The sequence below is a fragment of the Sphingobium trunci genome, from assembly GCF_022664535.1.
Taxonomy (GTDB): domain Bacteria; phylum Pseudomonadota; class Alphaproteobacteria; order Sphingomonadales; family Sphingomonadaceae; genus Sphingobium.
Genome location: NZ_JAKUJY010000015.1, coordinates 1 through 113,306 on the forward strand (window position 1 = coordinate 1; position 113,306 = coordinate 113,306).

General features: G+C 61.2%; 96 protein-coding genes and 5 pseudogenes. 47 read left to right on the top strand and 54 right to left on the bottom strand.

What is annotated here, in order from left to right:
• Positions 1 to 495 precede the first annotated feature (495 nt).
• From MJ601_RS13620 to MJ601_RS13630, 3 genes are all read right to left on the bottom strand, one after another.
• Positions 496 to 1,833 (bottom strand): MFS transporter, encoded by a 1,338-nt coding sequence (locus MJ601_RS13620; RefSeq protein WP_242127313.1) that lies wholly within the window; start codon positions 1,831 to 1,833, stop codon positions 496 to 498.
• A gap of 340 nt (positions 1,834 to 2,173) precedes the next feature.
• Positions 2,174 to 4,624 (bottom strand): TonB-dependent receptor, encoded by a 2,451-nt coding sequence (locus MJ601_RS13625; protein ID WP_242127315.1) that lies wholly within the window; start codon positions 4,622 to 4,624, stop codon positions 2,174 to 2,176.
• Positions 4,625 to 4,811: 187 nt separating this feature from the next.
• Positions 4,812 to 5,936, bottom strand: coding sequence for a peroxiredoxin family protein (locus tag MJ601_RS13630; RefSeq protein WP_242127317.1), 1,125 nt, complete (start codon positions 5,934 to 5,936; stop codon positions 4,812 to 4,814).
• 258 nt (positions 5,937 to 6,194) lie between these two features.
• On the opposite strand from MJ601_RS13630, the gene MJ601_RS13635 reads away from it, so the two are divergent.
• Positions 6,195 to 7,436, top strand: a complete 1,242-nt coding sequence (locus MJ601_RS13635) for an MFS transporter (RefSeq protein WP_242127319.1) — start codon at positions 6,195 to 6,197, stop codon at positions 7,434 to 7,436.
• Positions 7,437 to 7,650: 214 nt separating this feature from the next.
• Here the strand turns inward: MJ601_RS13635 and MJ601_RS13640 are convergent, their stop codons facing one another.
• Positions 7,651 to 8,382 carry a hypothetical protein gene (locus MJ601_RS13640; protein ID WP_242127321.1) on the bottom strand — a complete coding sequence of 244 codons (732 nt, stop codon included), beginning with the start codon at positions 8,380 to 8,382 and terminating at the stop codon, positions 7,651 to 7,653.
• Positions 8,383 to 8,862: 480 nt separating this feature from the next.
• Between MJ601_RS13640 and MJ601_RS13645 the strand changes: the two genes are divergently transcribed.
• Positions 8,863 to 11,286, top strand: coding sequence for a TonB-dependent receptor (locus MJ601_RS13645; RefSeq protein WP_242127323.1), 2,424 nt, complete (start codon positions 8,863 to 8,865; stop codon positions 11,284 to 11,286).
• Positions 11,287 to 12,123: 837 nt separating this feature from the next.
• On the opposite strand, the gene MJ601_RS13650 is transcribed toward MJ601_RS13645, so the two are convergent.
• Positions 12,124 to 12,312, bottom strand: coding sequence for a transposase (locus tag MJ601_RS13650; RefSeq protein WP_242127326.1), 189 nt, complete (start codon positions 12,310 to 12,312; stop codon positions 12,124 to 12,126).
• A 223-nt stretch (positions 12,313 to 12,535) separates the two neighbouring features.
• Between MJ601_RS13650 and MJ601_RS13655 the strand changes: the two genes are divergently transcribed.
• The gene (locus MJ601_RS13655) at positions 12,536 to 12,895 is read left to right on the top strand and encodes a transposase (RefSeq protein WP_242127329.1); all 360 of its coding nucleotides are present in this window, start codon (positions 12,536 to 12,538) and stop codon (positions 12,893 to 12,895) included.
• Complete coding sequence (tnpB, locus tag MJ601_RS13660) at positions 12,892 to 13,239, top strand: IS66 family insertion sequence element accessory protein TnpB (protein WP_009824048.1); 348 nt, start codon at positions 12,892 to 12,894, stop codon at positions 13,237 to 13,239. Before MJ601_RS13655 ends, tnpB begins: the two co-directional genes overlap by 4 nt.
• Positions 13,240 to 13,421: 182 nt before the next feature.
• On the opposite strand, the gene istB is transcribed toward tnpB, so the two are convergent.
• A complete protein-coding gene (istB, locus tag MJ601_RS13665) occupies positions 13,422 to 14,279 on the bottom strand; it encodes an IS21-like element helper ATPase IstB (RefSeq protein WP_242127331.1) in 858 nt (285 codons plus the stop codon).
• On the bottom strand, positions 14,276 to 15,535 hold the full coding sequence (istA, locus tag MJ601_RS13670; RefSeq protein ID WP_242127478.1) for an IS21 family transposase: 1,260 nt from the start codon (positions 15,533 to 15,535) through the stop codon (positions 14,276 to 14,278). The genes istB and istA overlap by 4 nt, the downstream gene beginning before the upstream one ends.
• A gap of 155 nt (positions 15,536 to 15,690) precedes the next feature.
• On the opposite strand from istA, the gene tnpC reads away from it, so the two are divergent.
• Positions 15,691 to 17,181, top strand: a complete 1,491-nt coding sequence (tnpC, locus tag MJ601_RS13675; protein WP_242127480.1) for an IS66 family transposase — start codon at positions 15,691 to 15,693, stop codon at positions 17,179 to 17,181.
• A 125-nt stretch (positions 17,182 to 17,306) separates the two neighbouring features.
• On the opposite strand, the gene MJ601_RS13680 is transcribed toward tnpC, so the two are convergent.
• Together MJ601_RS13680 and MJ601_RS13685 are read right to left on the bottom strand one after the other, a co-directional pair.
• Positions 17,307 to 18,440 carry a phosphotransferase family protein gene (locus tag MJ601_RS13680; protein ID WP_242127333.1) on the bottom strand — a complete coding sequence of 378 codons (1,134 nt, stop codon included), beginning with the start codon at positions 18,438 to 18,440 and terminating at the stop codon, positions 17,307 to 17,309.
• Positions 18,430 to 18,969 carry a hypothetical protein gene (locus MJ601_RS13685; RefSeq protein WP_242127335.1) on the bottom strand — a complete coding sequence of 180 codons (540 nt, stop codon included), beginning with the start codon at positions 18,967 to 18,969 and terminating at the stop codon, positions 18,430 to 18,432. Before MJ601_RS13685 ends, MJ601_RS13680 begins: the two co-directional genes overlap by 11 nt.
• A 289-nt stretch (positions 18,970 to 19,258) precedes the next feature.
• Between MJ601_RS13685 and MJ601_RS13690 the strand changes: the two genes are divergently transcribed.
• From MJ601_RS13690 to MJ601_RS13750, 12 genes are all read left to right on the top strand, one after another.
• Positions 19,259 to 20,335, top strand: coding sequence for an aldo/keto reductase (locus MJ601_RS13690; protein ID WP_242127338.1), 1,077 nt, complete (start codon positions 19,259 to 19,261; stop codon positions 20,333 to 20,335).
• A gap of 49 nt (positions 20,336 to 20,384) precedes the next feature.
• Entirely contained in the window at positions 20,385 to 21,167 is a 783-nt protein-coding gene (locus MJ601_RS13695; protein WP_242127340.1) for an SDR family NAD(P)-dependent oxidoreductase, read from the top strand.
• A 328-nt stretch (positions 21,168 to 21,495) separates the two neighbouring features.
• On the top strand, positions 21,496 to 23,844 hold the full coding sequence (locus MJ601_RS13700; RefSeq protein ID WP_348635584.1) for a membrane-bound PQQ-dependent dehydrogenase, glucose/quinate/shikimate family: 2,349 nt from the start codon (positions 21,496 to 21,498) through the stop codon (positions 23,842 to 23,844).
• Between the two features lie 381 nt (positions 23,845 to 24,225).
• Positions 24,226 to 25,122, top strand: coding sequence for a quinone oxidoreductase family protein (locus MJ601_RS13705; RefSeq protein WP_242127341.1), 897 nt, complete (start codon positions 24,226 to 24,228; stop codon positions 25,120 to 25,122).
• A gap of 114 nt (positions 25,123 to 25,236) precedes the next feature.
• Positions 25,237 to 26,130, top strand: coding sequence for a fumarylacetoacetate hydrolase family protein (locus MJ601_RS13710; RefSeq protein WP_242127343.1), 894 nt, complete (start codon positions 25,237 to 25,239; stop codon positions 26,128 to 26,130).
• 87 nt (positions 26,131 to 26,217) lie between these two features.
• The gene (locus tag MJ601_RS13715) at positions 26,218 to 27,147 is read left to right on the top strand and encodes a LysR family transcriptional regulator (protein WP_242127345.1); all 930 of its coding nucleotides are present in this window, start codon (positions 26,218 to 26,220) and stop codon (positions 27,145 to 27,147) included.
• A gap of 68 nt (positions 27,148 to 27,215) precedes the next feature.
• Positions 27,216 to 28,439: a cytochrome P450 gene (locus MJ601_RS22040; RefSeq protein WP_242127347.1), complete on the top strand. Its 1,224-nt coding sequence runs from the start codon at positions 27,216 to 27,218 to the stop codon at positions 28,437 to 28,439.
• A 516-nt stretch (positions 28,440 to 28,955) separates the two neighbouring features.
• Complete coding sequence (locus MJ601_RS13730) at positions 28,956 to 30,935, top strand: NADH-ubiquinone oxidoreductase-F iron-sulfur binding region domain-containing protein (protein WP_491572921.1); 1,980 nt, start codon at positions 28,956 to 28,958, stop codon at positions 30,933 to 30,935.
• 5 nt (positions 30,936 to 30,940) lie between these two features.
• Entirely contained in the window at positions 30,941 to 33,784 is a 2,844-nt protein-coding gene (fdhF, locus tag MJ601_RS13735) for a formate dehydrogenase subunit alpha (protein ID WP_242127349.1), read from the top strand.
• Between the two features lie 26 nt (positions 33,785 to 33,810).
• Positions 33,811 to 34,050 carry a formate dehydrogenase subunit delta gene (locus MJ601_RS13740; protein WP_242127351.1) on the top strand — a complete coding sequence of 80 codons (240 nt, stop codon included), beginning with the start codon at positions 33,811 to 33,813 and terminating at the stop codon, positions 34,048 to 34,050.
• Positions 34,040 to 34,837 (top strand): formate dehydrogenase accessory sulfurtransferase FdhD, encoded by a 798-nt coding sequence (gene fdhD / locus MJ601_RS13745; RefSeq protein ID WP_242127353.1) that lies wholly within the window; start codon positions 34,040 to 34,042, stop codon positions 34,835 to 34,837. The genes MJ601_RS13740 and fdhD overlap by 11 nt, the downstream gene beginning before the upstream one ends.
• Before the next feature lie 162 nt (positions 34,838 to 34,999).
• A complete protein-coding gene (locus MJ601_RS13750; protein WP_242127355.1) occupies positions 35,000 to 36,262 on the top strand; it encodes an NAD(P)/FAD-dependent oxidoreductase in 1,263 nt (420 codons plus the stop codon).
• Between the two features lie 464 nt (positions 36,263 to 36,726).
• Here the strand turns inward: MJ601_RS13750 and MJ601_RS13755 are convergent, their stop codons facing one another.
• From MJ601_RS13755 to MJ601_RS13780, 6 genes are all read right to left on the bottom strand, one after another.
• Positions 36,727 to 37,908, bottom strand: a complete 1,182-nt coding sequence (locus MJ601_RS13755) for an acyl-CoA dehydrogenase family protein (protein WP_242127356.1) — start codon at positions 37,906 to 37,908, stop codon at positions 36,727 to 36,729.
• 633 nt (positions 37,909 to 38,541) lie between these two features.
• Complete coding sequence (locus tag MJ601_RS13760) at positions 38,542 to 39,696, bottom strand: acyl-CoA dehydrogenase family protein (RefSeq protein WP_242127357.1); 1,155 nt, start codon at positions 39,694 to 39,696, stop codon at positions 38,542 to 38,544.
• Positions 39,697 to 39,728: 32 nt separating this feature from the next.
• Positions 39,729 to 41,117 carry a dihydrolipoyl dehydrogenase gene (gene lpdA, locus MJ601_RS13765; RefSeq protein WP_242127358.1) on the bottom strand — a complete coding sequence of 463 codons (1,389 nt, stop codon included), beginning with the start codon at positions 41,115 to 41,117 and terminating at the stop codon, positions 39,729 to 39,731.
• On the bottom strand, positions 41,114 to 42,391 hold the full coding sequence (locus MJ601_RS13770; protein ID WP_242127360.1) for a dihydrolipoamide acetyltransferase family protein: 1,278 nt from the start codon (positions 42,389 to 42,391) through the stop codon (positions 41,114 to 41,116). Before MJ601_RS13770 ends, lpdA begins: the two co-directional genes overlap by 4 nt.
• Complete coding sequence (locus MJ601_RS13775) at positions 42,391 to 43,398, bottom strand: alpha-ketoacid dehydrogenase subunit beta (RefSeq protein WP_242127486.1); 1,008 nt, start codon at positions 43,396 to 43,398, stop codon at positions 42,391 to 42,393. Before MJ601_RS13775 ends, MJ601_RS13770 begins: the two co-directional genes overlap by 1 nt.
• A 13-nt stretch (positions 43,399 to 43,411) precedes the next feature.
• On the bottom strand, positions 43,412 to 44,632 hold the full coding sequence (locus MJ601_RS13780) for a thiamine pyrophosphate-dependent enzyme (protein ID WP_242127361.1): 1,221 nt from the start codon (positions 44,630 to 44,632) through the stop codon (positions 43,412 to 43,414).
• Positions 44,633 to 44,764: 132 nt separating this feature from the next.
• On the opposite strand from MJ601_RS13780, the gene MJ601_RS13785 reads away from it, so the two are divergent.
• A complete protein-coding gene (locus MJ601_RS13785) occupies positions 44,765 to 45,217 on the top strand; it encodes an Lrp/AsnC family transcriptional regulator (RefSeq protein ID WP_242127363.1) in 453 nt (150 codons plus the stop codon).
• Positions 45,218 to 45,539: 322 nt separating this feature from the next.
• Here MJ601_RS13785 and MJ601_RS13790 read toward each other — a convergent pair whose 3' ends face one another.
• Together MJ601_RS13790 and MJ601_RS13795 are read right to left on the bottom strand one after the other, a co-directional pair.
• Entirely contained in the window at positions 45,540 to 46,610 is a 1,071-nt protein-coding gene (locus tag MJ601_RS13790) for an amidohydrolase family protein (RefSeq protein WP_242127365.1), read from the bottom strand.
• 50 nt (positions 46,611 to 46,660) lie between these two features.
• Positions 46,661 to 47,575, bottom strand: a complete 915-nt coding sequence (locus MJ601_RS13795; RefSeq protein ID WP_242127368.1) for a VOC family protein — start codon at positions 47,573 to 47,575, stop codon at positions 46,661 to 46,663.
• Positions 47,576 to 47,837: 262 nt separating this feature from the next.
• On the opposite strand from MJ601_RS13795, the gene MJ601_RS13800 reads away from it, so the two are divergent.
• The 5 genes and pseudogenes from MJ601_RS13800 to MJ601_RS13820 all read left to right on the top strand — a co-directional run.
• Entirely contained in the window at positions 47,838 to 48,749 is a 912-nt protein-coding gene (locus tag MJ601_RS13800) for an SMP-30/gluconolactonase/LRE family protein (RefSeq protein ID WP_242127370.1), read from the top strand.
• A gap of 21 nt (positions 48,750 to 48,770) precedes the next feature.
• Positions 48,771 to 49,568, top strand: a complete 798-nt coding sequence (locus MJ601_RS13805; RefSeq protein ID WP_242127371.1) for an SDR family NAD(P)-dependent oxidoreductase — start codon at positions 48,771 to 48,773, stop codon at positions 49,566 to 49,568.
• 136 nt (positions 49,569 to 49,704) lie between these two features.
• Positions 49,705 to 50,910, top strand: a complete 1,206-nt coding sequence (locus MJ601_RS13810) for a CaiB/BaiF CoA transferase family protein (RefSeq protein ID WP_242127373.1) — start codon at positions 49,705 to 49,707, stop codon at positions 50,908 to 50,910.
• On the top strand, positions 50,907 to 51,377 hold the full coding sequence (locus MJ601_RS13815; RefSeq protein ID WP_242127375.1) for a MaoC family dehydratase: 471 nt from the start codon (positions 50,907 to 50,909) through the stop codon (positions 51,375 to 51,377). Before MJ601_RS13810 ends, MJ601_RS13815 begins: the two co-directional genes overlap by 4 nt.
• A 22-nt stretch (positions 51,378 to 51,399) precedes the next feature.
• A pseudogene (locus MJ601_RS13820) lies at positions 51,400 to 52,091 on the top strand (transposase); the annotation flags it as partial.
• A 365-nt stretch (positions 52,092 to 52,456) separates the two neighbouring features.
• On the opposite strand, the gene MJ601_RS13825 reads toward MJ601_RS13820, so the two are convergent.
• From MJ601_RS13825 to MJ601_RS13860, 8 genes are all read right to left on the bottom strand, one after another.
• Positions 52,457 to 53,371 carry an SDR family NAD(P)-dependent oxidoreductase gene (locus tag MJ601_RS13825; protein WP_242127377.1) on the bottom strand — a complete coding sequence of 305 codons (915 nt, stop codon included), beginning with the start codon at positions 53,369 to 53,371 and terminating at the stop codon, positions 52,457 to 52,459.
• 123 nt (positions 53,372 to 53,494) lie between these two features.
• Positions 53,495 to 55,162 carry a thiamine pyrophosphate-binding protein gene (locus MJ601_RS13830; RefSeq protein ID WP_242127379.1) on the bottom strand — a complete coding sequence of 556 codons (1,668 nt, stop codon included), beginning with the start codon at positions 55,160 to 55,162 and terminating at the stop codon, positions 53,495 to 53,497.
• On the bottom strand, positions 55,162 to 57,309 hold the full coding sequence (locus MJ601_RS13835) for an acetate--CoA ligase family protein (protein ID WP_242127380.1): 2,148 nt from the start codon (positions 57,307 to 57,309) through the stop codon (positions 55,162 to 55,164). Before MJ601_RS13835 ends, MJ601_RS13830 begins: the two co-directional genes overlap by 1 nt.
• Complete coding sequence (locus MJ601_RS13840) at positions 57,309 to 58,208, bottom strand: HpcH/HpaI aldolase/citrate lyase family protein (protein ID WP_348635583.1); 900 nt, start codon at positions 58,206 to 58,208, stop codon at positions 57,309 to 57,311. The genes MJ601_RS13835 and MJ601_RS13840 overlap by 1 nt, the downstream gene beginning before the upstream one ends.
• A gap of 14 nt (positions 58,209 to 58,222) precedes the next feature.
• Complete coding sequence (locus MJ601_RS13845; RefSeq protein ID WP_242127382.1) at positions 58,223 to 59,644, bottom strand: aldehyde dehydrogenase family protein; 1,422 nt, start codon at positions 59,642 to 59,644, stop codon at positions 58,223 to 58,225.
• A 56-nt stretch (positions 59,645 to 59,700) separates the two neighbouring features.
• Positions 59,701 to 60,252: a flavin reductase family protein gene (locus tag MJ601_RS13850; RefSeq protein ID WP_242127384.1), complete on the bottom strand. Its 552-nt coding sequence runs from the start codon at positions 60,250 to 60,252 to the stop codon at positions 59,701 to 59,703.
• A gap of 23 nt (positions 60,253 to 60,275) precedes the next feature.
• Entirely contained in the window at positions 60,276 to 61,538 is a 1,263-nt protein-coding gene (locus MJ601_RS13855; protein ID WP_242127386.1) for an acyl-CoA dehydrogenase family protein, read from the bottom strand.
• 4 nt (positions 61,539 to 61,542) lie between these two features.
• Positions 61,543 to 61,974, bottom strand: a complete 432-nt coding sequence (locus tag MJ601_RS13860; protein WP_242127388.1) for a VOC family protein — start codon at positions 61,972 to 61,974, stop codon at positions 61,543 to 61,545.
• Between the two features lie 385 nt (positions 61,975 to 62,359).
• Here MJ601_RS13860 and MJ601_RS13865 point away from each other — a divergent pair, with 385 nt between their 5' ends.
• Positions 62,360 to 63,016: a TetR/AcrR family transcriptional regulator gene (locus tag MJ601_RS13865; RefSeq protein WP_242127389.1), complete on the top strand. Its 657-nt coding sequence runs from the start codon at positions 62,360 to 62,362 to the stop codon at positions 63,014 to 63,016.
• Here MJ601_RS13865 and MJ601_RS13870 read toward each other — a convergent pair.
• From MJ601_RS13870 to MJ601_RS13885, 4 genes are all read right to left on the bottom strand, one after another.
• Positions 62,989 to 63,957, bottom strand: a complete 969-nt coding sequence (locus tag MJ601_RS13870; RefSeq protein WP_242127487.1) for an NAD(P)H-dependent flavin oxidoreductase — start codon at positions 63,955 to 63,957, stop codon at positions 62,989 to 62,991. The two genes, MJ601_RS13865 and MJ601_RS13870, sit on opposite strands and share 28 nt — an antisense overlap.
• Positions 63,954 to 64,973, bottom strand: coding sequence for an acyl-CoA dehydrogenase family protein (locus MJ601_RS13875; RefSeq protein ID WP_242127392.1), 1,020 nt, complete (start codon positions 64,971 to 64,973; stop codon positions 63,954 to 63,956). Before MJ601_RS13875 ends, MJ601_RS13870 begins: the two co-directional genes overlap by 4 nt.
• Positions 64,974 to 66,125 carry an acyl-CoA dehydrogenase family protein gene (locus MJ601_RS13880; RefSeq protein WP_242127394.1) on the bottom strand — a complete coding sequence of 384 codons (1,152 nt, stop codon included), beginning with the start codon at positions 66,123 to 66,125 and terminating at the stop codon, positions 64,974 to 64,976.
• Positions 66,126 to 66,196: 71 nt separating this feature from the next.
• Complete coding sequence (locus tag MJ601_RS13885) at positions 66,197 to 67,474, bottom strand: cytochrome P450 (RefSeq protein WP_242127396.1); 1,278 nt, start codon at positions 67,472 to 67,474, stop codon at positions 66,197 to 66,199.
• Between the two features lie 271 nt (positions 67,475 to 67,745).
• Between MJ601_RS13885 and MJ601_RS13890 the strand changes: the two genes are divergently transcribed.
• Positions 67,746 to 69,095 (top strand): MFS transporter, encoded by a 1,350-nt coding sequence (locus MJ601_RS13890; RefSeq protein WP_242127398.1) that lies wholly within the window; start codon positions 67,746 to 67,748, stop codon positions 69,093 to 69,095.
• A gap of 107 nt (positions 69,096 to 69,202) precedes the next feature.
• Here MJ601_RS13890 and MJ601_RS13895 read toward each other — a convergent pair whose 3' ends face one another.
• The 3 genes and pseudogenes from MJ601_RS13895 to MJ601_RS13905 form a co-directional block, all read right to left on the bottom strand.
• Positions 69,203 to 69,973 carry an SDR family NAD(P)-dependent oxidoreductase gene (locus tag MJ601_RS13895; RefSeq protein WP_242127401.1) on the bottom strand — a complete coding sequence of 257 codons (771 nt, stop codon included), beginning with the start codon at positions 69,971 to 69,973 and terminating at the stop codon, positions 69,203 to 69,205.
• 156 nt (positions 69,974 to 70,129) lie between these two features.
• Positions 70,130 to 70,246: pseudogene (locus tag MJ601_RS13900) on the bottom strand (IS5/IS1182 family transposase); the annotation flags it as partial.
• 30 nt (positions 70,247 to 70,276) lie between these two features.
• Complete coding sequence (locus MJ601_RS13905) at positions 70,277 to 71,194, bottom strand: replication initiation protein (RefSeq protein ID WP_242127403.1); 918 nt, start codon at positions 71,192 to 71,194, stop codon at positions 70,277 to 70,279.
• 132 nt (positions 71,195 to 71,326) lie between these two features.
• Between MJ601_RS13905 and MJ601_RS13910 the strand changes: the two genes are divergently transcribed.
• The 6 genes from MJ601_RS13910 (at position 71,327) to MJ601_RS13930 (ending at position 80,058) form a co-directional block, all read left to right on the top strand.
• Positions 71,327 to 72,634, top strand: coding sequence for a cytochrome P450 (locus tag MJ601_RS13910; RefSeq protein ID WP_242127405.1), 1,308 nt, complete (start codon positions 71,327 to 71,329; stop codon positions 72,632 to 72,634).
• Between the two features lie 411 nt (positions 72,635 to 73,045).
• The gene (locus MJ601_RS13915; RefSeq protein WP_242127489.1) at positions 73,046 to 73,723 is read left to right on the top strand and encodes an EthD domain-containing protein; all 678 of its coding nucleotides are present in this window, start codon (positions 73,046 to 73,048) and stop codon (positions 73,721 to 73,723) included.
• A gap of 81 nt (positions 73,724 to 73,804) precedes the next feature.
• The gene (locus MJ601_RS13920; RefSeq protein WP_242127407.1) at positions 73,805 to 74,800 is read left to right on the top strand and encodes a hypothetical protein; all 996 of its coding nucleotides are present in this window, start codon (positions 73,805 to 73,807) and stop codon (positions 74,798 to 74,800) included.
• 377 nt (positions 74,801 to 75,177) lie between these two features.
• The gene (locus tag MJ601_RS22100; protein ID WP_491572922.1) at positions 75,178 to 75,567 is read left to right on the top strand and encodes an IS4/Tn5 family transposase DNA-binding protein; all 390 of its coding nucleotides are present in this window, start codon (positions 75,178 to 75,180) and stop codon (positions 75,565 to 75,567) included.
• Positions 75,568 to 75,768: 201 nt separating this feature from the next.
• Complete coding sequence (locus MJ601_RS13925) at positions 75,769 to 78,189, top strand: TonB-dependent receptor (RefSeq protein ID WP_242127409.1); 2,421 nt, start codon at positions 75,769 to 75,771, stop codon at positions 78,187 to 78,189.
• A gap of 609 nt (positions 78,190 to 78,798) precedes the next feature.
• Positions 78,799 to 80,058, top strand: coding sequence for a cytochrome P450 (locus tag MJ601_RS13930; protein ID WP_242127411.1), 1,260 nt, complete (start codon positions 78,799 to 78,801; stop codon positions 80,056 to 80,058).
• 467 nt (positions 80,059 to 80,525) lie between these two features.
• Here the strand turns inward: MJ601_RS13930 and MJ601_RS13940 are convergent, their stop codons facing one another.
• From MJ601_RS13940 to MJ601_RS13955, 4 genes are all read right to left on the bottom strand, one after another.
• Positions 80,526 to 81,305: an SDR family NAD(P)-dependent oxidoreductase gene (locus MJ601_RS13940; RefSeq protein WP_242127413.1), complete on the bottom strand. Its 780-nt coding sequence runs from the start codon at positions 81,303 to 81,305 to the stop codon at positions 80,526 to 80,528.
• A gap of 134 nt (positions 81,306 to 81,439) precedes the next feature.
• Complete coding sequence (locus MJ601_RS13945) at positions 81,440 to 81,850, bottom strand: hypothetical protein (RefSeq protein WP_242127415.1); 411 nt, start codon at positions 81,848 to 81,850, stop codon at positions 81,440 to 81,442.
• A gap of 395 nt (positions 81,851 to 82,245) precedes the next feature.
• Positions 82,246 to 82,566 (bottom strand): CoA-binding protein, encoded by a 321-nt coding sequence (locus MJ601_RS13950; RefSeq protein WP_242127417.1) that lies wholly within the window; start codon positions 82,564 to 82,566, stop codon positions 82,246 to 82,248.
• A 98-nt stretch (positions 82,567 to 82,664) separates the two neighbouring features.
• Positions 82,665 to 83,555, bottom strand: a complete 891-nt coding sequence (locus tag MJ601_RS13955; RefSeq protein WP_242127419.1) for a crotonase/enoyl-CoA hydratase family protein — start codon at positions 83,553 to 83,555, stop codon at positions 82,665 to 82,667.
• 405 nt (positions 83,556 to 83,960) lie between these two features.
• Between MJ601_RS13955 and MJ601_RS13960 the strand changes: the two genes are divergently transcribed.
• On the top strand, positions 83,961 to 85,013 hold the full coding sequence (locus tag MJ601_RS13960) for an aldo/keto reductase (protein WP_242127421.1): 1,053 nt from the start codon (positions 83,961 to 83,963) through the stop codon (positions 85,011 to 85,013).
• A 2-nt stretch (positions 85,014 to 85,015) separates the two neighbouring features.
• On the top strand, positions 85,016 to 85,156 hold the full coding sequence (locus MJ601_RS13965; protein ID WP_242127422.1) for a hypothetical protein: 141 nt from the start codon (positions 85,016 to 85,018) through the stop codon (positions 85,154 to 85,156).
• Between the two features lie 68 nt (positions 85,157 to 85,224).
• Here MJ601_RS13965 and MJ601_RS13970 read toward each other — a convergent pair whose 3' ends face one another.
• The gene (locus tag MJ601_RS13970) at positions 85,225 to 86,064 is read right to left on the bottom strand and encodes a LysR family transcriptional regulator (protein WP_242127424.1); all 840 of its coding nucleotides are present in this window, start codon (positions 86,062 to 86,064) and stop codon (positions 85,225 to 85,227) included.
• Positions 86,065 to 86,155: 91 nt separating this feature from the next.
• On the opposite strand from MJ601_RS13970, the gene MJ601_RS13975 reads away from it, so the two are divergent.
• The 6 genes from MJ601_RS13975 to MJ601_RS14000 all read left to right on the top strand — a co-directional run bounded on the left by MJ601_RS13975 (position 86,156) and on the right by MJ601_RS14000 (position 92,557).
• The gene (locus MJ601_RS13975) at positions 86,156 to 86,404 is read left to right on the top strand and encodes a hypothetical protein (RefSeq protein ID WP_242127426.1); all 249 of its coding nucleotides are present in this window, start codon (positions 86,156 to 86,158) and stop codon (positions 86,402 to 86,404) included.
• Complete coding sequence (locus MJ601_RS13980; protein WP_242127428.1) at positions 86,401 to 88,002, top strand: carboxyl transferase domain-containing protein; 1,602 nt, start codon at positions 86,401 to 86,403, stop codon at positions 88,000 to 88,002. The genes MJ601_RS13975 and MJ601_RS13980 overlap by 4 nt, the downstream gene beginning before the upstream one ends.
• Before the next feature lie 66 nt (positions 88,003 to 88,068).
• Entirely contained in the window at positions 88,069 to 89,247 is a 1,179-nt protein-coding gene (bktB, locus tag MJ601_RS13985) for a beta-ketothiolase BktB (protein ID WP_242127430.1), read from the top strand.
• A 22-nt stretch (positions 89,248 to 89,269) separates the two neighbouring features.
• A complete protein-coding gene (locus MJ601_RS13990) occupies positions 89,270 to 91,111 on the top strand; it encodes an acetyl/propionyl/methylcrotonyl-CoA carboxylase subunit alpha (RefSeq protein WP_242127432.1) in 1,842 nt (613 codons plus the stop codon).
• Between the two features lie 133 nt (positions 91,112 to 91,244).
• A complete protein-coding gene (locus MJ601_RS13995) occupies positions 91,245 to 91,721 on the top strand; it encodes a MaoC family dehydratase (protein ID WP_348635585.1) in 477 nt (158 codons plus the stop codon).
• Complete coding sequence (locus tag MJ601_RS14000) at positions 91,718 to 92,557, top strand: HpcH/HpaI aldolase/citrate lyase family protein (RefSeq protein ID WP_242127437.1); 840 nt, start codon at positions 91,718 to 91,720, stop codon at positions 92,555 to 92,557. Before MJ601_RS13995 ends, MJ601_RS14000 begins: the two co-directional genes overlap by 4 nt.
• Positions 92,558 to 92,790: 233 nt before the next feature.
• On the opposite strand, the pseudogene MJ601_RS14005 reads toward MJ601_RS14000, so the two are convergent.
• Positions 92,791 to 92,928 (bottom strand): annotated as a pseudogene (locus tag MJ601_RS14005) (IS1380 family transposase); the annotation flags it as partial.
• 624 nt (positions 92,929 to 93,552) lie between these two features.
• Between MJ601_RS14005 and MJ601_RS14010 the strand changes: the two are divergent.
• The 3 genes from MJ601_RS14010 (at position 93,553) to MJ601_RS14020 (ending at position 95,794) form a co-directional block, all read left to right on the top strand.
• Entirely contained in the window at positions 93,553 to 94,230 is a 678-nt protein-coding gene (locus MJ601_RS14010) for an EthD domain-containing protein (protein ID WP_242127489.1), read from the top strand.
• An 81-nt stretch (positions 94,231 to 94,311) separates the two neighbouring features.
• Positions 94,312 to 95,307: a hypothetical protein gene (locus MJ601_RS14015; RefSeq protein WP_242127407.1), complete on the top strand. Its 996-nt coding sequence runs from the start codon at positions 94,312 to 94,314 to the stop codon at positions 95,305 to 95,307.
• A 166-nt stretch (positions 95,308 to 95,473) separates the two neighbouring features.
• Positions 95,474 to 95,794, top strand: coding sequence for a 2Fe-2S iron-sulfur cluster-binding protein (locus MJ601_RS14020; protein ID WP_242127438.1), 321 nt, complete (start codon positions 95,474 to 95,476; stop codon positions 95,792 to 95,794).
• A gap of 1,235 nt (positions 95,795 to 97,029) precedes the next feature.
• Here the strand turns inward: MJ601_RS14020 and MJ601_RS14025 are convergent.
• Together MJ601_RS14025 and MJ601_RS14030 are read right to left on the bottom strand one after the other, a co-directional pair.
• A pseudogene (locus MJ601_RS14025) lies at positions 97,030 to 99,498 on the bottom strand (AAA family ATPase); the annotation flags it as partial.
• On the bottom strand, positions 99,405 to 99,899 hold the full coding sequence (locus tag MJ601_RS14030) for a hypothetical protein (protein WP_242127440.1): 495 nt from the start codon (positions 99,897 to 99,899) through the stop codon (positions 99,405 to 99,407). The gene MJ601_RS14030 and the pseudogene MJ601_RS14025, both read right to left, overlap by 94 nt.
• Before the next feature lie 166 nt (positions 99,900 to 100,065).
• Here MJ601_RS14030 and MJ601_RS14035 point away from each other — a divergent pair, with 166 nt between their 5' ends.
• A complete protein-coding gene (locus tag MJ601_RS14035) occupies positions 100,066 to 100,413 on the top strand; it encodes a hypothetical protein (protein ID WP_242127442.1) in 348 nt (115 codons plus the stop codon).
• 1 nt (position 100,414) lies between these two features.
• The gene (locus MJ601_RS14040; RefSeq protein WP_242127444.1) at positions 100,415 to 100,981 is read left to right on the top strand and encodes a type II toxin-antitoxin system VapC family toxin; all 567 of its coding nucleotides are present in this window, start codon (positions 100,415 to 100,417) and stop codon (positions 100,979 to 100,981) included.
• 96 nt (positions 100,982 to 101,077) lie between these two features.
• Here the strand turns inward: MJ601_RS14040 and MJ601_RS14045 are convergent, their stop codons facing one another.
• The 14 genes and pseudogenes from MJ601_RS14045 to MJ601_RS14110 form a co-directional block, all read right to left on the bottom strand.
• On the bottom strand, positions 101,078 to 101,542 hold the full coding sequence (locus tag MJ601_RS14045; RefSeq protein ID WP_242127446.1) for a DUF736 domain-containing protein: 465 nt from the start codon (positions 101,540 to 101,542) through the stop codon (positions 101,078 to 101,080).
• A gap of 153 nt (positions 101,543 to 101,695) precedes the next feature.
• A complete protein-coding gene (locus MJ601_RS14050) occupies positions 101,696 to 102,022 on the bottom strand; it encodes a hypothetical protein (RefSeq protein ID WP_242127448.1) in 327 nt (108 codons plus the stop codon).
• 214 nt (positions 102,023 to 102,236) lie between these two features.
• Positions 102,237 to 103,898, bottom strand: a complete 1,662-nt coding sequence (locus MJ601_RS14055) for an ATP-binding protein (RefSeq protein WP_242127450.1) — start codon at positions 103,896 to 103,898, stop codon at positions 102,237 to 102,239.
• A gap of 94 nt (positions 103,899 to 103,992) precedes the next feature.
• Positions 103,993 to 104,472: a hypothetical protein gene (locus MJ601_RS14060; protein ID WP_242127452.1), complete on the bottom strand. Its 480-nt coding sequence runs from the start codon at positions 104,470 to 104,472 to the stop codon at positions 103,993 to 103,995.
• A gap of 79 nt (positions 104,473 to 104,551) precedes the next feature.
• Positions 104,552 to 105,310: a PRTRC system ThiF family protein gene (locus tag MJ601_RS14065; protein ID WP_242127453.1), complete on the bottom strand. Its 759-nt coding sequence runs from the start codon at positions 105,308 to 105,310 to the stop codon at positions 104,552 to 104,554.
• Complete coding sequence (locus tag MJ601_RS14070; protein ID WP_242127455.1) at positions 105,205 to 105,960, bottom strand: PRTRC system protein A; 756 nt, start codon at positions 105,958 to 105,960, stop codon at positions 105,205 to 105,207. Before MJ601_RS14070 ends, MJ601_RS14065 begins: the two co-directional genes overlap by 106 nt.
• Complete coding sequence (locus MJ601_RS14075; protein ID WP_242127457.1) at positions 105,957 to 106,781, bottom strand: PRTRC system protein B; 825 nt, start codon at positions 106,779 to 106,781, stop codon at positions 105,957 to 105,959. The genes MJ601_RS14070 and MJ601_RS14075 overlap by 4 nt, the downstream gene beginning before the upstream one ends.
• A 7-nt stretch (positions 106,782 to 106,788) precedes the next feature.
• Positions 106,789 to 107,724, bottom strand: coding sequence for a zeta toxin family protein (locus MJ601_RS14080; RefSeq protein ID WP_242127459.1), 936 nt, complete (start codon positions 107,722 to 107,724; stop codon positions 106,789 to 106,791).
• A 4-nt stretch (positions 107,725 to 107,728) separates the two neighbouring features.
• A complete protein-coding gene (locus MJ601_RS14085; protein WP_242127461.1) occupies positions 107,729 to 107,953 on the bottom strand; it encodes a hypothetical protein in 225 nt (74 codons plus the stop codon).
• Between the two features lie 2 nt (positions 107,954 to 107,955).
• Complete coding sequence (locus MJ601_RS14090) at positions 107,956 to 108,162, bottom strand: PRTRC system protein C (protein WP_242127463.1); 207 nt, start codon at positions 108,160 to 108,162, stop codon at positions 107,956 to 107,958.
• 42 nt (positions 108,163 to 108,204) lie between these two features.
• Complete coding sequence (locus MJ601_RS14095) at positions 108,205 to 108,633, bottom strand: PRTRC system protein E (protein WP_242127465.1); 429 nt, start codon at positions 108,631 to 108,633, stop codon at positions 108,205 to 108,207.
• A gap of 36 nt (positions 108,634 to 108,669) precedes the next feature.
• On the bottom strand, positions 108,670 to 110,322 hold the full coding sequence (locus tag MJ601_RS14100; RefSeq protein WP_242127467.1) for a PRTRC system ParB family protein: 1,653 nt from the start codon (positions 110,320 to 110,322) through the stop codon (positions 108,670 to 108,672).
• A gap of 168 nt (positions 110,323 to 110,490) precedes the next feature.
• Positions 110,491 to 110,844: a DUF3768 domain-containing protein gene (locus MJ601_RS14105; RefSeq protein ID WP_242127469.1), complete on the bottom strand. Its 354-nt coding sequence runs from the start codon at positions 110,842 to 110,844 to the stop codon at positions 110,491 to 110,493.
• A pseudogene (locus tag MJ601_RS14110) lies at positions 110,841 to 111,443 on the bottom strand (hypothetical protein); the annotation flags it as partial. The gene MJ601_RS14105 and the pseudogene MJ601_RS14110, both read right to left, overlap by 4 nt.
• Before the next feature lie 346 nt (positions 111,444 to 111,789).
• On the opposite strand from MJ601_RS14110, the gene MJ601_RS14115 reads away from it, so the two are divergent.
• The 3 genes from MJ601_RS14115 to MJ601_RS14125 all read left to right on the top strand — a co-directional run.
• Entirely contained in the window at positions 111,790 to 112,122 is a 333-nt protein-coding gene (locus MJ601_RS14115) for an ArsR/SmtB family transcription factor (RefSeq protein ID WP_242127471.1), read from the top strand.
• An 8-nt stretch (positions 112,123 to 112,130) separates the two neighbouring features.
• Complete coding sequence (arsC, locus tag MJ601_RS14120) at positions 112,131 to 112,562, top strand: arsenate reductase (glutaredoxin) (RefSeq protein ID WP_242127473.1); 432 nt, start codon at positions 112,131 to 112,133, stop codon at positions 112,560 to 112,562.
• The coding region (locus tag MJ601_RS14125; RefSeq protein WP_242127475.1) for an arsenic resistance protein at positions 112,559 to 113,306 on the top strand (748 nt) is incomplete at its 3' end. The genes arsC and MJ601_RS14125, both read left to right, overlap by 4 nt.

The following is a 113,306-nucleotide window of genomic DNA, read 5'->3' on the forward strand; positions in this document are numbered from 1 at the left end:
CGCCCCCCCCCCCCCCCCCCCCCCCCCCCCCCCCCCCCCCCCCCCCCCCCCCCCCCCCCCCCCCCCCCCCCCCCCCCCCCCCCCCCCCCCCCCCCCCCCCACCCCCCCCCCCCCCCCCCCCCCCCCGCCGATCAACCGTCGCTTGAACGCGATCACGTTGGTGATCCTTTCCGGGGCCTTCGGGTTATCCGTTCCCCTTCGGAATGCCTAGGGCGAGATGGGAGACCATGCTGGGTACGTCGACGCTGCTGATGGCGGCCGCTTTCGCTGCCGCAGGCATCGTCTTGATGATGCGATCGGCGCTCGCGCGATCGTGGAGGACGCGATCCGCATCAACGAAGCTCCTATTGGGCGCATGGCGCGAAATGTTCAAACGGCTGCTCTGCAGGCTGCATTGACCAGGGACGGACCTGCGCAGACATACGCTAAGCTCCGTTGGGAAACGAAGCACCGATTTCCAAAGTCAACGGCTGACCGCCGATAGCGCTTCGCCGGTCAAGCTGCCTCGGCAATCAATTCCGACATCGCGCGTCGCCCCAGGACAACGCCTGAGACCATTAGCGGTACAAAAGCCACGGCGCACAACGCAATCGAATATCCCAGGCTCTTGTCAGATCCGAAAAGATTTGTGGAGAGCAGCGCTATTAATGAGGGCCCCACGACGAGTCCGGGAATGCTCACGACGAGCAGGAACAAGCCACCCATTCGCCCACGGAATTGGTTGGGCGTGGTCATCTGGATTGCCGCTGCGACATATCCCGCATTACCGAACATAACGAGGAAGGGAATGGCGATCAGCGCCAGCATCAGTGCCGGGCTGGGCACGAGGAAGGCGACCACTATTGATGGAATCGAGATGGTAAGAGACCAGCCAAAATATCGGAAGGCGGCGTCAGGAAGCCCCTTTGCAAGCAATTTGTCAACATACCATCCGCTGAAAAGCTGGCCCGCACCCCCTGCCGTCGCGACCGTCAGGCCGATGGCCGTTCCGATTTGCACCGGCGTCCAACCAAAACCGCGTGCCATGTAGCTCGGGCCCCACAAGACCACGGCGTTGGCAAGCGTGGAGCAGGGCGCAAATGCTAATAAAATCGCGGTCCACAGTTTCCAACGCAAGCGGACAAAAGTAATCGCATCGCGCCAGCTGGTTGCCTTTGCGTCTTGACCGATCAGTAGGCCCGTCCGCTTCGGTTCGGCGATTGCAAAGATGAGCAGTGCCAGAGGAATCCCGGATAGACCGATTACCAAGAATACCACTTGCCATGCGCGGGTTGCACCGAAGATCGGTAGATCGATCGGCGGCATGGACGACACCAAAGCGATCACGCCCCCGCCAACCACCATGGAGAGCCCCGCGCCCAATACGGTTCCGAGCGTGAAGATGGCGAGCGCAAGGGAGAGGCGGCGACGCGGAAAGACATCGCTGAGCATCGAATATGTTGCGGGCACGAGAGTCGCCTCGCCTATCCCGACCGCCATGCGCGCGACGAAGAGGTGGCCGAAGCCGGCGGCCAGCCCGCACGCCGCCGTCGAGATCGACCAGAGCGTCACGCCGGCATAGACGATGAGCCGCCGCGGATATCGATCGACCACACTGCCCATGAGGAGCGCGAAGACCGTGTAGAGTGCCGCGAAGGACAGTCCCATGAGAAGACTGATGCGGAAATCATCGATCTGCAAGTCGCGGCGGATCGGATCGACCATCATCGCCAGGATCTGACGGTCCAGAAACGACAATATGTAGAAGAGCAAAAGCACACCGAGGGTTGCCCATGCGGCGAAAGTCGCCTTCGTCGGCGCAGCCTGAACGCGCTCTGCTGTCTCGATAGCCATGGGCATCCTCCATTGCGGCTTCTTACGCGCTCTCATTGGCCCGTCGCGCAGATTGGTAGCGGTGCCCCCGCCGATGGGCCAATACAAGGCGAGGATCGGGCAATTCCCTAGCCGTATCGCTGCAGCCAATCTTACGACAAATACTCAGCAGCTATTGTATCGGTCGCGACCAATATCGGACCCGTGATCAGCCCCGGAGTTAGCGCAGCGCCAAATCCTATCCGCTCTGGGATCCCGCTACTGCTCCTCCCGGGCTGCGAGCGATTGCTGCTGTGACTGTCGTCATTCCCTGAAGAATCTGGCGACTGGAGCGCCGCCGCGCGACCGGTCCCGATATCGATCAACGCGAGCCGAAGGGGACGCGCACCGAGCCGCCGAACATTCGCGGCGGGGCAACCGTGCTGCTGTAAATGCCCAGCGCGGCCGTCGCGGCGGCACCGCCCGTATAATAGAATTTGTTGGTGACGTTCGTCACGAACAGGGCCAGATCTAATCCGCGCCCGGCAACATTGCGCCAGTCTGCCCGTAGATTGAACGTGCCATATGCAGGATTGACTCCGAGATGGTTCAGGCAGTTGTTATAGAAGCCGGCGATGCCGCAATGAGCCGTGTTAATTTCTGCAGGGTTCGTCTTCGACTGATAATAATAACTGCCCAAGACAGAGAGGGTTCCTCGGCTGCTATCGTCTATGATGTCTAAGCCGACCGAAGCGTTGAGTGTGTGTCTTGCGATGTTCGCGAACACGCTGTCTGAAACGTCAACGGTTTCCCGACCGCCTGGAACAGTGAAAGAGTCTGTGAAATTCTTGTATGTCGGATCGACATAGGCATAGCTGACATTGAACGTCAGCGCCCGCATCGGCCGTACCATCAAATCGACTTCGATGCCTTTCACATCGGCGCTAGCGGCATTGACGATTTGGCTGGTGAAGCCACCCGCCGCGGTCAGCGCAGCAATCGATCGCTGGGCGTTATGCAGCTTGTCGTAGAATGCGGCGAGATTCAGTCGTCCGGTCATTCCGCTGGCCGCAAAATCCGACTTCAGGCCGATTTCGAAGCTGTTGACACCTTCCGGTTTGTAAGGGATCGGAACCAGCGCCTGACCAACTGGCGGCGTCGGAGGGTTCGGTGCGAAGCCTCCGGATTTGTAACCGTGACGATAGGAGAAATAGACTAGCAGATCGCGATTGGCCTGGAAGTTGATGCCACCGTTATACGTCGCGCGGGTGAAGCTGGCCTCGTACATCCCGGTAGCGGGGGTACGGCAGGCCTGCTTGTTTTCGATGGTCGTGACAACGCGATTTTGGTTACAAATGTAGGAAGGAACGGTTACGCCGCGTGACGTCCGGTTGTAATAGACCACCCCGCGCTCATCCCGCGTCAAGCGGAAGCCTGCAGAAAGCGAAAGCCCGTCCGCCAGCGAATCGAGCTTGAGATCGGCATTGACGAAGCCTGCATAGCTCTTGTTCTTGGCGCTATATTCTTGGGTCGAATAGAGGGGAAACAGCGCCGGTGAAATATCGGCGACAACCGCGAACTGCGTCGCCGCCGCGTAATCATTGGATGTGGAAGAGCTGTAATAACCACCGAGAATATAATTCAGGTTTGATGTCTCCCCCTGGACCTGAAATTCCTCCGAGAACAGCTTTGCCGAAATCTCGCCGGGAAACCCGGAGAAGGACAGGCGGTTCCCGTCGGTATCGTTGGTATAACGCGAGTGGATATCCCGATAGCCGACGATATTCTTCAACGTGACGTCGCCAAAGAAGGAACTTGCCCCGAGCTTGATGCTCGTCAGGTTCTGAATACCGTAGACGTCGTCCTTGGAGTATAGAGGCAGCGAACTCTCATATTCATATTTTCCAAATGCCTGAACACGGAGGATCTCCGCATTGAGGCGAGCTATCGCGACCGGCGCGGCAGCGGCGCCGAGCGTCGCGGATGGGACGCCGCGAGTATCTATGAACAATGCCTTGGTCGAATTGCCCACCGAGCTGTTGTGGAAATACGTGCCAATAGTCGTCGATGAGACCGAATTCGAAGGCTCCCAGAGTAGTGACACGCGATACGATTGAGCATCGATATCATTCGCCCGCTGATCGAAGTTTAGCCCGTGCATATAGCCTTTACGCTTCGTCGCCTTGCCTCCAACGCGCAGCGCCAGGGTGTCGCCGATCGGCAGGTTGATCACCGCTTCGATATCGCGAAGGCCATAGTCACCGAGTCCCAGCTGGGCATATCCCTCTAGCGTATGACTGGGCGCACGGGGCGTGATCAGGATCGCGCCGCCCGTGGTATTGCGGCCGAACAAGGTTCCCTGGGGACCTTTAAGAACCTGCACGGATTGAAGGTCGAAGAAAGACTGATTGGTACCGGTCGGAAGCGACTGGCCGACTTCGCCGAAATAAACCGTGACGGCGGGCTCGGTCAGAATGTTGACGTTGTACGCCCGCTGGCCGCGCAGGGCGTATACAGGCGTGCTGCCGCCGCGCGTGGTCGTCGTGATCGAGAGCGACGGGGCGACACGAGTCAGATCCTGCATCATCACGATATTGTTAGCGCGCAAACTTTGCTCGCTCACCAGCGTGATGGCGACGGGCACCTGCTGGACATTTTCCTCGCGGCGGCGCGCGGTGACGACGATCTCGTCCCGTCCATCCGCTTTCTCGGCGGATGCGACAGGCGATGTGGGTTGGACAGCGGTCTGGCTGAATGCCTGCGTCGCCCCAAAAAGCGCAGGCAACGCGGCACTCAGCCTGAGCGCCCGCTTAATATTTGAATTATTTGCCATTTCATCTCCCCCCTGCCGGTGACCCGACCTATGATTTGATCGGTAACGAGTCGTTCCGATTTCTGTAATTGTCGTTCGTCGACTGAGCCGCTTTCGCGAAACCGCAGGCGATCAAGTGCCATGGTGGGCTACCGCTAGGATCCTGCACACGGCCAATTCAAATTGAAGAAGGCAGCATTCAAGTCCGCTATTGGGTGCCTTGATCAGCTTCGCCGTGGATCTCGGTTCGAAAGACGGATTCGACCTTGTCGGTATCCGCCAGTATTTCGATCGGTATCGCGAAATCAAGACGCTGGGGCGGGAGGCACGAGCTGCCCGAGCAAGCCTGGTAGCGTATCGTACCGCACAGCTCATACTGTCCTGGCTGCGTCTGCAGCGACCCGAGCACTTCGCTCAACCCGGCTATGCGACGGCTACCATGGACCGGTGGGCTCCACTTCAGCCGAAGGCGGCCGGCGGCCGCAAACACGCCCCGGTACACCGGCAGAACATCGCCGAGCGCTTCCAGCTTCTTCTCCTCTGGCACCGGAAAGCTCACATGTTGCGCGCCAATCAACTCGCCAGAAAACTCGAGGGAGAGCGGCGCGTAGGGCTCGGGGACGCTGCTGGCATAAAGGTTCCATTCTGGCCGTAGCGAAAACTCGGCGCGGACGGCAATCTCTTGCCCCGTGTGAAGCCGTGTCGACGAAAGCCAAATTCGAACCTCGAGTTCGGCTGTCTCAATGACCACACCCGCAATATCGGAAGCGCCGAGATGCTCGAACGCAAGGGTGGTTGCGCTCGGTCTGTGCCGCAGGTCGTCGGTAAAGAATTTCGCGACGATCGTGCCTTCCGCATCGAGCAGGACGTGCCCCGGGAATGGAATCCTCCCATGATTCTGCAACGCTACCTGCTCCGGGATATTCGTGTTGAGAATACCAAGGATTTCACAGAATCCGGCGTCGATATCGGCGAGGATCGGGTATCCCAACTGCGCAAATTCCGCGAACTTACGCACCAGCGCTGGCCCGTCCGGCGCGATTGCGATTACGTTGATACCACGTTGCGCGAGTCCATTAACGGCATCGGCAATCTCGGCAAGTTGATTCCGGCAATAGCCGCACCAGTTCACCGAGCGCACGAACACAATTAACAGGCCGTTTGGGCCGGTGAGGTCAGTGAAACATCGCCTCCGCCCATTTTGATCCTTAAGATCGAATACGGGCAAGCGGCTTCCCACCGGTGGTCCGGATTGCACGTTGCCGTTCTGAAAATCGAAGTGCGACAGGAAATCCGCCATTTCGACGGGCTCACCAGCGATGATCGCCTGCATGGACCTCTGATAATCTTCGGCATTATAATTCATATAAAATATGCCTTACGACTGTGAACTGTTAATATTTCAACAAGACCGCATTTGACCGTTATTCGATTAGGAATTAAAAGTAAAGATCATAATTTACGTGCGGCAATATTGAATCTATATTGCTTAACAGATTTGTCGCATTGTCTAGTTCCACCAAAAATCATCCAGTAGACTTGATGATTATGCCGGCTTATGTGACGTACCGTTCAAAGCCAGGAGAATGAGATGCAATTGCCAGCAGCGTTCGAAGAGTTGAAGCGGAGCTGGCGTACATTGGCAGGGGCAACAATAGGCGTGTCGGGGGGTATCGCTGCGCTGGTTTTTTATAGTTTCTCGGTTTTGACCGCCGAACTCGGTACCCGCTATGGCTGGTCCCGCAGCCAGCTTGGTCTGGCGCATATGGGCTATGCTTTCACGCTCGCTCTGGCGCTGCCCGTGGTCGGCACCATCGTTGATCGGCGTGGCGCGCTGAGGATCATCGCGCTCTCCATCGCGGGAGAAACTATGGTCTTGCTGGCGCTGGCGCTGGCCCCCGCGCAGGTCTGGCTCTTCATTGCGCTTCAAATAGCGCTGGCCGCGGCTGGCGCTGCGACCACTCCGCTGGGTTATAATCGAGTCATTTCGGAGCGGTTCGATCGGCTGCGCGGTTTCGCGCTGGCGTGTATCGTCTCGGGAAACGGGCTTTGTGCGCTCTTAATTCCGATAGTCACGTCGCGCCTTATACAAGCATATGACTGGCGGGCGGCCTATGTCGCGCTGGCAGGAATTGCTGCGTTGTTGGGCACTTCGGGCTTGCTGATCGTTCGATCGGAGCAGCCGTTGTCCGCGTCCGCTGATGAGGCGGTTGAGGCCGCCACGAAGACGGTTGCCGTGTCACTTTGGCCCTTGCTGCGTCGCCCCTTGTTCTGGCACCTGCTTGCCGGCTTCTTCATCGGCACACTGGGGACATCGGGATATGTCCCGAACATGGTACGGATGCTGGGAGAACTGGGCCTGCCGACGAGCCGCGCGGCCGAAGTACTGGGCCTGACCGGCCTGGCGGTGCTGTGCGGACGCCTGGGAACGGGGTTACTGATCGACAAGCTGTTCGCGCCGTGGGTGTTGGTTGCCAGTATGGTTGCGACGGCGGCGGGCCTTGCCGGTCTGGCAATCGATGGCACCGCCTTTGCCGTGCCTGCCGCCCTTCTGCTCGGTTTCACCGTGGGTGCTGAGCTCGATATCCTCCCCTATCTTGCGACCCGGTATTTCGGGGTGGAGAATGTCGGCAAGGTCTATGGCGCGCTATACGCGAGCATCATTGCCGCTTCGGGTCTATCGCCGGCGTTCATTGGGATTATCGCCGATCAGTTCGGATCTTATCGTCCGGCGCTTTGGGTGTCGGTCGGCATGTTGATCCCTGCCATTGTCATCGTCGCTACCCTGCCGCGTTACGCCCGGCCGTACGCGACCTCCACACTCGCGGCATGAGCTGACGAGATCCAACAGCTATCGATTATACCGGAAACTGTATTTGACGATGAATGGCCATGTACTGATTGGGCTAGCTCGGAAAGGCGATGGTCATTCACACCGCGGCCATCGTTAGCCCGCGCGGACGGCCGCAGCAGTACATCTGGGCAGCGGGACGTCCGCGAGAAAATCTACCCGGAAAATGCCCCCCCCGAAACCCGCAGCGGCAGCTTTACCGCTGGCGCGTATATTGCCGGCGCGTGGCGGTCGAGGATCGATGCCCATAGCAGCGAGAATCCGTCGGACGTTCGTGACATATTCGGCGAATTTGGTTGGGCCGAAGCCAGCGATGCTGCAGCGGCGCTCGTCGCTGCGCGCGAAGCGCTTCCCAAATGGCGGCGCCGCAATCCGCAGTTTCGTGCCAACCTGCTGCGTTGATCGGTGATCGTTTGCTTGCGGAACGGGATGCTTGGTGTGTTGATCGCACGCGAGGAAGGGCAAACGTTCGTCGAAGCGCGGAAGTACAGGGGCGAAGGGCGCCGGAAAGTTTCAGCCAACTGGTCTCTATTTTGCCAACGCTCCAGACGTCGTGGCCAATTTGGAAAACCGCGTTGACGCCACCTGAGATATGGTCGTCACCGAACTGTCGATAATCGCTTGGCAGGCAAGCCTTTAGCGGGCGATGATCGAGAAGCTCCGGCGACGTGTCGAAGCCATCGGTCAGACCAAACAGTCTCGACAGCTGCAGGAGCGTCGCCACAAGTCCGGTTTGTTGAACGGCAGTCTCCATTTTTGGCTCGGTGCGGCTATTCCGAGCGACCAGGTAACCAAGAATTTTCGACGGTTCGATGTCGCCTCCGGCGACGCGACCTTTGCATTCGACTGCGGAGGAGAACGGGTACCCTAGCAAGCGCTCTCCTTGTTCATCCAGACCGAGGCGAGCCGCAGCGGTGGCCGCACCCATGACAAAGGGTGCCTGACGATCGCATACGGCGACGAGCGACCGGTACCCTCCCTTAGGCGTTCGAATGGACCTGCGACATTTTCTCCGCCAGATCGACAAAGACGGTCACGATATCTTGTTGCATGGATCGGCTCCTAAATGGCTCAACGACCACATTATTGCACAGCGACGCCGGCGCAGGGGTCGTTCACCACATCACGGCAGAGCCACCGAGCTCGGCTTTCACACGATTTGCATGATCTTGATTTCATTCGAGGCCGCCTGATCGGAAGTGGTCCCATAAACTCACGATAGATTTTGCTATTTCACGTCTGAAGTTCAATTCGAGGTCGGAACCTAAGCGTCGAACTATCGCGCCATATCGATAATGAATTGGATGATTCGGCAGCGGAAACGATATCGCGGCAATGGCAGATCAAACGGCCAAAAGTTAAATGCCGAGACATAAGTATATCTCCGGCAAGTGGGGGAGGTATAGGGATGAACAAGGGAATAAGCCGGCTCATTCTTCTGTCCGGTGGCGTTTTTGCCTGTGCTGGGTCAGGTGGCATCGCCCATGCCCAGGCGTCCGAATCTGGGAACGAGGTCAGTAATGCTCAGTCGACTTCGTCCGTCTCAATCCCCTCTCAAACACTGAGTACAATCGTTCCATCAGCCAAGCCAGCGGAAGTCCAGGACATAATCGTCACCGCGCAACGCCGCGAACAGCGCCTGCAGAATGTGCCAATTGCCGTGACAGCCCTTCCGACCGCTGTGCTGGAGCGAAAGCAGGTCGTCGACGTGATCAGCCTGTCGAAGGCGGTACCGGGCATGCACAGCCAGCAAACTTTGTCACCGGCCGAGATCTCGATATCAATTCGCGGCGTCAGTCAGCTGGTGCCCAATGTGACGATCGATCCGCCGATCGGCGTCTATGTTGATGGGGCGTATACAGCCATCAACGCGGGCTCTAACGCCGCGTTGATCGACATGGAGCGTGTTGAGGTACTCAAGGGCCCCCAAGGGACGCTTTTCGGGCGCAACACGATTGGCGGCACTGTGAGCATCACGACCGCAAAGCCGACCAACAAGCTCGAGGGCTACGTTCAGGCCACCGGCGGAAATTATGGAGCGTGGGGGCTGACGGGCGTCGTTAACTTGCCAATCGTGCATGACACACTCGTTGCGCGAATTGTCTATCAGCACAGCCGACATGGAGGATATGGCGAAAATCGCGTCACGGGAGCGGAGACCGCGACTAATGAACAGGATTATCTGCGCGGAACCATCCGCTATCGGCCTACAGAGGAAATTGAGGCGCTGTTCACCGGATCCTATATAGATTCACGCGGAAACGCGGCGCCAGCTCGTCTGCGCTATTTTGATCCAGCGGCGACACTTGGGCCCGGCTTACCGCCCACTAATGCCCTCTATCCTGCGCTGTCTGGCAATCCGGGCGACCTTATGACGAACTACATCGGAAAAGGGGGCTTCTATGACAGCTTTTCCGACCTTAATGACAGATATAGGTTAAGACAGTATAATGCGACTGCGACAATCATCGCTCATGTCGGTGATAGCGTCTCGCTGAAATCGATCACGGCTTATACGCACACGGTGTACGATACCCAGGCCGATATCGATGGTACGCCATACAAGTTTTTGGAATTTGTCAACAATCCCGTTAGAGCCAAGCAATTCTCCGAGGAGATTCAGGCTTATGGTGATTTGGGTAAGCTTAGTTACATCGCCGGACTATATTATTTCGACGAGCGGGCCAGTCAAATTGGTTATGGCCAGGTCCTCACCGCGCTTGCACCAACCGAGAACGTGAGCGGTCCGTTTGTACGCAATCGCTCTTATTCTGGCTTCGGACAACTCACCTATGAAATCGTGCCGGGCCTCAGGCTGACCGGCGGCGTACGGTATGTCGTCGATACTCGCCAGGTCAATTATATCGATCACGCACAGTTTCTTGATACGGGCGGGTTCGCTTATTGCCAGCTTGCCAATCAACCCTTCAGCCCCAGTGAAGCCGCTTGCTCCTACAAACGACGCATTCGCTACCATTACGTGCCTTTCACTGCCGGGATCGACTACCGCGCTAGCCCGGACATTCTTGTCTATGCCAAGGTATCGAAAGGGTTCCGCTCTGGCGCTTTCAGTCAATCCGGTCCAGCCGCGATCGCGCCGTCCGCAACGGTTACCATAGGGCAAGCGGCGGCGGCCAATCAGCGTGCCCTCGATGAATTCGGACCGGCGGCCCCCGAGAGTGCGCTCAGCCCGGAAATTGGCGCAAAGTTCGATCTCCTTGACCGCAGGCTCCGTGTCAATGTCGCTGCCTACTATACGGACTACAAAAATTTGCAACTGTCCGTGAATCTCCCGACTGACCCCGGATGCCCGAACTGTACTGTCGTATCTAAACTCACGAACAGCGGGGAGGCCCACATTTGGGGTGGAGAGGCTGAGGTTACGGCGCTTATTGGCGCCTTCCAGCTCGATCTTTCGGCCGGCTATACCCATCCCCAATATGTTCAGGGTCCCAACGTGGGCTCCCCGATCGTGAACGCCCCGAAATTCAATGGATCAGCCACCGGCACCTATCCTATCACGTTCCGAGCCGGAACCTTGTCGCTTTCGGCAACCTACTCATATCGTTCGCGGACCGTCTTCTTCTCGCTTTCGCCAGGGCTCCCCTCCTCCGTTTATGCAGATGTGTCGCAAAAGGGCTACGGCCTGCTCGACGCAAGGGTGAGTTTCGGGTTCAAGCGATTGCCAGCAACGATAGCGATTTTCGCGAGCAATCTGACGAACAAACACTATTACGTCGCAGCGTCCAATTTTGGTGCGCCATTGCTCTTTGCGGATGCATTCCCGGGCGTTCCGCGCCTTATAGGAGGCAGCCTGAGAATTGACTTTTGACGATGTAGCAGCGGCTGCAGAGCCCAGGCAGGGTTAACAGACCTCGGGAGAGAGATAAAGCAGCAGCTCTGCATCCGTGAATTCGGTTCTCGTCTAAGGGTACACGGTGAGTCTGGCCGGGAGGCCGCCTTGCACGCCGATGCCTGGAGCTGAGCTCCCTCGTAAATTGGCTTTACGTCCAGAGTCTAAAGGGTGCCTCCTGGTCGCTCGTCAGCCGACCGGAGGCCATCTCTTCAGAAACACGCCGGCGTTTTCTAGGCGGTCCGAAAGCTCCGTGACCACAATCTCCAGAGCGTCGATCTCACAATCATTCTGCCTTGCCGGGAGGGCATTGCCATGCGTAATCGAGCAGGCAGGCAAGCTGCGAGGCGGTCAGCGGCACAATCCCGTCCCTTGCCGACGGCCACACGAACCGGCCCTGCTCCGGGCGCTTGACCATTAATCACGGCCCGGTACCATCCCACCAGACGAGCTTGATCCGGTCGGCGCACTTGGCTCGGAACAGGTAATTCACGCCTGACTATGGATTGCTACGATACTCATTGCCGGCGAGTGCCGCCAGCGCATCGGGACCTCTCCAAAAATCCACCGGGCGCATCGCGACCATCACCCGCGCGCCAGCATCAGGTCTGATCATCGCCTGAGCGGCTGCACCACCGCCGTGACTAGCTGACCACCGCTATGCCTTCAGCGCCGCCGTGATCGCGGCTGGCGATGCCGACGGGAAAATGCTCTCCCGCCGGCCACCCGCCAGATCGACGACGATCACTGGCGACAGATCAGCACCGGCCGGACGCCTGTCTGTGACCATGACGGACTCGACGAAAACCGGGTCCGCTAAAGCCGCCGTGGCCTGCTCTGCGGTCGCTTCGACGTGTAGATCTGCGCGGCCGAGACATCGTGCCGCCGCGCAACCTGCGTTACCACCGCACCTGGCGAAAACGCCTCGCCGAGAATCTGCAGGCGCTCGTCGTCACTCGACCGCCGTCGCCGTTCAACCTGCGAATAGACCGTAACCTGGCCCATCGACCGCTCCTGAGTGCGCGCAAAAGAGCGCTCTTGAGCGCGCTGATAAGAGCAGCTTCCGCCCGCACGACAAGGCAGGTCTCGTCGTAACCGTGGTGCCGAGGCCGCCTTGCGCGGTTGGGGGATGAAGGGCTGATTGCCGCTCGGATAGGGAGCGGCGATGGATAACGAGATAGAAGGTGGACCAGCGAGCAGTCATATGAGTGCTCATCCGAGCGGTCGTATGAGCACTCGGATCGAGGTCGTTGCGGGTCGGCGCCGCTGGACAGTGGAGCAGAAGCTGGCGATCCTGCGCGATGCCTTTGGCCCCGAGGGTTCGGTTGGGGACGCCTGCAAGCGACACGCGATCGGCAGCGGGTCGATCTACACCTGGCGGCGGCAGGCGATGTCGGGTGAGCTTGGCGGTGGCAGACCAGCAGCATTGCCCACGTTCGCGGAGGTCGAGTTTTCTACCCCGGTTCCGGCACTGTGGGCGCCCGGCGGTCATATCGGGATCGAACTGCCCTCGGGCGTGAAGCTGACCGTGGACGCCGGTGTCGATGCCGAGGCCTTGGCACGGGTCATTGCCGTTCTCACGCGATGATCCCACTGCCACCTTCCACCCGGATCTATCTGGCCTGTGGCGCCACCGACATGCGCAAGGGCTTTGACGGTCTGGCAGTGCTGGCCCAGCAGGTGCTGGAACAGAGCCCGCATTCTGGTGCGCTATTTGCCTTCCGGGGCAAGCGTGGCGATCTGGTGAAGTTGCTCTGGTATGATGGCCAGGGCCTATGCCTGTTTTCCAAGCGGATGGACCGTGGCCGGTTCGTCTGGCCAGTGACGAAGACGGGCAAGGTCGGCCTGACCTCGGCGCAGCTTTCGATGCTGCTTGAAGGCATAGACTGGAGACGCCCGGAACGGACAGCCGCGCCGCTGCTGGCGGGCTAAAAAGTGCGGATTCCTGTGGGTTTATCTGGCATCGACAGTGCCGCTTTGATACTATTCCAGGGTGTCGGATCGAGGCTCTTCCCCCGTCGATAAGGACGCCCGTGTCAACGGGCACCGAAGTTTCCCCGGAAGTGGGCGCTTAAAATTCCCTGGGTGGTGAGCGGTTGCGAAGGGTCCGGTGATCAGCCGTATTGTTGATCGGGCTGGACCTTCGGTGGGCGACCGCGACGCCGTGGCGCCGGCGGGAGGTTGATGTGTGCGGTAGCACGATTGTTTTCCGGCAGCAGGTCGGCGTGCTGGCGCATGCGATAGCTTGAGCCTTCGATCTGGACGACGACGGCGTGGTGCAGAAGGCGGTCGAGCAGCGCGGTTGCGACGACGGGATCACCGAACACCTCGCCCCATTCGGCGAAGCCGCGGTTGGAGGTGAGGATCATGGCCCCCTTTTCGTAGCGGGCGTTGACGAGCTGGAAGAACAGGTTGCCGCCGCCGGGCGTGACCGGGAGATAGCCGATCTCATCGACCACCAGCAGCGAGGCTCGGCACAGGAACCGGATCTTCTCGCGCAACGTACCTTCGCGCTCGGCCTTGGCGAGGATGGCGACGAGGTCCGCGAGCGGGATGAAGTAGACGCTGCGGCCAGCGCGCACCGCCTCGACCGCGAGCGCGGTGGCGAGGTGGCTCTTGCCCGTGCCGGGCGGGCCGAGCAGGTGGACCACCTCTGCACGGTTGATGAAGTCGAGGCCGGCGAGCGCCATGATACGGTTGCGGTCGAGTGAAGGTTGGAACGAGAAGTCGAAGCCGGCGATCGTCTTGAGGATCGGCAGTCGGGCCATACGTAGCGCCGCCTTGATGCGGCGGTTCTCGCGTAGCGTCAGCTCCTCGGTCAGCAGATCGTCGAGCGCCTCGATGCCGTCGATCTGACCCTGCTCGATGCGGCGGAGTGTGGCATCGAGCATCTCGAGCGCAAGTGGCATCTTGAGCCCGACCAGGCTGCGCCGGATATTGTCGACCCGCGAGGATGCGGCGGTGAGCGTCATGGCCGGCCTCCCGTGGCGAGTTGCGCTCCGATCGCCTGATAGATGGCAAGCGAGCGCGGCGGCACGTAATCGCCGATCCTCCCGACCGTAACCCCGGACGAGCCGGCGGCTCTGCGTTTGGCGGCTCCGCCGGTCCGGTGACTGCGATCGATCCGATATTGCTTGCGACCTTCAAGCACCGGGTGTTCGGCGACGACGTTGCCAAGGTCGAGGATGCGGATCAGGTCGGGAAGCTGCTGGACCTCGACCACCCGTCGGGTCCGATCTGGCACGCTGTAATAGTTGCCGCCGATCGCGACGAAGCCGTCATGGCTGACGCGCCGCTCGAGCTTCAGCACGGCGTCGAACCGATGATCCGGCAACGCCTGCAGCTCGGGCTGTTCCGCGGCGAACGCCTCAGCGACCACGCGCTGGGTGGTGCCATGCACCCGGATATTGGCGACGGTGTCGAGCCAGTCGGCCAGCTGCACGTTGAGATCCTCAAGGTTGCGGAAGGCGCGGCCGAGGAAGAAGTCCTCGCGTATATAGCGGAACGGCCGCTCGACCTTTCCCTTGGTTTTCGCCCGATAGGGCCGGCATGCGCGGGGCTGGAAGCGATAATGCCGGGCCAGCGCCAGGAGCGACCGATTGTAGATGATGTGGCCGTCGCCATCCTCGCCGGTGACCGCAGTCTTCATGCGGTCATAGAGGATTTCGATCGGCACGCCACCGAGCGCCTCGAACGCCTGCATATGACAGCGAAGCAGCGTCTGCAGATCCTGGTGCAGGACATAGCGGGCGAACAGGAAGCGCGAGTGACCCAGCACCAGGCTGAACAGCCAGACGATGCGGGTCGTGCTGGGATCATCGGCAAAGTCGACCGCGAACCGCGCAAAATCGACCTGCGCCTGAACACCTGCCGGCGTCTCGAAGCGCACCTCGTAGGGCTTGGGTCCATCCTCGGGCCGGATCGCGGCGAGGTAGCGCTTCACCGCGGTATACGCGCCGACATAGCCAAGCTCGCGGATCTCGCGCGTCATCCTTGCCGCGCTGAGTTCGGGGAAGGCCGTGATCCGCTCTCGCAGGAAGGTGAGGTACGGTGCGAGCTTGCTCGGACGCCCCACCGTTCGTGGGCCATAGGCCGGTGCCTCGATTCCGCGCTCGATATATTTGCGCACGGTCTTCGGATCGCGCCCCGTCCGGCGGGCGATCGCGGTGATCGATACTCCCTGTCGATGTAGCTCCAGGATCATCATCAGTTCTCCAAGTCGGACCATCGACGCCGCCTCCCCGCACAGCGGAGATGGGGCCGATGTCGGCGAAGCCCATTTTGCCGGGGTTAACCCCGGCAAAATGGGCTGACGAACCCGCCAACCAGGGAATTTTCAAAGCCCACTTTCAGGGAATTTTGCACGCCCGATGACACGCCCGCATCGCCGAGTTGGAGGCAGCTCTGGCGGCCCGCGACACGCTGATCGATACCTTGCGTTTCCAGCTGGCCCAGCTCCGGCGGCTCACCTTTGGCCAGTCTTCGGAGAAGCTGTCCCTCCAGATCGAACAGCTCGAACTCACCCTTGAGGAGTTGGAAGGCGAAGCGGAGCTTGCCGATATCCGCAAGGTCCAGGCGGATCAGAGGGAGCGACCGGCGCCGGTCCGGGCCTTGCCGGCGCATCTGCCGCGGGCCGAACGCCGGATCGAGCCGGAAGCAGGCACCTGCACCTGTCCTTCCTGCGGAGGCGCCCTGCGTCCGCTCGGGCAGGACAGCGACGAGATGCTCGATGTCGCGCCGGTGCAATGGCGCGTCATCCGCACCGTCCGTCCTAAATATAGCTGCCGATCCTGCGAGCAGATCGTGCAAGCCCCGGCACCCGTAAAGGCGATTGCCCGGGGCAAGGCCAGCTTCGCCACACTCGCCCATGTCGTCGTCGCCAAGTTCGATCATCATCTCCCCCTCTATCGCCAGGCCGAGATGATGGCGGCACAGGGCCTCGATATCGACCGATCGACGCTGGCAGGCTGGGCAGCACAGGCCGCACATCTGCTTGACCCGATCGTCAGTCGCATCCGGGAAGAAGGGATCAAGGCCGGCAAGATCCATGTCGATGACACGCCCGTGCCGATGCTGATGCCCGGCAAGGGCAAGACGGTGCAGGCGAGGCTCTGGGCCTATGTCGTCGATGATCGTGCCGCTGGCGCATCCACGCCCGCGCTGGCCTGGTATCGCTTCACCCCTGATCGCAGCGGCGTGCACCCGCAAAGCGAGCTCAAGGACTTTACCGGGTTGCTACAGGCCGATGCCTATGCGGGCTTCGACAAGCTCTACAGGAGCAACCGCATCCAGGAAGTCGCCTGCTGGGCGCATTTCCGGCGCAAGATATTCGAGAACCACGCCACCAGCCCGACGCCGTTGTCGAGTAACCTGCTGGATCGGATCGCCGTTCTCTACCGGATCGAGGAAGAGATACGCGGTCAGCCGCCTGACCAGCGTTGCCGGCATCGGCAGGACAGAAGCAGGCCTCAGGTGAACGAGTTACGCTCGATCATCGACGATGCGCTGCGCCGCCTGTCGCCAAAGTCCAACATGGCCAAGGCGCTCAGCTATGGCCGCAAGCGCTGGGATGCGCTCACCCGCTACATCGACCAGGGCGTTGCCGAGATCGACAACAACATCGCCGAGCGCGCGATCCGCCCCGTGGCGATCGGCCGCAAGAACTGGATCTTTGCCGGATCGAAGGCTGGTGGCGAACGGGCTGCCGCCATCTATTCCGTCATCGAGACCGCCAAACTCAACGGCATCGAACCGCAGGCCTACATCGCCGATGTCATCGAAAAGATCGCTGGCGACTGGCCCGCTACTCGCTGGGATGAGCTCATGCCGTGGAACTGGCATCCGAGCGAGCAAGACGTCGCCCAAGCCGCATAGCTGCGGTACTCAGGCCACGCTTACGTCTCGTCCGAGGGATACGAAGGAGCTTCGCCTTCGTCTTTAGAAGAGGCTGAGGTCCCCTCCGGCGCACATCTCCGCCCATGACATAATGGTTGGGCTCGTCAGCGGTCAGTAAGAGAGGGATTCGAGCGATCCGGATTCGCGTTTCCGGCTACGGACTTGGCGATGGCGCGCAAATAGTCCTGGTTCACCTCTACTGGCGGCAGGCCGAGGTCGTTCGCGATCATTCGGGTGACGACGTTATTCTGTGCCATGTCGCTCGTAGGTGGAAGCTCGCCCCACGCGATCCGCCGTTCGCATGCGGCGATGATGATGATTGCGAGCGTGACTGCTGCGAGCAGTTCGTAGAGTTCAAGGTTCTGCACTGATCTGCCCAGCCTTGCTTCGTAGATCGCGATGATCTGTTCACGATCAGGAAGCCCCGGCAACAGCGGAATATCCATCTCCAAAGTCCACCGCCGTTCAAACATTAACCACCAGCCAAGGTCGATCTCGGCGGGGCCGATCGATACAGCTTCCCAGTCGAGCAACGCAGCGACCGACAGGTCGTCCGCGAAGATAATGTTGCCTGGTTTGGAATCGCCCCACAAGATGCTCGGCGGAACCACGTCAAAGTGCGCCGATCGCAAGTGCTCTATCGCCTGTTCTACAACAACGACCCGCCGTTGCTTGGCGGTTTCGTTATACCAAGCGCCGACCCATTCAAGGTAACCACCGATCGAGCCATCTCTGCCGTTAACGCAAAGGAAGTCCACCTCCGGGCGTAGCGGCACTCTATGCAGATCCGCGAGCGTCTCGATGCCAGACCGCGCCATGCGCGCACGGTCATCGGCCGACAATTCCGTCACCCATCCCGAAACGTGATAATCGGGAGAATCAGGAGGTACCCGGCCTGGTACGCGTCGCATCACGTAGAAGGGCGTGCCGGTGATTGCGGGGCTTTCTTCCTCCCAAAGGACTTCGGGAACGGGAAGGACGCCACTCGTCATTTCCCGCAAAGCCCGCAGCGCGCGCGTCTGCTTGAAAAAGCCCTCGTCAGGATAGAGCGACCTGTTGGGACGATTGCGGACTACCAGGGGCAATATGCTCCCGTCGGGCAGCGCGATATCGAGCAAGAAGGTCTGGCTCGAAAAACCATTTGTCGGGAAGGTCCAGTTGCGAATCGCCGGGTTGGCAACATGCAACTTCTCGCCCAGCCATCCGCGCAGATTTTGCTTAATATCATCAGGAGCCATATTTCATCCAATTTCGAAGCCTAACTTCGTGTGAATTCGTGCCGGATGACCGAGAGGTCGATCGTCCGGCCTCTGCGGCCATCAGTCGACCGCGGTCCGCTTCCCTCATGACCAGTCCGATCCCTTCCCCGGCACAAGCCTGCACGGGAGTTCGCCGATCTCTGACCAGGATCACGGCGTTCAGACCTTCGCTGCCGCTGCGAATTTCGGGAAAGGCGGAGCCGGGGATGTAAGCGCCGCAAGCCGTCGCGCGGAAATGGTCGCTGCCATGATAAGGGAGCGGATCAGCGCGTGGCAAGTCGCGAAAGTCGCCTGTCGATGTGATATATCCGACATGCACTGTTGGCCTGGAACGCGCATCGGCAATATCAAGCGCCGTGGATCGCACGAAACCGCCGTGCGTCATGATCGAGCAATCTTTTTCCGGATTGCTGAAGGAAAAGCCCAGACAATCTCCGCTCGGCGAGCAGGAACCGTGACCATCGAACATTTTATGCACCTGTTCAACATCGCCGCCGCGATGTGTCATGGCTTCAGCCGCCAAATGACGGCTATGCCTGCCACGGTACGTGAAAGCGATCAAGCGGCAATAAAATCGATCCCGGACCGCGCTCGCGTCTGGCTTGATCTCAAACGCGGCGTAGATTGCGAATTAAGATAGAGCGGTCGATCGTCGGACCATTTTTTGAATGGCACGCATCAAAATATATCTTTTCAAACCGGCACGGCACCTGCGATCCCAAGCCTGAAAAGGTGGGTGTGTGCTGGCTGCGTCCATCGCCATCCTGCACCAGCGACAACAAATTTGGAGCGGATCGATGGAATATGCTTATTTAGGATACAGCGGCCTGGCCGTGTCGAAACTGGGCTTCGGCGCCATGACCTTCGCCACCGAAGGCGGCATGCCCTTCGCGGGGTTGTCGCGGAGCGACGCCGCCATCGTTATCGACAAACTGCTTGATGCCGGCGTCACGCTGTTCGACACGGCGAACGTTTATTGCTCGGGGGAATCAGAAGGCATCCTTGGCGACCTGCTGGGCGATCGTCGTGCGGATACGGTAATCGTCACCAAGGGCGGGTCCCGGGCCGACCGATCGCCCAACGATGTCGGGCTCTCCGCCCGTCATTTGCACATGAGCATAGAAGGCAGTCTCAAGCGTCTGGGCACGGATTGGATCGACGTCTACTTGTGCCATCTGCCCGATACACGCACACCGATCGAAGAAACGCTTCTCGCGCTCGACCAGATTGTCCGATCAGGCAAAGCGCGTTATATCGGCTTCTCCAACTGGCCCGCTTGGCTGGCGTCAAAAGCTGTCGCGATTCAGAAGGAAAATGGATGGGCGCGCTTCGTCACCGGTCAATATCAGTATAATCTGCTCGACCGAGAGATCGAACATGAAATAGTACCTGCCGCCATTGACGCTGGCGTCGGTATAATGGCCTACAGCCCCTTGGCATCGGGGGTATTGTCGGGAAAATATTCCGACAACGATCCTACAGGCAGCGGCGGCCGGTTGAGTAAAATCCAGCTCCTCAACGATGTCGATCACGCGCTTGCCCGCACGGTCGTGTCGGAACTGCTCGCGATCGCGCAAGAGCGTAATGTGCCGGCGGCCGCGGTGGCCTTGGCTTGGGCTGCGCAGCAGCCTAGTGTTTCGACAGTACTGCTTGGCATTAATCGCATTGACCAAGCGGACGCCAATCTAGCGGCCGCCGACCTCCTCCTGAGCGCTGAGGAAGTGAAACGCCTCAGCGTCTTGTCGCAGCCAACGCCCCGCTATCCTGCAGCAATGCTGAAGGCCTTGGGCGATGGCTGGGGTGATCCGCGCGACCGTGACGTTGCGCCACGCTATGCAGACCGCGGGCTTTGGGCAGCGGACGCTGCAAATTAGGATCGCTCCAGCACGCAGACAAATATCAAGATAATCATAGGAGCTAAGGATGGGTGGGCGATTTCAGGATAAGGTGGTCCTAGTTACGGCCGGCGGGGCTGGGATCGGTGCTGCGACAGCTGAGGCCTTCGCACGTGAAGGCGCCAAAGTTATGTGCAGCGACATCAACGAGGAGCGCGGCGCGGCGGTCCTGAAGAAATTGCGTGACCTGGGTGCCGACGTGCGTTTTCGTCATGCTGACGTGACCCGAGAACAAGACATGGCCGATTTGGTCAAGGCAACGGTCGATGAATTGGGCGGCCTCGACATTGCGGCTAATGTCGTCGGTGACGCCCACCCCGATGCTGCTGGTCCGGAATTCCATAAGCAGAGCCTCGAAGGCTGGGAATGGACGATAGCACTGACGCTTCGTAGCGTCTTCCTGTCCATGAAACACGAGATCGCCTACATGATCGAACACGGCGGCGGCAGCATCTGTAATGTGACCTCGCTAGCTGGCTTTCTCTATGTTCCCCAGGGCGGCATGGCCTACGGCGCGGGAAAGGCAGGCGTTATCCGAGCAACCAAATTCGCCGCCATGACATATGCAGATCGTGGCGTGAGAGTGAACTGCATCGCGCCGGGAATCACGATAACGGCATCTTACGACAGGATGACGCCGGAAGATGGACAAAGGCTTGTTGACGAGATGATGGTGTTTCCGGCCATCAAACGCGTTTTAACGCCCGCAGAACAAGCTGCTGGTATTGTTTGGCTTTGTTCCGAGGAAGCATCGATGATTACCGGTCATGTTCTACCAATTGACGGCGGTTGGACCGCGCGAGGTCAATAAGCGTTATCGAACGGCGTCGCCACATTGGGGTGGGAAACATGGCTGCCTTTACACCTGGCGAGAGCGCCATAAGAACACAAACCGCACTTGCGCTACTTCCATCGTCGAGAAATTGCCCGCTAGCTTTCGAGGAGAGCAATCTAGCCTCTCAAACACTCGCGAAAAGCGCTTGTTCTCCGTGTAGAGACATCCAAAATTTGAGGCTCGTTCGATTTTGCTGAACTCCCCCACCCCGGCCACTCCCACTCCTGTCTCGCAGCGGCAAGATACCGCGTCCGGGCGGACCATATCGCCCCTCTGGACGCGAGCAACGCTGATTATTTTCTCGATTGTCCTCGGAACAGTCGGGTTGGCGATGCTTGTTGGCGGCGTGGAACTCGCTCGCCTCGGAGGATCAGTATATTATGCGTGCGCAGGGGGGCTGATCATTGCTTCGGCCTTGTTGCTCCTGCTCCGTCGCCGGTCGGGCGCGTGGCTTTATGCGGCCACGGTCATGCTCAGCATCATATGGGCGATATGGGAGGTTGGTTTTTCAGCGTGGCTATTGTTGCCGCGGCTTCTGGTGTTGGTCCTGTTTGGTCTTTGGCTGCTGCTACCTTGGTCACAGCGTCCCTTATTAGGAAGCCGCTTTGCGAAACCTCGACCGGGGCTGCTGCTGGCGTTAGGGATTGTGACCGCTGTCCTGATCGGCGGGCTTGCACATGCGATTGCTGGTCCCACCAGAAATATCGACCCCCGCTTTCAGGCAGGATCGACCCCCTTCCCCACGCAAACCATCAATCTTTCGTCAGCATCATCGCAATCCTCGACATTATCCGACGGTGTGGACTGGCCAAATTTTGGTGGCGATTCCAGCGGTTCTCGCTACTCTCCGCTCGATCAGATCACGCCCGACAATGTAGGCCAGCTTAAGGTGGCATGGGTTGCTCACCTGGGCACAGTCCCGGGTACCGAGGCGACGCCGATCAAAATCGGTGATTCGCTCTACACCTGCAATAACAACAACGAGGTTTTCGCCCTGGATGCGACGACCGGCCGGCAGCGTTGGACGTACGACGCCTCCGGCGGTCACGGCAATGTATGCCGCGGCGTCGCTTATTTCCGAAATCCTGCCGTCGCGGGGCAGTGTGCCGAACGCATTTTGACGGCTACGGCAACGGCTAAGCTCATCGCTCTGGATGCCCGCACTGGCCGCCCCTGTCCGGATTTCGGTACGGCTGGCGTCGTCGACCTCCGTCGTGGTCTGAGTGCAGCGCCCAAGGGCTATTATAGGGTCACATCGGCTCCCACGATGGTGCGCGGCAAGGTCGTCATCGGAGGCTGGATCACCGACGGGCAATATTGGGGTGAGCCCTCCGGCGTCGTACGCGCCTTTGACGCTACGACGGGCGATCTGGTTTGGGCGTGGGATATGGGACGCCCGGATCGCGTGGGGCTGCCGCCCGCGGGGGAGCATTACACGCCCGCCACGCCAAATTCCTGGGCCCCGATGAGCGCGGACGAATCCCTCGGGATGGTGTATGTGCCGACCGGCAATGCGACGCCCGATTACTTCGGCGCGCAGCGGCGCCCGTTCGATGATCAATTCTCCAGTTCGGTCGTGGCGCTCGACGCGAGGACCGGCAGGGTCCGCTGGTCTTTTCAGACGGTGCATCATGACTTGTGGGATCGCGACGTTCCCGCGCAGCCTACCCTTGTCGATCTTCCGATAGGCGGGCAGATCCGCAGGGCGCTGGTACAAGCGACGAAGCAGGGCGACCTATACGTTCTCGATCGTGTCACCGGGCGTCCGATCCATCCCGTCACCGAGGTGCCGATGCCGAGCCGCGGGGGCGTGCCGGAAGAACGGCCAGCGCGTACGCAGCCGCTGTCGAACGGAATGCCGTCCTTTCGCGGTCCGCGGCTGCGTGAAGTGGATATGTGGGGTGTAACTCCCCTCGATCAGCTCTACTGCCGCATAGAGTATCGCAAGGCCCGCTACGACAGCGATTACACGCACCCGGGTTTGACGCCGTCTATCCTGTATCCAAGCTCCTTCGGCGCCATAAACTGGGGTAGCGTATCGGTGGACAAGGCGCATGCCGTTATTTTCGTCAACTCCAACCGATTTGCGAGCTATCTCAAACTTGTCACGCGGGCCGAATCGGACCGCTTGGGCTTCAAGCCGCAAGGAGATTGGGGCAATGTGGTTGAAGTCGGAGCGGGCGTGCCGCAGAAGTATACGCCCTATGGCGTGGACATAAAGTTCTGGCTTTCACCGATCGGGGTACCCTGTAACGCACCGCCTTATGGGCATTTGAGCGCTGTCGATCTTGTGACGGGCAAGCTGATTTGGACGCAAGAATTCGGCACAGCGCGCGGCAGCGCGCCACTGGGTCTACCGCAGCCTTTAGCGCTTCCCCTGGGCGCGCTCAACCACGGCGGATCGGTCGTCACACGAACTGGCCTGCTATTTATCGGCGCGTCCAAAGACGGATACATGAGGGCATTTGACAGCCGATCCGGCCGGGAATTGTGGCGTGCGGATCTTCCAGGTGGTGGGCAGGCGACGCCATTGATCTATTCTGTGGCCGGTCGTGAGTACGTGGTAATCTCCGCCGGAGGTACGCTCGCGCTTCAAACCAAGCTTGGCACAGCAGTAGTGGCGTTCTCGCTACCGGAACAGAGTGAGCGCTGATCTAGGCGTTCAGTCGCGGCATGTGGGGGATCGGGTTGAGGACGAATCAATCTGGCTCTGAAGTCGGCGATATGCGTACAAAACGGCTCGTGGCTCTCGTAGAGGTAACATTTGTCGATCGCGTCCTTGATGGTGATCTGCCCCCAGCGAGTGGGCCGATTGGAGCGTTAGGCCACGATGGGGGGCTGATGCCGCCCGCTTATGTGAAACCGTATGTGAAGCGCGAAAAGACAGATGCGGACGATACGGAGGCGCAGCCCCCAATAGTCGGTATCGAACGATCCAACAAAAAATCTCTACGGCCAACCGGCGCAACGCTAATGTAAATTGTTGAATTGCGTCGGAGGCATAATGCGCGCTGTCATAACGCCCGGAGCAGGCTTGCCCGCCGAACTGGTTCAGTTCCAGGAGCCTCGCTGCGCTCCAGGCCAGAAGCGGGTCAATGTCTTGGCTGGCGGGCTCAATTCGAGCGATCAACAGCGCGCCGACGGGGTTCTCGGCGCACGAACCGAAGGACCCTATGTCATAGGCGGCGAAGGTGTCGGGCACCTGGAGAATGGCGAGCGGGTCTATTTCGGTCATTCCGTTCGACCATGGGGGTCCTGGTGTGAAACGACGCTGGTTGACGAACGCGAAATCTGGCCGATCCCCGACGATCTGCCCGCCGACCAAGCTATTGCGCTAGGGATATCGGGCACAGGAGCGCTAATTCCCCTGGAGGAAGCGCGTATCCAGCAGGGTGAACGCGTTCTGATTTTGGGCGCTACGGGTCCCCTTGGACAGATCGCTCTGCAACTCGCGCGCCTGATGGGCGCGGGAACGGTCGTCGCCGCGGCGCGCAACATGGCTGCGCTGGAGCGGGTCAGAGAACGCGGATGGGCGCAAGAGATTGCGCAGATCGGCACAACAGACGACATTGCCTCACTCGGCGCGGTCGCAGGTGAGGGCTTCGACGTCGTATTGGATATCGTCTATGGCACGCCCGCCGAAGCGGCTCTACTCAACACGCGCAAATTTGCCCGCATCATGAGTATCGGCGTCCAGGCCGGCCCCACCATGACGATAGCGCTAAAGGACCTGGCCTATCGAACACATTATGGCGTCGGTACGGGGCGCCGTCCTGTCGAGGAACGAAAAGCCGCATTTTACCGGCTCGTCGCGCGTGCAATTGCGGGCGAACTGACGGTCGATACGGTTGCCTACGCGCTTGAAGACGGCCCTGCAGCATGGGCAGATCAGGCGGCAAGCCCACACGCCAAGATTTACGTGCGGCCATGAGCGGCATGCCCGTCGGAATAACCATCCCGCAGCTCGGATCGCTTCGGTCGCGTTGAGTAGAGAACATTGGCGAGCGGTGCTCTGGAGCCCGGACGCTAGAAAGGTGAGGAATATATGAAGTTGGTCACGATACTGCTGAACGGCGAGCGTTTTGCCGGCATTCTGGAAGGCGACGACGTGTTTGTAAGCGATGTACCGGACATGGCGACCATGATACGCGAAGCCATCGACCTCAAGGAACGCCCCGGCAGGTGGGCCAAGCGACGCGACCTAACGCTGGATGTTCCGATCCGGCCTGGTGCCGTGCTGGGCACCGGCAGCAATTATCGTGATCACCTAGAAGAGCGCATACCGGCAAGCGACGGTATGAACGCGCCCAAGCGTGAGCTGGAATTCTTCGTGAAAACGGGTCTGACAGTTGCGGCGCCGGACGTGCCTTTTAAGTTGGAACCTGCCCTTGGTAGCAAGATCGACCAGGAAACGGAACTTGCCATCGTCATGGGCAACGGGTGCCCGCGAGGTGTGTCAGAAGACCAGGCTTTAAACCATGTCTACGGCTATATGGTCGCTAATGACCTGACGGCGCGAGACAAACAAGTCAGACTATTGCCTGATGGATCCAATTTCATGGTCCTGGGCGCCAGCAAGAATTTCGAAGGCGCGACCCGATTTTCGGATCATCTTGTCACGGCAGATGAAATTCCGGATGTTTATGACTTGGGCCTCAGGACATATCTAAACGGCGAGCTCAAGCAGAACAATTCGACCAGCAATCTCATCAATTCCTTCGCACGTATCGTCTCCTTCTTTTCGGAGGTGCTGACTTTGCAACCAGGGACGGTAATCATTACAGGCACGCCGGGCGGAACGGGATGGGGGCAGGATGCCGAACTGGGCGGGAAAGCCTACGTTCCGCCCGAATGCACGCCCAATCGCTATCTGCGGCCAGGCGATGAGGTTCGGAGCGTCATAGATGGATTGGGCGAGCTGCGTTTCGCCGTCGAATGAGCAGGCTGGTCATGAGCATAGCAGCATTCCGCGGCTCGCCTTATGGTGTTCTCATAGAGCAAGAATCTGCCCAAGGAGAATGACCAAATGGAACGTCCGCACATGGAACTACGGCATGTCCGATATTTCCTCGTTCTGGCCGAAGAGCTTCATTTCGGACGCGCGGCTCAACGTCTGGCAATCACCCAACCCCCCCTCAGTTTCAATATTAAGCAACTCGAGGAGAGTTTTGGTGCCCGGCTGTTTGATCGCGATAACAAGAAGGTGGAACTAACTGCGGCTGGCCGCGCTTTCTTGCCAGAAGCCAAAGCGGTCCTCGCTCAGGCGCAGCGCGCCGAGAATATCGTCAAGGCAGTGGCCCAAGGCCGGGTGGGCAATCTCGATATTGGATTTTCCGGCTCAATGATCTACATGGGCCTGCGTGATATCGTTTCTGCTTTCGAAGATCGCATGCCCGAAATAAATATAAGCTTGCGAGAATTCGGTCTTCCCGAGCAGGTAGACCACCTTATCCATGGTCGACTGGATGCAGGTTTCGTCGACGCGCTGCATATTCCAGAGGGTTTAAAGGGTGATCTCATACGGGAAGAACCCTACATGTTTTGCGTTGCGGCCAATCACCGGCTTGCCGATCGTGCTGAGATCGACCTGACAGAAGTCGCCAACGAAGGCTTTGTCATATTCCGTCGCGAGGGCGCTCCCCGGCTATACGATCGTATCGTTTCGTTATGCTTGGAAGCGGGGTTCGAACCCATCATCAGGCATGCCGTACGCCAGTGGCTAACGATCGTCGCGCTTGTGTCGGAAGGGATCGGTGTTTCGTTGGTGCCTGCGCGTATGCGGCAATGCGGTTTCCAGACGGTGCGCTTCATCCCCATTAAGCCCCGCCGAATAACCTCGGCTGGCCATCTCATCTGGAACCCGGCTATGCCACCCCCATCGCTTTCAATCTTGCGATCCATCGTGGCCGAAGTGTCAGCCGATCTGCCGTCATACCAGCCGCCACTCCACGACTAGCCGCTCTAATAGGGGCGAAGCCATGGCGTGTTACCAGTAATTTTAATGAGGTCCTGGAGGGAATATCTGTGATCAGCTCTAGCTCAACGAACGCACTTCCCGCACATGTGTCGCCAGAACAGGTGCGCCCCTTCCCCTACATTCTTGGACATAAGACGACTGCAGATCCGTATTCTTTCGTTCCCGAAATTAGAAATTATCCTCCGATTTTTTGGGCAGAGAAGGTGATCAACGGTGTGGACGGGGCATGGGTGCCGCGGCGCGCTGAGGATGTCCGCAAGGTGTTTTCAGACTCCGAGCACTTCACGGTGCGTGACATGGCCCCCTTCGCCAGGCTTTGCGGTGAAAGTTGGTTCCTGGTGCCGGCCGAGGTCGACCCGCCCCTCCACACTGTGCTGCGGTCGACGGTAAATCCACTTTTCACACCGAAGAAGATGGCCCTGTTAGAAGGCAAGATTCGGCAGTATGCCCGCGAGTACGTGCGGGAAATGGCGCCGCGCGGTCAGTGCAACTTCATGAACGATTTCGCATTCGAGTTCCCGATTCGCGTCTTCCTCGAACTAATGGGGTTGCCGCAGGAGCGAGTAGCGGAATTTCTCAGCTGGGAGCATAGTCTGCTTCACGAACCAGATATCGCGAAGATTATCGACGCGACGCGTGCCGTAAATGCCTATCTTGCGGAAGAATGTGAAAGCCGGCGTCGCGCTCCCCGAGATGATCTTATCACGTTTGCGGTGCAGGCAGACGTTAAGGGTCGGCCCATGACAGATGACGAGATTACGGGATTCTGTTTCAACCTGTTCATCGGTGGCCTTGATACTGTGTCGACCAATATGGGCCTCCAGTTTCGTCATTTGGCCGAACGGCCCGACCACCAGGCAACGCTGCGCGAAAATCCCGAAAAGATTCCTGCCGCGCTGGACGAACTCATGCGGGCTTACTCTCCTATTCTCAACAGACGCGAATGCATCAAAGAGGTTGAGATTGCCGGGCAAAAGATTCTGCCTGGCGATAAGATCATGGTCCCGGCATTTCTCGCGGGTCGCGATCCTGAAGAGTTTCCCAACCCTGACGAAGTGATTCTCGACCGTAAACCGCGCCACGTAACCTTCGGATATGGAGTTCATACCTGCATCGGCATGCATCTTGCACGCCGCGAAATGCGAATCGGGATGGAGGAATTCCTTTCGGGTATTCCCGAATTTCGCATCGCTCCGGGCGCGGTGGTGGAATCATACCTCGCAGGCACCATTCAACCGGTCGAGATCCCTCTCGTATGGGAGGCTGCATGACCAGAGATGGTTGCGAATTGCCGAGCAGCGTAAGGGTGAGCAAATTCTGACACGCGTACCACCACTTTTGCGCGCCACCGTTGGGCATCATGCGAAAATGTCGAGGGCGATATGCAATGAGCTCTGGCGGAAGCGTTGGATGCTGGTTCACGGTAGTCAAGGAGGCATCGAGGATGAGCAAACGGATGATGTCGGGCATCATGCATAATGCTGAAGACGGATGCGCGATGACGGGATTGCCCCGGGGGGAGTACTGAGCGGCTCGATCGGACTCATTGGCAAGGTGATGGCTTCGATCGGCGGCATCCGATCATAACTGGAATTTTCCAGCTCCAAACGGCCCAGGATTCGGGATGCTGGCCAGCTTTGAGTGTTGCAAAGGGACTGCGACATTTTGGTTGATAGGCTTTCGCTATTATAGCATTAATTTTGTCGATTTGACGCGTCGCGCTTCACCACCGAAAATTAGGCCAAAGGTGGATAGTAGTGCAGGCTGAGTTGACCCCGCAAGAGATTATGCAGATCGAGGCCATAGCGGCCGCCCATGCTGGCCAGCGTGGCGCGCTGTTGCCACTTCTCCACGCAGTTCAGCAAGCGCTCGGTCATGTTCCTGCCGGGGCCGTGCCTATCATAGCAGGCGCTCTGAATCTGAGCCGTGCCGAAGTGCATGGGGTCGTCAGCTTCTATCATGATTTCCGGAGCACCCGGGTCGGCGGTACCGTCGCGAAGCTGTGCCGCGCGGAAGCCTGCCAGGCGCGGGGCGCTGAAACCGTCGCGGCCCAGATGGAGGATGTGGCGGGCTTCTCTGTCGAGCCGGTCTACTGTCTCGGCATGTGTGCGATAGGACCAGCGGCGCTAGTCGATGGCGAACCATGCGCACCGGTCGTATCGGTCGCCGATTTGTTACCGCGAGGCCGCGTTCGCCAGGCCGAAGGTCTGGGTATAGGTGTTCGAGCCTACGTGTCGCGCGACATGGCCTCAGTCGCGCTCGGCGCGGACGAGGTTTCTGCTGCGCTGGCAGCAGCAGGCGTGGACGTAGTGCGCACCGGCAGCCGAGGGCTATTCGCAATCGAACCCCTGGTCGAAGTAGATACGCCGGAAGGCCGTATTGGGTTCGGTCCTGTATCACCGGACAAGATCGCAACTGTACTCGACGGTTCACATCCAAACCGTGTCGGCGACGTGGCCAGTCTGCCATTCTTCGCGCGCCAGCAGCGCTTCACTTTCTTGCGCTGCGGCGTCACTGACCCCCTGAGCCTTGAAGATTATGCGGCGCACGGCGGCTGGGTCGGGCTGGAAGCGGCGCGCAAGGGATCGCCGCAACAGACCATCGACGCGGTGAAGGCCTCGGGTCTGCGCGGCCGCGGCGGGGCAGGCTTCCCGACGGGCGTCAAGTGGCAGACCGTGTTGGATACGCCGGCACCCGAAAAGTTCATCGTATGCAACGCCGATGAGGGTGATAGCGGTACCTTTGCTGACCGCATGCTGATGGAGGGCGACCCCTATTGCCTGATCGAAGGCATGGCCATCGCTGCACACGCGGTCGGCGGGACCCACGGCTATTTATACATTCGCTCTGAATATCCTTTCGCCATTCGCACGATGCGCGAAGCGATCAAGCGGGCAGCGCATCTCGTTGCGCCGTTCGCGATCGAAGTACGCGAAGGCGCGGGCGCTTATGTCTGCGGCGAGGAGACTGCGCTGCTGGATTCGATCGAGGGCAAGCGCGGGCAGGTGCGGGCCAAGCCGCCATTGCCGGCGATCCAGGGTTTGTTCGGCATGCCTACGGTCATCAATAACGTACTGAGCTTTGCTGCCGCGCCGTTCATCCTCGCCGAAGGCGCGGAGCGTTACGCCGAAATCGGCTTCGGGCGCTCGCGCGGCACCATTCCGGTTCAGCTAGCCGGGAATATTCGTAATGGCGGCCTGTTCGAGATCGGCTTCGGCATGACTCTGGGCGAGCTGGTTTACGAGATCGGTGGGGGCACTGCCTCGGGCCGGCCGGTGCGCGCGGTGCAGGTCGGCGGACCGCTGGGCGCCTACTTTCCGCCGTCGATGTTCGATATCCCGTTCGACTACGAAAGCTTCGCACAGCAGGGTGGGCTGATCGGTCACGCCGGGATTACCGTGTTCGACGATACCGTCGACATGGCGCGCATGGCGCGATTCGCCATGCAGTTCTGCGCGACCGAGAGCTGCGGGAAATGCACGCCCTGCCGCATCGGCTCGACCCGCGGCGTGGAATTGATGGACCGTATCATTGCCGGTACGATCCGCGACGCCGACGCCGTCGCGCAGCTTCCGCAGATGCGCAACGCGTCTCGGGCCGCCCGTCATCCGGAGAAAGATATCCTGCTGCTTCGCGATCTCTGCGACACTATGAAACACGGCTCTCTATGTGCGCTCGGCGGATTCATACCCTATCCGGTGTTGAGCGCGCTTGATCATTTTCCCGAGGATTTCGAACCGGCGACAGCGCGCGAGGCCATGGAGTAGGCATCATGACATGGACCCGCGAGCCTGACCTCGGCACGAAGCCCGCATCGACCGCTGGCCGGCAAGTGTCTCTCTTGATCGACGGCGCTAGCGTGACGGTGCCCGAGGGCACCTCGGTGATGCGCGCGGCGGCGCTCGCGGGAACTTCGATCCCCAAGCTATGTGCCACCGATAGCCTCGAGTCGTTCGGTTCCTGCCGCGTCTGCCTTGTGGAGATCGAGGGACGGCAGGGTTTTCCAGCCTCGTGCACCACGCAGGTGGCCGCAGGCATGTCCGTGCGGACCCAGTCAGATCGGCTGAGTCAGCTCAGGCGCGGGGTGATGGAACTCTATATTTCTGACCACCCGCTCGATTGCCTAACATGCTCCGCCAATGGGGATTGCGAGCTGCAGGATGTCGCCGGCGCGGTGGGCCTGCGCGATGTGCGCTACGGGTATGAGGGTGCGAACCATCTCGCGGCCGAAAAGGACGACTCCAATCCCTATTTCACCTTCGATCCGACGAAATGTATCGTCTGCTCGCGCTGCGTTCGGGCCTGCGACGAAGTGCAAGGGACGCTGGCGCTGACCGTGGACGGGCGCGGCTTCGCCAGCCATATCGCGGTCAGTCAGGACCAGGATTTTCTGTCGTCCGAGTGTGTTTCATGCGGATCCTGCGTTCAAGCCTGTCCGACCTCTGCGCTGATCGAGAAGGAAGTCGAAAAAGTCGGAACGCCCGATCGTGCCGTGGTCACGACTTGCGCCTATTGCGGTGTGGGCTGCACCTTCCGCGCCGAGATGCGTGGCGAACAGTTAGTTCGCATGGTGCCCTGGAAGGACGGCAAGGCGAATCGCGGCCATAGCTGCGTCAAGGGACGCTTCGCCTGGGGTTATGCCAACCACCGCGAGCGCATTCTTTCGCCAATGATCCGCGGGAGCGTCGACCAGCCGTGGCGCGAGGTGGGCTGGGATGAGGCGATCGATTATGTTGCCTCGGAATTCGCTCGCATTCAGGCGGCCTATGGCATTCGCTCGGTAGGCGGGATCACCTCCAGCCGTTGCACCAACGAAGAGACGTACCTCGTCCAGAAGCTGATCCGGCAGGGATTTGGGAACAACAACGTCGATACCTGCGCCCGCGTCTGCCACAGTCCGACCGGTTATGGCCTCAAGACGACTTTCGGGACATCGGCCGGCACACAGGATTTCGACAGCGTAAGCCAGGCAGATGTGATCCTCGTGATCGGCGCCAATCCCACGGACGGACATCCCGTGTTCGCCAGCCGAATGAAGCAGCGTCTGCGCCAAGGGGCGAAGCTGATCGTTGTCGATCCACGGCGCATCGATCTTGTCCGTTCGCCGCACGTTGAAGCCGCATACCACCTGCCGCTGAGGCCGGGCACTAATGTTGCCCTGCTGACAGCGATGGCGCATGTCGTCGTCACCGAAGGTCTCGCTAACGAGGACTATGTCCGCGAGCGATGCGACTGGGATGAGTTCAGCGACTGGGCGGAATTCGTTGCTCAATCAGAACGATCGCCCGAAGCTATTGAGGTACTGACCGGAGTTCCGGCAGCCGATTTGCGTGCGGCAGCGAGGCTCTATGCGACCGGCGGCAGGGCGGCGATCTACTACGGCCTAGGCGTCACCGAGCATAGTCAAGGCTCGTCCACCGTTATCGCGATCGCCAACCTTGCCATGGCGACCGGCAATGTCGGTCTGGAAGGCGCAGGTGTAAACCCGCTGCGCGGGCAGAATAACGTTCAGGGCGCCTGCGACATGGGCTCATTCCCGCATGAATACACCGGTTATCGGCACGTATCGGACCAAAACACCCGGAGTCTGTTCGAGGATGCCTGGGGCGTGGCACTCGATCCAGAGCCCGGGCTTCGCATCCCCAACATGCTCGACGCCGCGACCGACGGGACTTTCAAGGGACTGTTTATTCAGGGGGAGGATATCCTCCAGTCGGATCCCAACACGCAGCATGTCGCCGCCGGACTGGCGGCGATGGAATGCGTCGTAGTGCAGGACCTGTTCCTCAACGAGACCGCGAACTACGCACATGTCTTCCTGCCCGGCTCAACTTTCCTGGAGAAGGACGGCACTTTCACAAACGCGGAACGGCGGATTCAGCGCGTCCGCAAGGTAATGCGACCGCTCAACGGCTATGCCGACTGGGAGATCGTCCAGCGGATTGCCTGCGCCATGGGGCTCAAATGGAAGTACAGCCATCCATCGGAAATCATGGATGAGATCGCAAGGCTTACGCCCACTTTTGCCGGAGTGAAATATGCGGCGCTAGATGAGCACGGCTCGCTACAATGGCCCGCGACTGACGATTCACCGATGGGCACCCCGACGATGCACATGGGCGGTTTCGTTCGCGGGAAGGGGCATTTTGTCGTGACCGACTATGTCCCCACGGACGAGAAGACGGGGCCTCGCTTTCCGCTGCTTCTGACGACCGGTCGCATTCTCAGCCATTACAATGTCGGCGCTCAGACTCGGCGCACGGAAAACGTGGTTTGGCATCCTGAGGATCGTCTCGAAATCCACCGGGTCGACGCTGAAAATCGCGGATTGCGCGATGGTGATTGGGTAACCCTGAAGAGTCGTGCCGGGGAAACAACTCTGCGCGCGCTCGTCACGGAACGTGTCGCACCGGGCGTGGTTTATACGACCTTTCATCATCCGACGACGCAAGCGAACGTCATCACGACCGATTATTCGGACTGGGCGACCAATTGCCCAGAGTACAAGGTTACTGCGGTGCAAGTTTCGGCCTCGAACGGCCCGTCGGATTGGCAGTCATCGTATCGTGTTCAAGCCAGCCGTTCCCGGCGGATCGAGACGGTCTCGAGCAAATGACGGGCTCATCGGATCGCCTGGTTTACATGGCCAATCAAATTGCGCGTAATATGGCGGTGAAGGGCTTCGACGCAGCCGCACGCAGTGTCGCCGATCACATGACGGCATTCTGGGATCCGCGGATGAAAGCTCAACTGCTGGCTATGAACGATCCGCTTTTGAACCCGATCGCGACCGCTGCCTTGGGAATCTTGCGACGTGAACTGCCGGGCGCGCCGGATCATTCAACCGCGCCGATCGAGCAGGGTGCTAGCGATGCTGGTTGAGCCGGAAGTGACGGGCGCCCAGCGCCGCAGTTTTGTGAAAGTTGCGCCTAATGGCGTCTATTCGCCGATTGAGCGCGACGTCGCCGAAGAAGTGCCGATCGCTATCGAGCTCAACGGAATCGGCTATGCTGTACTTATGGCGACGCCGGATCACATCGAAGATCTTGTCGCCGGGTTCGTTCTCTCCGAACGGCTGATCGAGCGTGGTGTCGCAATTCCTGATCCAGCGATCCACCAGCCCGAGTTGGGTGGCCTCCTCGTTCGTCTTCAAGTTCCGCAGAACACGGCCGAGAGTATCATGCAAAGGGTGCGGCACAGAGTGTCGAATTCGTCTTGTGGGCTCTGCGGGATCGAGAATTTGGAGCAGGCGATGCGGCCGCTGCCGGTGGTCAGCGCGCGCTCCAGCGCGAGTGAGGAAGCGGTTTTTGCCGCGCTGGCTGAGATTGATCGCTGTCAGTCGCTTAACGGTAGAACCGGCGCGGTCCATGCAGCTGCGCTGTGCCACCCCAATGGACGGGTTCGGCTAGTGCGCGAGGATATTGGCCGCCATAATGCGCTCGACAAATTGATCGGCGCCATGGCGCGGAGCGGTGCCGAATGGGATGAGGGATTTTGCCTGGTGACCTCGCGCTGTTCCTACGAGCTCGTCGAAAAAGCGGTGCTGGCGGAATGCCCGATGCTCGTCACCATCTCTGCTCCAACCTCACTCGCTATACAACGTGCGGGTGAGGCAGGCTTGTCTCTGAGGGTATTGGCGCGTCGCGACTCCTTCTTGGCTATGTCATGATGGCCGGAAACCTGCCCCCCTGTCCAGAGCGGGTCCCTTTATCGCTGGCGATTTGGTCAAGGTCAGCCTGGGCTTGTCGAATTGATGTTCGAATCCTCGATATTTAACCGTGATTATCAATGAGATCACTCTTTTTGCAATTGTGCAGCTAGGAAAAATGGGATGAGTTACGAAGACATGTTCGACGTCGTGATCGTGGGAGCAGGGCATGGCGGAGCCCAGTGCGCCGTCGCCTTGCGCCAGGGCGGTTTCACCGGCTCTATCGCGCTGATCGGCCGCGAGCCTGAGCCGCCGTACGAACGGCCGCCGCTGTCTAAGGAGTATTTCGCCCGCGAGAAGACCTTCGACCGGCTCTACATCCGTCCGCCAGCCTTCTGGGGGGAAAAGGACGTCCATTTGTTCCTCAATACCGAGGTTACCGGAGTCGATCCGTCGAAGAAGGAACTGGCGCTCTCGACCGGCAAGACCATGGGCTATGGAAAGCTCGTCTGGGCGACCGGCGGCGATCCGCGGCGCCTCTCCTGCCCGGGCTCCGACCTTACCGGCCTGCACCCGGTGCGCACCCGCGCCGACTGCGACCAGCTGATGGGCGAGATCGACGGCGGCGTGGAGAACATCGTCGTCATCGGCGGTGGTTATATCGGGCTCGAGGCAGCCGCGGTGCTGACCAAACTCGGCTGCAAGGTGACGCTGCTAGAAGCCCTGCCGCGCGTGCTGGCTCGCGTCGCCGGCGACGAGCTTTCGGCCTTCTACGAGAAGGAGCACCGCGACCACGGCGTCGACCTGCGCACCGGCGTGGCGGTCGAGGAACTGGTCGGCGCCCCTGGGGTTGAGGGCGGTCGGGTCCGCGGCGTCAAGCTGGCCGATGGCACGGTCATTCCCGCCGACGCGGTGATCGTCGGCATCGGCATCGTTCCCGCTGTGGGCGCGCTGATCGCCGCGGGCGCAGCGGGCAGCAATGGCGTCGACATCGACGAATATTGCCGCACTTCACTGCCCGACGTCTATGCCATTGGTGACTGCGCCGCCTTCGCCGCCGACTATGCCGGGGGCACGGTGATGCGTGTCGAATCGGTGCAGAACGCCAACGACCAAGCGGCCTGCGTCGCCAAGGCGATCCTCGGCGAAGGACACCCCTACAAGGCCTTCCCCTGGTTCTGGTCGAACCAGTATGACCTCCGCCTGCAGACTGCGGGTCTCTCGGTCGGCTACGACCAGACGGTACTGCGAGGCAGTCCCGACGAGCGCTCCTTCTCGGTGGTTTACTTGAAGGCCGGCAAAGTCATCGCGCTCGACTGCGTCAACATGGTCAAGGATTACGTCCAGGGCCGCAAGCTAGTCGAATCCGGGGCAAGTCCGGACATCGCCCGGCTCGCTGATGCGAGCGTGCCGTTAAAGGAGCTTATTCATATCCCTGAAACTTGAGCCGCTCTCACAGCGGCAACTTGCCGCCGCCTCTCTTGCGAGATCAGTGATCAAGATCATTGATCTCGCAGGAATTTTTGCCAATTGAGAATGTCACGTCAGCCCGACCATCGCGCCCAACCATGGGCATAGGTCCAGCCGCGCGCCGATCCCGGCCGAATATCGACCGCGCCGTAGGCAATTGCCCTCCGGGCAGATGCCGCGCGCACTCGGAATCCTCGAGGGCGGCGACCGTTGACAAGTGATCTCCACCTCCCATTGCCGCTGCGGCGTGCTGGTACGCGCGAACGGATGAGCTGTCGACTATCTGGATGTCGGCGGCGTGTGCGGCTCAAAGCGCTTCGGCAGATTTCGCCATGGCGCATAGAAACGTAGCACCGGGAACAGGTGCGCACGTCGAATGACACAGTCATAGTCGGCCAGGCAAAAGTTGCATTGATCCCTGGCTCAGGCAGCTCGGCCAATCAAGTGAGGAGAGAAATCCCTTCCTCGATTCCCCAGCGAAGCTTGGCATAGGTCTGTGCAGGCTCGTCCCACGTCAGTGCCGCCTGCAAGCCGGCCATCTGGACGTTGCGGCCCATCCGGCCGAGATCCTGTCCGTCGAACATGCCGCTGGCGTCACCCTGAGACGTGAGCCGCGCCGTGGCGCTCAAGCACATACGTGCGGCGTAAGTGACGTTGCGCCTGAGCAGGGCGCGTTCCTGCTTCGAAGGCACATATCCTTGATTCCCCCAGTCGATCAATGTGCGGCAGTTGAAGTCGATGAACATTTCCGCTGCATCGACCTCGGCCGATGATTCCGCAAATCGCAGCTGCGCCCCCGAACCGTAGGATGCGGCTTTACCCGTATGCAGGTCGAAGCGCTTAGTTACGCGTTCCTCGAATATGTCCAAAACGCCCCGCGCCATGCCGGTCATTGCGGCAATCAGGCCCAGATTGACAACCGCCACATAGGGCACGTGCAGGAAAGGATTATCGTACATTTTCGATCCGGGCGTCGTCCCGCTGCGCAACTCGTCGCCGGGAATGAACCGGTGCGGCGGGACCCAGGCATCTTTGACGACGATCGATTTTGAGCCGGTGCCGCGGAGGCCCAACACCTGCCAATCATCCAAGACCTCGAAATCCGCCTTGGGAAGGAGGCAGCTGCCGGTTGGCAGGGTAAACAAGATCCACTCGGCCGCGTCGCACCCGCTGGAAAAACGCATCTGACTGTCCGTGATCCGCCAGCCTCCGCGTTCCGGCTCCACATTGCGCCGCGCCACTGCCGAAGCGGTTGACGAAAGCGTGTCAGGCCCAGTGGCCCAATATTCTTCTTGTGCCTCAATCGGGTACATGCTCACCATGAACTGGTGGCACGGCCATTGCCCGGCCATCCATGCGGACGATCCACATCCGCGCCCGATCTGCATCGCAACCTTGGTGATTACATCGCAACCAAGGTCATAACCCTGGAACCGCTTGGGCTGCGAAATCCGCATGAAGCCCGCATCTTTGAAGTCCTGTATCGTCTCCGCCGGAATGCGGCGCATCTGCTCGCAGGCGTCGGCCCGTTCCCGCATCACGGGGATCATTGCATTTGCGCGCGCGATTAGTTCGTCGGCGGTGGGATCACGATCAGCGACGGACAGCAGAGCGGCTTCCATGGGCAATCTCCTAAACCTTATTTGCGTCATGTATACCGCCGAATGTCTCAAATAACAAGCGCATTCGGGTAGGGGACCAACTGTCGGGCGACCCGTCTTTGAGCTGCGATCGACCAGCGCTATGGCATTGTAAGCGCTGGAGTAAAGCGGATCGGACCCGGTCCAATCCTAGGCTGCAGCGCAAAGAATTGGGCGCAGGGCCGTGCCGGGTGCATGGTCGTCTTCGGACGAGCACTTTGAACAGATCAACCAGTAACCCTTCGCGCGGCGGACAATTTCGTCGGACCGGAGCGTCGCACGCCTCGATACGGCCAACTTGCGCGCAGCGGCGTCGGTACTCACATGAAGCCAAGCCGCTCTTCTAAGGCGACGCCCAACGAGCGGAGCATGCTTTTTCGGTGCTGCGCGGGAGGATCAAAGCTGCGCCTTGTAGGGCAAACTATAAAAGTATCTTTGATCGTCATACTTCAGCAGCACCGTTACGTTGGCATTCTGCGTCAGTGGCCTCAGCGTGGAGGCGCTGCGAATATCCCTTCGGACGCGCGGGCGTGAATCGCGAATGGGCACACCGCTATGCGAATGGATGAAGGGATGGGCCTTGCTGGTCTAGCGGAGCGTCAAGCGCGCGCGTCGTCACTGTACGTCCGCTATCAGTTCGCGGCCGATCAGCATCCGGCGCACCTCGTTGGTGCCCGCGCCGATATCGAGCAACTTCGCATCACGCCAGAAGCGTTCGACCGGCCAGTCCTTCGTGTAACCTGCGCCGCCTAGCGCCTGGATGGCTTCGCCCGCGACCATCACTGCGTTCTCGGATGCGAGCAGGATCGCGCCAGCGGCATCGAACCGCGTCGTTTTGCCGGCATCACAGGCCCGTGCGACTGCATAGGCATAGGCCCGCGACGAGTTCAGCGCGACATACATATCGGCGATCTTTGCCTGCATCAGCTGGAAACTCCCGATCGGCTGCCCGAACTGCTTGCGTTCGCGAACATAGGGCAGCACGACGTCGAGGCAGGCCTGCATGATGCCTAGTTGGATGCCCGACAGCACGATGCGCTCATAATCGAGTCCCGACATCAACACCTTTACGCCACCGTGGAGCGGCCCCATCACCTGTTCGTCGGCGACAAAGCAGTCGTCGAACACCAATTCGGCGGTCGGCGAGCCGCGCATGCCCATCTTGTCGATCTTCTGTCCGATCGAGAAGCCGGCGAATTCCTTCTCGATGAGGAAGGCCGTGATCCCCTTCGATCCGCCATCGGGCACGGTCTTGGCATAGACCACGAGCGTATCTGCATAGGCCGCATTGGTGATCCAGAATTTGGTGCCATTCAGCCGGTAGCCACCGTCAACCTTGTCCGCGCGCAGCTTCATCGAGACGACGTCTGACCCAGCTCCCGCTTCCGACATGGCAAGGCTCCCGACATGCTGGCCCGAAACCAGTTCCGGCAGATATTTTGCCTTCTGCTCGGGATTGCCCCAGCGCCGGATCTGGTTGACGCACAGGTTCGAGTGCGCGCCGTATGAAAGGCCGATCGATGCCGAGGCCCGCGCCACCTCTTCCTGCGCGACGATATGCTCGAGATAGCCGAGGCCGAGGCCGCCGAATTCTTCCTCCACGGTGATTCCGTGGAGGCCGAGCGCGCCAAACTCGGGCCAGAGATCGCGCGGAAACCAGTCGTCCGCATCCACCGTCGCCGCAATCGGCATGATCCTGTCGCTGGCGAAGCGGCGCGTCGTCTCGCGGATCGTGTCCGCCATTTCACCTAGCCCGAAATCAAGATCCATTGCATCCCTTTCAAATCAGTATGCGCGTCAGACTAGATGTGAAGCGCGCGTCCCAGAGCCTTGAGCGCGCTTTCGTGCGTCGCTTCGCCCAGCGTAGGGTGGGCGTGGATGATGCCCGCCACATCTTGCAAGGTAGCGCCCATCTCGATCAGCGTTGCAAACTCGCCTGCCATTTCCGAGATATGGCGGCCGACCGCCTGTATCCCTACAATCCGGCCGCCGCCCGCTTCTGCGATGGTGCGAACGAAGCCGCCGTCATTGCCCCCATCCATCGATAGTGCGCGGCCGTTCGCCTGCAACGGGAACTGACCGACGACATGGTTGTCATCCGCCGCGTCGAGGCCGACCGAGACGATCTCCGGCTCCGTGAAACAGACTGCCGGAATCGCGACCGGATCGAACCTGCGCCTGTGTCCGGCGATAATTTCCGCCACCATCTCGCCCTGGGCCGAGGCTTTGTGCGCGAGCATCGGTTCGCCGACGAGATCGCCGATCGCCCAGACGTTGTTGGTCGAAGTCGCGCAGCGGTCGTCGACGGCGACGAAGCCGCCGTCCATGGCGAGCGCCATCGCCTCCAGCCCCCAGCCCCCGATGCGCGGCGTGCGGCCGACGGTGACAAGGATCTTATCCGCCGGCAGCGCCATGCGTTCACCCGCCCGCGTCTCGATCTCCAGCGCGTCGCCGGATAGGCCGAGCGCTCTCGCGCCGAGATGCAGTGTGACGCCGTGCCGGTTGAGCCAGTTTCGAACGGGATCGGTCAGCTTGGCATCGTAGAGCGGAAGAATGCGGTCCTGCGCCTCGACAATCGAAACCTCCGACCCAAGTTTAGCGAAGGCGATCCCGAGTTCCAGGCCGATGTACCCCGCGCCGATCACGACCAGCCGCTTCGGCACCTCGCCGAGCGCGAGCGCCTCGGTCGAGGTGATCACCTTGTCGCCGAACGGCAGGAAGGGCAATTCGACCGCCGTCGAACCTGTTGCGAGAATGACGTGTTCCGCCCGGATCGCGGCTGTGCTGTGCGCACTCTCAACGATACAGGTCTTGGCATCGGAGAAGGTCGCCCAGCCTGTGACGACCTTCACCTTGGCCTTGCGCAGCAGCGCGCTCACGCCGCCGCTAAGCCGATCGACCACACTCTCTTTCCACGCCACCGTCTCGGCAAAATCGAGTGCGGGTCTGGCGCCGAGATGGATACCGAAACGCCCCTTTTCCTCGGCGGCAGCGGCCATTTCCTCATAGAGGCCGGCCACATGGATCAGCGCCTTGGACGGGATGCAGCCACGGATCAGGCAGGTGCCGCCAAGCCGGTCGCCATCGACCAGCACGGTATCGAGCCCGAGCTGCCCTGCGCGGATTGCCGCGACATAGCCCCCCGGTCCGCCGCCGACGACGAGCACCTTTGGCGTCAGCATCGCGCTCATGCCGCATCCTCCATGAAGATCAGCGCGGGATGTTCGAGCAGCCGCTTCAGCCGTTGGATGAACAACGCGGCATCATAGCCATCGACAATACGGTGATCGAACGAGGAGGACAGGTTCATCATCTTGCGCACCGTGACGAAACTCCCCTGCACCACCGGGCGCTCGACTAGCTTGTTCGGGCCGATGATCGCGACTTCGGGGTGATTGATGACGGGGGTCGAGACGATGCCGCCCAGCGTGCCGAGCGAGGTGAGCGTAATCGTCGAGCCGGACAGCTCCTCGCGCGTCGCCGACCCTGCTTTCGCTGCACCCGCCACGCGCAACAATTCGCGTGCGCAATCCCAGATATCGCGCGCCTCGGCATGACGGACCACAGGCACCATCAGGCCGCCGGGGGTCTGCGTCGCGATGCCGATATGGATGCCCTCATATTTGTGCAACACGTTCTCGTCATCGTCATAGCGCGCGTTCATCTGCGGGAATTCGGGCAGCACGCGGACCAGCGCGCGCATCAGGAACGGCAGCAGCGTGAGCTTGGGCTGACCATCCTTGCGGCCGGCGTTCAACTCAGCGCGCAGGCTCTCCAATTCGGTGAGGTCGCATTCCTCTACATAAGCTATGTGCGGAATGCGGCGCTTGGCATCCTGCATCTTCTCGGCGATCTTGCGGCGCAGGCCTATGATGCGGCTGTCGTCAATGCCGGTCTTCTCGACCAGCCCGTCCGGTGCCGCCGGCCGCCCCCCCGTGGCCAGATACGCATCGAGATCCTCCGGCAGAACCCGTCCGCCCGGTCCGCTGCCGGGGACAAACTGGAGCGGAACGCCAAGCTCGAACGCGCGCCGGCGCGTCGCGGGCGCCGCGAACGGCACCTGGCCGGGCTGGCGCCGAGGCGGAGCGACGACGGACGCCGCAACTGGCTTCGGAGCAGGCTTTGACGGCTCGGGCGGCTTAGGCGACGGCGGCTGCGTGACCGGCGCACTTGCCGGCGGCGCGGCAGCGCTGACAGGTAGTTCGCCCGCCGCATTGCCCGGACCATCGACCTCAAGCTCGACAAGCACTGAGCCGACCGGCAGCATCGTTCCGATCTCGCCGTGGATGGCGGTGACGACGCCCTCGACCGGTGACGTCATATCGACTGTCGCCTTGTCGGTCATCACATCGACCAGGCTCGCGTCCTCCTTGATCGCATCGCCGGGTTTGACGTGCCAGACAACGATCTCGGCCTCGGCTACGCCCTCGCCGACGTCGGGCAGCCGGAACAGGTAACGGCCCATCAGCGATTCTCCATTGTGCGCGCCAGAGCCTTGGCGAGACGGGCCGGCCCCGGGAAATAGTCCCATTCGAAAGCGTGCGGGTACGGGGTGTCCCATCCGCCAACACGCTCGATCGGGCTTTTGAGGGCCCAGAAACATCGCTCCTGCACCAGCGCCGACAGTTCGCCGCCGAAGCCGCCGAAGCGGGAGGCTTCATGCAGGATGACGCAGCGCCCGGTCTTCGCGACCGACGCCACGATCGTATCGATATCGAGCGGGACAATCGAACGCAGGTCGATCAGTTCGGCGTCCACTCCGGCATCCTCAATGCCCGCCTTCGCGACATGGACCATCGTGCCATAGGCCAGCACCGTCACATCGGTGCCAGAGCGTACGATCGCGGCCTTGCCCAGCGGCACGGTGTAATGCCCCTCGGGCACATCGGCCGCAGGTTCGCCCATCCAAGTCTTCAGCGCCTGATCGTGACGGCCGTCGAACGGGCCGTTGTAGAGCCGCTTGGGTTCGAGGAAGATCACCGGATCGTCATCCTCGATCGCGGCGATCAGCAAGCCCTTGGCATCATAGGGCGTCGATGGGATCACGGTCTTCAGGCCGGTGATATGCGCGAAGATCGCCTCCGGGCTCTGGCTGTGCGTCTGGCCACCGAAAATGCCGCCGCCATAGGGACTGCGCACGGTGATCGGCGCCCAGAATTCACCATTCGAGCGGTAGCGCAGCCGAGCCGCCTCGCTGACGAGTTGGTCGAAGGCAGGGAGAATGTAATCGGCGAACTGTATTTCGGGAACCGGACGCAGGCCATAGGCGCCCATACCGATCGCGGTGGCGATGATCCCACCCTCGCTGATCGGCGCATCGAAGCAGCGGGTCAAGCCGTGCTTCGCCTGAAGCCCGTCGGTAACGCGGAAGACGCCACCGAAATAGCCGACATCCTCGCCGAAGACCAGGACATCCGGATCCTGCGCGAGCTTGACGTCGAGTGCCGAATTGATCGCCTGGATCATGTTCATCACGGGCATAATTTCAAATTCCCAGCTCGCGGCGCTGTTCGATGACGCGCCAGTCGGGATCCTTGAAGACACCCTCGAACATTTCCGCGACCGAGGGCTTCGATTTGCCGAGCGTACCCACCGCCTCCGCGGCGCGCTGCGCCTCGCGCAGCGCCTCGGTGAGTTCCGCTTCCATCTGTGCGTGCCGTTCGCCGGACCATTCACCGAGTGCCACGAGATGCTCCTTGAGCCGCTCGATGGGATCGCCGAGCGGCCAGTGCGAGCCTTCGTCGGCGGGTCGGTATTTGGTAGGATCGTCGCTCGTCGAGTGGCCGGCGACGCGGTAGGTTACGAATTCAATCAAGGTCGGGCCGAGATTGGCACGCGCCCGCGCCGCCGCCCACAAGGTCGCGGCCCAGACGGCGAGGAAATCATTGCCGTCGACCCGCAGCCCAGGGATACCATATGCCAGCGCCTTGGCAGCAAAGGTGGTCCGCTCGGCGCCCGCAATCCCCGAAAAGCTCGATATCGCCCACTGATTGTTGGTAACAGCGAGGATTACCGGCGCGCGGTAGACCGACGCGAAGGTCAAAGCCTCGTGAAAATCCCCCTCTGCCGTCGTCCCCTCGCCGATATAGCCGAGCGCGATGCCGCGATCGCCCCGATAGGCCGAGGCCATAGCCCAGCCCACCGCATGGCCGAACCGGCTGCCGACATTGCCCGACAGCGAATAAAAGCCATATTCGCGCGCCGAATAGAGAATCGGCAGTTGCCGCCCCTTCAACGGATCGCGCTCGTTCGAGTAGATCTGATTGATCATCGTCTCGATCGAATATCCGCGCGCGATCAGCCAACCCTGCACGCGATACGTGGGAAAACACATGTCGCCAGCACCGAGCGCCATCGACTGGGCGACGCCAATCGCTTCCTCGCCGGTCGATTTCATAAAGAAGCTGGTCTTGCCCTGCCGGTGCGCGCGGAACAGTCGATCCTCGAACAGACGTGTCTGGACCATTGCGCGCAGGCCCTGGCGCAGAATCTCGGGATCGAGAACGGGATCCCAAGCACTCGCGGTCTCGCCGAGCACCCGCACCAGCCCATAAGGCATGTCGCGTAATTCGTGTTCGGGCGCATCGACCGCCGGCCGCACCTCGGCAGCGCCCGCCGCGAAGCTCAGATGATCGAAACGCGGTGCTTCGCCCGGCCGCGCGAGCGGCTCCGGCACATATAGCGAAAGAGCGGGAGAATCTGTCATTTTCGAGCATCCTCAACAACGAGCGCGATTGTGCCCGGAGCCCTCTGGAAAATCTATTCCGCTTTTTCTCTAAAAATGCCATGTAACGCAAACATGACCGCATTTTTAGTAGAAAATTAGAATGGATCTTGCGTGGATATTATCGACCGTCGAATGCTTGCGATTCTCCAGGACAACCCGGACTTGCCGACGAGCGAGCTCGCCGGGCGGGTCGGCCTGTCGAACACCCCGTGCTGGCGCCGGCTGAAAAAGCTGCAGGCGGATGGTGTTATCATGGGGCGGGCCTTGCTCCTCGATCCCACGGCATTGGGCCTTACGGTCAACGTGTTCGCGGATATTCGTCTGAAACAGCACGATGAGGAAACACTTCTGGCGCTTGAAAAGGCTGTCGGCAGCCAAGCGGAAATCGTCGAATGTTTTTCGGTAAGTGGCGAAAGCGATTACACAATGCGCATCGTCACGCGCAGCATCGAAGATTACGAAAGCTTCCTAAAAAAGGTTCTCCTCCATCTCCCCGGCGTCGCCGCAGTCAATTCTCGCTTCGCGCTAGGACGCGTGAAGATGACGACTTCACTGCCGATATAGCACCGTGATGTTGACTATATGCGCCCCACAGTACTCGAGCGGCGAAATCCCGGCCAAGTGTTGCGCCGGACACAGGGGCGCAACATCCATATTGTTCATCAATCGAGGTACGGAGAACCTTCCAGCCGACAATGCGCATGCATCGCGCCTGGGGCCTTCCTGCCAAAGCGCCATCATGCGACAGCCCTGGATCCCTTCCAGCAAAGGCCAAGAACCAGTCCGACCTGCTATCTCGGCGAAGCGCTCAACGGGCGCTAGTCACTGAATCTCCTGGTCAAAAGGAGGGGGAGGATTGCGAACCACGCTATCCTGCCCCCCCATATCAGGCGGCCACGAGAGAGGGCGTGTCTGCACTGATATCAAGTTTGAGAAGCCTTGCGGCATTCTTCCAGCGAAGCTTTTCCCGGTTTTCGTCGCTCATCTTGAGCGGCGCCGAAAGATCCTCACGTATGGCATCGCTTCCGCCAAAATTGCTGCCGTAGAGAAGATTGTCGGCATCGATCACATCGATCACAGCCTGACGCATCGGCAGTTCATGAATCAGCGGATCGAAATAGAAATTTTTCATATAATGCCGCAGCGGCTCCTTGTTCTTCGCTGTGCGCAGATTCTGGTTCGTCATGTCTAAACGACCCAGTTGGTAAGGAACATAACCGCCACCGTGCGTGATGTAGATTTTGAGATCGGGAAAGCGATCGAGCACGCCGCCGTTGATCATGTACCAGAAAAGGCGAGTCTCGTCATAAGGCATTCCGACGATGGCCGTAACGTCAAAAGGCTCCTTGTCGGCATCTTCACCCCAAGTCACGGATTGATTAAACCCATGAACGAAGACAGGAATGTCCAGTTTGGAAACCATTTCCCATACCGGGTAGAATTCCTCATCATGGACTTCCAGTCCGCCAAAATTGGCGCCGCCCATGCCCAAGCCGACCGCGCCGCGTTTCGTTACCGCATGCTCCAGTTCGGCTGCCGCGACCTTGGGATCCTGCAATGCGGTATGCGCGAAGAATTTAAGTCGGTCGGGATCGGCTGAGCAATACTCCTCCATGACCCGATTTGTGTTTTCGGCATAGGCTTTTCCGAATTCCTTATCGGCCCAGTACATCGCGTAATGTGACGGGAGCGAAAGCACCTGGATATCCTGCTTGGCCGCATCCATTTGCGCCAGTCGGAAATGCGGATCAGCTCTCTGGCGCATCGTCTCTTCGCGCGAAATTATGTTGCCGGCCGCCACGGCCTGGCGCCTTTCGGGTATGCCCAAATGCAGCACCCATTTGCCGATACGCAGATTTACGTCGCCATCGGCACTCGGAACATAAGTCGGCCCCCAATGCGGGTGCTGATCAAGAAATCCCGGATGAGGCAAATGAGCGTGCAGGTCGATAAGCATCCGATGTCTCCAGAGGAAAGTACGATTCAGCCCGCTTGCGCGGGCGCGTTTTAGGAGGGATCAATTGGACGGACGGTTGATCCCCAACCGTCGAGCATTTGGCGCAAGCCCCATGCTGCAACGCCGGAGGGCTTGCGGGCGATGTAACTGTCGTCCAGCATTTCACCGTTCCAGCCATATTCGAATTCGAAGCCAGTAGGAGTCCGCACGTAGAAGGAGATCATCTCATCCATCTGATGCCGGCCGAGGGAATATTTAATCGGAATGCCGCGATCCTGCACCATATCCCAGGCGCGGCCAACATCATCCAGGCTGCTCACTTCCACGCACATATGAGTAACGCCGCGCATTCCCTTGGCGGGGATATAGGCCATGCAGTGTGAGCGGGGATTGCAGCGATAAAATTCAAGGCCGAGTATCTCACCATTCGGCCCTTCGGCGCGATAGCCGGCGAACACCTTGAACCCCATTACCTCGGTCGCGAATGCCCGCAGCTCATCGTTGACTTCCGGCACTGCCAAAACTGCATGGCCCAGGCCAAGATTTTCCGCCACAAAACCGTGGATCGGGCGGCCCGGGACAAACGAACAGGGCGAAAACTCAGGCGAATGGTAGAGCTCATGGCGAAACCCCGCAGGATCCTGGAAATGAACCATGGCTGACACATGGCGATCCGCCAAATCTTCTGCGCTTGCCGCCGTGTAGGCTACGCCATGTTTCTCAAGGTGCCGCAAACCCTCTTCGAATTCGATGCGACCAGCGACCTCCCAGCCCAGGTAGCTCAATTCGTCGATGTCTCCGGGATGCAGCGAGACGCGATGGTGACGGTCATCCATCCGCAGGCGGACACTGCCATCCGCTCCCCTTGGAGCCAGGCCGAACCCAAATATGTCAGGCCCGAAGCTTAACCACTCCTCATATTTGGGGCTCTGAAATCCGATATACCCGAGCGACAATATCTTCACCACATCCTCACACGCTTATAGAATTACCATAGATAAAACTGGCAAGTTCTACTTTATAACTTATTATGCGCCGATCGGCGGATCGGCTCAGCGGATATATAGCGGATAAGTTGTAAATGGAGAAGGATCGGTCGTCCAATCCCCAATCCAACTGGCTCGATAGCGAATTTCTATCGGCTGAGATTGGCCATCCTGCTTGAACGGGACGCCTCCTGCTTTAGGAGGATAGCACAAGAAAGAAGATGCACTGGAGACTGGCCTAATGTCGGAGCACAAAGTCATCGCAACCGGCCTTCGGTTTCCTGAGGGTCCGATTTGGCGCCCGGACGGATCGATCCTGCTGGTCGAAATGGAGCGCCAGACGTTGTCACGCGTCGCGTCGGACGGGGGCGTCGAGGTGGTCGCGCATTTGGGCGGCGGTCCTAACGGCGCCGCGATCGGACCGGATGGTCACGCATACGTCTGCAACAATGGCGGTTTTCTCTGGCATGAAGAGGGGCCGATGCTCATGCCCCATGGCCGGGCACCGGACTGTCCCACCGGTTCAATCCAACGTGTCGATCTGAGCAGCGGCACGGTCGATATTTTGTATACCCACTGCGATGGCCAGCCGTTGCTGGCCCCGAACGACATCGCCTTCGACTGCTATGGCGGATTCTGGTTTACAGATTCCGGACTGATGACGGAAACCGGCATGACCTATGGCGGCCTCTACTATGCCAAACAGGATGGATCGGGTATATCGAAAGTGAGGGGCGGAAACGTCGGGTTAAATGGTGTGGCCTTCGGGCCCGACGGCACGACGCTTTATGTGTCAGAGACTCTCGCGGGACGCCTGTGGGCCTTCGACATTGTCGCGCCTGGAGAAGCGGCGCCCCCACCAATGCCGTTCATGGCCGCTCGGATCGTCCAAACTTTGCCCGCCTTCCAAATGGTGGATAGCCTTGCGGTGGAGGCCTCAGGTAAAGTCGCGGTCGCGACCATGCTGAACGGGGGCATTACCATCTTCGACCCCGACGGCACGACCGAACATTTCCCGCTTCCTGACCCATTCATGACCAACATCTGTTTTGGCGGCGCGGACATGCAGGACGCTTGGATGACCGGCGGTGCGACCGGAACTTTGTTCGCCGCACGCTGGCCCCGGCCCGGTCTGGCACTGCCCTATAACTGAGCTCGATCCAGGGATAATGATATGAAGAAATTCAAGGGCAAATCCGCGCTTATAATCGGTGCCGGCACGGGCATAGGGGCCCAGACCGCGCGTTTGCTGGCAAGTCAGGGTGCCTCCGTCGCGGTGGGCGACCTTGCGGCGGACGCCGCGCAAGCGGTGGTCGATGAGATTTTGTCCGTTGGCGGCAAGGCCATCGCACTGTCGCTGGACGTCTCCCAGGAAAGTGACGTGTCCGCTGCCGTAACCGAAACAGTCGAAACCTTCGGCCGTCTGGATATCCTGCACAACAACGCTGCCATCACCTCGCGCGATGTGCTTGACCAGGATACCGATGTCCTCAACATGGACGTCGATCTGTGGGATCGCACGATGGCGGTCAATCTGCGCGGGCCGATGCTGGCAGCCAAACATGCGCTGCCGCAAATGATCGCCCAAGGCAGCGGGAGCATCATCAACACAGCATCCGGCAAGGGAATCCAAGGTGATCTCGACCGTACGGCCTATGGCACGTCGAAGGGCGGGCTCATCACGCTGACACGCTATCTGGCAACCCAATATGGCAAATCCGGCATCCGCGCGAACGCGCTGATCGTCGGCTTGGTGGTCAGCGAAGCGTTGCGAGCGGCCTTCCCGGCGGATCGCCTGGCTTTCTTTGAAAGCCATCACCTGACACCACAGCTCGGAACGCCCATGGATGTCGCCCAGGCCGTGGCATTCCTGGCCTCGGACGAAGCGAGCTTCATCACCGGTCATGCCCTCGCCGTTGATGGCGGCTTCACGGCGCACAGCCCCGTTTTCGCCGGGATATCGGCCGCCTAAGCCCTGTCAGGGGGCAGACGGCACGGGGACATGAAGGTCTGCCAATACACAGCCGATATGGAACTTGCTCAAAAGGCAATTGTGCCGTTGCCCCACTCTTCGCTACGCGCAACTATTTCCAGTCGCGGAGAAAGTCATGCTGCCCCTTGCCGGCGTAAAAGTCATAGATCTCACGTCCGTTGCGATGGGCCCATTTGCTAGCCAGTGGTTGGGCGATTTCGGTGCCGACATCGTAAAGGTGGAGGCGCCGCAAGGAGACACCACGCGGAACACGGGCCCTGGAAACGAACCAGGGATGGCCGCGATATATCTGGGTACCAACCGAAACAAGCGCAGCATCATCCTCGATCTGAAACGTACCGAGGCTAGGGAAGCATTGTTGAAGCTCGTCGACACTGCGGACATTTTCATGCACAGTGTGCGCCCGCAGAAGCTCAGGAAACTGGGTTTGGATCCTGACGCGCTACTCGCCCGCAATCCTCGTCTCGTCTATGCCGGCTTTCATGGTTTTGCCGAGGCCGGACCTTATGGTGGCCGCCCCGCCTATGACGATATTATCCAAGGCCTTTGCGGCAGCGCCGCGCTGATGCGCCAGCAAAGCGGTGAGGCGCGCTATTTCCCGACGATCATGGCCGACAAGACGACCGGAGTTATCGGCGCTATTGCGATCCTGGCTGCGCTGCGCGGGCGAGATGCGTCAGGCAAGGGCAGCTATGTCGAAATACCGATGTTCGAATCCATGGTCGCCTTTAACCTGCAGGAGCATTTTTACGGCGCGCACTTCGTGCCGCCATTAGCGCCTCCAGTCTATCCGCGCGTTATGTCGCCGTCGCGCAAGCCGCACAAGACGATCGATTCCTACATCTGCGTCATGCCTTATACCGACGCGCATTGGCGGGACTTCTTTGCCGAGGTGGGAACCCCTGAGATTGCATTCGAAGAGCGTTTTACCGGCATTTCGCGCCGAACACAGAATATCGATGCACTCTATGCCCTTGCCGCCCAGCATATTGCGACCAAGACGACCGCCGAGTGGATTGACATATTCAACCGCCTTCAGATCCCGGCCGCACCGATGCTGGAACTCGTTGATCTGCTGGAAGATGAACATCTGGCCCAGACCGGCTTTTTCGAAGTATTGGACGATGAGAAGATCGGCAAGGTGCGCTTTACGGGTGTGCCTGTCCTGATCGACGGTGAGCGTCTCCCCATCAACTTTCCCCCACGGCTCGGCGAACATGGCCGTATCATCCTGGCTGAAGCGGGATTAACCGAGGAGGAGATCAATACCGTCCTGTCCGAACCTCGGCATCCCACTCAACACGAAAGCACACCGGCATGAACGATACCACCACCATCACCCAACTTGGCCGTGGTCCCTATTGGCAGGAAGTCTCGGTGGGTGACAAGTTCCGTACATACGAGCGCACCATCACCGAAACCGACCTGGTAAGTTTCATCAACGTTACCGGCATGTTGGAAACCCAGTTTACTGCGTCCGCGCTGCACGCCGGTCCCATCCAGGGCCGCCTGATTCCCGCTGCGTTGACCTACGGCATTATCGAAGGTTTTCAGTTCCAGTCGCTCATCCAGGGTGTCGGCCTCGCTTTGCTGGACGTCGCCATAAAGGCGCACGCACCGGTCAGGGTGGGCGACACCATCCATGCGATCATCGAAGTCACTCTGATAAAGCCGACCAGCAAGGGCAATCGCGCCATCGTCGCATCCGAAGTCAAGGTCTTCAATCAGGACGACCTGCTGGTTCTATCCTATGTCGTTACGCGGATGGTCGCAGGCAAGCCCGAATAAGCGGTCCGGGCCGTCCCAGGCGCTGGCTGCATTGATCCGCAAGCATGCAACCGACGCCGAAAAGGTTGTCTTTGAGACAGGTCCGTTGTCCGTATGGTTTTATCACGCGCTCACGTCGCAAGGACTGCCCGCGATCTGCAGTGATGCCCGCCATGCAAAAGCTGCGCTCGATATGGCGTCTAACAATACCGACGCTGACGACGCCGATGGGCTGACCCATCTGGCCGAAGTGGGATTTTACCGTGAAGTCTGCGTCAAGGACTTTGACAGCATGCTCTCGCGTATCTTGATCAACGCCCGTTCGAAGCTTTTCTGGATCGGCATCGAAATCTCGAACCAGATAAGCGGAATGCTGAAGGTCTTCGGGTTGGCGTCCGGAGTAACTGCTACTGCCGTCATCGCGGCGGCCGAAAATCCCGCAAAATTCAAGCGATCGCGATCGGTCGGAGCATGGCTGGGACTGACGACCCGTCGTTATAAATCGGGCGAAGTCGATTATGATGGCCATATCTCGAGGCGTGGCGACGCACATCTGCGCGGACCGCTTTACGACGCCGCTATTGGCATCCTGATACGTGCCCGAGCTGATAGCGATTTACGGACTTGCGGTACGAGGCTCCGTGAACGGATCGCCTTCAAACTCGCTACCGTCGCGCTGCCAGAAAGCTTGCCGTCATCGTGCATACCATTTTTGCAATCGGACGAGTTGTTCGACAAAGTCCCGGTCGCGACCTGACAGCCGTTCCTAACCCGCGCGTTGAGCGTAAACAGCTGTCCCTGCGGGGACGTGGGCTGCTCTATTCCGCAGAGTCCGTTGCATTAGGCCTTCTGGCTGCCAATGCGCTCCAAACATAAGAAAGATCGTCCGCGATGCCCCTTCATGCGTCGGCTTATATCGGTCGCGAAGACGACCATGCTTCCGGCATACACACCCATACCATAAAAAGGCTTGATCAGGTGATATGCGATTAGAGGACGGGCACCTAAGATGCCAGGTCAGCGCATCCATGAATACGATAAACAGTTCGACGCTGCCAGCGAACAACTTTAGAACATGGGATTGAAAACGCCGTTGCACATCAGAAGGAAGGCGACCACGACGCGTCTCTAACGATAATATCATTCATATCCAAAATTTCGGTCAAATGGGCTGAGACATCCTCAGGAGTCAGATTTGAGTCTGAGTAACCCCGAGATTCAACCATCACCAGGCGTGAGACGTGCCCTCCCCCCGTGCAAAGGACTTCGCCGTTCAGTTGACAAGATGCGTGTGCGAGGAACGCCACTACCGGTGCAACCATCCGCGCCGGCATTGCCGATCTAAATTGCTCGATTGCCTCCTTGGGGAGGCCGAATGCGCTGGGCCCCAGCGAATCTTCAGATAGGCGCGTAAACGCGCGCGGCGCAATTGAATTCACCCTGACCCCCAGCGGAGCTGCCTCGAGGGCAAGGTTAAGGCTAAATCCGAACACCGCGCCCTTCGCCGAGCCATAGGTAATCACCGCCGGTGATCCGAGCATACCTTCGGATATTGTGTTGACGATGCGGCCATTTCGCTTGCACAATTCTTTCCACGCGGCCGAAGTGACCTGCACGGTACCCAAAAAATGTATATCAAGGGCGTGCTGATAATCCTGGATTGCTACTTGCGCGAAACTCGCGTGGACATTGAAGCCGGCGTTGTTGATGAGGATATCGACCCCTCCGAACGCGGCCACTGCCGCCTCTACGATCGAGGCAGCGCCCTCGGGCGTGGCAACCGACGCGCTGTGCGCAACGGCGCGCCCTCCCCTCTCAACAATTTCTCGCACCACATCATCCGCGGGGCCAACCTTCTCTCCACCTTCCGAGCTCTCGTCGAGATCGTTTACGACCACCAAAGCGCCACGGTCGGCCAACAGAAGCGCGTATTCGCGGCCGAGGCCGCGACCCGCGCCAGTTATGATGGCAACCTGATCGTCGAAGCGTAGCGAACTTTGGAAAGAGCTCGTCATGACTGTTCAGAGATCCTCATCATCTGGAGCCGAGTTCGATCTCATTTGAGGGCGAGCAGAAAGAACGTTCAATCTGGCAGTGCCCAATTTAGCCGCGTTGGGAAAGCTCCTCTTCACGGCCCGTCAGAGCCGCGTGTCGATGGCGATATCGATCAGCGTCGGCAACTCACTGGCGAGCGCCGCCGGTAGCGCCGCCCTTACATCGTGGAGGGTTTCCACGCGGACGGCCGGCATGCCCCACCCCTTTGCAAGGGATGTAAAATCCAGCATCGGATCTATCAGATCCATCGCCTCGAAATGACCGGTCCTAGCGGCGTGATCGCCGATAGCATTGGTCCGCTGCTTCAGAATGCGATAGGATCGATTGTTGAAGATGAGGAACGGGATGGCTAGGCGCCGGTTCATCGCCGTCCAAAGAGACTGAATGCTGTAGAGAGCGCTGCCGTCGCCCGACAGGGCAACGACGGGTCGGTCGGGCATCGCCAGCTTGGCGCCGATCGCTTGCGGCAACGCCATGCCAATGCCGCCCCCGCGAAGCCCGTAGTAGCTTTGCGGATCGTCACTGATGATTAGGTCGCGCAATCCTGGGTTGGAAGATAATATCTCCTCCACAACGACCGCATTTGAGGGCAGGATTTCCCCGATAAGGTGAAGCAGCGCCATGGGCTGGATTGGGCTGGCCCCGTATAGGCTTTGCGCCTTGCTCACTGCCGCACGACGCCGCTGGGAACTCGCCTGACCGATCGTTGACCGGCGTTCACTTGCCGCCTTGCGGTCGCCATCGGCCTGGCGATCGGCGATGGCCGCAGTCAATTCCGGCAGGGTCGCCTTAGGGTCGCCCAACAGCGCGGCCTCCGTGGGGAAATTCTTGCCCAATTCCCACGGGTCCACATCCAGGTGAACGATCCGCGTGCCCGGCGCGAACGCTTCCGCGCCCGTCGGTAATGACATAGTGAACAGGTCGCCACCAATCGATATGACCAGGTCATGCTGTTGCGACAGCGCCTGAACCGCAGTACCGAGCCGGGTAACCAGCCCCGCAAACAGCGGGTGGGACGCGGGGAAGGACGCGCTGTCCGCCATCGCTTCGCAATAGACAGGCGCGCCGATCAGCTCAGCGAGCGCGACGAGCTCGGGGTGAGCGAAGCTCTTCGACACCGCATCGCCGGCGAAGATGAGCGGTGCCTTTGCCGCAGCGATCAGCTCTGCCGCATGGGCGATGACCGATGCATCGGCGCGCAGACCACTGCCCACACGCGTCGGCGCCATCATGTCGATGTCGGCACTGTCGCTGAGGACATTGTCGGGCAACGACAGAAACACGGGGCCCATAGGCGGCGTCAGCGCGACCTTGCAGGCGCGATGCAGGGCTCTCGGCAAATCCTCCAGCGAGCGCACTTCGGTCGACCATTTTACATAGGGTCGAGCCATGACGGCGAGATCATCCCACAGAAGAGGTTCGGCCAGAGCGATGTCGTTATGATGCTGGCCCGCTGTTACCAATATAGGGGCACCTGCTTTCTTGGCGTTGTAAAGCATGCCAAGCGCATTGCCGAGGCCCGGAGCTGCGTGTAGGTTAACGGCGGCGAGCTTACCAGTCGCCACCGCATATCCATGCGCCATTCCCATGGCGGACCCTTCGTGAAGGGCCAGCACATATTGCGGTTTCTTCTCCACCGCGTAGGCGTCCATCAGAGTCAACTCAGTCGTGCCCGGGTTGCCGAACAGATACTCGACACCCTCCTGTCGCAACAGTTCCAGGAATGCGTGCTTTCCGGCGATCATTGCCATCAGTTGCTGGCCTCGACAGCTGGCGACACGATCAGACCATCGAGCGCGATCACACCCTCGCCTTCAAGCAGCACACGCAACGGATTGACGTCGAGTTCCGCGATATGGTCGCCATGGTCGTTCATCAACCGGGATACCGCCAGCAACGCATCGACCAAGGCGCCCCGATCGCTTGGCCTGCCGCGGCGAGCGCTGGCCAGCAAAGGTGAAAGCCCCGCCTCGTCGATCATGCTTTCGGCATCGAAGCGGGAAAGCGGTATGGGGCGGATGGATACGCTAGCCAACGCCTCCGCCAGCACCCCGCCCATGCCCACCATCACGACCGGCCCGAAGGCCGAATCATGCTTGGCCCCGACGATGACCTCGACACCCTCCGGCGCAGTTTCCTGGACCAGAACGCCCTCTATATGCGCTGCGGAATTATAGGCCGCGGCGTTGGCGACGATGCTGTCCCATGTCGCCGACACATCGCTTTCGGACACGCCCAGCACCACGCCGCCGGCCTCTGTTTTGTGTGCGATGTCGGGCGACAGTATCTTCATGACGACCGGAAAGCCGATGGCAGTTGCGGCCTTGAGTGCATCGCCCCCCCCCCGGGCAACGGCTTCCCGCGGTGATCGCAGGCCATAGGCGGCCAGCAAGGCGCGCGTTTCGGTTTCCAGAAGGGGCACGGAGCTGGGGAAGACCGACAGCTCTCCCGATGAACCAACCGCAGGAGAACTCAAGATGGCTTTTCGGTCCGCCTCCCAAACCGTCCGCGCCTTGATAGCCGCCGCGCATTCGTCGAGCGATTCGAACACTGGGATATCGAGCGCGCGCAGCGCGTCGGTCTGCTCGCGACCATAATCGGCGGGCATCCAGCGAACCAGACAGATCATCTTGCCCGATCGCTTGGCGGCTTCGGCAACGACCGGCGGAACGACGCGCAGGATGTGGACGCCGAAGGGCAGGACTACGACCAGGACGTCGACGTCAGGGTCTTCAAGGAAGGCCTGTACGGAGTCGATCATGATCTGCGGGTTGGACGTGACCGCGCCGGCCGGATCGAAGGGATTGCCAGGCGTCGAGAATTCCGATGTGGCACCGAGCTTCCCCAGCGTTTCGGGCGCTAGGACGGCCAGCGGTATGCCTAATTCCTCGAACAAGTCCGCGCTATAGACGGCCAGGCCCCCCGACACGCTGACCACGCCAACCTTGCCGCCGCCCCAGTCGCGCCGCGACTGAAATATGGCGGCAACGGGCAACAGTGAATCGATGTTGTCCACCCGAATGATGCCGTTCTGACGAAAGAAGCCGTCATAAACGCCGTCCGACCCGATGAGGGCGCCCGTGTGTGCCTGAGCCTTCTCGGCACCGAGCGACGAACGGCCGACCTTCAGCGCGATGATCGGCTTGCCAGCCTCCAAAGCCACCCGTGACGCGGCGCCGAAGGACCGAACGTCGCGGATGCTTTCAAGGTACAGGATAAGGGCCCGGCTATGTTCGTCCTCCACGGCGGCCAGCATGAGATCCGACACCTGCAGATCCATTTCGTTGCCGGTTGAAAACCATAGACTGGGTCCCATGCCACGCTCGTCCGCGCGGGTCAGCATCGCGGTTCCGATCGCACCCGATTGAGTGATGAAAGCGATGTTGCCGGCTCGATAACGCCCGGTCAGAAAGGCGGCCGAAGTGCCCAGCGGCAATTTGCCCGCCGCGCTGAAATAGCCCGTGCAATTGGGGCCGACGACCCGCACTCCGGCTGCCTTGGCGACCGCCTTGAGTTCTGCCTGGCGTTGCGCGCCGAGCTCGCCAGTTTCGGCAAAGCCGCTGGAAATGACGATCGCCGCCTTTACTCCCTTACGGCCGCAGGCGGCGATTGCCGTCGCCACCGCATCGCGCGGCACGACGATCAGAGCGACGTCGGGATTGCCCTCGATGTCATCGACACTGGCGTAGGCGCGATGGCCACCAATCGTGTCCCGCTTCGGGTTGACCGGATAGACCGGTCCTTCGAATTGGCTAGCGGCCAACACCCGGATCGGGTTGCCGGACATTTTGCCCGGGTCATCAGATACGCCGACGAGCGCGACGCCCGTTGGTCGAATGAGTGCGCGCACTCCCTCACCGATCTTCCCGGCATCGGGCGCAATGGGCTTATCCACCATTAGGACGCCCTCGCCAATATTCGCTCGGCCTGCACAAATTGCGGTAATTCGATGATCTGGCCATCGACCGAGAATATCGCCTTGTTCTGCCGCGTCGCCTCTTCCGCCGTTTCGATAACCTTTTTCGCCCAGGCTATCTGCTTCTCGGTGGGGGAATAGGCCCTGTGTATGCCCGCCACCTGTTTGGGCGAGATAGCCGATTTGCCGTCGAAACCGAGCCGGACGCTATAGCCCGCATCCTCCTCTGACTGATCGAGGTCGCGGTAGGACATGAACGGCGCATCGATCGCCGAAATGCCGGCGGCATGGGCGGCATGCACGATCAGGCTGCGCGCATAGACGGTATGCGGGGTCTCCCCGGGGCTGCTCGTCAGGCGGTAGCCAAATTCATTGGCCAGATCGACGATGCCCAGGACGAGCGCGCCCATACGTGGCACAGCGTTCGCAATGGCGTTCACATTCGACAAGGCCTTTATCCGCTCGATCACTGCGCCAATTTCTACGGAACCGCGCGCGATTCCCGATTGTATCTCGGCTAGGGCGACCATGCCGTCCAGCCGGATCATATCGACCTCATCGAGAGCCTTTGCCATGAAGATGAGGTTCGGCCGTCCCCCTACAATAGCGGTCAGGTCCAGTTCGGCATTTCCCTCATCGAAATGGGCGATGCGGATCCAGACCTCCTGTCCCGCTTTCCAAGGCCATTGGTCCAGCGCGCGACGGATGGTGTCGCGCGCGAGCTGCTTGTTGGCTGCGGTAACGCCGTCCTCAAGGTCCAGATGAACGATATCGGCGCCCGACGACGCCGACTTCACGATAAATTCCCAGTTGTCGCCGGGCACAAGCAGCTTGGATCTGCGTGCTCCGCGGGCGCGCGCTTCACACATGGTCATGGTCATCCTCTAATTGTCTCTCACCGGCATCCATGATTGATGTAGCTGGTCTTGATCTCCGTGAAGAATTCGGCGGAGGCTGTTCCCTGTTCGCGCCCCCCATAGCCGGACGGTGCTCGGCCACCGAACGGCACATGATATTCGACCCCGGCCGTCGGCGCGTTGACCATCACCATGCCCGCCTTTGACGCGCGACGAAAAGCTTCCGCGACGGAAAGACTGGTCGTGCAGATGGCCGACGACAGCGCAAATTGCGTGTCATTGGCTGTCGCGATCCCCTCATCCAGATCGCCGACCTTGACGACCGCGGCGATCGGACCGAACACTTCTTCCTGGTTGATCGTCATGGCGTTTGTGGTGTTGGCGAATAGAATAGGGCGCATGAAATGTCCGCCCCGCGGTAATGCCCCGCCATCGGTCCCAGCTACCCGCAGCGCGCCGGCCTGTTCGGCTTCGGCAACATAGGTATGGTTCTTCTGCAGCTGCGCGGCGTTGGCGACGGGTCCCATCTGGGTTGTCGGATCCAGCGGATCGCCGACACGCAACGCATCGACCTGCGCCGAAAGCCGCGCGACGAATTCCTCGTGAATGCTCTCCTGCACGATCAGGCGGCTTGACGCCGTGCAGCGCTGCCCGGTCTGATGGAACGCGCCCTGTAACGCGACGTCGACCGCAAGGTTCAGATCGGCATCCGCCATGACAAGCAAGGGGTTTTTGCCCCCCAGTTCCAACTGCACCTTCTTCATGCCCTTGGTTGCGCGCTCCAGCACACGCTGGCCGTTTCCGCTCGATCCGGTGAAGCTGACCCCGTCAGTTTCATCGATCAGCAACGGGCCCAGCAAGGAGCCATCGCCAGGGATCAGGTTGAAGACGCCCGCCGGCGTGCCGGCCTCGTGGATGATCGCGGCCAGTGCGACCGACACGGCGGGTGTGAATTCCGAAGGCTTCAGGACCACCGTATTTCCATAAGCCATGGCGCCGGCGATTTTCCATGCCGGCGTCGCAAGCGGGAAATTCCAAGGGGTTATGAGCGCCAGTACCCCAACCGGTTCATAATCGACGATGACATTGAAACCCTCCCGCAGGCTGGGCATGAAAGCACCAGGATGTCGAAGCGGCTCGCCGGCATAATAATGGAACACCTGCGCCGCGCGGATGGCTTCGCCCCTCGCTTCCGGAAAAGTCTTGCCCTCCTCTCGCGCCAGCAGGGTGCCCAGCGTGTCGGCCGACGCTAGGATTGTGTCGCCGATTTTGCGTAATAGGTCAGAACGAACCTGCGGGTTGCTACCGCGCCAATGCGCCAGGGCTTCGCGCGCTGACGCCACCGCCGCACGGGCGTCTGCTTCGTCCGCCCAGCCAAACTGTCCGACATTATCCGACAACCGCGCTGGATTCTCGCCAGGCCGGATATCCTTGAGCACGCGCCATTCGCCGCCGATCAACCCGCCGGCCTCAAAGGTGTCTCGCGCCGCCTCCGCCGCCGTCGTAGGGTACAGCATCAGTGTGGCAGTTCGACATCGGAGGAAAAGGGAAGATAGCGACCATCGCCATAGATGAGCGGCGCCACATCACCTTCGAGACGAACCTGCCGCACCGCACCGATGAAGATCGTGTGGCTGCCATAGGCGATGGCCGTCGTCACGTCGCAGAACAGGTTCGATTGCGCATCCACCAGATAGGGAGCGCCGTCTTCGCAGGCCCATTCGCCGATCCCAAACCGAGCTGTCGGCTCCACGCTGCCGCCGAAGGCACTGGCGGCCTCCTCATGTCCGGGCCGCAGCAGATTGACGCAAAAGCTCGCGCCTTCCACCGCCGCGAGGACCGCATGCAGGCGGGTCTTTCGGTTGACGCAGATGAGAAGCGTCGGCGGATCCATTGACAGCGAGGTGACGGCCGTCATGGTCATGCCGAACCATTCGTCGCCCTGACGCGCTGTCACGATCGTTACCGTGGCGGCCAGACGGCGCATCGCGCCTCGAAACGCCTGCGCGACGTCAATGTTCAGGGGTGCAACGGATCGAGGAGAAATCTCGCCGGACTTCTTTGTCATGGCAACCTCCATCATTGGGGCGGTTAAACCAGCATGCCTGGCATGCCGCTCGGGATTCCCAGATCGACCTTGCCGGAAGCCACGCCATGAACGTCCCACTGGAAAACGATGTGAGCCACCCCGCCATGCACGTCCCGCCACATGCGCTGGACCGAATTGGACTTGTAGAGCGCCGATCCGCCATTGAGGGCGAATATCAGGTCGGCCGCCTCCGCCGTCAGCTTGGCGCAAAAACTGGCGTCACGTCGCATGCGAAACGCCATACGTCCGGTAAAAGGTTCGTTCTTGGCGATGACCTCATTCATGTCCGCAAAATTTCGGCGCACGAGAGCTTCAACAGCGTCCAGCAGTGCCCCGGCTTCGGCCACCTTAGATTGGAACGTCGGCTCGGCCGCCAAGCCCTTGCCCGACGATTTGGTGATCTTCGTCTTGGCTTCTTCGACGAACCTCTCGTAAGCGCCTCGCGCCGAGCCGTAGACGGCGGACAGCAGTACGAACCCCCCCATGACCGAGAAGGGGAAACGGACAGAGGCTTCGCTGTGCACATCGAGCCCCGGCGCCTTGCCCTGTACGAGATCGACATAGCCTAGCGTCCTGTCCTCCGACACGAACGCATCTGTGGCGGCGACGTCCGTACTGCCCGTTCCGCGCAGCGCTTCGGTATGCCAAGTATCCAATATGTCATACTGGTCGCGGGACAGGAGGAAATAGCGCTGACTGGGCGGCGAGCCGTCTTCGCCCGCCACGATCGCGCCGTTGATGGTCCAGTCGCAGGGGTGGATACCACTCGAAAAGGGCCAGCGGCCGTTGACGATATAACCCCCTTCCACCTTATTCGCCCGGCCCGCCGGAAACACGAAGGTCGAACCGATCAGCGTATCCGGATTGCTCCACACCTCTTCCTGGACGTGGCGTGGCCATAACGCCATATACAGTTCGTGGACGGCAAGATTGGCGAGCACCCAGGCCGTCGACATGCAGCCACGCGCCACTATTGAGCAGACGTCGAACAAAATCTCGGGCGGTTGCGCATAGCCGCCAAATGCCGAGGGACGCACCATCCGAAACAGGCCCGCATCCCGCATCGCCGCGACGACCAGGTCGGGCGTGCGACCGATGCGTTCGGCCTCAGCCGCATTTTCTGCAATCAGGGGAACGAGTGCTTCGGCACGCTCAATCAGCGCCGCATATCCCACTGGTGTGCCGGCTTCGCCGTCCCGGGGCATCGCTTTGGACGTGTCGACAAGAGGCGCACTCGATTTCAGAGCAAATGGGTCCGATTTCATGGCGTCAGCCCTCTTTGGATTCGTGAAAGTTGAGCTCGATCAGAATGCCATTCGGATCGAAAATATAAATTTGCCGGAGGCCGTCCTGGACATCCCGCGGCTTGTAGACGAGGCTCATCTCGTCCAACTTCCTGCAGAACGCGACGTAATCGACGGCAAGGAACGCGATATGATCGATGGCTCCGCTGCCATGCAGGGTGGTGACCGGCCGTCCCACCGTCTGCGCATCGGCTTTGCGAAGCAACTCTTCGTCGAACGGGTTCATGTCGGCAATGTGGACGACCGGAACATCTTTCTCGTCGTAAATCCACGCGCCCGGCAAAATACGGCCGGGGTAATGCCCCCGCTTCAGACCCAGGACTGCCGTGTAGAAATGAACCGTTTCCTCGAACCGCGTGGTCCGAATATTATAATGTTCCAGCAACCGCGCTGTCATCGCTTTTCACCCGAAAATCGGCCCGACGCGTTGACCGCGCCTGCCAGCTGACGGTGCAGCAGTCCTGAAAAAGGGTCCAATACAATGTTTGACGCGCACAATATTGCAGTGGGTGATCCCCGATCTGTTCGTGCAATTCGCCAGAAGCTACGGCCTCATATCGTCAGGCGCTCGCATGGTGAGTCGCTATCTGCAATACGGCATGTCACCGTTCGACGCGATTCCGCGATACGTGTCGGTATATTCCGTAGGCTTTGTCACTGCGGTGGCACACCTCTCATGAGACAATCTTCAATGCCCGTGCCCAGGCCTCCATTTAGAATATGCGGTCGCTTGCGATCTCACCCCCCTGTTTCGGTGCGTCCGTGACTGCTATGATCCTGACATGACGACAAGCGCTGGCATGACAGACGTACCCTCAGTGACGTTCAAGCGGCGCTCGCGCGAGCGGACGCACAGCGCCATGCGTGAACGCATATTGGACGGGACCGTGACATTGCTATCCGAACGCCCTGCCCAGCGCTTGACCATGCGAGAGGTGGCCAACCATGTCGGCATCGCTCGCGCAACTTTGTATCGCTATTACAGGACGGTAGAAGAATTGTTTGCCGGGGTAGGCGACCATCGGCGTGCGCGCTTCAAATCAGATATCAGGGCTGCCGTTGAAGGTCTGGTCGATCCCATCGATATTTTCTTGGCACTGCTGCGCTTCCTGCGGGTCTACAACGACGCCCAGATGACGGACCGCTTTCTCGAGGCCGAACCGCATTCTGTGCTTCGCAACATCAGAGCCTATTTCAGGTTCTATGTTGAGTGCGTGGAAGCGGAAATGGCTCCAGTTTTCGATTGGATCGAAGCCCAGATCCAGCGACCCTTGCGCCGTGGATTGGCGACCGAGATCGTTGTGCGCAATCAGTTCAGCGCTGCTCTGATCCCCGGAGACGGGGATTGGGCAAACCTCGATCTTTTCGTCCCGGAGGTCTGGACCTTTCTGTTCGGTCCCGCGATCAAACCTCAGGCCGCTAAGCGGCTGGCACGCTGAAGGTTCTTGCGGCAATCGGCGACGATCCGGTCGATCAGGGTCTTGCAGTCTGGGATATCGTTCATCAGTCCGATGGACATGCCCGCCCACAGTATGCCGCCGTCCACTTCCCCGCTTTCGAGCGCCGCTTTGCCGCGCTGCCCGGACACCAGCGGCCGAATATTCTCGAAAACGGAATCCGGCTCGCTTTCCACCTTCACCACTTCCTCGGAAATGGCATTGCGGAATACGCGCGCGGTGTTCCGGAATTTGCGGAAGATCAGACGGGTATCCCTCTCGGATCCCGCGACGATTGCCTTCTTGATGTCGTCATGCAAGGGCGCTTCCTTGGTCAGCATGAACCGCGTGCCCATGTTGATGCCCTCGGCGCCCAGCGTCAGCGCCGCCGCCAAGCCGCGCCCGTCGGCAAAGCCGCCGGATGCAACGATCGGGATATCCAGCGCCGCTGCCGCCGCTGGAATCAGGATGAGTCCGGGGATGTCGTCCTCGCCAGGGTGGCCGGCACATTCAAAGCCATCAATGCTGATCGCGTCCACGCCGTTGCGCTGCGCGCTCAGCGCATGCCGCACGGCCACGCATTTATGCATGATTTTGACGCCGGCTTCCTTGAAGAGCGCGATGAACTCCTTGGGGTTATTGCCCGCCGTTTCCACGATCTTGATGTCTGAATCGATGATCGCGCGGACATAATCCTCATAAGGTGGAGGATTGGTCGCAGGCAGCATTGTCAGATTCACGGCAAAGGGCTTGTCGGTCATCGCCCGGCACCGCACGATCTCCTGCCGCAATGCGTCCGGCGTCGGCTGGGTCAGCGCCGTCAGGATGCCGAGGCCGCCAGCATTGGACACCGCAGACGCGAGTTCAGCGCGGCCGACCCACATCATGCCCCCCTGAATGATCGGATATTCGATGCCCAACAATTCGGTGATGCGTGTCTTCATGCCATTTTTTCCATAGCTGCAGCGTGATCTTTCAGAAAATCCACGGTCGTCATACCACCGGCGGCGACGCGCTCCTGCCCGATCAGGCCAGACCAATAACTCTCGCTGCCGTTGGCGAAGCGCCATTCGTACAATCGCCGCGTGTAAAGCTGGAGATCATATTCCGCGCTCATACCCATCGCGCCGTGAACGGCATGAGCCGTTGCAGCCACGACGGACGCGCTGATGCTGGCGGCGTGCTTTCCAATGGCGGCCAGGGTCAAGGACCCGTCGAGCCCGCCCGAACAGCCGATCGCGGCGCCCATCTGCGCCATCAACACCTGCTCGGCCGCCACGGCCAGTTGCTGCTGTATGGCTTGCAGTTTGGAGATGGTCTTGCCGAACTGGCTGCGCTCGCCCGAGTAGCGGACGGTCATGTCCAGCACCGCTTCCACCATGCCGGCGATCTCGCATGCCCGTAACGTCGCAGCCATCGACCACAGCCCCGCGCTTGGACACGCGAACGTGGCGACCGGCTCCGTACCGCCCCGCCAGAAAAGGTCGCTGGAAAGGCTGTGATGGCCTCCCGTAGGATCGCTCTTTGCTGCAGCAACGGAAAGTAAGGAAATGGTTTCACCCTGGTCCACCAGAGCCCATTGCGCGACCGTACCATAGGGAACCGCCCGCGCCAATATCCCCTCACCGGCCGCCGATTGCGCGGTAACCAAAATTATCGGCCCCTCCGGCCTCTCGATACTCGCGCGTGCCAGCAGGGCCCGCGCCACCATCGTTTCGGAGAACGGTAGCGGCAGGACATAGCGCCCGGCCAGCTCCAGCAAGGGCGAAATATTAGAAAGCGCAAGGCCCGCGCCCCCCTGCTCCTCCGGGACCAAGGCGTCGAGAAAACCTGAATCGACAAGCATGTGCCAAAGCCCGTCGGCACTGCCGCCGGCTTCGACTTCGCGCACAACGGCGGGAGAGCAATTGTCTGCCAGCAGCTTGTTCAGAGGGTCAAGAATATCGTCGATGGCGAACATTCAGCGTAGTCCCAATCCGCGCGCGATTATCCCGCGCAATATTTCTCGGGTACCGCCCCTAAGCGAAAAGCTCGGCGCGATCTGACTGGTGAAGAAAAGTGTTCGGACCAACGACGGATCGACCATTTCATCCGGCCTGCTGCCCAGATCGTCGGCGATGGCGGTCGGGATCGCCTGTTCCAGGCTGGTCCCCAGATCCTTCAGCAATGATGCTTCCAACACGGGGCTTTCGCCCGCAACGAGCTTGCCCGTGACGGCGATTGCCACTTCGCGCAAAACCGCCAAATCGGCCGTGAACTTACCCGCCAAACGGAGCGCAGTGTCCGACAGCCGCTCGGTTTTCGCCAGATGGCGTATCCAGGCGTCTAGCAGGACGACGCTGGAATAGATGCGTTCGGGGCCGCTGCGTTCATAGGCCAATTCCGCGGTGACCTGCTTCCAGCCGTCTCCTTCCGTGCCCACCAACGCGTCCGGCCCCAACCGGACATCCTCAAAATGCACCTCGCAGAAATGCGCATCGCCGGTCACTTCGTCGATCGGACGTATCGTGATGCCCGGCAACTTCAGGTCGATGATGAGCTGCGACAGCCCCTGATGGCGGTCCCCCGCTTCCCCTGAGGTGCGCACCAGGGCGATCATGTGATGCGCGTGGTCGGCGTTGGTCGTCCACAGCTTCGTGCCGTTCAATATCCACCCGTCGCCGTCGGGCGTGGCGCGCGTCCGCACACTTGCAAGGTCCGACCCGGATCCCGGTTCGCTCATGCCGATGCAGAAGAAATTCTCGCCGCGGCAGATGGAGGGCAGATGCGCCTGCCGCTGCGCCTCGGTGCCGTAGTGCAGGATGAGCGGCGCGCTCTGCCGATCGGCGATCCAGTGCGCAGCCACAGGGGCTCCCACTGCCAGAAGCTCCTCTACCACGACGAAGCGCGCAAAGGCGTCCTGTCCCGCTCCTCCATAAGCTGGCGGCAATGTCAGACCGAGCAGGCCCGCAGCGCCCAGTTTCCGGGAAAATGCCGCGTCAAAGGAAAGCCAGGATCGGGCGCGCACGTCATCGGGATGGTCATGCTGCACTTGGGCGGCGATCCTTCGCGCCTTGGAGCGAAGTTCGTCATATTCGGCGGGTATTGTCGTCAGTTGCAGCCGGTCGAGCACTATTGGGCACCTTGGGATGTGGTCTTCTACCTGTCGGAACGCAGCTCACGCCGCGCGGGAAAGGACGCGAGTCAGTCCCACAGCATCGGCAAAGCGGGCGGCCCGCGGAAATGCACGCCTGTGATGACCGGCGGGTCCACGTCCGGATCAATGCGAAGGTTTGGCAGCCCGTCGAACAGGAGGTTGAGTGCCACTTCCATTTCCATCTTGGCGACAGGCATGCCGAGGCACATATGGGGACCGTAGCCGAAGCCTAGGGCCGGACGCGCCTTCCGGCCGATCTGGAAATCCTCGGGATCGGCAAAAACGCTCTCGTCATGGTTGGCGGCGCCGACCGCCATGGAAATCGCCGAATTCTCGGGAATGACCACCCCATCGACTTCCACCTCGCGCGTTGTGACGCGGGCCAGGAAGGACGCGGGCGTTTCCATGCGCATCGTTTCCAATATGGCGCCGGGGATGAGGCTGCGATCCTGACGGACCTGCTCGTACAACGCTGGTCGCTGAAGCAGAAGGGCAAGGAGATTGGAAAAGGAACGGGTTGTCGTTTCGGCGGCCGCAGGCAGCAACGTCAAAATGAAGTTGACGACCTCCTCGTCACTCAGCTTCCGTCCCTCGAATTCGACTTCCAGCAAGCGCCGGATAAGGTCGGGACCCGGCTTGTCCTCCTTGCGGCGCTGCTCGACGATCGGCAGGAGATGGGCTTTGAGGGCGACGACGGCCTCAAACGCCGCCGCACGTGCCTCTGCGTCCTTTTTCGGATCGATCTGGGGACCGGTCAAGATCCGCAGCGCCCAGTCGGCGAACTGCTCGATCTTCTCCTCGTCCTTGGGAAAACCAATGACCCCGTAGATGATACGAATTGGAAAGCCGAGTGCGAACTCGCTCAAGAGATCGGCGCGGCCGGCAGGCTTGAGCCGATCAATGAAGTCGCGCCTGATAACAGGCACGATCACGTCTTCGCGCCATTGCCTGAGCGCGGCGGGATTGAAGGCGGGTGCGAAAAGCCCGCGGGTTACGCGATGCTCTTCCCCGTCCTGCCCCGTGATGATCCGGCCGAGAAACTTGCCCAAGCTCTCCATCAGGATACTGCTGCTGAAAGTCTTTGCGTCCAACAGGCCTTGTTGGACCGCGTCATAGGAAAGAAAGGTGAAGACATCCCGTTGACCACCGGCCGCGTTTGCTCGTGACGGCACACCGAATTCGTCGAGAATGTCGCCGCGCATCACGCCGCCTGCGCGGCGCTTCTCGCGATATACGGGATATGGGTCTTCGACGGTGCCCGCGAACGTGCGCGTCAGTTCCGCAAAGCTGCCGCCCTGCCTACCCGTCTGTGCCTGCGTTACCATTTCATCACCTCCCGCGACGCTTGTTGATTGCGGCACTGTGCCAACACGCCCTAGTGCAATCTGAGACAAAAGTCGGATCACCTGCATCAAATAGCTATCAATCCTCGCAGACGCGATAGTCGCTATTGCACAGGGTGGCGAATATCTCCTTGGGATCGCTCTATCCGCGTCTTGAATTGGTCGGGTCGGCGCACTCCTTCTAGATTTGAGACGGCACATAACCAGAAATGGCCGCGACGCACCGGGCTGCCGCCGCCGTCAGGAGAGCAGAATGGCCGTAATAGCGAAGGATGAAGGCTCGCCAGCGGAGCCGAATGCGCATCCATCGCGCACGGCCTGGGTCACACTGGCCATCCTGGTTCTCCTCTACATATTGTCGTTTCTCGATCGCCAGATTCTGGCGATGATGGTGGACCCCATCCGCCGCGACCTTGGCATCAGCGATTTTGAGGTCAGCCTACTGATGGGCTTCTCTTTCGCTCTATTTTACACGATTTTCGGCGTGTTCATGGGCGGCATCGTAGATCGTCACTCTCGCCGCACGGTCGTGTATGTCGGCGTGAGCCTGTGGTCGCTGGCGACAGCGGCATGCGGCCTCGCCCAAAGCTTCTGGCAACTTTTCCTGTGCCGCATGTTGGTGGGCGTCGGCGAATCCACCTTGACGCCAGCTAGCTATTCGATGCTGACGGACCTCTTTCCCCGCCGGCGCTTGGCGTTTGCCCTGGCGATATTCACTTTGGGTACGACATTGGGTGCGGGCCTATCAATGGTGCTGGGCGGTTTCGTCATTTCGCTCGTGTCCAAGACACCGTTCATCACGCTTCCGCTGATTGGCGACATCCGCGCCTGGCAGGTCGTGTTTTTCCTCATCGGCCTCCCCGGGCTACTGGCAGCTTGCCTGATGTTCGCCGTACCCGAACCGGCGCGCACCGGCCGCTTGAAGGGCAGCGGGACCCCAAGCTGGAAATCAGCGCTTCAGTTTTTGATGACCCGGCGCAAACTCTGGCTCGCAATCATATTAAGCTTCGCGCCATCGGCGACCTTGTCCAACGCGATCGTCTTGTGGGCGCCTGCCTATATGGGCCGCAATTTTGGCTGGAGTCCGCTCGAGGTCGGCCTGGCTATCGGCGGAGTCGTCGCCATCACGGGCGGCGTCGGGCAGATGCTCTCAGGCTGGACGGTGGATGCGCTCTTTTCCAGAGGGATGCGCGACGCGCATTTCCGGTTTCTGGGCTGGATGACGATAATCGCCATCCCCGCCCTGGTGCTCGCCTTCCTCACTACCAGCGTGCCCTTGTTTCTGACGTTGCTGGCTGTGCCTTTTTTGCTGTTGCTCAGCAATGCCGGCTATGGGGCAGCGGCGATCCAAATGACTACGCCGAATGAATATCGCGGGCGAATGGGGGCGCTCTTCATTCTGGTCGTCACAATCCCCAGCATGATATTGGGACCCTCGTTAATCGCCCTCCTATCGGAAAAACTGTTCCGCTCGGAGCAAAGTCTTGGCCTCTCCATCGCGCTGACCGCAGCCATTATGGGGCCAATCATGCTCGTGGGGGTATCATTGGGGAAAAAGGCGATGCGTGAACTGATGACGGAGACGCCCGCGCCTTCAGCATAAGCTTTTTCTATAGCTTGATCGCGGAATCTCTGAGGGTTATCAATGGTCCCAGGCGCTGTCCCGGCTCCGATGCCCACATCGGCACAACACGGGAAGGCGTCCGCGCCCTACCCCTGATTGTCCTTGAGCGCTACGGACATGAGCGATTCCTTGAATGTGCGTCCGGACAGCGCCCTTACGGCCGCGTCGTCTCCGATAATGGCTTCGACCCGGTCGTGCTTCGTCGCCATTTCCCACTGCAGCGCGGCAATGGCATCGGATGCGATGAATTCCAGTCCCGTCGGGCTGCGGCCTCCCGCCTCGTCGGCTTCCACGACCAGCCCAGCAATCATCACTACCCCCGCATAGATCCCATGTTGCGCCAGTTGCTGGTTAAGAACGCGGCCATAGTTAAGCGTCGCGCCGGCGGCAATGCCGAAGCTCGCCGTGATCGCCAGCGGATGGAGGGCGGAAACCGCCGTCGTGAGAAGGATCGTGCCACATCCCCGCTCGATCATGGAAGGAAGGACTGCACGCACGGCCGTGATCGCGCCCAGCACGCCGATGTCGAGGTGATACAACTCGTTCTCAGCGGTCAGCTCGATCGCATTCATCGTCGAGCCCGGAACTTCTGGCGCAGGACTGAATTCCAGCACGTCAATTGGCCCGAACAGGCCCTGCGCCTCGCGCAATCCGCGCTCGACGGACGGCCGGTCGCGCAGGTCAATGGCAAAGGCCGCCGCTTCAATCCCCTCCGATTCCAATTCCGCGACGAGCAACGCTAGCTTGTCCGGCTTTCGCGCCAACAGTGCGACCTTATAGCCTTCACGACCAAAACGGCGGGCGACGGCGCGCCCAACGCCGGCCCCCGCTCCTACTATGGCTATCGTTCTATCCATTGTCAGTTCGCCGTTAACGCCTGTTCATAGTACGCTGCTAAGGACGGGAAAGTCTGACTGGATGGGCGTCAGTTCCATTCTTTTTTCTGAATGGAACCATAGCCTCATCCCTGCGCCTCCGGTCCCGGGCGCTAACGGCCAGGTCGGGTTCACGATCTAATCATTTGAGCTGGCGAATTTGGAGAAGCCGAGGCAGTTTGCACGGGCCTCGTAACTGGTGGCGATCCGAGGCCATTGTTTGAGTTTAGCAAAGAGGCCTTCGATGCCCAGTCGTCAAAACGCTCTGCCGCCATAGAACCGATATCAGACGGGAGCTGGTGAAGGGTGAAGTATCACGGCGCTGTTACCCAACTCGATACGCGCGCCTGGATAGACCGCCTGTACCAGGGGGAACGTTTGCTTCAGCTTCGCCTTAACCCTGCGTTTTTCGGCGAACGCCGATGACCAGTTGGCGCACAGGGCCTCCCACGAAAGGGTTTGCGGTGCGCGCAGTGTCGGCAAGATGGCGGCCAGCCAGGTGTACACGTCCATCGCCCAACAATTGTCGTTGATCTGAAAGATCGCCAGCCAGTCTAACGCGACCCGGTTTTCTATCAGCCAGTCCGAGAGGCCTGGGTTGAAACTGGCCCGGTCTGGAAAGCCGAGCCGATCTAGGCGCGCACGGTCGAACGGGGGGTGCAGGGCGCCGTCCGGCTCGTCATAATGAAGGGCATCGACCATTGGCCCGGCGAAGATCCCGCGCCAATTTGCGCCATCCGGCTCTCGGTAAGCGATGGTGAGGTAGCTGTCGCCTATGCGATGCGCCTGGTTGGACATCTGTCGATAGGTCATTCCTCCAACGGCGATATTCATGCATTGTAGCCATTCGTGCATCGATCCCACGCCGTACACTGTAGCCGAATGCCTTTGTACTATCAGGTCCGTCCAATAGGTCAGAATATTGCGCGCTTTCGCTCCGAAGGGCAATCCCTCCTGAGACCCTGACCGCAACGTGAATTTCAAGTCGCCGATCTGCCTTTCAAAGACGGCCAAGGCTCCCGGATCGCGATAAGGCATGCAAACGTTGAGCAGGCTGCCGTAGATTCGGCGCAGTGGATCCGTGCCCGCTTGCGCCAGCACCGCAGCCGCATCGATGGCATTGCGTTCCAGTGCGCTCGCCGCCCGATGGCGCGCGCCTGCCACACCAAATTGCTCGATCGCCTCTCGTGCGTCGAATGCCATCTGCACAGTGCCTCAAAATTCCAAGTGGTCGGTCTGCGATAGACACGCTTATGGTCACTTCAAAGACCCTCGCACGTCTTGTCGCCTTCCCTTGGGGATTGGTCAAGACGCGAGAAGCAAATGGAGAGCATCATGGCGGACTATGATTCCGGCGACCTCGAAGCAGAAGTTCTGGCGCGGAATTTTGACCATCACTCGCCTGAGTATGCCGCAAAGAGCTGGGAAATCAACAAGGCCTTGCGGAACAAGTGCCCTGTCGCGCACAGTGAAAAGCACGGTGGCTTCTGGGTTGCAACCACTCATGCCGACGTGACGCGGATCGCCATGGATGATGACACCTTCTCATCCGACCATGACCCGGGCGGCGAGCGGCGAGGGCCCGGCTTCACCGGCATTCTTTTTCCCGAGAAGGGCCCGTTTCGCCAGATCCCCATCGAAATGGATCCGCCGGAATCGACCTCCTACAAAAGACTCATCATGCACGAATTCACGCCCGGTGCGGTTTCCAAGCTGCGCCCGCTCGTGACATCTTTCGTGAATGCCTGTCTCGATCGCGTGATCGAAAGCGGTGAAATGGACATCATTCGTGATCTCGCCAGCCCGGTGCCGGCGCTGATCGCCGCCAGTTTCTTGGGCCTGCCGATCGCGGATTGGCGCAAATATGCCGCGCCCACCCACATGATGATCTACGCCGTAGTGGGAACTCCGGAATGGCAGAAGGGGTATGAGGGGATCGTCTGGATCAACGGTGAGTTGCAGCGCCTGATCGAGGAGCGCCGCAGGAATCCTAAGGACGACGTCATCTCTCGTTTGTGCAACGCGGAAATCGACGGTGTGCCCGTTCCAGACGCGAACCTAGTCAATATGTTCTCTCTTATCATTCAGGGCGGTTTCGACACAACCGGCGCGCTGATCGCGGGCGCCATGTCTTGGTTGTCGGATCACCCCGAAGAACGGCAGAAGCTGATCGAAGATCGTTCGCTGTTGCGTAACGCGGGTGAGGAGTTCCTGCGCTACATCACGCCCACCCAGCTTCTGTCGCGTACCGTCACACGCGAAGTGGAAGTCAACGGCGAAGCTCTCAAGCCTGGTGATCATATTCTGGTAAGCTGGGCTTCGGCCAATCAGGACGAATCCGTTTACGAATGCCCTGAACAGGTGCGATTTGACCGTAAGAAAAACAATCATTATGCGTTCGGCGTGGGGCACCACACCTGCATGGGCGCCGCAATCGTGCGCATGCAGTGGCCGATCGTGATGGGCGCGATCCTGGACCGTATTCCCGATTTCAAAGTAGACCATGAACGCACGGTGCCCTACACGTCCAAGGGCGTGGTCAACGGCTACATATCGATGCGAGCGACCTTCACGCCAGGCAAGAAGGTCGGCGGTCTGGAAGAACTGGAGGATATCATCGGCGTGAGTTATAACGGCGCCTGATCACCAAGGTATCAACAAGGCGGGCATGAGAGGCTGCGGATTGCGACATTGCGCTACGCAGGAATGGAAGCCTGGCAAAGCGGTTTACGCCTCCTGAGGTGAACTTCCGCAGGGTCAGCGAGCCGCGGTTGCAGCGCGCAATGGTAAGGCGCGGGAAGGTATCGTCGTACCGGCTGCCGCGATGAAACCTGCCCCTGCTAGCCGCGCTTCGTTGCAGGAACTACAGCCACGTCGCGAGGCTTGCTATTTGGATGGTTAGCATCGTTCTATTTTCGATCCTATCCACGTCTGTCCTGCCGTAGAACATTATGGGCACGACGGCTTGAACCTGTACCCGCCGAACAACAAGTGATCATGGAGAGGTGAAGTATAGTGCGCCAAAAGCTTAAGCTTCTGCTAAGTTTGACCGATGTGCAGGCGGAAGGACGTCTGGCTGAGAAGCTCCAGACCGAGACGGATCGCCTCGCTGCGGAATTCCCGCACAAGCTGGACCAGTCCTGGGCTTTCCGCGTTCGGGACCCGGAGCTCGAGGCGGCCGCTGCAGGCGCCTTCCATTATGGCGTGCCCTTCGACGCCATATTGGAAATCTTCCGCGAGGACGGCGGCGATCTCAGCGGACTGGTTCCGCTGCTTGGCGGATTTGCGGAGCGGCTGGGTGATACGATCCGGCCGGCAGCCTCAGCGGCGCTGGTCGCAACCGAGCATGTCATAATGCCGGGGTTCGGCTCTTTGCTGATCGTGATCGCAAATCGACGCCTGCCGAAGTTCGATCACGAGGAGTTCGTCAAGTACTGGCACGGTCACCACGGGCCGTTCGCGGAGTCGATTCAGCCGGAGGGGCTGGGGTTCGGCTATCGGCAGGCTCACGCCGATATGGCGCTGTCGGCTCAGTTCGCGCGAGAGGCCGGGCTCGGCATCTCCGATTTCGACGGGGCGGCCGAGACCTATTGGATTGATGCCGACCGGCTTCGTAATCTGATGGGGACGAAGGAACTGGTCGATCAAACGACAGCCGACGAGCGGAATTTCGTCGATCATGCGCGCTGTGTGACCAGCCTTTTCGACATTGCATCATGGAGCACGCGCTAGGAGCCTGCTCCGCGCGGACTGGCGGTAATTGCTTGCGGTCGCCGCTTTGCCGGTAGGCGGCCAGGATTTGGAGGATACGCAATGTTCAGAGGATACGCTGGTCTGTCTCTCGACGGAGACCACCTGGATCTTTCGTACCGCGATCGCGATGCCTGGCCCGACATGACCCCCAAGGGTTCGGTGAAGAGTTTCGCCTTCGACATCGGCGATCCGGAAGCGGGGCCGACCGTTCTGCTCGGCCTGATGACCAAGGTCGAGGGCGAGGATCTGGACTGGAAGCACTCTGTCGATCCGGTCCATCATCACGGCACCGACCAATTTCGCATGGTGGCCGGGGGCGAATGGACGGTGGCTGGCAAATCCATGCCGGCGGGAACCTATGGGTTCCAGGAGGCCGGCTGGGTCTACCAGGAGCATCCGGTGCACGGCGGTCCGGTATGGACGCTGCTGATAATGGGGGATCGCCGCGGTTCCCGTTCCATCCTCAGATTCAAGAAGGATATGGCGACCGTCATCGACGGCGGCGAGGTCGGCGAGGCCTTCGGACAGCCGGTAGAGGGGGAGCCCTATCCCCACCCGGCAGGCGACAAGGGCATCGCCGCGGTGGCGACGACGCTGGGTCCATGCGAGCGCGGCTATTTGTCCGGCCAGGTGGGGGACCTGGGCAGGAACGGGAAGCCCGAAACGATGACCGGGATTCTGGGAGATGCGACGGTCGGACCCGCGGTGCACGTGCTGAACACCAAGGCGAACCAGACGATCATCCCGGCTTGCGTCTATCCGACCGAGCTGGTGCTGCTGGTTGTCGGCGGCGCTTGCCGGGTGGGCGATGTGGAATATTCGGCCGGCGACATGCGCGTTCAGCGAGCCGATGTCGCCTTGGACACGGTGGTCGCCGGGCCCGACGGGGCCGAAGTGCTTGTAGTCGTCGGCGACCGACGCGCTCAGCCGAAGCTTGCGTCGGCGGTCGCCGCGCCGGCCTGGATGGGCGATGTCCAACGCGTGCTCAGCGCCCTCGATCCGGTCCCCGGCGGGATTAAGGGCCATCGGCTTCGCGCGGGCCTCGCCAACGCATGAGAGCATCATTCCTCACAGGCCATCGTCGCCCTGTGTCGAACCATGCCATGGGCGGTGCCGAACGAAAACGACACCCTCTCCATCTCCAGCATCTCCATTCGGCGATGGCCGCGGCAATGAAGGGGACTGGAAGGTCGTCGGCTTCGGCAGCCAACGTCTAAATTTGGTTAGGCACGTTGCCGCAGGCATCCTCTCCTCGATAAGCCTTCATCAGGAGCGAACCCATCCGGCGGAACTTTCAATTTCCCACAAGTGGTCACGCATCGGATTCGCGTTGGCGCATAGGGATTGAGGCCGTTGAGTCCATGGTGGTACCTGCTTGAGCAGGAATCTGAGGGGGAACGTGCAATGGCGAACGACCATGATAATTGCGGCTCGTGGATCGACGGCGAAATAGAGAATCCGGGTTCGGAGACTCCCGCCTTGGTGACCGACTGCGCAAATTGATGGGTTGCCTGGATAGCGCAACAGGTCAGCCGCTTCCGCTAACCTGCGAAGATTGGGCAAACACCAAAGCGCCCTATCGCTTTTGCGAACAATTTGGTCAGCGAGGAGCAGATCCTGGCGGGCTATTTTCCAGGCAACAGACGCTGCGCCGTCAGTTGCGAGGGCGTCCTGCTGGTGCTGCGGGATACGACAGAATTCGGTTATCAGGATCGGCGCCGGATAGCATTGTTCACTCGACGGAGCTCGACCTCCTGAAGGGCGGAAACCCATCTATCCAGCTCGGCTCAATCCTCGCAACCGAGCAACTTCTGGGAAATTGAAACCTTCACCTGAGGCTTGCGGACCACACAGAGCGGAGTGGCGCTCGGGTCTCGTTTGGGCCCGACCATAGGTTTTTTAGATTGTACACTTCGGTTGCGAGTGTCTTATTTAATCGCGGTTGGGACTACTCGGCACGTGTCGAATGCGGCAGTGTAAAATCATGCTCACCTTGACAGAGTGGGGCGATAAAGGAGGGGAAAATGGCAGATTCATTAAGGCGCGCAGTTCTGTTCGGCGGGACGTGCCTCTTTGCACTGAATGCAACGTCCGGAATGGCGCAAGAGGTCGCTCCGGCTGTAGCGCCTTCCGCTGCCGCGAACGCGAGTTCTGATTCGGCGGCCGCAAGCCTGGGCGACATCATCGTCACGGCCCGTCGAAAGTCGGAAAGTTTGCAATCGGTGCCCGTTACTGTTTCTGCGTTTACCAGCGAGTCGATCAGGACGCAGGGGATTACGAACGCGAACGACCTCATGAAGGTCGCGCCGGGCATATTCACCGCGGGCGCCTCTTCGCCATTTAACACATTGTACTCCATCCGCGGGCAGTCGAAGCCCGTTGCAGGTAACAGTCCATCGGGCGTCGTGACCTATTTCGCTGAAGTTCCGCAGCCCACACGGGCAAGCGGCACCCAGCAATTTGATCTTGCCAACATCCAGGTTCTGAAAGGCCCTCAAGGCACGCTGTTCGGCCGCAACGTATTGGGTGGAGCGATCCTGCTCGAGCCTACTGCCCCTAGCCTCGACCGCGTCGAAGGGTATCTCCAGGCAACAGTCGGTAATTATGATGCGCACCAGCTGGAGGGCGCTCTCAATCTTCCGATCGTACAAGACAAGTTGGCCATTCGCCTTGCTGGAAATTACGCAAAGCGCGATGGCTTCGTGCGGAACTTGGGTGGTAACGGCAAAAGAGAGGCCAATCTGGACTCCAAAGGCATCCGTCTGTCGGTCCTTGCGGAACCGTTCGAGGGCCTCAAGAACACGACGATCCTGGATTATAGCCATGACGCCAATGATGGTCCCGGCGTCATCATGACGGGCTTGAATCCAAGTCTGTTTCCATTCTTTCCGGCTCCGATCGTTGACTTCCTCAAGGACCAGTTTGCGCTGCAGCAGGCTCGGGGCGTCCGTGTCACGGACACGGGGGCGCTTGTACCAAGGGAAACCATCAAGCGTTGGGGGGTGGTCAATCGCACCGAATATCAATTCACGGATACGTTCTCGGTACTGAATATCTTCGGATATCGAAACCAGGAATATCTATCCAGATCAACGCCGGACGGACTGCCGGCCATTCCGAATTTTCCCGTGCCCGGCGCCACTTTCGATCTGCTACACGCGGACAACGCTTATGGAGTAGAGCAGTTATCGAACGAGCTTCAGCTTCGCCTGAAAATGTTTGATGGCAATGTCAACCTGCTCGTCGGGGGTTTTTACCTGCATGATCGTCCGGTAGGACAGAACCGGGACGGCCTAACAATCTTCGGCGCCCCGTCCATTTCCTACAACTTCCTGACAAACACCAGCAAAGCGTTTTTTACAAACGCATCCATCAATCTCTCCTCCATGCTCGAAGGTCTATCGGTCGATTTGGGCTTTCGATATACTTGGGATAAACAGACGAATTGCGGCGCTTCCGGGGCGACGGGTGTCAGCGATCCAACCCTGCGCTACTCCGATTGCCTCAACAATTCAGCCAAGGTTGTATCACCTGCGCGATCGAGCGCGAAATCGAGCGCGCCGACCTGGACGATCGGCGTAAACTACCAAGCGACTCCTGATGCATTCTTCTATGTAGTGAGCCGACGGGGCTATCGCGCAGGTGGATTGAACAGTCCAAAACTAGGTGTCGGATTGGCTCAATATCAGGGCTTCGGTCCCGAGACCGTGACCGATTTCGAAGGTGGTGCGAAGCTGAAATGGCGCGCAGGCGATGCACGAGGCGTGTTCAACGTTTCAGTCTTCACGCAAACGAACAACAAGGTGCAGACTCCGATCACCGGCTTAACTACCACACAGACACCTGGCGTCTGCCTTGGCAATCCGCCGTCGCCGCCATGGATTGATGGCGACTGCGACCTGACGAACGATCCGGCGAACACCTTGTTGGTCTTTAATGTCGGCAAGACGCGGACTCAGGGCGTTGAGCTCGAAACCTCCGTCAATCTGTTTAGCCAGCTTGAACTCAGCCTGTCCGGATCATTCATGAAGCACAAGATCCTCGAAGTGGGGACACCACCAATCGGGGCTGCGGTCGCCGATCCCAGGCAGGTTTTCTTCCAGTACGCTCCGAAAAAAGGCGTGAATATCGGTGCTGTCTACACGCCCAACTTCATCCCGGAGAGCGTCGGCGAACTTAGCCTAGGTGCGCGCTATTCGTGGTCGGACGACGTCCCGGCGGCGGCTGTCACACTGCCGGCACATCATAATCTCGATCTCCGGGCCGATTTGCGCAATATAGGAGGGCGGCCTGTTGACATCGCCTTCTTCGTGAAGAACGTGACCAAAGAAACCTATTTGAGCGCGACGTCGCTGAACGTAGGAACGCTGCCTTGGTTTTCAGGATTTTATAGTGATCCGAGAACGTTTGGCGTGGAACTTCGTTATCGGTTTGGCAATCGTTGACGGCACGACAAGGGCTTCATAGTATATCGCGCAAGCGCAATTGCCATGAAGCCCTGGGGCGGGACGACCGCAAAAACGGCTGAGAAGATATCGCCTAGGAGGCTTCGGTGGCGTTATTGCTAGATCGGCTGACAATTACGAACACTTTATCGAGTATCGGCCGGGTTTCTGCGAGGGCATCCCTTAAAAGGGGGAGCTTCTGGCATTGAAGGTACCGATGCGGCTGGAACCGGTTCATTGGATGCCGATGGCCAACCTATTGTGTTAGATCATACAGCAGAGTCGAGGTGGAGCCGAGAGTGTTGATGCCCTACACCATAGATGGGTTCGATAGCAGGCGTGTCCCGTTTCAAAATGTGCGGGATTTTCGTCATACACGACGTACCGCCAGAAAGCGCTTCCGGAATTCCACCGTGGAACCCTCATACATTCGGTCGGCATCAGTGCGGTGGTTATTTGACTTCGCACCTTGTGACTTTCCGGGGTATGCGGCGCTATCCCGTATTCTGTCCCGGCGCGCACCCATGAAATGCGGATCTTGGGATGTCGCATGGACTGTGCAAGATACTACATGTTCTTTCTACGAAATTCCAGTTGCGAGGCGCCGTCATGAACGATTTCAATAAAATTCGCGCTTTTGATTATAGCGATTTCGATTCTTCTAATATTATAGATATCGATCTCGACGGAGAATATTTCCGCTCAAACTGGGAAAATATTCTTGCAGATTGGGCAACGCGACCTCCCATCTATATAACTACAGATGGCGTCCCCCAATTTGTTTTTTGCGCTCGGCATAGGGACAATCTAGAGGTCTATCTCAACCGAGATGGATTGTTTACGACCGACATCCCGAAGGTACCGGGATATGAACGGTTCGATTTCTTTTATGGGAAGACCAATGTCGGGATGATCGACGGCGCAGAGCACCGCCGTATCCGCAGATTGCTTGATCCGTCCTTCAGTGCCGCGATGGTGAAAAGCTCAGTGGAGCTGATTGACCAGAGTATCGATGGACTGCTCGACAAGCTCGCTAGCAAGGGATCGGTCGTCGACGTGATGTCGGACTTCAGCGTGCATCTCGTCGATGCCATCCTTTTGGAGGGCATGTTGAAGATCAAGGATGAGCAGCGCCGGGCATTTGCACGCATGGCTGCAACCTTTCATCTCGTCGCATCGATTCCACCTGGCGGGGAATACCCCCGTGAATATATCGACGGCTTTGAGGCTGCTGTCGACGCCGTTTCGGCGCTGGTCGATGAGCGACGGAATAAACCAGGCAACGACATGATCAGCGTCATGGTGCAGGCGAGAGATCAGGGTGATCAGTTGACCAATGACGAGCTCATCTACAATTTGTTTGCGATTTTTGCAGGCGGATTGACCACTACGTCGATCAGCACTGCCTGCGCTTTGCTTAATCTGGCTAGGCATCCTGATCAGTTGCAGATCTTACAGGATGACATGGATTTGTTGCCGATGGCCATCGAGGAATGCCTGCGGATCCACGCCCCCGGCTATCTTTCGTTTCCGCGTTTCGCCAGGCAGGATCTAACTATTGGGGGAACGCCCGTTTATGCGGGTGCAGTCATCGGTGTCTCCCCACAGGCGGCAAATTACGATCCGGTCGTATTTCCGGATCCGCTCAGATTTGACGTAAGGCGAAATCCCAAGAACATTATGACGTTTGGGACCGGCATTCATAATTGCGTAGGCTCAAGACTAGCGAGATTCGTTATCCAAGCAAGCCTTCGAAAGTTTATGGAGCGATTTCCTAAGTTTCGTCTGGAGGACCGTAATTACAGGCCGAAATATATCGGGCAGAGAGGCGAGCTATTGCCGGTCTCCATACCTATGCGGATCGATTGATTGTATTGAACCTTCACCGTTCGATCGGTGTCTAAAAGAGAATGCGGGGACTCTTTTCTGGTCCCCAACCCAATTGTCATATTGATAATTGGCCGCCTCTTTGATTCAGGGGCTTCCGCGCAAAGGAGGCCCCCAAATGTCGCGTTCGTGGTTTTGGTTGTCGGGTGCGGCGTGGGTGGCGATTGAACCTCATCTGCCCAAGCGTAACGGGGGCTGCGTAATCGCGAGGCGCGCAGCAGCCCTGCCAAAATGACGCTCCTCCGCAAAAATCACGAAGTAGCGGGGATGACGTAGTTCGATGATCTCGCTCCGTTCAAACGGCGAGGGCCGTTTAACGTCACGGTATAGACCATGACGCGAGCGCAATCCATTGATGCGGCGGGAACGGCGGGCATGCCTCCGTCGGCGATCGACACGCGATCCGGTCAGATTTCGTGATCGATCTGGCCAATATGCTCGGCACAAGGTCAGCGCGGCGCCATCCGCAACGCGCCGTCCAGTCGCACCGATGCTGCATTCATATAGCCGTTACGGATTAGGAACAGCGCCGTGTCGGCATATTCCTCGGGTCGCCCGAGCCGTGCCGGAAACGGCACTGTCGCCGCTAGCGATTCCTGTACTTTCGCGGGAAGGCCGGAAAGCATTGGCGTTGCCAATATGCCCGGCAGGATCGTGTTCACGCGTATCCCGTGGCCCATCAAGTCGCGCGCGATGGGCAGCGTCATGCCTGCAACGCCGGCTTTGGATGCGGCATAAGCCGCCTGGCCCACCTGTCCGTCCTGCGCCGCCACGCTCGCAGTCGTGATGACCACCCCGCGCTCACCGTCGTCGCCCGGCGGGAGCGACAGCATGCCCTTGGCCGATAGCGCCGTGCAGGCGAAGGTGCCGATCAGGTTGACCGTGATCGTGCGTGCGAACGAAGTCAATCGATGCGCGATCGGCTCACCGCTGGCCTTGTCGATCGACGCGGTCTTCTCCCCGGTGGCGATGCCGGCGCAGTTGACCAGAATTCGCTCCTGCCCGTTAATGCCCCGGACGGTATCGAACGCCACTTCCAAATCACTCTCGTCAGTGATGTCAACGCGCGCGAAGACGCCCCCGATCTGTCCTGCCAGCACTTCGCCCCGCGATTGGTCGAGATCGAACAGCGCCACCTTCGCTCCTGCCAACGCAAGCGCACGCGCGGTCGCTTCGCCCAGGCCTGATGCGCCGCCGGTTACGATCGCCGAAACCCCTTCGATCTTCATTGCATTCTCCTCGCGATCGCCATCGCAAAAGTGTCAACGCGCCACTAATATTCTTTCTAGATCGGATCATAGTATCCCCATCAACCAGGCCGCTATGGCGAGAAATTGTGATCGAATGTCGCTCTCCGATATTTCTAAGTGATGCCGGCGCCGGGTCTCACGACAACGGTACCTTGGCGCAGGAGTAGATGGTGGAGGATCGTCTTCACGAACCGCGGCCGTGGAGAAGCGGCAGTCAATCCTAGTGTCGGTTTCGGCAGGTTAAGCGGTGCAAATGCTTGAACAGAATAATAATCGACCTCGAACCGCACCTCGGTCGCCATCGTGACGATGGTTTCGATCCCCGTCACGCGATCCGCGACACCGCCGAACGGACGCTTCTTGCCAAAGTCAGCCGCGACCGGCAGAAGTGATCGACGCTCTTCACGCGCAGCAAGCCGTGCTGGCGAAAATAGCCGGCATAAATGGCATCCGAACCGACAAGCACGCCCGTGGCCGACCTTCGACGTACCCACCTTCAAGGCCACGACCGGCGTGCCTTCCACGAGCGCTGCATCAAGGCTGCGCGGCACACGTTGGGCATCACGTACCACCTCGAGGAATAGCGCGAATCACTCGCGTGCCCGGAGTCGCCGCTCCGACCTCGAGGTTCGGGCGAGGTCGACGTCCATCTCGTTCCCGGTCGAGAACCAGAAGCTGGGGTCTGCGCCACGTTCCGTCGCGCGCGGGAAACAGCGCGGTGCCCAACGCTCCGCTCTGCGTGATCAGCTCTATCGAACCCTCCTGGTAACGCCCCGTGACGAACGCCGCCGAAGTTCCGAGCGGCAGGTCGACCTCACCAGTGTAAATTCCGGTGCAATTAGGTCCGGTCAGACGAATAGCATGACGAGGCGCCGTGCCGAGCAATTCGCCTTGAAGTGCGGCTCCTTCCTTCCCGGTTTCAGCGAAGCCGGCCATAATTGCCACTGCCGCCCGCACTGGTCCACACCGCGCTTTGCAACAGTGTAATCAGCGCCAATTCAACATCGCCCGGGATATCCAAGACGGAAGGGTAGACCTTTATACCGCCGACAGTGTCGCGCTTTAGATTGACCGGATGAACGGCTATCACCGGCATGGAACTACCCGCCATCTTGGTTGCATCATCTGCTACATCAAGCAAGGCAATCGATTCGGCGTGAAGAATGCGTCCAGACCGTCTTGGCCAGAGAGCAATTTGTCCGGATAATTTTCCATCAAATCCTCTCGCCGATCCGCTCAAACGGACGGTGTTCTTGAATTAACGCGCCGGCTTGTCGCGATGTTGCAAAAGCGGGTCAAACCGGAATTTTGTATTGTATAACCCCGTTGCTAGTCCGACTATCGCTTGTCAGGTTGCCACCATGGGTAGAATGGCGGCATATCGCTTGAGACCGTAGCGCGATATTCTGGCGCGCGCTTGTCGAGAAATGCTTGGACGCCTTCCTTGCCGTCGCCCAGACTGGTGTAGAATACGGCCAGGGAATCGATCTCGTGCGCCGCATTGGGGCTTGGCAAGGCGGAGTTGCGCCACGTCATCTGCCGGATCAGCGCCACCGACACCGGCGAAAGATCGGCCAAAAGCGATAGCGCGAATGCGCGCGCCCTCTGCAAAAGCTGGCCGGGCGGCACGATCTCGTTCAGCAGACCACCCGCATGCGCTTCCGCCGCGTCCATGATCCTTGCGCTGTAGAACCATTCCAGCGCCTTGGGCAAGCCGACGATACGGGGCAAAAACCAAGTTGAGCATGCCTCAGGCACGATGCCGATGCGTCCGAACACAAACCCGATGCGGCTTTCAGTGCTTGCGAACCGGAAATCCATCGGCAGCAGCATCGTCGCGCCGATACCGACCGCGGCGCCGTTGATTGCAGCGATTACGGGCTTAGCGCAGTCATAAATGGCCAGCGTAACCCGCCCGCCGGTGTCGCGCACACCGCTACGGATGGCAGGATCGTCGAGGCGCTCGCGCATGTCGGTCAGCGTCGGCCGCTGATGCTCGTCAAGGCCAAAGACATTGCCATCGACATCCAGGTCCATGCCCGCGCAGAATGCCTTGCCGCTGCCAGTCACGATGACGGCGCGAACCTCGTCCTGCGTATTGACGGCGCCAAAGGCATGTTCGAGTTCCGCGGCCATCGCCACCGTGAAGGCGTTCATCCGTTCGGGACGGTTGAGCGTTATCGTGAGAACCCCGTCAGCAAGATCCGTTTGGATCGTCGTATAGTCCATGTCACATCACCCGTTGCGCGGTCACGGAAAGTGCTCCCGGCACTCCGGTACCAACTATTCGATCGGTTCAGCAAAGCTTGGAGCGCCTTCGATCAACCCATCGCGGCGCCGACCCCACCAGACCACTCTGCACCTCACCGTTTGCCAGGCCGCCGTTCGATATGGGCCACTGCTTCTGACACGGCCTGGATAGCGCGGCCCGGTGACGCGTACCCGCATGTGCCCCTCTTCCTCATATCGACGCGATGTTGGCCGGGCGACTGGAGCACCGCCAATTCAAAGCTGAGATGGTTCGATTGCCTTCGCATCGGTTCGCTTGTGGATGGCGCGATACCGAAACAATATTTTCGCTATGTGGCGTCGCAACCGATCACTGCTCCAAATGAATTTGGCGAGTTCGGCCCCATGACACAGCATTCGTCTGCACTCTCTGAATATCGCCTGCTCGGTCGATCCGGGCTGCGGGTTTCCCCGCTATCCCTCGGCACGATGACGTTCGGGGCGCCCTGGGGCTGCGACGAACCGGAAGCAAAACGCATTTTCGACGCCTATGTGGGGGCCGGCGGCAATTTCATCGACACCGCCAATTATTACGGAAGGGGCGCATCGGAACAAATGCTGGGCCGTTTCGCAGCCGAGCGGCGCGAGCAGCTGGTGCTGGCGACGAAATACTCGCTGGCGCTCGACCCAGGCAATCCTAACGCTTGCGGCAATCATCGTCGCAATATGGTACGCTCCGTCGAAGACAGCCTCAGGCGGCTGAGCACGGACTATATCGATCTGTTCTATCTGCACATGTGGGACGCCACGACACCAGTCGACGAGATCATGCGCGCGTTCGACGACCTCGTACGAAGCGGCAAGGTCGTATATATCGGCATTTCGGACACGCCAGCATGGCAGGTCGCCCGCATGCAGATGCTCGCCGAGTTGCGCGGATGGACGCCGTTTGCAGCCTTGCAGATCGAATACAGCCTGTTGCAGCGGACGGTGGAGCGCGACCTGATCCCGATGGCAGCCGAACTCGGCCTAGGCGTGATGCCCTGGTCACCGATCGGCGGGGGGCGACTGTCAGGCAAGTACCGCGACGCCAGCGGAACGGCCGGAGGTCGCGCGGAAGCGTTGACGCAAGCCGGCCTGATCACCCCAACGGTCCTGGAGATCGCCGACACAGTCCGGCGAGTGGCGACCCGGCATAAGCGGAGCGCAGCCGAAATCGCTTTGGCTTGGACGCTCCTCAATCCTGCCATCACCGCACCGATCATCGGCGCACGTACGCTCGACCAGTTGCAGCAGAACCTCGGCGTACTCGATCTCCGGTTGAGCGCCGAAGACATTGTCGAGCTAGAGCAGGTCAGCCGGATCGACCTCGGGTTTCCGCACGACTTCCTGAAAACGCCGCATTCGGTCGCCGCCCTCGCCGCTGGCACACGCGTCGCGGCACGCGGGCGAGCCTGAACATGGAAATCGCACAGCGCGTGGTCAGCTACACCGCCGATCGCCTCGAAATGATCAGCCAGTTGTTCGGGGATGATTCGCATGGCGGCATGCGACCCGGCGTATTGCTGTTTCCCGAGGCGTTCGGCTTAGGCGATCAGTGATCAGGGTCAATCAGGACGGCTTTTTAGCATTCGCCCGCCATAATAGCCGGCCGTAGCGAGAATCGGAATTATGAGAGGGCAGCCCGCAATGCGGCCAGCAGTGCTGCCGTGCCGTCGTGCTCGTGCGTGCCTTCAACCAGCCCAATCGTCCTGTTGCGCGTAAAACCTTCCAGTTTGACCATCGAGATCCCAGGTCCACCTAAGGATTCTGGCGCCACCGTAACGCCAAGGCCCGCGCGAACCGCGGCCATTATCCGGTCATCGTTAGCCGAGCGCAGGGCAAAGCGGGGCCGCACGCCGTGTTCAGTAAAGAATCGGCTTGTTTCGGTGAGTACTTCGCACGAGCGCCGTGCCAACATCGTCTCGCCGGCGACTGCCCGAGGCGGGACCGTCACCGCGCCTGCTAGGGGATGGTCGGCCGGCAGGGCGAGACAATAGGCTTCATGAAGCAGGGCGGCGGGATCGCCAGAGCCAACCAGCGTCAGAGCCAAGTCGAGCGAGCCGGTCACAAGCGCCGCCTGCAACTCACGTTCACCCCCTTCAACGAGTTCGAGCGGTGCTAAGCCAGTGTAGGCCGACAGGGTGGACTCCAGCCAGCGAGTGGACACTGATTCGAGCAGGCCTAATCGGAGCGGTCTTGCCGGTACTGGCAAGTTGCCGACCCGGCTTTCCGCCTCATGGAATTCCCTTTCAATGGAACGGGCTAATGGGAGCAGGGCGTTGCCAGCCTCTGTGAGTTGGATCCGGCGGCGCTCGCGCACGAACAGTCGCGTACCAAGGTTCCGCTCCAGTTCGGCGATTCCGCCGGACAGTGAAGGCTGTGCGATATTCAGCGCGTTGGCGGCGCGTGTGAAACTGCCGGTGTCGACAACCGCGAGGAACTGGCGAAGCTGTATGCGGCTTAACATAGGAATATCCTATCTATCCACGAGATTAATTCCAGTTTTTCCATTGTCCGCAGTTGGTCTAGCTTGCCTTCGACGTTGATGGAGAGACCACATGGCCCGCGCCACGCGCGAACTTGACTTCGGCTTGTCCGAAAGCGCCCCTACGATCCTCGAGGCCGCCGGACGCTTCGCTTGCGAGCAAATCCTATCGCTCGCTGCGGAGATCGACGCCCAAGATCGCCGCGAGCGATCCGAGCTGATGGGCGCGGTCGGCCTGTCCTTTGGCGCGCACTCCAACCTGCGCGTCAACCGGGTTCGACGGATGTCGATCGGGCGCCAACTGATTGGGGAGGCTGGATGAGCGCCCCTGTCCTCTCCACCAGTCTCGATCTCTCAAGCCCCGGCGCGCAGGCCCGCGCGGCGCACAACCGGGCGCTGGCCGAAGAGCTGCGCACCCGCGTCGCCAAGGCGACGCTCGGCGGGGACGAGCGCAGTCGTGACCGCCACGTTTCCCGCGGCAAACTGCTGCCGCGCGACCGCGTCGAAGGCCTGCTCGATCCGGGCGCGCCGTTCCTCGAGGTCGGTCAGCTTGCCGCGAACGGGATGTATGGTGACGAGGTGCCCGGCGCGGGCCTCATCACCGGGATCGGCCGCGTGTCCGGGCGGCAGTGCATGATCTTCGCCAACGATGCGACCGTGAAGGGCGGCACCTACTTCCCGATAACGGTGAAGAAGCACATCCGCGCCCAGGAAATCGCCCAGGAAAACCGCCTGCCGTGCATATACTTGGTCGATTCTGGCGGCGCCAACCTTCCCAACCAGGCCGAAGTGTTCCCAGACCGCGACCACTTCGGCCGGTTCTTCTACAATCAGGCGAACATGTCGGCGCAGGGGATCCCGCAGATCGCCAGCGTGATGGGCAGCTGCACCGCGGGCGGCGCCTACGTCCCCGCCATGTCCGATGAGACCGTGATCGTGAAGGAACAGGGCACGATCTTCCTCGCCGGTCCGCCGCTGGTTCAGGCCGCGACAGGCGAGGTCATCTCCGCTGAAGACCTTGGCGGCGGCGACCTTCACGCCCGCAAGTCGGGCGTTGTTGATCACCTTGCCGAGAACGACGAGCACGCGCTGTCGATCGTGCGCGACATCGTGTCACACGTCGGCGAGCCACTCGATGCCGGTATTGCCAGGCGCGAACCCCGCGCGCCGAAGTATGAAGCGGAAGAGCTTTACAGCATCATCCCGGACGACGTGCGTGCGCCCTACGACGTGCACGAGGTCGTCGCCCGGATCGTCGATGCGAGCGAGTTCCACGAATTCAAACCGCTCTACGGCAACACCCTGGTCTGCGGTTTCGCCCATATCCACGGAATCCCCGTGGCGATCCTCGCCAACAACGGCGTCATCTTCTCAGAAAGCGCGCAGAAGGGCGCACACTTTATCGAGCTCGCCTGCCAGCGCCGGATTCCGCTGCTGTTCCTCCAGAACGTGTCGGGCTTCATGGTCGGCGGCAAGTACGAGGCCGAAGGCATCGCCAAGCACGGCGCAAAGCTGGTGACCGCCGTCGCCACGGCGACCGTGCCCAAGATCACCCTGCTCATCGGCGGCAGCTTCGGCGCGGGCAACTACGGCATGTGCGGAAGGGCCTACCAGCCGCGCTTCCTGTTCACCTGGCCCAACGCGCGGATCAGCGTGATGGGCGGCGAACAGGCGGCAAGCGTCCTCGCCACCGTCCATCGCGACGCGGCGGTGTGGACGCCGGAAGAAGTTGAGGCGTTCAAGGCTCCGATCCGCCAGAAGTACGAGGACGAAGGCAACCCCTACTACGCTACCGCGCGGGGCTGGGACGACGGGATCATCGACCCCGCCCAGACTCGCGATGTCCTGACGCTGGCACTGGAGGCGTGCCTCGAAGTGCCGGTGCCACAGCGGCCTGCCTTCGGCGTGTTCAGAATGTAAAGGAGCCGGGCACCGGAGTCGCACCCGTGATTCCGGAGTCCGGTTTCTCCACCAAGGAGCAAACCCATGACCGACATCTACATCGTTTCCGGCGCCCGTACCGCCATCGGCGCCTTCGGCGGCGGCCTCTCCTCGCTGCGCCCGGCCGAGCTTGGCACCATCGTGATGAAGGAGGCGATCGACCGGGCCGGGATCGTCGCGGCCGACGTCCAGAACGTCGTGGTCGGCACTGTCGTGCTGACCCAGCCGAAGGACGTCTACGTCAGCCGCGTCGCCGCAGTGAACGCCGGCGTACCGGTGGAAACTCCGGCGATGAACGTCAACCGGCTGTGCGGCTCGGGCCTGCAGGCGGTGGTCTCCGCAGCGCAGGGGATCGCCCTTGGCGAGCAGGACATCGCGATTGCCGGCGGGGCTGAAAGCATGTCGAACGCGCCCTTGATGTGCCTGACTGCGCGCAATGGGCAAAAGATGGGCGACCAGCTGCTGGTCGATGCGATGCTGGGCGCGCTTCACGATCCGTTCGAAAACATCCACATGGGCGTCACCGCCGAAAACGTCGCGGAACGCTGCGCGATCAGCCGCGAGGCGCAGGACGAAGCGGCTGTGGAAAGCCACCGCCGTGCGATCAACGCGATCCAGAACGGCTATTTTAAGGACCAGATCGTTCCGGTCGAGATCAAGATCCGTAAGGGTACGACCGTGTTCGACACCGACGAGCACGCCCGCGCCGACGCCAGCGTCGAATCGTTGGCGGGCCTAAAGCCCGTGTTCAAGAAGGACGGTACCGTCACCGCCGGCAACGCTAGTGGCATCAACGACGGAGCGGCCGCAGTCGTCCTCGCCAGCGGCAAGGCAGTGCAGGAGAAGGGCCTCAAGCCGATGGCCCGCATCCTCGGCTGGGGCCATGCCGGGGTCGAGCCGAACGTCATGGGCCTCGGACCGGTCAAGGCGGTGCCGGTGGCGCTGCAGCGCGCAAACCTGACGCTCGACCAGATGGACGTGATCGAGGCCAACGAGGCGTTTGCCGCCCAAGCTTGCGCCGTCGCCAAGGAACTGGGCCTCTCTGCGGCGAAGACCAATCCCAACGGTTCCGGCATCAGCCTGGGCCATCCGATCGGCGCGACCGGCGTGATCCTCACGGTCAAGGCGATGTACGAGTTGCAGCGCACCGGCGGGCGCTATGCGCTGATCACGATGTGCATCGGCGGCGGCCAGGGCATCGCCATGGTGATCGAGCGCGTCTGACGCCAGAAGGACAAACGCCAGGATGATCAAGTCGCTTCTCATTGCCAACCGCGGCGAAATCGCCTGCCGGGTGATCCGGACCGCGCGCCGCTTGGGCATCCGCACCATCGCGGTTCATTCGGACGCCGACGCACGCGCGCTGCACGTCCGCTCGGCGCACGAGGCAGTGCGCATCGGCCCCGCGCCGACGCGCGAAAGCTACCTGGTGGGCGAGAAAATCCTCGCCGCCGCCAGGGCCACGGGCGCAGAAGCGATCCATCCCGGCTACGGCTTCCTTTCGGAGAATGCCGAATTCGCGCAAACCGTGCTCGATGCGGGCCTCGTCTGGGTCGGACCTAAGCCGAAATCGATCACGGCGATGGGTCTGAAGGACGCGGCCAAGAAGCTGATGCAGGAAGCCGGCGTTCCGACCACACCCGGCTATCTCGGCGAGAACCAGGATCCGGCGTTTCTCAAGGCGCAGGCCAGCGAGATCGGCTATCCGGTGCTGATCAAGGCGGTCGCCGGCGGCGGCGGCAAGGGGATGCGGCTGGTCGAGCAAGCCGCGGATTTCCTCGACTCGCTCGTTTCGTGCAAACGTGAAGCGAGCTCGAGCTTCGGCAACGACGTCGTCCTGATCGAGAAATACATTCTCTCCCCGCGCCACATCGAGGTGCAGGTGTTCGGCGACAGCTACGGAAACGTGGTGCATCTGTTCGAGCGCGATTGTTCCCTCCAACGCCGCCACCAGAAGGTGATTGAGGAAGCCCCTGCCCCCGGCATGGACGCCTCGACTCGCGAGGCGGTGTGCGCCGCCGCGGTCCGCGCCGCCAAATCCGTCGACTACGAGGGCGCCGGCACGATCGAGTTCATCGCGGACGGATCGGAAGGCCTGCGGGCAGACCGCATCTGGTTTATGGAAATGAATACGCGCCTGCAGGTCGAGCATCCGGTGACCGAGGAGATCACCGGGCAGGATCTCGTCGAATGGCAGCTGCGCGTCGCCTCGGGCGAACCGCTGCCCAGGCGGCAGCAAGAGCTTTCGATCAATGGCTGGGCGATGGAAGCGCGGCTTTACGCGGAAGACCCGGCCAAGGGGTTCTTGCCCTCGATCGGCCGGCTCGACGTACTGCGCTTCGGGTCGGCTCGCGGTGGGAGGATAGACACCGGCGTCTACGAAGGGGCCGAGGTTTCGCCGTTCTACGATCCGATGATCGCCAAGGTCATCGCCCATGGCGGTAACCGCGAACAGGCGATCGACCGGCTTTCCGAAATTCTTGAAGGCAGCGCGGTCTACCCGGTCCGCACCAACGCCGCGTTCTTGGTCAAGGCGCTGGCCCATTCGCAGTTCGCCGCAGGCACGGTCGACACCGGCCTGATCGGCCGCGACGGCGAGGCGATGGCCGAGCCGCCGGTACCGTCGGAAGCAGCGCTGACCGAGGCTGCGGCGGCACTGACGCCCAAGAGCGGCGTCCCTGGTTTCCGTCTCAACGCAGCGCCCCGCCGGCGCGGCCGCTTCCTACTGGAAGGCGAGACCGTGGAGATCGCCTTGACCGGCCACGGCATCGATGATCCGCGCGGATCCGTGCTGGTGACCGAGAAGGGTCAGGCCTGGCTGCTGAAGCCGTGGCGCAAACAGGCGCTGCATGGCGCCGTGGTAGGCGACGGGGCGATCTTCTCGCCCATGCCCGGTAGGATCGTCGCGGTCGAGGTCAGCGAGAAAGAGCAGGTCACCAAGGGCCAGAAGCTGCTGACGCTCGAGGCGATGAAGATGGAACACACCCTTACCGCGCCGTTCGACGGGGTGGTGGCAGAGTTGAAGGCGGCACCCGGCGCACAGGTCCAAGTGGAAGCGCTGCTGGTGCGGATCGAGGAAGCGGAATGATCTTCCACCGCCGTTCCTGGTGAGGAGGGACTGGCCGTGAGCCTGTCGAAGGGGAGGCCCGTCTCGAACATGGCCCCGGTCCCTTGAGACGGCGCTAAGCTTTCGGCTTCATGGCTCCTCAGGACGAACAGCACTGGAAGATAAACGGGAGTTAGCGATGGCAGGCAAGCACTTCGACGAATGGCAGGTTGGCGACAGGCTGACCCACGAGATCACCCGCACGGTGACCGAGACAGACAACCTGCTGTTCACCACCATGACCCACAACCCGCAGCCGCTGCACCTCGACATCGAGGCCGCGAAGGGGAGCGAATTCGGGCAGATCCTGGTCAACGGGACCTTTACCTTCGCGCTGATGGTCGGCCTTTCGGTGAGCGACACCACGCTGGGCACGCTTGTCGCCAACCTCGGCTACGACAAGCTGGTGATGCCCAGCCCCGTGTTCATCGGCGACACCATGCGCGCGACCAGTGAAGTGGTAGAACTGAAGGTATCAAAGTCCCGCCCGAAAGCTGGGATCGTCACATTCCAGCACGAGCTGATCAACCAGCGCGGGCAAATCGCGTGCCGCTGCCTGCGCTCGGCACTGGTCAAGTGCAAGGACGCATGATGCTGCGATCGCTGCTATTTGTTCCCGCCGACCGGCCCGATCGCTTTGCAAAAGGAGCGGGGAGCGGTGCGGATGCGATCATTCTTGATTTGGAAGATTCGGTCGCGCTCGCCTCGAAACAGATGGCGCGCGATGCGATCGCGGAATTCCTGCTGGAATCGCGCACGACCAAGGTGTTCGTGCGCGTCAATCCACTCGACAGCGGGATGATCGATGCCGATCTAGCTGCCGCCCTTCCTGGGAAACCTGACGGAATCGTACTGCCCAAGGCGGAGGGGGCAAACAGCGTGCAAGCGCTGCTTGCGCTGATTGGCGACGCAAGCATACCCGTCCTGCCCATTGCCACGGAAACCCCGGCATCCGTGTTCGAGCTTGGCACCTATTACCAGTGCCGTGATGCGATCATGGGGGTCACTTGGGGCGCGGAAGACCTGCCAGCCTCCATAGGCGCCAGTACCTCGCGCGAGGAGGACGGGCGTTATACCCCGCCTTATGAGATGGTGCGGAGCCTCACCCTGTTCAGCGCTCATCGCGCGGGGGTGCAGGCGATCGAAACGGTATTTCCCGATATCTGGAACACGGAAGGTTTGGGCGTCTATCTCAACTGCGCGCGCCGGGATGGTTTCACCGCGATGATGGCCATCCACCCGACGCAGGTCACGGCAATCAACGGAGCCTTCACGCCAACCGAGGCTGAAGTGGCCCACGCCCAAGAGGTTGTCGCGCGTTTCGATGCAGACCCTTCGCTAGGTGTGGTTCAGCTCGGCGGCAAGATGATTGATCGTCCGCACCTGAAGATCGCACGAACAATTCTCTCGCGTGCGGGGAATTTCTAGACGAGAGCCCCATCGAAAACCAGGATACACCCTCAAGGTTACCTGAAATGGGAATGTCGCCATAATCACGCTCAATCGGTCAAATTAGTCCGGAAACTGTTTTGTGCAGGTAGCGATATCACCGGTCTCGTCGCGGTCGAAGACAAAGTGAGCGATCTGATCGCCGAAGATGCCGCCCTTTTTCCGTGTCGCTGTGGTGCGCTTGGCGAGAATGGAGAAGTCGCTTAGCCGTGCACGACATCGAGATCGTCGAGGTCCTCGTGGCCGTAGGCGATCGCCGGAAACCGCGCCCACAGGATATAATCGAGTTTACCGGTAATCCGAGACGGATCGTGCGGATCGGCAATGCAACGCGCGAGACGCTGGCAAATACGTCTTCCCGCAATCTCGAAGGCTTGCACACGCGGGGAGGGAAAAAACACTCTTCGGCCCGGCGCCTCAACCCAGCCTGCCAGCAGTGCAACAGGCGATCCTTGGCCGCCTGGCTCGCTCACTGTCCGGGCATCGCCTGCATTGCAGCTACGGTCTCGCCAAAAATCCCGGCACACGTCTGCAAAATGCTAGTCCCTCGGGGGCGACACCTCTCTGGGGCGAAGGCCTAACTGCACGATTTCGTGAGTAGTTCCAAGCTAATCGGCGATCACCGTCGCGCCGGTTCACACTCGACCACTCCACGCTGGGTGGCATGCAAAAAAGGGCTTGATCGGCAAATTTGAGTGGGATTCCGGTTTCAATGTCGCCGCGAGCCCGCTTCGCGCTTATGGCTCGGCAGGTTATTCATCTCCTTTTTATATTGTACATTTTACTCCGGCATGCCTTAGATAAGGCTGGTAAGCCCACTCGGCAGGTGTCGGACGCGGAAGGAAATCCGACGTTGCTCGACGTGGCCATAATAGGCACGACGGCTTGAACCTGTACCCGCCGAACAACAAGTGATCATGGAGAGGTGAAGTATAGTGCGCCAAAAGCTTAAGCTTCTGCTAAGTTTGACCGATGTGCAGGCGGAAGGACGTCTGGCTGAGAAGCTCCAGACCGAGACGGATCGCCTCGCTGCGGAATTCCCGCACAAGCTGGACCAGTCCTGGGCTTTCCGCGTTCGGGACCCGGAGCTCGAGGCGGCCGCTGCAGGCGCCTTCCATTATGGCGTGCCCTTCGACGCCATATTGGAAATCTTCCGCGAGGACGGCGGCGATCTCAGCGGACTGGTTCCGCTGCTTGGCGGATTTGCGGAGCGGCTGGGTGATACGATCCGGCCGGCAGCCTCAGCGGCGCTGGTCGCAACCGAGCATGTCATAATGCCGGGGTTCGGCTCTTTGCTGATCGTGATCGCAAATCGACGCCTGCCGAAGTTCGATCACGAGGAGTTCGTCAAGTACTGGCACGGTCACCACGGGCCGTTCGCGGAGTCGATTCAGCCGGAGGGGCTGGGGTTCGGCTATCGGCAGGCTCACGCCGATATGGCGCTGTCGGCTCAGTTCGCGCGAGAGGCCGGGCTCGGCATCTCCGATTTCGACGGGGCGGCCGAGACCTATTGGATTGATGCCGACCGGCTTCGTAATCTGATGGGGACGAAGGAACTGGTCGATCAAACGACAGCCGACGAGCGGAATTTCGTCGATCATGCGCGCTGTGTGACCAGCCTTTTCGACATTGCATCATGGAGCACGCGCTAGGAGCCTGCTCCGCGCGGACTGGCGGTAATTGCTTGCGGTCGCCGCTTTGCCGGTAGGCGGCCAGGATTTGGAGGATACGCAATGTTCAGAGGATACGCTGGTCTGTCTCTCGACGGAGACCACCTGGATCTTTCGTACCGCGATCGCGATGCCTGGCCCGACATGACCCCCAAGGGTTCGGTGAAGAGTTTCGCCTTCGACATCGGCGATCCGGAAGCGGGGCCGACCGTTCTGCTCGGCCTGATGACCAAGGTCGAGGGCGAGGATCTGGACTGGAAGCACTCTGTCGATCCGGTCCATCATCACGGCACCGACCAATTTCGCATGGTGGCCGGGGGCGAATGGACGGTGGCTGGCAAATCCATGCCGGCGGGAACCTATGGGTTCCAGGAGGCCGGCTGGGTCTACCAGGAGCATCCGGTGCACGGCGGTCCGGTATGGACGCTGCTGATAATGGGGGATCGCCGCGGTTCCCGTTCCATCCTCAGATTCAAGAAGGATATGGCGACCGTCATCGACGGCGGCGAGGTCGGCGAGGCCTTCGGACAGCCGGTAGAGGGGGAGCCCTATCCCCACCCGGCAGGCGACAAGGGCATCGCCGCGGTGGCGACGACGCTGGGTCCATGCGAGCGCGGCTATTTGTCCGGCCAGGTGGGGGACCTGGGCAGGAACGGGAAGCCCGAAACGATGACCGGGATTCTGGGAGATGCGACGGTCGGACCCGCGGTGCACGTGCTGAACACCAAGGCGAACCAGACGATCATCCCGGCTTGCGTCTATCCGACCGAGCTGGTGCTGCTGGTTGTCGGCGGCGCTTGCCGGGTGGGCGATGTGGAATATTCGGCCGGCGACATGCGCGTTCAGCGAGCCGATGTCGCCTTGGACACGGTGGTCGCCGGGCCCGACGGGGCCGAAGTGCTTGTAGTCGTCGGCGACCGACGCGCTCAGCCGAAGCTTGCGTCGGCGGTCGCCGCGCCGGCCTGGATGGGCGATGTCCAACGCGTGCTCAGCGCCCTCGATCCGGTCCCCGGCGGGATTAAGGGCCATCGGCTTCGCGCGGGCCTCGCCAACGCATGAGAGCATCATTCCTCACAGGCCATCGTCGCCCTGTGTCGAACCATGCCATGGGCGGTGCCGAACGAAAACGACACCCTCTCCAGCGATGCTTCAGCGCGGGCCTGCGCGCACGCTTACCATGTAATCGTTTTTCTGAAACTTAGCCACTGAGCGAATAAGGTGTCCAATGACTAAAATTACCTATATCGAACATAATGGGGCCGAGCACGTCGTCGACGTCAACTCTGGCGAATCCGTTATGGAAGGCGCGATCAAGAACGACGTCCCGGGGATCGATGCAGACTGCGGTGGCGCGCTGGCCTGTGCGACCTGCCACGTCTATGTTGATGAAGCCTGGGCCGACAAGGTTGGTGCGCCCACCGAGATGGAGGAATCGATGCTCGACTTCGGTGATGGTATCCAGCCCAATTCGCGGCTTTCGTGCCAGATTATCGTAAGCGACGATCTGGACGGTCTCGTGGTCCGGCTGCCGGAAAGCCAGCACTGATTCGTCTGCCTGACAAGGAACCTCAGCTGACACTCATCGTGCCGGGCGCGTTCGGCACCTCCTTTCAGCGGTGACCAGGATTTTCTGGCCAGGGAGCGGCGTTGGATCAGCGGCGCCGCTGCCATCAGTATCTAGCCGGGTTTGAGGTGTCTCGTAAGGGCGAGGGGTATCGCCTTGAATCCGCTCTTTCACATGTCCGCGCTGGCACATATGGACCGATTGTGTAATGATTCTAAGGGTCTACTGGATCTGAGCTGGCTGGGATGATCACGCCGTCGCTATTTCGTCATGTGGGTTGAAGCAGGATAGCCGTGGAAGCAGGATAGCCGTGAATGCATAGGCCCATGCAACTGATCGACGGCAGGGAGCGGCTGCGCTCATACCTCACTGTCCTCCGGGGAGGGCTCCGGCGTTGCAAGTGCAATTTGATGCATTGGCGTTTTGGTCGGTTGAAGTCCTCCGTCCGGCTACTGTGGCAGTTGGTAGGACTGCTGGCCCTGATGGGATCCGCGAACCAGGTCCGGCTTTCCGGCAGAAGTTCAGGATTATCGTAACGCCATCGCACTGGTGATCGGTGCGCCGTTGCACAGTCCGAACCACGCCTGCGGCACGGCTCGCGTCAGGAGCCGGTCTCATTAATTAGGCGATGGATTTCCCCGATCGGCGTGTAGTCAACAGGACGGATCGAATCGCCGCAGCCTCGGCATTGGATGGTGTGATTGAGCCTCAAGGTTCGGTAGGAGACGTCCAAGTCCCTGCCGAGAGGCCCATGACCTTCCCGACTCCCGAAGCGTTTGGAGCCACCCCAGGCCAAGACCGTGTCGATAGCGAGGGACCTGTTCCTCCTGCACCGACTGAAGCGACAGAATTGTATCGGCGAAATGTCTGGCGCCTCACTAGCTGCGATGAGAAATGCGAACGCTCGCCTCCCTGGGCCTTGGTTTCCTTGAAAAAGTCCATCAAGTCCTTCCCGGCTCGATGTGGATCAGATCCAGCCGTCGCGGCGACGCTCGCCGCTGTCGCGGAGGTCCCGTCCTTCGATCGAGGACCTGCGGATCTCGAGTCCTACACTGTCGCTGCTATAGGGCGTTCGATAATCCGCCACGGAGAGATTGTTTCGGCGGGCATTGTCGTCGGCCGCCTTTTCACTGCCGAACTTGCCGGCATGTTCGAAGTCCCACCCATCGTTCGTCTCCTTCTCTTGGCCGCGGGCACCGCGCCGGCGACGTCTCCATTCACAAGTCGAGTCCGAGGCTACGCTCGGGCAGCGGTGGCAGCAGATCGGGGCGATCAGGGTTCAGATCCGGCGGTGCCTGCGGAGCCGTCGCGGCCGGCGCGGGCGCGGCGCCATCGGGGAGCGGCGGAAGGTCGGTGGGGATTGGCGGCAGGTCGGAGAGATCGACCCCGTCGATCGGGCCCGGATCGAACTTCTCGCGGGGTTGAGCGCCCGGTCCCTTTTTCCCGTCGATGTCGAGACGGCCGAGCGTCTCGAGGGAGGAGGTTTTGTTACCCGGGTTCATGTCGAGCTGCCGGGCGAGCTTTTCCTTGTCGTCCACGATCATGGTGAGTTCGTCGCGCACGCGGGTGACGCCGACGTTGAAGAGGCGCTGGTTCGAGAGGTTGCGCTCATGGGAAGACATGACGGCAATCGCCTTGTCGGTGGTGATCCCCTGCGCCATGTGCATGTTGAGGCTGTAGGCAAGGTCGAGCCGAGACAGCATCGGGTCACCGAGGCCGAGCGTCACGAGTGCCTTGTCTGCCGTCTCAACCTTCACGCCATCGGCATCGACGCCGACAACTCGCGCGAGAGCGGCATTGAGCAAGCCGCGCTCCTTGTCGTTGGCGGTCCAGCGGATACGGTCGCCGTCGCGCAACTGCAGGTCCTTCTTCTGGGAGAGCTGGAGCCGGTCGCGCTGTTCTGTCGGCGACAGTTTCCGGGGATCGAAACGGATCCGACGGCGACCGTCCGACAACTCGACCTTGCCGTTGGCATGGACTTTCAGAACATCGTAGCGGCCCGCCTTGATGCCGACGTCCTGGGCACCGTCGCGGCTGACCTCCAGCGTCTGGCCCTGCCGGTAGGTCGGCGCATAGCGCAGCTCCTCCCGGGTCGTATTGACGCGCTCGTAGACGGTGAGATGGATCGCCTCGCCCTTGACGCTGCCTTCCGCGATCAGCCCGTCCTGGATGCGCTGATTGATGATGGCGCGCGCATCGCGGCCCGAAGCGAAGACAGCGGTCGCCTCGCGCTCTTGCGCGGAAAGTCCGAGCCACATATCGGCCGCGGCGGCGGCTGGATCGGCAGCCTCGACGACGCGGTCCCCCAGTACCTCCAGCGCAGCGCCGGCCTTGCCGATATTGGCGAGCGCGGCGACCGTGCGCAGCTGGTCGGTGCGCTGACGGATATTCTGGTCCATGCGCGCCACGGTGCCACCGACGACCTGGATCATGGCGAAGGCCTTGCCGGCATCGATCGATGAGAGTTGCTGGCGATCGCCGACCAGCACCAGCTTGTCGACCCCCAACGCCGCCGTGATCTGGTGGAGCTTGAGCATGTCGTTGCTCGAGACCATCGACGTCTCGTCGACCAGGAGCATGGTGCCGGCGAGCTTCTCGCGCGCCGTCTCGTAGCGCGGCGTATCGCGCTCGGAAACGAAGCGCTCGTTGGCGAGGACGAAAGAGGCGATCGTCTGCGCCTTGATGCCCGCCCCTTCGGCAAGGTCCGCCACCATCTTGTTCTGAAATGCGAGGCCGGTGATCGATCGGCTTTCGGCTTGGGCGACCCGGGCGACCGCCTGGAGCATGGTCGACTTGCCGGCGCCGGCGACGCCCTGGACCGACACGGTCCGATCTGTCGACGACAGGATCATTGTCGCCGCCGCAAGCTGACCCGGGTTGAGCGGCAGAGCAGCGGCATCCTGCAAGCGCTGTGGCGCGTCTGTTGCCGCCACGATCGGCTCGGCTTTCCCTTTGCCTTCTTCGACAGCACCGAGGATCTTTTCCTCGGTGCGCAACGCTTCCTGCGTGGTGACCATGCGACCCGTCCGATCCGCGGCGGTCGCGACGCCCGGGATGAGCTGACGGTTCTGCACCAGCCGGTCGATCCGCTTCTCGATCATGTCGACGGTGACGCCCTTGACGCCAAGATCGAGCGCGGTCTTGCTCAGCAGGTTGACGGGCCAGGCGGCTTCGCGTTCGGAGAGCATGCGCACGGCGGAGGCGACCGCAAGCTGCGCGCGCGCTTCCGCCGGCGACTTGACCGCCCGGGCGAGCGCATTGTCCACCAGCGGATCCTGGGGACGAAGAAGCGCACCCAGTGTCTGGCGGGCGCCGTCGACGGCATCGACGATGGCGCGGTAGCCGCGCTCCAGGGCGCTTTCCGGAGCCGCCAGCCCGGCGCGCGCCTCGGCCGCCGCCCGCAGGTCCTTGCCGTCGAAGCCGTGGGCCGCAGCCTGGTCGATCCAGCCCTGCTTGAGTGCCGCGCGATCCTCGACATCGAGCTTGGGATCGCGCGAGCGCTTGGTGATTTCGCGCAGGCCCTCGGGCGACTTGATACCCAGCCGCGCCGCATGATCGAGGATCTCTTCACGGCGCTGACTGAACTCGCCGATCACAGCCTTGGGGACGCCCGATATCTCGAACGTGCCGTGCTTGCCTTTGAGGTGCAGCTGATAGCCGATCCGCTCGAGCCCGGCGCGCAGGAAGCCCGGGTCGCCAAAAGCGCGCCGGTGACGATGTCGTCGATCCGGTCCCGATCGACGGTCGGCGCAGCGCCGTCCTCATAGCGAACCGGCGGTGCGAACCCGGCCTCGACCCAGCTTTCGAGGCCGTCCTGCGCGGCCTCGGTATAGGCGGAAACCGTGGGACTTCGCCGATAGGCAGCCGCATCGCCCTTGAGGCCAAGCGAATAGTAGACACCGAAGTCGTGCCGGTTGGTGACCGACACGAGCGTGCAGCCATCGGGCGGCGGTCCGAAACGGGCAATGATGGCGGCGCGGTAGGCGGCGACTTCGAGCCGGTTCAGCCGCTCGAAATCGGGCGTGTGCCCAAGCTGGGCGCAGTCCTCGTTGGCGGGGGCACCGCCGAGGTCGATGATGTCGGACATGATTGTCTCCCGTCACGATTGGACAGGAGCCACGCCCCCCTCCTCTCTACGGCCGCAGGCCGGTCGGGCGGGGATTGAAGCTGACAGGAAAACTGGTGGGCAAACTTGAAGACTTGGACCAAGTACGGTATGTTGAACGAAATCGGATTTTGTTGGACAAGAGGCAATGGCTAAGAATAGCGGAGCGCGCCGTACTGACGGCGGGAAACACCAAGGCGGCTGGTCGGGCAAGCGCAGTGTCGGGACAGGCCATATCCTGACGGTTCATGGTACCCAAGTCGAAGCCGTGATGGCCGCCGCGCAGCGGTCGGGCCTGCTACATGAGAAGAGCGGCCGGATCGGCGGCCGGGTTAGCACTGCTCTCGTCGAAAAGGCGAAGGCTCGAACCGGCATCGAGACGGACACCGATCTGATCGAGTTCGCCCTCGCCAACATCGCTCTTGAGGACAAGTTCGCCGAGAAATTCAAGGCTGCGCGCGGCAAGGTGGATCCGGATCTGAAGCTCGGCTTCTAATATGGCGGGCTTCGATGTTTCAGCAGCGATGCGCTGGGCGCGTTTCGACCCGCGCCGTACCTTGGCGCGGCGGCCAGACGACATCCTCCCGTTCGCGGAGCAGGATGAACTGGGCGGACAAGCGCTGCTGCTCGACACATGTGTCTATATCGATCAGATGCAGGGTCGCGCCCCGACACTGGTTGAGCAGCTCGTCGACGGACGGCAAGTCAACCATTCGACCGTGGCTGTTCAAGAGCTGATGCATACAGTCGGCGTGCTCGATCCGGGTGATCCCCGCACGGCTGGCGTGGTGCAAGTGATCAGGGCGCAAATCGAGGCCATGCCTGATCACCGCGTCTTCACACCCGACGCGGAAGTGCTCGGGCGCGCAGCTCTTCTCAGCGGCGTTCTGTCGCGCATACAGGGTTACGCACGGGACGCACGGCTCAAGGCGCTGCACGACTGCGTACTTTTCCTTCAGGCGCAGAAACTCGGTTTCACGGTGCTGACCGCGAACATCGCTGACTTCGACTACCTGCTGCAGCTTGTGCCGACCGGTCGCGTTCTGCTCTATAGGGCTAGCTGAGGGTCGGAGAGGCAGGGCCTGGCCTGAGGCGGTGAAGCAAAATAGCCCCCGCTCGTTAGAGCGAGGGCCTGGGTGATTCACGAGAGTCGCGCAGCGTTAGCCACCAAAGGCATGTTCGGCGGAGGACTGACCGAGGCCGGCCTCGGTGCCCTGGGTGGCGGGGCCGGCGGTCTCGTCGGCGCCGGGCAGCGGCGGCAGGCCCTCGTCGGCCTTGGGCGCCATCTCCGCGGCGAGATCGCGGCGACGCGTCGGGCGCGACCAGACGACGTTGTAGCTGCCGTCCTCCTGGCGGAACGCCGACACGTAGAGCGGCGCGGCCAGGCTCGGATCCTCGATCTTGCCGTTGAGGAACGCCTCGCCCGTGCCGTTCGAGAACAGCTCGAACAGCGCGCCCACCTGCACCCACGCCCGCGACGCCGACAGCGCCAGAACCTCGAACTTGGGCGCCTTGGGATTGGCCGAGTGCACCTCGCGCAGCGCAACCGTCATGGCGATCGCCAGCGTCGCGATCTTGCCGACGAAAATGCCGGCGTCATTCTGCTTGATCGAACCGATGTTCATGGGAAAGTCTCCTGAAAGCGGTCTCGAACACCGTGTCCGAGCCACCTTCATGCCTCCCACTCCCCTCCTCGGCCGTTCGGCCGAGCAGGCGCGCAAGCGCCCATCCGAGCGCCGCCAAAGCGGCCTCGGGACGAAACGCGTTGGGCGCTTGTGTTAGTTTATCGAGCCGAAGAGACGCCTCTTGGCCTCTGCCTGATGCAGGCCGTCCTTGACGCCGACCGTGGCGTTCATGGCCGCCGCGAGATCGGCAGCCAGCGTCTCGGGAATGTCGGCATAGGCTTCGACCACCCCGATAGCGACCTCTGGGCTCGGCAGCTCGCCCGGCTCGGTGCCAAGCCAGATCGTCGCCTCGCCCTCTTCGGGTTCCTCATCGGTCGGCGTGAATATCTGGGCGAAGAAGGTCTGAAGGGGTCTGTCCCATCCAACCACCGCCTTGATGACCCCGTTCCCCGGTCTCGGTTTGAGTTCGTAGCGGCTCATGTCTGGCTCCGACGCATGCGATGATCGACGTGGCGGGCCGCACCTTCGGCGCTGCGCAGCGCCTTGCGGACCGCGGCGGCGGCGCGCGGGGCGCCGCTCTAGGCCAGAAGGTGCCGCGCGCTGCGAAGCTGGTCAATCGCCTCCCGCACGGCGTCGCGGTCTGCCGGCCTCGCGGCTCTGATAGGTCGCATGGGATTGGTCCCTTCGAGATTGATCAGGATGCCGGCGACGCCGGGACGGTCTCGATGCGGACATCGATGGTGTTCCTGCCGATGATCGCGGAGAACTGGCGCCCCTCGGGAACGAACCATTGGGCGCGGTAGGCGATGATCGCCCGGAGCCGCTCCACCAGCGCCGCGTCGTCTCCAAGCAACAGGCGGGTGGCCGTTTCTCTGGCATCGAGCAGGAAGCGATCGTTCTGCGTCTCCCAGCTATCGGCGTCGCGATCGTCGCTCGCGCAGAAGCATGAAGCCTCGAGCAGGTCGACCAGCTCGTCCGGGGATACCGCGTCGCGCGCGGCGAGAAGGACGTTCGTTTCCTCGAAACCCCAATGATGCGCGTCGTCATACTCGATGACGACGGGAGCGGCGACGGTCAGCGTCTCGGGTCTGGCGCCCCCGATCTCGACCACGAGATCGAGGCGGTCGACCGTCCCGCTTTCGAGCCCGGACAGGGTCTCGCTGTCGAACAGATGGGGCGCGCCGTCGCGTTCGATCTCGAATTTGAGCGCCGTGATGCGGGGAAGAGCATCGTACCAGCCATATCCCGCCATCGTGTCGTCCGGATCCGCGAGGGAGCCTTCGAGGCGGCCGTCGCGGGCGAGCGCGAATGCCGCGCATTGTTCGAGCGGCGCGCCGAAATGCTCCTTGAGGACGAGATTGTCCGCCGGTATCAGGCCGGAACCCTCGCGTCCGCTGTTGAGATCGGCGGTCGCCGGGGTCCAGCCGCGCAGGAGAGCCGTCGCCTCGGGGAGATCGATGCCGAGATTCCGGGCCTCGGTCCATTGAGCGAAGGACAGGCGGTGGCTGCCGAGCGACGCGATGTGGCGGAAGATGGTCTTGCGGACCGTTTCGCGGAGTGCTTCAAGCGCGGCGCTTTCGACCATTTCGGTCCGGGCTGGGAGCACAAGCTGCAGCGCCGGAGAATCGATGATGTCGACGCGTGCCCACCAGCTGCGATCCTTCTCGTCGATCGAGGGCAGGAGGCAGGGAACGGTGAGGCCGTGGAAGTTGATGCGTGGCTGACAGTGGGCGCCGCGTGTTCCGTTGTAGATGCCGATGCGCACGCCGTCGGTCTCAACCGTGACCAGGGCGTCGGCGAGCCAGTCCGATTGGGCAAGCGGCGCGCCCTTGAAGCGGATCGGCGTCGGACAATAGCGCGCAGCCGCGTTCGCGCTGGCCTCCAGGGATTTCGCCCAGTCATCCTGAAGTGGGAGACGGATCTCGCTGCCGAAGCGATGATCCCAGCGATAAACCGGGATGGGACCGCCCGTTTCCCAGTCGCCGGCCGCGATCGAGATCCGCCAGGCGTCGCCGCCGGCGCGCGGACGGGACCGGATTTCGACATGGCGCCCGGCAAGGCTGAACACGCCCATGCCGGCAGGATCTTCGCGGGCCGCGATATCCTCATCCCATCCCGAGCGCCCGAGCGCGAGGATGACCGCGGGATCGGCGATCCCCGCGCCGTCGTCGGCGATGACGAGCCACTGCCGATCGTCGGCTTCGGCGACATCGAGGTCGATGGTCCTCGCGCCGGCCCGGCGTGCATTCTGGATGAGCTCGGTCAGTATGGAACCGAGCGTATTATTGAACAGCCTCGTCACCTTGGTGATCGCGGCGGGATCGACCTGACTGTGGACGACGGTGGGAAGGGGCATCGGGGTCTCCTCGGCAAGAGCGAATGGCCCCCCTCCCCGCCCTTCTCTCCTTTCGCTTAGGACTGCGCGTCCACGGGCGGCGGTCGCGCGGCTGTCAGGCGCAGCGGCGCTCCTTTTCGGCCGGGGTTTCGATGTGGACATAGCGCTTGCCGGCCCGGCGGCGCTTGCGGATGCGACCATCGACGAAGGCGTCGGCCCAGCGGCCGGCTTCGTCCACGCGGGCGGCGATGGCGCATTCGTCGGCCTGCTTGAACATCGTGTAGGCCAGCGCGTATTGCGCGCGCTCCGGCAGGCCGAGCAGTGTCGCGGTGATCGGCAGGGCGCTCTCGTAGAATTCGAGGATATGGCGGCCCCCGCCGTGGTGCATCATGATGGCAAGGAGGCCCTTGTTTCCGGGACCGGTCGGCCGCGCGATCTGGATGTCATGCGACCCGTAGCTTACCCCGACCTGGGACGCCCCGCCCTCGCCGCGATGGAAGACGCGGTCCTCGCGGTTCGCCAGGGGATGGGCGAGAACCTCATAGCCATCGAAGCTGTCGACGCGGCGGATGCGGTTATGTCCGATGACGGTCATGACAAAATCTCCTCATGCCCCGGGCGCAGGCCACCGGGGTTGGACGGGCACGGAAAGTGGTGGAGTGGCGGGCCGGGCTTCAGTCGCCGCGCGGCAAAGGGATTGGGACGGCCAGGCCACTGGCAAGGTTGATGAAAGCGCCGGCGTGCCCGATCGACCCGCGGCCGAGAAGGTCGAACAGCAGTGCGAGCGCGTGGCTTGCCAGCACCCGGTTGACGAACAGGGACTGACGTTCGAGCGCCTCGGCGACCGAGCAGGACGGGGCATCGTCCTCGGCCAGGGTTTCGTCGGCCAGCTCCGGAAAGGCCTCAAGGACGGTCGGCAGGCGCGCCTTGACGTTGCCCTTCGGGCGGCATGGGCAACCGATCAGATATTGTCCGTCGCCGGCGCGATTGCCGAGGTCCATCCAATAAGTCGGCACGACCCTGCCGTCGCTAAGCGCCGCGCCGAGCGCCCGGCGCGCCGAAGCCGTGTCGACGCACGTGATGAGGATGTCGGTCCCTTCCGTATCGACGGCATCGGGCGCTCGGCCATGAACGGCTTTCCAGCCCAAGCCGTGGGCAAGGTTGATCCGCTCGGTGAGCGTGCGCGCCTTGGAGTTGCCGAGATCGCAGCGATAGAAGGGCTGGCGACCGAGATTGGCCTCGGTCACGATGTCGTCGTCGACCACCGTGACCGCGAGCGAACGCGAGGAGATCGCGCGGAGAGCCGTGTCGAGCGAGGCAAGGCCCATCAGCATCTGGGCGCCGTTTCCACCGCATCCCACGAGGAGGATGCGGATCTCGCGATTGTCGAGGGCGGCGGGAAGGAAGTGGCGCTGGGGCTTGTCAGGCTGCATGGGGAATCTCCCGAAAATGGGCTGCGCGGCACGGCCAGGAACATCCCTCCGGCGCAGAGCCGGGCAGCCATGACCGGACCCGCCGGATGATCGAGCCGGCCGACGACGAGTGAAATCTTGGTGGCATGGGCATCGTCAGCATCGTCGGTCGCGCTGAAATAGGCCGGACCGCGCCCGTGACTGTGCATGTCGCAGACGACATGCCAGCCAGGCTCGCAGGCAGGGGGCCGGTAAACGAGGCGCGTCGGCGTCGCTTCATCGATCTGCGGAAAATGCACGACGAATTCGGCCGTCGCCTCGTTCCACAGGATGAACGCTGCTGCCTCGTTGGGCAGGGCGGCACGGAAATGGTCCAGGACGGCGGCGAGATGCTCGCCCGGGACCCGGCCGCAGCGCAATTCGGCCCTGGGTTCGCCTATGCTGCCATAGGGGAGATGGGCGGCGAATGGCGGCGCCAGAGGCGCATCAAGCGCCAGCCAGGGCCGGCGCACAATGAGCATCGCCCCATCGGCCCCCACGGCAAGCCCGTGTCCGGCCCGACTGCTGCGAAGCGCATCGAGGCCAGGCGATCGGCCCATGGACGGAACGGGATAGCAGGGAACGGCAGCGAGCAGCGCGGCCGCGGTCGGATCATCGGCGAGCATGGTCATCTCCCGGCAGCCGCTGAAACTAGTCGGCCGACGGTGATCGCGTCGGCCGTTGGGCGAGCCTGTCGCTGACGGGCGGCGGGATGGAAGGGCCTGAGGCGCCGGACCGGGAAACGGCTCGCCGCGCGCGCGGCGAGATCGTCCCAGAGTCTGACGAGGCCGCCTTTGCCGGTGACGGTCCACTCCTGTCCGGGATTCGGGTGCGTCGACCAGGAATCGAACACGGCCCGTTCGAATGTCGGGATGGCGGCAACGCCGAGAGTCTTCGGCCTCGGGATATTGCCCCAGCAGAGCCGACCTTCGATGAAAACATTGAGAATCGGCGAGTGCAGCACCGGCGTGTCAGCCACGGGGCGCTCGCTGGCCGGCAGCGCGTAGACCCCGAGCCCTGTGCGCGTGGCAATGAACAGATGCGCGGGATAGGGCACCGCGACCGTGGTGCGCCGCGCCAGCGCTCGAAGACCGTCGGGCGGCGATGAGAGCGCGAAATAGGCGGGACGAACCTGTGCCGGCGTCCACCAGGCGAGAACATCGGGATGGGAGACCAGGACGGTGTCGGGCAATATCTCGGGGATCGCCGTGCGGCCCAGCGCCTCGGTCCACGGGCGCAGCTGCGCGCGCGACAGGGGAATGCCCGCGGCGATCGTGGGGCGGCCGTCTCCATCATGCTCGACGGCGTGCATGCTGGCGAACGCCGCCATGTCGTTCCTGGGCGCGCCATAGGCGTTCGGGGGCCGGGACGTTCCGGCCTGATAGAGCAGGATGGCGTTGGTCAGGACGAGACCGCCGCCGGTGGCTTCGAAGTGGCTGCTGTGATCGGACATGGGGGCCTCACGGATTGGGTGGGTCGAGACGGACGAGATCCTGAGCCGCGAGCAGAAACTGGACGCCGAGCCTGAGGCTCGCGAACCAGTCGTCGATCCGGCTCACTTCGGGCAGCGGGCAGAGGCCGCAGAAATCCATGAAGCCCATTTCCATGCCGTGGCGCGCGACATCGTAGAGTTCGCGGGCGAATTCCTCGAAGGGAACGAGCGTCAGCGGCGGCAGGGACGAGCATTCCTCGATGCCCGGCACATATTCGTAGAGCGTGTCGCTATCGAAGTGCCAGGCGTTGCGCTCCGAGGCGAGGCGTTCGAGCGCCTTGTGCGCGTCGCGAAGCCGGCGCAGCGCGCGTGCCAGGGCTTTCGGGAGACACGCTGGCTTCGCTGCGTTTGAGCCGATCATCCACTCGGGCCGTCGCCCATTCATTTCCGAGGGAAGCGTCTGTTCTTCGATCTCTTCGGCGCTGAGATCATGAAAGGCGGTCAAATTCCGGCGCGCGCTCTCGTCGTCGATCTCGCCGTCCCAATAATACATCGAGATTTCGTCGAAGAGGTCCTGGTAGCCGAAGACCGGAAGGGCAGTGCCGAGCGTCTCCCCGAGGGCCGCATAGGCGGCGGCGCGCCAGGGGATCGGAGCGTCGCCGGTTTCGATCCAGCCAAGATCCAGTTGGCCGAGGGTCTCGCAGACAAGGGCGATTGCGGGCGGCTTGTCGTCTTCGCCGACGAGGACGGCGACCCGTAGATCGACAAGCTCGATGGGCTCCAGGATTTCGAGAACCGCGGCATTGAAGACCTGCTCGATGCGCTTGCGGGCGCCGACGCGCGTGTACCGCTTGGAGGTTGCTTCCTGCGCGGCCACCCAGCGGCCCATCAGCTTGTGGTGATTGCTGAGCGGCTGATCGAAAGTGGCGGGGATGTCGACGGAAAGCGCGACCGACCGCCCCACGAGATCAGCCGAGGGGCGCGAGCCTGAGGCCGGCGGGGGGCTGAAGCGGCTCCGGCGCTTCGCCTTTGTGATTGGTAGGATCGAGGAGGATCCGCGCGTGGAGGGCCTGGGCCTGGGCGCTGGAGGGAGGCTGGGGGAAGCCGGTCGTGTTGCCATCGTCGTGCTCGATCCATTCGAGGAGCGTCTTGCGCGGTGCGGCCGGAATGGCCGCGCTCTGGGCGGGCGGCATGTTCAGCCCTTGGTGCCGACGGCGCGCCGATATTCGAAGAGGTGGGCGGTGCCCGACACGCCGGCATCGACGATCTCGGCGTTGAGGATCGCGGGGAACAGCGTCGCATGGTAGGAGCGCAACGCCGCCGGTTCGTCAGCGAGATGCGGCGGGACCGGCAGGTCGATGCCGTCGTATCGGTAAGTCCGGGTCAGGAGGTTGATCTGCATGATGGGCCTCTCGAATTGAGATGTTGGGCAAGTCGATGAAGGTCAGTCCCAGAGGCTGGCCGGTTCGTCCGCCTTGGCGTCGGCTGGCGGAGCGGCGGGGTTCGCAGCTTTCGAGGAACTGATGGGCGCGGGCGTCTTCGGCGTTGCCGCCTTGGCCTTCGCGGCTTCGGCGGCGGCGGTGCGGGCCGCTTCTGCCGCCTGGCGCTGCTCCTCGAGCTGGTCGGCGAGCGTCTTGCGGGCGGCGATGAGCTGACCGAGCGCACCGTCTTCGCCCTTGGCGAGTTCGGCATCGATTTCTGCGGCGCTGGCGGTGAGCGAGATCGGGCGGGTCTCGCCGGTCTCGAGCTTGTGCGCGGCGCCTTCCTGCCTGCGGGGAATCACGGTCAGGGTGACGGTATCGTCCGGGCCGACGACGAGATCGAAGCCGAGCGAGTAGCGCGCGAGCAGCGGGAGCAGGTTGGTAATCAGCACGGGGGCGCTTCCTTGTCTATGCGAGCGTTGGGGGGATCAGGCGGCGCGTTCGGTGATCGCGGCTTCGGGCGGCGGCGCGGCCTTCACCGGCGGCGGCCCGTATTGGCCGTCGAGCGTCATCGAACTGGGCAGGCGTCCGGCCCAGTCGAAGCCGGGCCGGTTGAGCATGCCGGCGATGAGGTCGGCCTTCTTGGCGGCGAGGAGCTTGGCGAAGCCCTTTTCGCCCATGTGCGCGACGAGGCCGCATTCCCGGGCGATGAACTTGAGTTCATCCTTGGTGTATCGCTCGAGGAAGGCCTTATCGACCTGCCACATGTCGCGCAGGTCGACCGCGAAGGCCCGGGCGAGGTCGGCGACATGCCCGAAGGTGAGCACGTCCTTGGCATAGGCGGCGCCTACGGCGGACAGCACATTGGCCGCCTGCGGCTCCGAAAGGGCGCGGATCTCCGCGATCTTGTCGCCATAGGGGAGATCGGGGAAGGAGGCGCCAACCAGGATGCCGGCACGCGCCTTCAGCGTTTCGGCCTTGATCTGGGGAAGCGTGCCCGACATGGCGGCGACGAGAATGGCGGTATGGGCCTGGACGGCATCGGCCGCGAGCGCGCGGGCGACGGCGGTGCGCCACTTGGCCTCGCGCAGGTCGCTGGTACGACCGGCGATCGATTTGACCGTGACGGTCGCCTTGTGCGCAGCGGAGCCGCCGGTCGCCGAAGGGAGCGGGGCCTGCGGAGCCGGGGCGCGCGGTTCGGTTCGGGTGGGAGCGTCGGTGCGATCGACCGTGCGCCCCTCGGAGTCAGCCTTGGTGTCGTCGAGGGCGACGTCATCCTCTTCATCCTCGTCGTCGTCGTGCTCGTCATCCTGCTCATCGTCAATGGAGGGCGGAGCTGCAGCCCGTGCCGCTTTTTCAGCGCGCTCCTGCTCCTCGAAGCGGATCGCCTCGGCGGTCTGGGTCTTCAGTTCGAAGCACCCGGGATTGGTGCAGTGTCCGTCGTCGACATGGGTTTCGAACAGGGTCCGCTGGGAGGCCGAGTTGAACGGGCAGGTGGTGCACTCGGTCTTGTCGAAGCAGGCGGCGGCGAGGTTCTGCGTCACCCGCATCAGCAATTCGCGCGTCTTGCCGACGTCCAGCCCGGCGGCGAGGATGGTCTCGAGGGCCTTGTCCTGTTTCTCGCCGGGTACGGCCGCCAGCAGTTCGGCATGGCCGACCTTGATCCGGCGTTCGTCGAGCGCGAGCTTGACCGTTTCGGAGAGCTCGGCGAGGGCCAGGCGCCGGTCGAGCTTGCTGCGTGACCAGCCAAGCCGGCGCGCGGCTTCGGCGCGATCGTTCTGGCAGGCCGCGAGATAGCGGACGGCGGCGTCGGCCTGTTCGGTTTCCGACGGATCGTCGCGGTCGTCATTCTCGGCGATCGCGGCGTCCAGCGCCTCCTGATCCGTCATCTCGCGGATGATGACAGGCACTTCGCCATCAGGGCCGTAGGCTTCCAGACCGGCGCGGTAGCGGCGCTCGCCGGCGACGATCGCATAGACCTCGCCCCTGGGACGCAGGAGGATGGGCTGCAGGATTCCGCGCAGGCGGATCGAGGCCACAAGCTCGTCATGCTTCTTGCGGTCGAAATAGCGGCGCGGATTGTCCCCCTTGGTGATGAGGGAGAGCGGCAGCGTGGCGCGGATCGGTTCGGCAGGGGTCAAGGCTGGTCTCCTCGGGGATTGGGGAAGGCAGGGTCCATCGAGCCCGCGCGCTCTCGGTCGGCGAGCCTGAAGCTCACCCTCCCCCTCCCCTCTCGTTGCCCGGAGGGCCGGCGAGCCGATGCGCTGATTTTCAAAAGGAAAAGGGGGGTTCAGGGCGCGCGCTGGCGCTCAGTAGTCCTCGGCGAGCATGACCGTCAGGACGCGCCGGGTGATCGAGGCGTCCGCCGGGTCGTCGGAGCCGAACTCGAGCGCCATGTCATAATAATCGATCTTGAAGAGGACCCTCTGCCCCTGCAGGTCGAAGGCGCCGAAATCGCGCTCGGGCCCGTCGCCGGGCTTGAACGCATAGCGGCGGACCGCCGCGAGCAACTCGGCCTGGGCGAGGATCTCGGCGATGCCCTCGCCCTCGCCGGACAGCCGGGCAAGACAATTACGCGTGACCATGATGCGGGCATTGGCATCGAGGCCCTGGCGGCAGCGATCGTTGAGACGGGCGATGCGTTCGGTGGCGGTGATCTTCATGCGGCCTCCAGCAAGCCGGCGTTGAAGGTCTCGAGCCACTCCGCCATTGCCGGTCGTTCGGGGAGCGGGACATGCGCGGCGACATCCTGGAAGCGGATGAGGTCGGCGGGCGCGTCGCGGATGATCGCGTCGATGTCGGCGGCGGGGAACAGCTCTTCGGCGCGGATGAAGTCGGTCATTCGGCCGGGCCTGGTCGATGTAGACCGGCGCCAGAGACCTTCGACGGTACGCAGGCGCGGGGCCGCGCGCGCTTCGACCAGGACGATGAGCCGAAGGCACCAGGCCGGTAGCGCCCGAACCTCATCCGGCTTCATGGCACCGCAGATGAAGCAGCTCGACTTGGGCGGCACGGGGAGGCCGGCGGCCTCGATGCGGGCGATGCAGGCGGCGCGGTCCCATTTCCATTCGCGAAGCGGGTATCGGCAGTCGAAGAGATCATGCTCGATCGCGGATGCATGGGCATGGCGCCGGGTGTTCGCGGGCGAGGCATCATAGCCGATCAGGCGGATGACCTTCTGGCCGCGCGCCCAGGCCGCTTTCGCCGGCTCCCACTGTTTCAGGAACGCATCCTGGGGTGCCACCTTCCACTTAAGGCTGCATTAGGTCGGGATCGACTTGCCCTACTAGCAGCGCAATGCCTGCATTTCCGCCATTCTAGCTCCCCCTCTCCTTTCAAGACGCCCGAGTAGCGGTAGCCTGCTCTCAGGCAGCAGACGGATCGGACGCTTCGATGTTGCCGCGGATCGGAGCGGGCCGGCGGACTCGATCAAGTTCCAAGACACGTTGCGCAGCGCGGCGCTCAAGCCGATGAGCCCGCTGTTCGGCGTCGACAGCACGCCTCAGAAGGCTCGCATTATGTAGAGTGTGGGCGATGTTCCTGTCTTCGACCGCGACGGCGGACACGTCAGGCTTGCTGGTGATCCATATATCCATTATCGTAGATATATGGACAACGACTCAGCCATCTCGGCGCTCGGCGCGCTCGCGCAGGGCACGCGCCTCGACGCATTCCGCCTGCTTGTTCGCCACGAGCCCGAAGGTCTCCCTGCGGGCGAGGTCGCCAAGGCGCTCGATGTGCCGCAGAACACAATGTCAGTGCATCTCGCGACGCTCGCGCGTGCCGGGCTGATCAAGTCAGAGCGACGCAGCCGCATCATCAACTACCGCGCCGATCTCGACCAGTTGAAGGCGCTGACGCTGTTTCTCGTGAAAGACTGCTGCGGCGGCAAGGCGGAGCTTTGCGAGCCGTTGATCGCAGAACTCACCCCTTGCTGCTGAGGGCTCCCATGACCGTCGATATCATCATCTACCACAACCCCGAGTGCGGGACGTCGCGCAACACGCTGGCGATGATCCAGAACGCCGGCATCGAGCCGCATGTCATCGAGTATCTGAAGACGCCGCCGAACCGCTCCCGCCTCGTATCGCTGATCGCGCGCATGGGCATCACGCCGCGCGCCCTCTTGCGCGAGAAAGGTACGCCCTATGCCGAGCTTGGTCTTGCCGACCCGGCGCTCAGCAATGACCAACTCGTCGACGCGATGATAGAGCATCCCATCCTCATCAACCGCCCGATCGTCGTCTCGCCGCTCGGCGTGAAGCTGTGCCGCCCCTCCGAGGAGGTGCTCGACCTGCTGCCGACCGGGCAGCGTGGCGCCTTCACCAAGGAAGACGGCGAGAAGGTCATCGACGACGCGGGCAACAGGATCGGCGGATGACCACCGCCGCTCCGGCCAAGCCGGCGATCAGCAGGTTCGAGCGCTATCTCAGCGTCTGGGTGGCGCTGTGCATCGTGGTCGGGATCGCCCTCGGCTATGCCCTCCCGGGCCTGTTCGGCGCGATCGCCTCGGCCGAGGTGGCGCGGGTCAACCTCGTAGTCGCGGTGCTCATCTGGCTGATGATCATACCGATGCTGCTCAAGATCGACCTTGGGGCGCTCGGTTCGGTGCGTCAGCATTGGAAGGGCGTCGGCGTCACCCTGTTCATCAACTGGGCGGTAAAGCCGTTTTCGATGGCGTTGCTCGGCACGCTGTTCCTGGGCTGGCTGTTCCGAGCCTTGCTCCCGGCGGCCGAAGTCAGTTCCTACATCGCCGGCCTGATCCTGCTCGCGGCCGCGCCCTGCACGGCGATGGTGTTCGTCTGGTCCAACCTCTGCGAGGGTGAGCCGACCTACACGCTGAGCCAGGTCGCGCTCAACGACGTGATCATGGTGTTCGCCTTCGCCCCATTGGTTGGCCTGCTGCTCGGGGTCGCCTCGATCACGGTCCCGTGGGACACGCTGCTGATCTCGGTCATGCTCTACATCGTCGTGCCGGTGATCGTCGCGCAGATCGTCCGCGGCGCGGTGATCGGCTCGGGCGGACAGGCCGCACTCGATCGGTTTTTGACCCGTCTCGGACCGATTTCGCTGCTGGCGCTGCTCACCACGCTGGTTCTGCTATTCGGGTTTCAGGGTGAGGCGA

Bases quoted from the DNA above. Each gene is read 5' to 3' on its own strand.
- MJ601_RS13620 (WP_242127313.1), bottom strand. From the start codon at position 1,833: ATGGCTATCGAGACAGCAGAGCGCGTTCAGGCTGCGCCGACGAAGGCG.
- MJ601_RS13625 (WP_242127315.1), bottom strand. From the start codon at position 4,624: ATGGCAAATAATTCAAATATTAAGCGGGCGCTCAGGCTGAGTGCCGCG.
- MJ601_RS13630 (WP_242127317.1), bottom strand. From the start codon at position 5,936: ATGCAGGCGATCATCGCTGGTGAGCCCGTCGAAATGGCGGATTTCCTG.
- MJ601_RS13635 (WP_242127319.1), top strand. From the start codon at position 6,195: ATGCAATTGCCAGCAGCGTTCGAAGAGTTGAAGCGGAGCTGGCGTACA.
- MJ601_RS13640 (WP_242127321.1), bottom strand. From the start codon at position 8,382: ATGGGTGCGGCCACCGCTGCGGCTCGCCTCGGTCTGGATGAACAAGGA.
- MJ601_RS13645 (WP_242127323.1), top strand. From the start codon at position 8,863: ATGAACAAGGGAATAAGCCGGCTCATTCTTCTGTCCGGTGGCGTTTTT.
- MJ601_RS13650 (WP_242127326.1), bottom strand. From the start codon at position 12,312: ATGGGCCAGGTTACGGTCTATTCGCAGGTTGAACGGCGACGGCGGTCG.
- MJ601_RS13655 (WP_242127329.1), top strand. From the start codon at position 12,536: ATGAGCACTCGGATCGAGGTCGTTGCGGGTCGGCGCCGCTGGACAGTG.
- tnpB (WP_009824048.1), top strand. From the start codon at position 12,892: ATGATCCCACTGCCACCTTCCACCCGGATCTATCTGGCCTGTGGCGCC.
- istB (WP_242127331.1), bottom strand. From the start codon at position 14,279: ATGACGCTCACCGCCGCATCCTCGCGGGTCGACAATATCCGGCGCAGC.
- istA (WP_242127478.1), bottom strand. From the start codon at position 15,535: ATGGTCCGACTTGGAGAACTGATGATGATCCTGGAGCTACATCGACAG.
- MJ601_RS13680 (WP_242127333.1), bottom strand. From the start codon at position 18,440: ATGGCTCCTGATGATATTAAGCAAAATCTGCGCGGATGGCTGGGCGAG.
- MJ601_RS13685 (WP_242127335.1), bottom strand. From the start codon at position 18,969: ATGACACATCGCGGCGGCGATGTTGAACAGGTGCATAAAATGTTCGAT.
- MJ601_RS13690 (WP_242127338.1), top strand. From the start codon at position 19,259: ATGGAATATGCTTATTTAGGATACAGCGGCCTGGCCGTGTCGAAACTG.
- MJ601_RS13695 (WP_242127340.1), top strand. From the start codon at position 20,385: ATGGGTGGGCGATTTCAGGATAAGGTGGTCCTAGTTACGGCCGGCGGG.
- MJ601_RS13710 (WP_242127343.1), top strand. From the start codon at position 25,237: ATGAAGTTGGTCACGATACTGCTGAACGGCGAGCGTTTTGCCGGCATT.
- MJ601_RS13715 (WP_242127345.1), top strand. From the start codon at position 26,218: ATGGAACGTCCGCACATGGAACTACGGCATGTCCGATATTTCCTCGTT.
- MJ601_RS13730 (WP_491572921.1), top strand. From the start codon at position 28,956: ATGCAGATCGAGGCCATAGCGGCCGCCCATGCTGGCCAGCGTGGCGCG.
- fdhF (WP_242127349.1), top strand. From the start codon at position 30,941: ATGACATGGACCCGCGAGCCTGACCTCGGCACGAAGCCCGCATCGACC.
- MJ601_RS13740 (WP_242127351.1), top strand. From the start codon at position 33,811: ATGGCCAATCAAATTGCGCGTAATATGGCGGTGAAGGGCTTCGACGCA.
- fdhD (WP_242127353.1), top strand. From the start codon at position 34,040: ATGCTGGTTGAGCCGGAAGTGACGGGCGCCCAGCGCCGCAGTTTTGTG.
- MJ601_RS13750 (WP_242127355.1), top strand. From the start codon at position 35,000: ATGAGTTACGAAGACATGTTCGACGTCGTGATCGTGGGAGCAGGGCAT.
- MJ601_RS13755 (WP_242127356.1), bottom strand. From the start codon at position 37,908: ATGGAAGCCGCTCTGCTGTCCGTCGCTGATCGTGATCCCACCGCCGAC.
- MJ601_RS13760 (WP_242127357.1), bottom strand. From the start codon at position 39,696: ATGGATCTTGATTTCGGGCTAGGTGAAATGGCGGACACGATCCGCGAG.
- lpdA (WP_242127358.1), bottom strand. From the start codon at position 41,117: ATGAGCGCGATGCTGACGCCAAAGGTGCTCGTCGTCGGCGGCGGACCG.
- MJ601_RS13770 (WP_242127360.1), bottom strand. From the start codon at position 42,391: ATGGGCCGTTACCTGTTCCGGCTGCCCGACGTCGGCGAGGGCGTAGCC.
- MJ601_RS13775 (WP_242127486.1), bottom strand. From the start codon at position 43,398: ATGAACATGATCCAGGCGATCAATTCGGCACTCGACGTCAAGCTCGCG.
- MJ601_RS13780 (WP_242127361.1), bottom strand. From the start codon at position 44,632: ATGACAGATTCTCCCGCTCTTTCGCTATATGTGCCGGAGCCGCTCGCG.
- MJ601_RS13790 (WP_242127365.1), bottom strand. From the start codon at position 46,610: ATGCTTATCGACCTGCACGCTCATTTGCCTCATCCGGGATTTCTTGAT.
- MJ601_RS13800 (WP_242127370.1), top strand. From the start codon at position 47,838: ATGTCGGAGCACAAAGTCATCGCAACCGGCCTTCGGTTTCCTGAGGGT.
- MJ601_RS13805 (WP_242127371.1), top strand. From the start codon at position 48,771: ATGAAGAAATTCAAGGGCAAATCCGCGCTTATAATCGGTGCCGGCACG.
- MJ601_RS13810 (WP_242127373.1), top strand. From the start codon at position 49,705: ATGCTGCCCCTTGCCGGCGTAAAAGTCATAGATCTCACGTCCGTTGCG.
- MJ601_RS13815 (WP_242127375.1), top strand. From the start codon at position 50,907: ATGAACGATACCACCACCATCACCCAACTTGGCCGTGGTCCCTATTGG.
- MJ601_RS13825 (WP_242127377.1), bottom strand. From the start codon at position 53,371: ATGACGAGCTCTTTCCAAAGTTCGCTACGCTTCGACGATCAGGTTGCC.
- MJ601_RS13830 (WP_242127379.1), bottom strand. From the start codon at position 55,162: ATGGCAATGATCGCCGGAAAGCACGCATTCCTGGAACTGTTGCGACAG.
- MJ601_RS13835 (WP_242127380.1), bottom strand. From the start codon at position 57,309: ATGGTGGATAAGCCCATTGCGCCCGATGCCGGGAAGATCGGTGAGGGA.
- MJ601_RS13840 (WP_348635583.1), bottom strand. From the start codon at position 58,208: ATGACCATGACCATGTGTGAAGCGCGCGCCCGCGGAGCACGCAGATCC.
- MJ601_RS13850 (WP_242127384.1), bottom strand. From the start codon at position 60,252: ATGACAAAGAAGTCCGGCGAGATTTCTCCTCGATCCGTTGCACCCCTG.
- MJ601_RS13855 (WP_242127386.1), bottom strand. From the start codon at position 61,538: ATGAAATCGGACCCATTTGCTCTGAAATCGAGTGCGCCTCTTGTCGAC.
- MJ601_RS13860 (WP_242127388.1), bottom strand. From the start codon at position 61,974: ATGACAGCGCGGTTGCTGGAACATTATAATATTCGGACCACGCGGTTC.
- MJ601_RS13865 (WP_242127389.1), top strand. From the start codon at position 62,360: ATGACGACAAGCGCTGGCATGACAGACGTACCCTCAGTGACGTTCAAG.
- MJ601_RS13870 (WP_242127487.1), bottom strand. From the start codon at position 63,957: ATGAAGACACGCATCACCGAATTGTTGGGCATCGAATATCCGATCATT.
- MJ601_RS13875 (WP_242127392.1), bottom strand. From the start codon at position 64,973: ATGTTCGCCATCGACGATATTCTTGACCCTCTGAACAAGCTGCTGGCA.
- MJ601_RS13885 (WP_242127396.1), bottom strand. From the start codon at position 67,474: ATGGTAACGCAGGCACAGACGGGTAGGCAGGGCGGCAGCTTTGCGGAA.
- MJ601_RS13890 (WP_242127398.1), top strand. From the start codon at position 67,746: ATGGCCGTAATAGCGAAGGATGAAGGCTCGCCAGCGGAGCCGAATGCG.
- MJ601_RS13895 (WP_242127401.1), bottom strand. From the start codon at position 69,973: ATGGATAGAACGATAGCCATAGTAGGAGCGGGGGCCGGCGTTGGGCGC.
- MJ601_RS13905 (WP_242127403.1), bottom strand. From the start codon at position 71,194: ATGGCATTCGACGCACGAGAGGCGATCGAGCAATTTGGTGTGGCAGGC.
- MJ601_RS13910 (WP_242127405.1), top strand. From the start codon at position 71,327: ATGGCGGACTATGATTCCGGCGACCTCGAAGCAGAAGTTCTGGCGCGG.
- MJ601_RS13920 (WP_242127407.1), top strand. From the start codon at position 73,805: ATGTTCAGAGGATACGCTGGTCTGTCTCTCGACGGAGACCACCTGGAT.
- MJ601_RS13925 (WP_242127409.1), top strand. From the start codon at position 75,769: ATGGCAGATTCATTAAGGCGCGCAGTTCTGTTCGGCGGGACGTGCCTC.
- MJ601_RS13930 (WP_242127411.1), top strand. From the start codon at position 78,799: ATGAACGATTTCAATAAAATTCGCGCTTTTGATTATAGCGATTTCGAT.
- MJ601_RS13940 (WP_242127413.1), bottom strand. From the start codon at position 81,305: ATGAAGATCGAAGGGGTTTCGGCGATCGTAACCGGCGGCGCATCAGGC.
- MJ601_RS13955 (WP_242127419.1), bottom strand. From the start codon at position 83,555: ATGGACTATACGACGATCCAAACGGATCTTGCTGACGGGGTTCTCACG.
- MJ601_RS13960 (WP_242127421.1), top strand. From the start codon at position 83,961: ATGACACAGCATTCGTCTGCACTCTCTGAATATCGCCTGCTCGGTCGA.
- MJ601_RS13965 (WP_242127422.1), top strand. From the start codon at position 85,016: ATGGAAATCGCACAGCGCGTGGTCAGCTACACCGCCGATCGCCTCGAA.
- MJ601_RS13970 (WP_242127424.1), bottom strand. From the start codon at position 86,064: ATGTTAAGCCGCATACAGCTTCGCCAGTTCCTCGCGGTTGTCGACACC.
- MJ601_RS13975 (WP_242127426.1), top strand. From the start codon at position 86,156: ATGGCCCGCGCCACGCGCGAACTTGACTTCGGCTTGTCCGAAAGCGCC.
- MJ601_RS13980 (WP_242127428.1), top strand. From the start codon at position 86,401: ATGAGCGCCCCTGTCCTCTCCACCAGTCTCGATCTCTCAAGCCCCGGC.
- bktB (WP_242127430.1), top strand. From the start codon at position 88,069: ATGACCGACATCTACATCGTTTCCGGCGCCCGTACCGCCATCGGCGCC.
- MJ601_RS13990 (WP_242127432.1), top strand. From the start codon at position 89,270: ATGATCAAGTCGCTTCTCATTGCCAACCGCGGCGAAATCGCCTGCCGG.
- MJ601_RS14000 (WP_242127437.1), top strand. From the start codon at position 91,718: ATGATGCTGCGATCGCTGCTATTTGTTCCCGCCGACCGGCCCGATCGC.
- MJ601_RS14015 (WP_242127407.1), top strand. From the start codon at position 94,312: ATGTTCAGAGGATACGCTGGTCTGTCTCTCGACGGAGACCACCTGGAT.
- MJ601_RS14020 (WP_242127438.1), top strand. From the start codon at position 95,474: ATGACTAAAATTACCTATATCGAACATAATGGGGCCGAGCACGTCGTC.
- MJ601_RS14030 (WP_242127440.1), bottom strand. From the start codon at position 99,899: ATGTCCGACATCATCGACCTCGGCGGTGCCCCCGCCAACGAGGACTGC.
- MJ601_RS14035 (WP_242127442.1), top strand. From the start codon at position 100,066: ATGGCTAAGAATAGCGGAGCGCGCCGTACTGACGGCGGGAAACACCAA.
- MJ601_RS14040 (WP_242127444.1), top strand. From the start codon at position 100,415: ATGGCGGGCTTCGATGTTTCAGCAGCGATGCGCTGGGCGCGTTTCGAC.
- MJ601_RS14045 (WP_242127446.1), bottom strand. From the start codon at position 101,542: ATGAACATCGGTTCGATCAAGCAGAATGACGCCGGCATTTTCGTCGGC.
- MJ601_RS14050 (WP_242127448.1), bottom strand. From the start codon at position 102,022: ATGAGCCGCTACGAACTCAAACCGAGACCGGGGAACGGGGTCATCAAG.
- MJ601_RS14055 (WP_242127450.1), bottom strand. From the start codon at position 103,898: ATGCCCCTTCCCACCGTCGTCCACAGTCAGGTCGATCCCGCCGCGATC.
- MJ601_RS14060 (WP_242127452.1), bottom strand. From the start codon at position 104,472: ATGACCGTCATCGGACATAACCGCATCCGCCGCGTCGACAGCTTCGAT.
- MJ601_RS14065 (WP_242127453.1), bottom strand. From the start codon at position 105,310: ATGCAGCCTGACAAGCCCCAGCGCCACTTCCTTCCCGCCGCCCTCGAC.
- MJ601_RS14070 (WP_242127455.1), bottom strand. From the start codon at position 105,960: ATGACCATGCTCGCCGATGATCCGACCGCGGCCGCGCTGCTCGCTGCC.
- MJ601_RS14075 (WP_242127457.1), bottom strand. From the start codon at position 106,781: ATGTCCGATCACAGCAGCCACTTCGAAGCCACCGGCGGCGGTCTCGTC.
- MJ601_RS14085 (WP_242127461.1), bottom strand. From the start codon at position 107,953: ATGCCGCCCGCCCAGAGCGCGGCCATTCCGGCCGCACCGCGCAAGACG.
- MJ601_RS14090 (WP_242127463.1), bottom strand. From the start codon at position 108,162: ATGCAGATCAACCTCCTGACCCGGACTTACCGATACGACGGCATCGAC.
- MJ601_RS14105 (WP_242127469.1), bottom strand. From the start codon at position 110,844: ATGAAGATCACCGCCACCGAACGCATCGCCCGTCTCAACGATCGCTGC.
- MJ601_RS14115 (WP_242127471.1), top strand. From the start codon at position 111,790: ATGGACAACGACTCAGCCATCTCGGCGCTCGGCGCGCTCGCGCAGGGC.
- arsC (WP_242127473.1), top strand. From the start codon at position 112,131: ATGACCGTCGATATCATCATCTACCACAACCCCGAGTGCGGGACGTCG.